Genomic DNA, 115,343 nt, shown 5'->3' on the forward strand with positions numbered 1-115,343 from the left:
TTCGCTACCTATCACACATCAAAGCCCTATTCAGCCTGGCTTATTAATTCTAAGATAAAGCACAATAAAAGAGGACCATTCATCTTTTGATGAATGGTCCTCTTTTGAAATCAAATCTTTACTTGGTTGATGCTGAATCTAAGTGAAAATCCCTCAGGTAATTTAGCCTTTGTCAAAATCCTGGTTTCTTTCAAGCGTATATCATTATAAGAGGAGACTTCCATCAATTCTTCATCCATATAAGCAGGATGGGTCATTATCTCCACACTCTCCCCATCCATTATCCTCCCTTTCAAGTTTTGAAAGTAATCTTCAACCACCATTTCTCCATAAAAATCATCCAGGAATACATCTGTAACGGTTTGAATCCCTGCAAGGTGCCTTCCGGCATTACGCACTGGCAATCCATATTTATCTGACAGCTTTTTAATAACCGGTAGAAATGCTTTGATCCCGTGTACATGATGATGGCTGTCGAAATGAGTCGGGAATAGGCCAAATTCCAGGAATCTTTCGATTTGTGCTGACCACTCCCTCTCCAATTCGCTCAAGGAAATGCCGGCAGGATCCCCATATACCGTACCTTGCTTCTTAAAGAAACCAGATTCGTCAACCAAACTCGGAACATCACTCAACAAAGGTTTCCCCCATGTCAGGACTAAGTGAATACCTACCTTCAACGAGGCTGTTTTCTTGGCGATTTCAATCGCATGCTCCGTTGCTTTCGCATTCATCATGATCGTTGCCGAATTGACAATTCCATATTTGTGGCTATCCAAAATCCCATAATTCACCGCTTTAGTTAACCCGAAATCATCTGCATTTACAAGCACTTCTATCATGATAAATTATCCTGCAACTCCTTTTTTTCAAAAAACTGCGGCAAATAATCTTTATGTGCCTCCAGCATTTCATCCAAGATAAGTTTTGCAACCCGGTCGCTAGGAACGAGTGGATTGATCGTCATGGCAAGCAACGCAGTATCATAGTCCCCCGAAATTGCAGCTTCGATGGCTACCCTTTCAAAGGATTTGATTTGCTGAATTAATCCGCGGACAGCGACAGGAAGCTCTCCTACATTGATTGGTTTAGGACCATCCTTAGTTATCACGCAACTGGTTTCAATCGCCGATCCGTACGGGATGCCTTCAATCGCACCATGGTTGACCGTATTCACCGCTTGAATATCTCGCTTATCCGTATGCATCGAGCAAATCAACCGCACAGCCGCATCACTGTAGTAGGCACCTCCACGCTCTTCAAGCTGCGGTGGCTTGATAGCCAGATCTTGGTCTTTATATAGCTCGAATAAGCCTGCTTCAAGTCTTTGAACGACCTCTGCACGTGTTTCCCCTTTTTCCGCATCCTTCAATTCTTGGGCCAGCACATCACCCGTTTTATAATAGTAGTTGTGGTATGGACACGGAAACAGGTTCAACGCTCTAAGGAATTCCGGCTCCCAGCCCATTGCATGGATATTCTTCATCGTGACAGCTTTAGCTGGATCCGTAATCAACTGGATGATTTGATCTTTGACACTCTCGCCATCAACGAATACATCCAAGCCGTAAACCATATGGTTCAACCCAGCAAAGTCGATACGGACCCTTGATGGCTCTACATCCATCAAATCCGCAACACCTCGTTCCATCCCAATCGGCACATTGCAGAGTCCGATGATTTTGGAAATATTACTGTGACGCAGAACTGCTTCCGTTACCATTCCTGCAGGATTCGTGAAGTTAATCAGCCATGCTTCCGGACATAATTCCTCCATCTCATGAGCAATATCCAGAATGACGGGAATCGTTCTAAAGGCCTTGAAAAGCCCGCCTGGTCCATTCGTCTCCTGTCCGATCACTCCGTGTTTCAATGGAATCTTCTCATCAAGAGCCCTGGCTGCTAGTTGCCCAACCCGCAGCTGGGTTGTTACATAATCAGCGCCTTTAAGCGCTTTCTTTCTATCCAGCGTGAGATGGACTTCAATATTCACTCCAGCCTTTTCAATCATCCTTCTTGCCAAATTCCCGACAATTTCAAGCTTTTCCTTTCCCGCTTCGATGTCCACGAGCCAAATCTCACTCACAGGAAGTTCTTCATGATATTTGATGAAACCTTCGATCAATTCAGGCGTATAGCTCGAACCTCCGCCAATCGTGACGATCTTCAACCCCTTGCTCATTCGGCAGCCCTCTCCTTCACAGCATCTGCATGTAAGAATTCTTCGCGTAGATCGATCATCTCAATTGCAAGATCTTTTACAGTCATCGCTGTCATTAAATGATCTTGTGCATGCACCAGGATAATGGGAAGATCAAAAGAGTCCCCGCCTGCCTCAGCATGGATTAATTGGGTTTGATATTTATGGGCTTGCAGTAATTCCGTTTCCGCCTCGGCGATTTTCAAACGGGCAGAATCAAAATCCTTCATCTTTGCCTCCTGCAACGCTTCCATTGCAAAGCTTCTCGCATTCCCGCTATATAAAATCAATTGAAAGGATAGCTGGTATAATTCTTCTTTTTCCATTTTTCATCACTACTTTCTTAAAGGCTTAGCGTTTCTGAATCTTTTGTAAGCTTTGTTTCATTTTTGGTGTCTATCTTCACTTGAGCATAAACGAATGGTAAATAAATAGCTGTTGAAATGACTAGATTGATTGCAGCCAGGACCGCTCCAGATACATGTCCGCCTGTGGCCAGGAATCCACCCACAATCGGCGGGGTAACCCATGGAATCTTAGCGACGATCGGGAAAACCATTCCGCTGCTTACCGCGATATAAGAGATCACCGTTGTAATTACTGGGCCGAGAACAAATGGGATGAACCACATTGGATTCAGAACGATAGGCAATCCGAAAAGAATGGGTTCGTTTATCTGGAACACTCCTGGCGCCCCTCCGAGTGCAATCATCTGTTTATACCGTTTCCGGCCGGCAATGATCATTGCAATGATGAGGCCCAGTGTTGCACCAGATCCGCCTAAATAAACAAATGCATCCAGGAAAGAACCCGCCAATACCCCGTATTGGTCCATGTCTTTGACGCCTTTTGCATATAAATCGATATTTTTCACTCCTGAACTTTCAAAAAGCGGTGTCGTTATCCCGCCAAGGATATTGGGTCCATGCAAACCGATCATCCATAATAAATGAACAAGAAATACTAGTAAAATAGCGAATGGCAATGAATCTACTGCACTTTGTAATGGAGATACGATCACTTTACTCAACCAGTCATTCAATACCTGCCCATCCGTAGCTTTACGGAACAGCAGTCCGAATACGCCAGCGATAAAGATCGTTGCCATCCCCGGCACTAACTTTGCAAATGAACGGGCTACCGCAGGAGGAACTCCATCAGGAAGCTTGATGACTAAATACTTCACTCGGGAAAGTCTCACAAAGATTTCAGTGGCTATCAAGGCAACGACAATTCCTGTAAAGAGGGCTGTAGCATTAAAATAGTTTACGCTTACAAAACCCCATGCCCCGCCAGTAACATCCTTATCATCGATAGTTAAAGTGACATTTCCGATTTGAGGCAATAGTAAGAAGAAACAGGCTGCGGATACCAGCATCGCTTCAAAACCATCGTCACCGTATGATCGTGCCAATTTATAAGAAATGCCGAATACAGCGAATACCGTCATGAATGCAAATGTTCCAAACCAAATATCACCGCCGAGCGTATTCCATGCAGGACCGAAGATGGCCTCCATCATTCTTCCGTAAGGCTTGATGACTTGCCCTAGATTATTAAACAGGACGGCGAATGACCCGATCATTGTAATCGCTATCATTCCAATCAATGCGTCACGAATCGCAAGCAAATGCCGGTTATTTCCTACCTTTACCGCCCCAGGCATAATATACTTATCAATAAAAGTCATCATATCCTTATTCTCCTTTTATTAAAGTAGTGGCTTGTTTTAGCACTTCTTCACCATTACATAGTCCATAGAACATCGGATTGATGGTTGCGACAGGAATTCCCTTTTCTTTCCCCGCTTCCTGTAGCTTGGAAAGAAGATATCTAACCTGCGGACCTAATAAAATCACATCGGCCTTATCTATTTCATTGTTAACTTCTGTAGAACCAACTGCCCATATATGACACTCTACCCCTTGTTTTTTAGCACTTTCCTCCATCTTGGTAACTAATAAACTAGTAGACATCCCTGCAGAACAACATAATAAGATATTCATTGAAATTACCCCCCTTTTTAATGATTGATTATTCAGTATTTTCAAGTGAGTTGAAACCGCTTTCTTATAAATAACCGATGTTACTTTTTTATCACTTCCTTTGAATGGAATGGGTATTATTGCCTCCATACATACATTGTAGTTACAAATTGGAAAAATATCAACACAAATTTAAATTTGTTACTACAAATTTGTGAATTTAAGTTGATTATTGTACTTATCCGAGATAATCTATATGTATATATTGGGAATGAACATAGGAGGAATCACTGTGGAAACCATGAATAAAGAAGCGGCATTGCATTCCATAGTCAAGGAATCGATTATCGATCTCATAAAAAATGGCGAATATCAAACAAATACAAAATTACCGACCGAGGCTGAATTTTGTAAAATATACGGAGTAAGCAGGACAACTGTTCGCACGGCCTTACAGCAATTGAACGTCGAAGGCTACATCTACCGTGTTCAGGGCAAAGGGACTTTCGTTTCGGAAAATAAAGTGAAGCAATTTCTTTCAAGCACGGTTGAAAAGTTCTCTGAGCAAGTCACGATGCAAGGAAAAAACCCTTCTACAAAGGTCATTAGCTTAAAGGTGATCGAAGCAAACGCTACCCTTGCCAAGCTTTTTAAACAAAATATTGGAGACCCCGTAAATAAACTGGAACGGATACGTTACGTAAACGATATCCCCCTTCAATATGAAATTGCCTTTCTCCCTTGGTATAAAACACCCGGGCTTAATATCGAAGCCTGCGAAAAATCACTCTTTAAAGTACTTGAGACACAATTCAATTTAAAAGTAAAAAAAACGGTCGAACACTTGGAGTTTTCACTTGCCGACGATTCCATTTCTGACAAATTGGACGTACCGAACGGCTCACCTTGTTTTTCATTGGAAACTTACACATATGAGACTGACGGATCGGTCATTGAATTCTCTAAAACTCTCTTTAGAGGCGATCGCGCGCACTTTGTCATCGAGCGGAACTATTGAATATTATTATATAAAATAAGACGGCTGCCTTATTAATTAAGGCAGCCCGGACTGTAGACATACTCGATTTTTTTAGGGTTTTGTAAGATTGGAACGTTGAATTCCACTCCAGGCACTCGCCTTCCGTAGGAGGCTCGAACACCGACTCCAATCAACTTAGTTTTAAAGTTTAGATAAAAACCCTTTTTTTGATAAAAGTAGGCTCGGAAGACTTTGTTACCCTTCATGTTTTTTACTTTTTTAATGGGTGAAACGTCATTGGATTGAAGAAATTTGCGCCACTCCTCCGAATAACTGGCTAGCCGAGACCCCACAGCCGCTTGCATTGATGAGGCTTTGCAGAAAAAGGGAACGGATTTCTGAAATCAACTGAAACAAACTTCATGCAAACTCGTTTTTCTTCTTGAGAGAGGCAATCATAACGATTGCCTCTCTTTTCGTTGTGTGTCCGGATAATTATTTACATACTTACAAATACACTCATTAAATGAGTGAATTTACAAATATAGCATAATATTAAACAAATAACGCGAAAGCAATAATCCGGACCGGGGAGGTGTGGTGCTTGTCGTTTAGTCTACATCCCCCCCTTTTTCCGCATACCGGATCCCTTTGCATCATTGTTTACAAGACCAAATATAATTCGATATGAAAATGCCCCCAATTAATTCATTGAGGGCATCTCTACATCATCTTAGAATAAAGGTCCTTTTTCTCATGGCTCAAGCTGAATTTTACTTACTCCCCATTCTGATCAAGCCATTTTTTTGTGACAGCTATCATCTCTTCTTGTTGTTTCTTAGCTGAGATAGTCGCTTCATGATCTCCCTTTTGCTTTCCGTATACACCAAATTGACCGTGGTTTCCCCCCGCTATCTTATGCATGTTTGCCTCTTTAGATAGTAAGTGCTTTGTCTTCATAATCTTCTCTACTGTAGATAGCCCATCATATTCTGCATATAACGATAGCATAGGAACTTTCATTTTTGAAAAGTCATTCGAGTCACTGGGATATGAACCGAGGAGGATAATCCCTTCCACCTCTTTTGGATTTTCATAAGCATATGCGGTGGCGGCCACTCCTCCTAACGAGTGTCCAGCAACGTGCCATTTCTCCACTGCTGGATATGCATCTTTAGCTTCCGTCGCTTTATTTTTATCAAACAAAGCGAAATTGAACCTTACATCCGGGATAACGACTGTATATCCCTCTTTCGCTAATTCTTTTGCATAATAACCGTATGCTTCGGGCTCAACCTTAGCACCTGGATACAGGACAATGCCCACTTTCTTGTTTTTTGTTGGTTCGAATGTGACAAACCCATTTTCCTTTTTTATATCCCCCTTTCCAACTAACGCATACAATTCATCTGATGGTTTGTATGTTTGTTCTGACCATATATAAAAGCCGCCGAAAGCGATAATCATTAATGCAAATATACTAACAAGAATATATTTAATGACTTTTTTCATTTTATACCTCACTATCCCTAAAATTTATTTCTAAGTACTTTTACTAACGCACATAGATACTCGTATTGCTCTTCATTTCCTTAGGGGCTATATAAAACGAACATTACGTCTAACTTCCTTCTCTTTTGAATATCTTATGTCATTTTCCTCATGTAGACGGATAAGTCATCTCTACTTAATCTAAAAAAGAATCAAGGCGCGAAAGAAGCTGGTTACCATGTATTTCAATGGTGCTTAACAGTAATATCGGTATTTATGGCAATGCTTCCATCCTTGTTTAAATATAAAGTTTCTTATGTAGACCCTTGAAACTTATAAAAAGGGCATAGAAAGCCTACCTATTATATTCTCCGAATAGGTATTTACAATCTTTCCGGAATATGAATTTCACAATAAACTAAAATTATAATTAAAAGGGCACTTTTATGTTTTGTTCTATTATAGTACGGAAAAAACAATATAGGGGGTGATGTAGTTGGATACTATTTTATATTTTTGTTATTCAATCGTTTATATGATTCTTTTTATCATGGGAATGGTGTTACTTCGACAGGACCGCAAACTCTTTTCGTATTCAAGCTTTCTTCTTCTAGTTACTTTTGGACTTATCGTGGATAACTTAATTATTGCCTCGGGAAAGTTCATTGGTGATGGCCCTTTGTTAAAGTCATTAAATGCATTACGTTTTTGGAGTCATGGATTTATCACTCCCACATTGATCTTGTTTGGATGGGGAATGGCAAAAAGGATACATATTCCTTTTACAAAAAAAACGATAGCACCCTACTTTTTCCTTTTCCTTACAGCTGGGCTTATCATCTATGAATTTATTGAAAATATGCATAAGACATTTGTACCAATCTACGAGTATGGAGTTTTAAGATATGTTAGTGAGGAATCTTCGGGCCCACCTTTAATGGTACTTATTGTAACCTTTATATTATTGGTGATTAGCATCTACATATTTATAAGAACACGTTGGATTTGGATGCTTTTAGGGGTTATAGTCATGATAGTTGGAAGTGCCATTCCTATTCCCATAGGAAGTTCGGCTGTTACCAATGCATTTGAATTAATTTTTTTATGTTCACTATGGCTTACAAACTATAAACTAGAACCTCGCTCTTCATAGACAAAGTGATTCATCCTTAGAAATGGAAGGGCATAAAATTAAAGTGATAAAAAATGAAATAGGAGCATGCAAAAAGAAAAAAAGTAATAAGGATTTTACAATCCGCTTTAAATTAAGCGCCTTTATTGGCTTCACTCTTTGCACCCAAGCATCCATGAGAGATTGCTTGGGTGTTTTTATCACCGAAAAACCAATATCCATTCAATATGACAATTGGTATATGACGAATTTCTCAAAAGGATTAGATTCAGTCAAGCCAGGTAACATCACTTCGTTTTTCAGCTCGAAAGCGGTTTGATTTTCGAGGAAAAAAATATAATCCTGTGAAGCATAATACAATATCAGTTCGATTTTTCGCGGTTCTTTTTCAAAGGAAAGTAAAATGTTATGGATGATTTTCATGAAAATCTGTACCGAGAACGGATTAAAGAAATAAAAATGATTGTCTTGCGTATCAATATCATATTCTTCTGCCAAGCAACAGTGGAATTCTATATTGTTATTGTCGTTTTTCCTTTTTTTCATGTAGCCATTCAGATTCTCGATCGCTTCTTTATAGAAATTTTCATTCATTTCCACGCCAACCACAGATGATTGATAGAAGTGATGGATCAAAAAATTCAAGCGTCCTTTACCGCATCCAAAATCCACAATGCGATCATTTCTTTTCAGTCGATATTCTTTGAATAAATGTTCTAATGCGCTGTATGGCGTAGGTTCATATCGATGATAATGCAAAGAATCATTGAAATTTTTTTGTTCACCTTCCGTCCTGATGTTCAGCATTTCATCATAATTTTTTACTTCCATTATTATATGCACCTGCTTCATGTTTTTTAATAAAGCGCTTCCTAACTAAAAACCCCGGAAAGGGTTGATCTTATCCAGGGTAAGGATTTGTTATATGAATGTCCAGACAATTAATTGGAATTTGCTTTCGTTACATAATCATTAAAATCAGAGATGCTTGGATTGGCTATATAATGACCGCCTTCCACTTGGATCGTCTGACCTGTAATGAATTTGGACTCGTCAGATGCAAGGAATAGTACGGTATAACCGATATCCTCCGCTTCACCATGATATGGCAATGCATTGAATTTGCCAAAAATATCGAGTACGGCCTGAGGCATATTATTTTTCGCTGCAGGAGTTAAAATGAGACCTGGTGCCACTCCATTACAACGAATATGATCTTTACCATACTGTGCAGCGATATAACGAGTCAAATTCACTACCCCCGCTTTGGACGCACCATATGCGGATCGTACGGAGTCACCTGTAAATCCAGCCATGGAGGCCGTATTGATAATCGAACCAGCTCCCGCTTTAATCATGTGAGGAATCGCAAACCTGCTTCCCAATAGCACACTTTTTAAATTCACATCCATAAGTCGATCCCATTCTTCCAAATCTAAGTTCACGACATCCAGATCTTTATGCAGGTTAGTTAAACCCACATTATTAACGAGTACCGTAACCGTTCCATATTGTTCAATGGTAAAGTCGACTGCTGCCTGGATGGAGTCTGCTTGTCCAGCATCCAAAAATACTCCAGCTGCTTCCCCACCTTGTTTTTTAATGTTTTCGGCCGCTTCTTTTGCTCCTGCTTCATTAAAATCAGCAATCACGACTTTTGCGCCTTCTTTAGCCATTAGTGTCGATATGGATAACCCAATACCTGAAGCTCCACCTGTCACTAATGCTACTTTACCTTGTACTCTTCCCATGATAACCCACCTGCTCTTCAAAATGTGAATAGTTTGCTTTATTAATCATGACTAACAGTCCAAGAATACAACACGTATAAAGTTATTACAAATAATTATACCTATAGTCTAATTTCATAAAATGCAGATGTGGTAAATTTTGTACCAAAACAGTAAAAAGCTGAAGCATCCAGAAGCGCTTCAGCTTTTTTTCATTTTTCTTCTTCATCATCCCATATGATCCAATCATGAACCTCTAGAATTTCCAGGAATTTCATCAACCTCGGTAAGGCTGGTTCTGCTTCCTCGCCAAAATGTTCACTCATCGCTTCAGAGATCTGATTTACATTCCTTTGAAACTCCATCTGTTTAATGGCATATGCTCCAAACTTATCAAGCTTGATTTTACGGACTGATGGCTGTTTTAAGAAACGAATGGTCATTCGTTCCACAAAATTGGTCCTTTGAATGACCAAAAAAGATGCTTCCGAAGATTCTTGCACCATAGTGACGCGTCTTTCCAAAAGGGGAACCATGGTTAACAGGTTCCTCTTTTTTGATTGGCGTTTACGAAGCATCTTCTTTTTTCCCTTTGCTGGATACGAACCAAAGCAATCCAGCTAGAGCAAGGAATAATAAGAATGGTAGCAAATTGCTGGCTAATTTAGCCGCAGCCGGAACTTGGACACCTGCTGCGATCAATATGGCAATAAGAACACCAATCAATGATTCACCCGCTATTAAACCAGAGGCAAATAATACACCTCTGTCAACCCGTGCTTTAAGCGCTTCTTTTGTTTTCGAGAAGAACTCAACGAAGAATCGAATAAATCCACCGATCATGATTGGGGCACTGGTATGAACCGGCAAGTAAATGCCCACTGCAACAACAAGTGAATTCAGACCGAAAAACTCTAATGTAATGGAAATAGCCGCACCGATAAAGATTAGAGTCCAAGGTAAATCTCCCCCTAGAACACCTTCGGCAAGTATTTTCATAAGTGCCGCTTTAGGTGCAGGCAGTTCTGCAGACCCCATCGTATATGCGTTATCCATAAGAACCAGGATAAAACCAATGACAGAAGCCGACGCAACAACACCGATCATCATGGCAACTTGTTGTTTCCATGGTGTTCCGCCGACGATATATCCTGTTTTTAGATCTTGAGAAACATCACCTGAAACCGCAAGCGCTGTACAAATGATCGCAGCGACGGTTAAAGCGGCTACCATTCCAGTCGTACCAGTAAAACCAGTTGCCTTATAGACAATCGCTACAATCAATAGAGTAGCGATCGTCATTCCAGAAACAGGGGAAGAAGAACTTCCGACGATTCCAACAACCCTTGAAGCCACTGTCACGAATAAAAATCCAAAAATCGCGATTGCAATCGCACCGATGATTCCTACATCTGTTATAGGTGTGAAAGCAATGATTAAAATTACGATGATCGTACCCAACCAAACGTATTTAGCCGGTATGTCTTGTTCTGTACGGATAGAACCCGATTTTAGTTGTCCTTTATTGGCTTTTACGCCTTTAAGAGTATCAATAACTGAACTGAAAAGTATTGGTAATGTTTTGATCAAAGTGATCAATCCGCCCGTTGCAACGGCACCAGCGCCAATATAGCGAATATAATTATCCCAAATTCCCCATGCATCCAATTCACCGATCGGTACATCAGAAGGGAAAATGGCTGTCCCATTGTTTCCGCCAAAAAAGCTGATGGCCGGTATTAAAACGACCCAGGCTAATAAACCCCCACCTAGCATTTGTCCTGCAACACGCGGTCCAATAATGTACCCTACACCCAAAAGGGAAGGAAAGGCATCAAGACCAACCACTGCATTTTTAAAATTCGTGATCCCTGTTTCAACCTCTGTCTTGAAAAGCTTAAATCCATCACCAAGCCCTTTAACAACACCGCCAATTACCAAACCGGCTCCGATTAGCTTGGCGCTTGTACCACCCTTTTCTCCTGACTTCAGGACCTCGGCACATGCCGTACCTTCTGGATAAGGTAATGTTTCATGCTCCCTTACAATCAAAAGCTGGCGAAGGGGAACCATCATGAAGACCCCTAAAAATCCCCCAGTTAATACTACGAAAATGATGAATGCTTGACTCACGTCCATGTCCCACATGAATAATGCCGGAATGGTAAATACAGCACCGGCACCAATAGCCTCACCTGCCGTGGTCATCGTTTGCACAATATTGTTTTCTAATATTGAATCCCTGCGAAAAACCCCTCTTAATATGGCCATTGAAATTACCGCCGCGGGTATTGAAGCAGAGACAGTTAAACCAATCAGTAGGCCTAAGTATGCATTTGCCGCCCCGAATACGATTGCAAGAATGATCCCTAGAATGATTGCAGTTGCAGTCAATTCCGGTAGAGATTTAGATGCAGAGACGTACGGGACGAATTTACTCTCTTTTGAATTGTTCGACAATTTAGCCACTTCCTATGTTAAACTTTAAAATCACAGAGAACATTATATCACTGTAATTTAAAGTCACGCAATGGGAAAATTATGTTCATCAAAAGTTTGATAATATTAAAAATTCAGTTTAGTAGTTTCAGTTTTAAAAAATATAAAATAATATTGATATAATAACTACAAATAATTCGTTACACGAAGTCACGGCCTATCATTCATTTAATCACAGCATCATCAGCACCCCTTACCAGTTCCATAGGAAATAACGCACTGGGTTATTGCACATTAAAATAAAATATAACATATCTTGAAAAATCAAGTCTTAAAAAAGGAATGATAAATTCATGGTCTCCTATATGGACTATACTTCACCATCCACACAATTCTTTTTCGATATCAATAAAAGCAATTTCATGAAAAAAGACAATCAAAACTATATTAATGTATTAGGTGTCAAACAATTGAACACCCTCGAAAATGTTTCATTATTAGATATTTACCTCAGCACAGACAATGTCGTAGAACCGCATTATCACCAAAATGCAGCCGAGCTAGTGTATTGCATTTCTGGAGCGGCAACCGTTTCATTACTGAATCCATTCACAAAGCAAATTCAAAATTATCCCATTAAACCCGGTCAAGTAGCCAACGTCCCACAAGGTTGGTGGCATTATGAAGTGGCTAATGCGGATAATACTCATCTGCTCGCCATTTTTAATGCACCAACACCTGAGGTGATCCTCGGTTCAGATATCTTGAAATTGACGCCTGCAAATATTATGGCCCATACTTATTGCATGGATGAAAACCAATGGAAAAAAGCAATTGCACCAGTTCAGCCATCAACATTCATCGGTCCGCCAGCCAACTGCCATCGAGCGGCCGAAGATGACATGCAGCAATATCCTCAATATATTAATCACTATGATAACCAAATGTATACTGCTCCGGCTTACAACTATCTATATCAGCCCAATCCCCCGTATTATTATTATTGAAGATAGATGTTGGTAACATGATTCCCCCTGTTCGAAGGCCTATACAACTAATAAACCGGAATCGAAAAAAGCAATGGAGAACTCCATTACATAAGGGTTTTCCATTGCTTATAATTACATGATCCGTTTTTTTCACTTCGCCACATCTTATATTATGGTAGTCACCTAATGTGATTTATGGCCATTCATGATACGCTTGGATACAATTATCAGTTATCTCTATATATTCTACCGAGTTTCTTCTTATAATATAAGAAATCTCAAATGGACCCCCATCTAAACAACAGATGATTCACTTCAATTTTACGTTGGCTCAGAGATTTTCTACTCTATAAAGGTACCTACCCATATCAAAGTTTTCAATCCACAGTTCTATAAAATTGCAACTATAATGTTGGAGATCGGAGAAAATGCGAAAGTGGTATCAGAAAGATTAGGACATTCAAAAGTTTCTATAACCTTAGATACATAAAGTCATGTTACACAAAATATACAGGACTCTTCAGCTGAAAACTTTTCAAAAGCTCCAGGATAAAAGTCCATGGACCAATAAATGTGGTCATTTAACTAAAAAAGCAATGGAGAACCCATTACATAAGGGTTCTCCATTGCTTTTAATTACATGATCCGTTTGAACATTTTTTCCATTTCATATATGGAATATGAGATGATGATAGGTCTTCCATGAGGGCATGTGAAGGGATCTGTTGTCCGCCTCAGTTCATCCAATAGTGCTTGGATTTCATCATTGCGCAGATGACGGTTTGCCTTTATGGAGGCTTTACAGCTCATCATGATGGCTGCTTCTTCGCGCAATTTTTTGATGTCGACCTTTTTCATCGATAGCAATTGTTCTATCATTTCCTCAAGGATTTCCTGTTCAATTCCTTTAGGGAACCATTGTGGATGCGATCGGACAATATAGGCATTATAGCCAAACTCCTCTAAAAAGACGCCGACTTTTTCCAACTCATTCCGATATTCATTTATCCGGATACATTGATCTGTCGAAAATTCAAGGGTGATGGGGACCAGCATATCCTGTAGCTCGTTTTCAACTCGACCGACTTTTTCTTTAAAGTATTCGTATTTGATCCGTTCCTGGGCAGCATGTTGGTCTATGATATACAAGCCCTTTTCGTTTTGGGCGAAAATATATGTTCCATGCATTTGCCCAATCGGGTACATCGGAGGGATGCGGCTTTCCGGTTCATTCGCCTCGATTTCCTCATCTTGTTCGACAGTGTAGGTTGTAAACTTTTCAGCTGACTCGAAATATGGTTTGCTTTCATCATCTTGTAAGACCGGTACATAGACATCTTCCATTTGCTGCTGTTCAGTGCTATAGATTATTTCCTTTATTGGTTCAAGATTGAAATCTTCATTATGATCCACGTAATTCTTTTGTTCCTGCTTTTCCCGTATCAAGGTATCCTTCAAGAGGGAAGCTTCTTTCTTGGCTTCTTCCAGGACCCGCTTGCCGCTTTCCACAACATGGTCCAATTCCAGAGTGGTTTGCTCACTTTTCACCTGTTCCGGCTTTGCTGCTGGTGTATATCCACTTGGTATTAGAGACATCTTTTTAAACGAAGATTTAATCGTTTCCGATACAAGACTGTACAATTCATGTTCCTTGCTGAGCCTTACCTCCATTTTGGATGGATGTACATTGACATCGACAAGAATCGGATCCATTTCGATATTCAGCAAAGCGATTGGAAAACGTCCAATTGGAAGAAGTGTATGATACCCATCCAGGATTGCTTTCACGAGCGCATAGTTTTTAATGAAGCGTCCGTTTATCATGGTTGAAATGTAATTCCTTGAAGCCCGGGTGATCTCGGGCATGACGATATATCCGGATAATTTGAAATCCAAGGAGCTTGCCTGAACCGGAATCATCTTTTTGGCAATATTCGTACCATAGATTGCCGCCAGCACCTGCCTGACATCACCGTTACCATTCGTATGGAGGATACGCTTCTCATTGTGTGTTAACCGTATAGAAACATCCGGATGTGAAAGTGCGAGCCTGTTAGCGACATCCGTAATATTTCCTAGCTCGGTATGAATGGTTTTCATATATTTCAACCTTGCAGGGGTATTAAAAAACAAGTCGGAAACCAGGATATCCGTTCCTTTACGGCTGGATGAAGCCTCAAGTTCCTTAACCATGCCTCCTTCAAGAAGTATGCGCGTTCCTACTCCTTCACCAGTGCTGCTTTTCATTTCAAAACGGGAAACTGAAGCAATACTGGGCATGGCTTCACCGCGGAAGCCAAGTGTTCGGATTCGGAAGAGGTCATTTTCATCTTTTATTTTACTAGTGGCGTGACGTTTAAATGCCGCTTCTATGTCATCAGGTAAAATCCCATCGCCATTATCCACGATCCGAATGGAACCAAGTCCAGCCTCCACCAATTCAATCTCTATAATGGTACTGTTTGCATCTATTGCGTTTTCCACAAGTTCCTTAACGACTGAGGCTGGGCGTTCAACAACTTCGCCAGCTGCGATTTTATTAGATAAAGCCTCGTCAAGCTGTATGATTTTTCCCATTTTTATCGCCTCGCTTTAATTCTCATTTAAGTTTCTTTTGTAATTTATAAAGGGTATTCATTGCCTCAAGCGGCGTCATTTCAAGGATATCCAGTGATTTTATGTCATCCAGCACCTTTTTTTCCTTTGGTGAAGAATTCACCCTTCCTTTAGGAGCTTCTTCCCCAAAGAAGGAAAGCTGTGCCTCATTGACGGATGACACAGGGGCAGCTTCGGCAATAGGTGCTTTATCAGCAGCAGGCTGTTCAGGACTCGCCTTTGCCTGTCCATTTTCATTCTCTAGCTGGGCTAAAATAGCAGCTGCCCGATCTATTAACTGCTCCGGTAAATCAGCAAGCTTAGCCACATGAATTCCATAGCTTTTATCTGCTGGCCCTTCTTTAATTTTATGAAGGAAAACGACATTTCCATTTTGCTCAATGGCACTTACATGGATATTTTTCAATTTTGGGAGTTCCGTTGCCAATACAGTCAATTCGTGATAATGAGTCGAAAAGAGTGTCTTTGCCCCAATTTCCTCATGAATATATTCAATGATGGCCTGAGCAAGCGCCATCCCATCATAAGTTGATGTTCCCCGGCCTATTTCATCAAATAATATCAAACTGTTTTCTGTCGCATTCATGATGGCATTTCTTGCTTCAAGCATCTCGACCATGAATGTACTTTGACCGGAAATCAAATCATCTGCCGCGCCAATCCTGGTAAATACCTTATCAAAAATAGGTAATTCAGCTATACTTGCAGATACGAAGCATCCAATTTGCGCTAAAATCGATGTTAGCGCTATTTGACGCATATACGTACTTTTACCCGACATATTGGGCCCTGTGATCAAGAGTAACTCCCGATCTCCATCCATAAAGCAGTCATTGGGGACATATTCCTGTGATTGAAGGACTTTCTCGACCACTGGATGCCTGCCTTCCTTCAGTACGATTCTTCGATCATCGGAAAAGACAGGCTTCACATAATGGCGTTCTTCACTAATCGTCGCAAAGCACTGCAGGACATCCAGTTCACTGACGCCTTTCGCCAAATCCTGTAAGCGAGGGATATAGCTTTTGACCTCTTCACGAAGATTGAGGAATAAGTCATACTCCAAACTGATGCTTTTTTCTTCTGCTTGTAAAATCAAAGCTTCCTTTTCTTTCAATTCAGGTGTGATATAACGTTCGGCATTCGTTAAAGTCTGCTTCCGTTCATAACGGCCTTCTTCAAGCAGATGCAAATTTGCTCGTGTGACTTCAATGTAATAGCCAAATACACGATTATATCCGATTTTCAAGGATTTGATCCCGGTGCGTTCCCGCTCTTCGCGTTCAAGCTGTGCAATCCAAGTTTTCCCGTTTCTGCTGGCATCCCTGTATGTATCCAGCTCCTTATGGAAACCATCCTGAATGATATTCCCTTCCTTCACGGACAATGGAGGGTTTTCTACAAGCGCCGTTTCAAGTAAATCCGTCACTTCTTCACAAGGATCCAATTTATCGGCCAGGATTGAAATATCCTGATTGGAAGCCATTGACTTCACGATTTCACGAATGACCGGCACCTGTTGCAAGGAACGTTTCAGTTGAATCAAGTCCCGAGCGTTTACATTCCCGAAGGCCACCCTTCCGGCAAGCCGCTCCAAGTCGTACACTTCCTTCAGGCGTTCACGTAAGTCTTGTCGTTCGAAGTATTGATTTTTCAGGGTTTCAACAAGGTTTTGTCTCCGCTCGATCTGTTTTTTATTAATGAGCGGTCTATCAATCCATTGCTTCAACATCCTTCCGCCCATGGCTGTTTTTGTTTCATCAAGCAGCCATAGTAATGAGCCTTTTTTACCTTTGGAACGAATGGTTTCAGTTAATTCCAAATTACGTTTGCTATAATAATCAATTTTCATATATTGTGATGTTTCATATGCAAGCACTGGCTGTAAATGATCCAGGCTGCGTTTTTGGGTACGGTATAGATAATTCAATAAACGTGAGGTCGTTGTCGCCAGTTTCTGGTCTTTTAACAAATGAAGCAATGGAGCGAATGACTCGCTTTGAACCAAATTACTCTCTAGGGATAGAGCGGCTGCGCCCCGTTCTTGAAGTATTTTTTTCCATTCTTCATTGAAATCCTCGGCAATGACCACTTCACTCGCACCAAGGATCGCAAATTCATTCAGAACTTCCTCGAAACTCTCAATCAATGTAACCTTATTTTCCCCTGTCGATAAATCATTGTATCCAAAGCCAAACTGACCATCCGTAAAATAAGTGATGGTGGCAATATAATTATTTTCCTTTTCACGAAGACCCTTACTATCCATTTTCGTTCCCGGGGTAATCAGCTGGACAACTTCCCTGCGTACCACACCTTTGGCTTGCTTCGGATCTTCGGTTTGTTCACAAATAGCTACTTTAAAACCTTTTTCTATCAATATATCAATATAATTAGCAGCCGAGTGATACGGAATGCCGCACATCGGAATTCGCTCTTCACTACCGCCTTCTCGGCTCGTTAATGTGATTTCGAGCTCTTGTGATGCATTCAGTGCATCGTCAAAAAACATTTCATAAAAATCGCCTAAACGAAAAAATAAAAAGGCATCCTGATACTCTGCCTTAATTTTTAAATATTGCTGTATCATCGGAGTATATCCAGCCATTCCTTCAAAACCTTTCCAAACTAAAATCTATTACACATTTATGTCCTTCATTATAACATACGAAAATGCAACATGGCCTGTATTCGAAATTGCATGGTAAATTTGTAAGCTAGCTGTATCTGCAAAGCCATAGGGACTTGTCCCGCTTCAAATTAAATAAAACCGGATGAAGGGAATGTCATCCGGTATTAATTTCTATATTCTATTCGTCTTCGAATTCATCAAGGAAATCCGGATCTAAATCTTCGAAATCCTCATCATCGAAATCAGAGCCCCAGTCATCCTCACAGCGGCCATCTGGACTTACAGCGACACAAATTTTCGTTTCGCCGACGACTTCCACAAAGAATTCCCTTTCCACATGGACAATGATTTTTTGTCCACATGGGGAGATGCATGCTTCTAAACAATTCGGCTGTTGGACAGCTTTTGCAACGATTTCATGGTCATCAAGACAATCGGGATCACGGTATTTCAGCGAAATAACGTCGGTATATTGCACTTTTTCAGTTACAACTTCCGTCTTTGAATTTTGGTTATAAGAATACCAGACGTTGATTTCGTAGCTGCCGTGAATTTCTACCTTTTTGCCGACTTTCTTTGCATCGTATTTATGGTTGATGATCCAACAACCTAGAATGCTAGAAGGATGATGAGCCGGGCAAATGGTGTGAGAGGACTTAGTGAATTTACGTCCTTTTGCCACCACCGCTTTAGTAATTATCTCTCTATATTGTGACATGCTAGCGAACCCTCCTCATACAGTTTCCATTCATCCTATGCGTGGTAAAAGTCTAGTGTGCGTAGAATTTTAATTGTTTGAAAACTGCTGTAATGTTTTAAACCTAGGTTATTTTATGCTCAAGTTTTGGGATATGTGTCACGAATGGGCACTGTATAAGGATTTCCGCATATTAAAAAAGCCCTTCTGAAACCAGAAGGGCTTTTTTACTATTCATGAACAGCTTCCGCCGCCTGCTTGTACCTGTGAACCTGTCTCACCGCGAAGGACATCGCCTTCGGTCGATTCAATAATCAGGTCCGTCACCTTATTCGATACCTGTGAAGAGACCATTTGTAAAAGATCATTTACATCCACTTGGGATTGTTTGAATTCTTGCACGATCGGAAGTTCATCCAATTGTTTTTCCAGTGCATCAATTTTGGCCTGCACTTGACTGTATGCTTTCTCTTTGCCGTAATGTTGGAAGTTTACAGCCTGTTTTTGCAAACTCTTGATGCTGGCGATCATTTCACGGATTTTTTGATTTTCATTGATGTGAGCTTCTGCCCGTTTAAAGAAATCGACTTCTTCCGTGCTGGCGATCATTTCAGCAAGCTCGGCTGCTTTGTTCAGAATGTCATCTTTAGTATATTTAGTCATATTACTCCACCTCAATCGCCGTTGCTTCTTCAACCATATCCCCATTTAATGACCATGTTTTCGTTCCGGTGATTTTCACTTTTACGATTTTGCCAATAGCGGATTTTGGTCCTTTGAAGTTCACGAGCTTATTTTTCGTTGTATAACCTGCTAATACTTCCGCATTCTTCTTGCTTTCGCCTTCAACGAGCACTTCAACAATCTGTCCATCATACTCTTTCATTTTCAATGCGCACGTTTCATTTACAAGGGCATTCAAGCGTTGCAGACGTTCCTTTTTCACTTCCATCGGTACATTATCCTGCATTTTCGCAGCCGGTGTTCCCTCACGTGGTGAGTAGATGTAAGTATATGCTGCATCGAAACCAACTTCACGGTATAATGACATCGTTTCTTCAAAGTGCTCTTCCGTTTCATTCGGATAGCCTACAATGATGTCCGTGGTTAGCGATGCACTTGGGATAGCTTCCTTGATTTTTTTAACTAGCTCTAAATATTGTTCGCGTGTATACTTACGGGCCATGATTTTAAGTGTTTCCGTACTTCCCGATTGAACTGGAAGATGGATATGGTCAACGAGATTTCCGCCTTTAGCCAGTACTTCAATCAAATGATCATCAAAATCACGGGGATGGCTTGTCGTAAAACGAATGCGCGGAATGTCAATTTTGCGGATTTCATCCATCAAATCGCCGAAACGATAATCGATATCCGTAAAATCTTTACCGTAAGCATTCACATTCTGTCCAAGCAAGGTTATTTCCTTGTAACCCTGTGCCGCTAAATGACGGACTTCCTGGATGATATCTCCAGGCCTGCGGCTTCTTTCTTTCCCTCTCGTGTACGGTACGATGCAGTATGTACAAAATTTATCGCAGCCATACATGATATTGACCCATGCCTTGGTTTTTCCTTTACGCACTTTCGGAAGGTTCTCGATTACATCACCTTCTTTAGACCAAACCTCAATGACCATTTCCTTGGAAAGATACGCTTCATTAAGGATTTGCGGCAGGCGGTGGATGTTATGCGTTCCGAAAATCATATCTACAAAATGGTGCTTCTCTAGAATCCGCTTTACAACTGTCTCCTCTTGTGACATACAGCCGCAAACCCCAAGCAATAGATCCGGCTTTTCCAATTTCAATGATTTTAAATGCCCCAATTCACCGAACACTTTATTCTCTGCGCCTTCCCGAATCGCACAAGTGTTAAGTAAAATGACGTTAGCATCATCCACCGAGTCTGTCGCCTGATAACCAAGTGCCATAAAGATGCCCGCCATGACTTCTGTATCATGTTCGTTCATTTGACAGCCAAAAGTGCGAATGTAAAACTTTTTACCTTCTCCCATTCCGCGGAAACCTTCAGGAATGGCAAAGTCATCATGATATTCTACTTCTTCTTTTCCTCGCTTTTTCGCATCCTTTAAGGAAGGCGGAATATAAACGGCTTGAAAGTACTTACTGAAGTCCTTTTCGGATTTTTTGTCCGCTGGATTCTCAGCCTGTACTTGTTGTGATTCTAATCGTTGTTTCTCGTTCATAGTTAATCTCCTTTCAAAATAGTTAGTTTATTTCTTTCACCAACTATTCCAAGACCTATCTTCAAATGGATTTATACGGATTCCTTTTTAAGAATTTCCAGTAAATATTAGCTATTAAGTGTGATATATCCACATTATCATAGTATAAAGCTTTTAACAGCAAGAAACAATCATTCTGTCGTGGCTTCTTCAATTGTAAGAAATTTTTCACAAATATTGAAAATAAGAACATGAAAGAAGAGGCTATGACGAAGTTAGCCTCTTCTTATCATTTTCGGATGACGCTTTCCCCTTTCAAGATTTTTCAAATGCAGACCATGCAATTTTCACCTTATCAGGTGTTCAAGGTATAAGGAGAACCTTACCACACTGACCTTTGATCATCAGTTCAAAGCCCTTTTCAAAATCACTAAGTAAAAACCGATGGGTAATCATTGGTTTTACATCAACCTTGCCACTTTCAAGCAGACTTGAAACCTGTTGCCAGGTTGAAAACATCTTCCTTCCAGTTATCCCTTGGACAGTAAGACCCTTGAATACGATATCCTCTGTTATATTAATCGTAACGGGCTTAGAAGGCAGACTTAGAATGGATATTCTTCCACCATTGGTCGCCATCTTGAACCCTTGTTGGATAGCTGTAGGGTTACCGCTCATTTCACAAACAACATCTACCCCATCCCCACTTGTAATGCTTTTCGTGATTTCCACTGGATCCTGATTAATTGAATGAATGAGGTGTGTGGCACCCATCTTTTTGGCTAGCTGAAGTCGATAATCATTAATATCAAGAGCGATTACTTTATCAGCACCTGCGGCCTTTGCTACAGCAATCGCCATAAGCCCAATTGGACCACAACCGATTATTGCCACCGTTTTACCCAGCACCTCGCCGGCTAGCACTGAATGGACGGCATTCCCCATCGGTTCTTGGATGGTAGCTATATCGAGTGGCATATCACTTGGATTTTTCCATAAATTCTTGGCTGGCAGAGCTATGTACTCTGCAAAGCACCCTTGTTTATCAACACCGATAATGTTTGTTTTTTTACAGATATGGAATTGCCCTGTTAAGCACTGCCTGCATGTACCGCAAACGATATGTGTTTCGGCAGATACACAATCACCAACTGAAACATTACTGACGCTTGCTCCTATCTCGATTACTTCCCCTGCAAATTCGTGCCCGAATACGTATGGCGGGCTCACCCTTCCTTGTGACCATTCATCCCAGGTGAAAATATGAATATCCGTTCCGCAGATCGAGGTCATCTTCACTCGAATCAAGACCTCGTCATCACGAATGTCCGGTATATCGACAACTTGTAATTGTGCCCCATAACCTCGGTGATGTTTGACGATGGCTTTCATTTTACCTCTCAACATGTACATTCCCCCTGAAATAGGGCTGTGCTTTTTCATCTACCTTAATATGTTAAAGATATGAAAAATCAATCACAAAAATACCATAATCACTTTTGTACCGGCCTTTTCACATTAATAATGATGATTTTTGGGCATTCGTACATTTTTGTTAAATGGGTCATGTTTCTATAGCATCTTGTCCGCTCCCGAATAAGATATCTTGTACAACAAAAACAATGAAGGAGTGACTTATATGTCATGTGGATGCAATAATCATGATCGGGACCGCGATCGGGATAGAGATCGGGACAGAGATCGGGACAGAGATCGGGACAGAGATCGGGACAGAGATAACGATAGAATCGCAGACGATTTTTGTCGTGCTGTGAGGGGCTGCAATAGGCGCGACCGCGACCGGGATCGTGATCGTGATCGGGACCGCGATCGGGACCGCAACCGCCATTGTCGCAGAAGGAATCGTTGCAATTTATTCTCATTCGGCTGTGGATGTAATAACGGTTGGTGGTAAGCTAATTTAGAGTGATTCTCTCTACTTGAGCTTTCCAATTAATCATAAAAAAAGGTTCACCCCGTCTAAGGGGTGAACCTTTTAACTTTTACATAAATTCAGCAACAAGCTTATCAAAATGCGCTTGATCCAGTGTCAGATCTGATTTATTTAACGATTTTTCAGCATACCCTGGCACTAATTCCTGGTAAGAAGGACGTGAAGAGTCTTGATAAATGATCCCTGTCACGAGACTGTCATGCTGCATCAAAGTCTGCATGGCCTGTTCTTTATTTGAAGAATCATAACCTTCAATCGTGTTCAATTTAGTTAAGTTTTGTTTAAACCAATCATACGTATTGATCTTATTGTATGTTACGCAAGGAGAGAAAACATTGATAAAGGAGAACCCTTTATGGTTTATCCCTGCTTCAATGATCGCCGTCAGGTCTTTCAAGTCAGTGGAAAAGCTTTGGGCGACAAACGTAGCGCCAGCTGATAATGCTAATTCCATGGGTGAAACAGCCTGTTCTATTGATCCTTCTGGAGTGGATTTCGTTTTAAATCCAGCAGCGGATCTAGGAGAAGTCTGGCCTTTTGTCAATCCATAAATTTGGTTATCCATGACAATATACGTAATGTCGATATTACGGCGGATCGCATGGATGGTGTGTCCCATCCCGATTGCAAAACCATCTCCGTCACCGCCTGAAGCTATAACGGTCAATTCACGGTTGGCCATTTTTACTCCTTGGGCAATTGGCAGTGAGCGGCCATGGATGCCGTGGAAACCATATGACTTGATGTAACCGGATATACGCCCTGAACAGCCGATACCGGAAACAACAGCCAAATTCTCCGGCTCCAATCCTACATTGGCTGCCGCACGCTGCATGGCAGCCTGAACGGAGAAATCTCCGCAGCCAGGACACCAGTTAGGTTTTACATCATTCCGAAACTCTTTAAACGTTGCCATATTCGAACATCTCCTTGCATTGTGTGTGAATTTCATGCGGGAGGAATGGGTTGCCATCATATTTTAGGATGCTTTTAATTTTATTAACATGTCCGACATTCATCTTGATGATATTAGCCAATTGTCCAGTCGCATTATTTTCAATAACTACTACTTTCTTAGCACTTTGCACCAATGATAGGACTTCATCAGCTGGGAAAGGATGAATCAAACGGATTTGTGCATGATTCACTTTCATTCCATCCGTTTCTAACCGGCCGATCGCTTCATCAATCGTCCCGCGTGTTGAGTTAAAGCCAAGAATTAATAAATCCGCTTCTTCATGCGGTGTGTTTTTGTATACTGGTGTTTGGAATGTGTTAGTTAAATTATTCAGCTTACGCATCCGTTTATCCATTTGCAATTTGCGATTCACGGCCGTCTCGGAAGGTCTGCCCGTTTCATCATGTTCAACACCCGTAACATGGTGAATTCCATTTTTCATACCAGGCACTACCCGTGGTGAGACTCCGTCTTCCGTTACTTCATAACGCTTGAAGTAAGATTTGTTTTCAGGCTCTTCAATTTCAAAGTCAACCAATTTTCCGCGTCTAATCTCCACTTTGCCGTAATCAAGCGGCTGAACCGTCTGTTTACCTAATGATAGCTGTAAGTCGGATAAAACGATAACTGGACATTGATACTCCTCTGCAAGGTTGAATGCTTCTGCCGTATCATAAAAAGCTTCCTCAACAGTACTCGGAGCCATGACGATTTTAGGTATTTCACCATGTGTACCATAAATCATGGCCATTAAATCAGATTGCTCTTGTTTTGTAGGAAGTCCCGTAGATGGACCGCCACGTTGAGTATCGACGATGACAATTGGCGTTTCGGTAATGCCCGCTAAACCAATCGCTTCCATTTTCAAGGAAAGCCCAGGTCCAGCTGAAGCTGTGATGGCACGTACACCGCCATAGTTCGCACCGATTGCCATTGTGGCTGCCGCGATTTCATCTTCAGTCTGTATGACTGTCCCGCCAAATTGAGGAAGTTTCTTAATTAAGTATTCCATAATTTCCGAGGCCGGAGTAATCGGGTAAGCTGCCATGAAGCGGCAACCGCCTGCTACTGCGCCTAAAGCGATAGCATCGTTTCCGATCATGAACATGCGTTTTTGGCCGTCTGCCTTTTCCAGCTCCATCGCGCCCAGTTTTTCTCCAAGCAGCACTTCCATTGCCTTATAGCCGGCAGTAATGGCATCCATATTCTTCTTAACGATTTCTTCACCTTTACGGCCGAATATTTCATCAACCACATCGTTGAATACGGAAATTTCCATTCCGAGAACAGCACATGTCGCACCGATGGCGACCATATTTTTCATTAATGATGTTCCTAATTCGGCTGCTATTTCCGTAAAAGGAACAATATATAATTCTGCCTTTGTATCTTCTGGGCAGACAGGTTTGAATTTTGCATCTGCAATTATGATGCCACCCTCATGTAATTCTTTATAATTGACGTCAATTGTTTCTTGGTCAAAAGCAACTAAGATGTCTAAATCATCAGAGATAGCACGAGTTTCCGTAGTACTTACACGAATTTTGTTATTCGTGTGTCCACCCTTGATTCGGGATGAGAAATGACGGTAGCCATACAAGTAATAACCTAAGCGATTGAGGGCAATACAGAATATTTCTCCTGTACTTTCAATACCTTCACCTTGTTGTCCGCCAACTTTCCATGAAAGTTGATTGATCATGTCTTACACTCCTTTAGGACGTTCGTATATAAATGCATTTAACCGCACCTCTCTTAGAACATTCAACTATGTATAATTATCGTTCTAATTTAGGAAAGGTGTACTAAACGCTTTCAATTCTATCGGTTAAATCATCAAATTGCAACCTTTTTGCTTTTATTTTTTATATTTTCAGAATATTTATTCATATCTATATAGTAAGAATTGAAAATCACTTAAGAAATTTCCTTTTCAAGCGGAAAATTACGAGTGAAATTATCAAAAAGGAGACCTTTTACAAACTCACTGGAATAAAGCCTGTTCAATTCATTTATTAAGTTATGATAATCCTTATATGACGTTAAATTCTCTACCATATGATCGATTCCATCGAAGTCGGAGCCTAATCCAATTTGTCTTTCCCCGCCCAAACTGCATATATGCTCTATATGTTTCAAGATATCCTTTATCGTAACCGAGCCATTTGCTAGAAATTGCGGGACAAAGGTCACGCCGATCACCCCATTTTTCTGTAAAAGGGCTTTTATCTGCCCGTCCTTTAAATTTCGCGGATGCGGACAAAGATGATAAGCATTCGAATGGGAGGCGATCGGGAATTTCGTCAATTTTAGGGTGTCCCAAAATCCAGCTTCAGATAAATGGGATAAATCACACCAAATTGCCTTCTCATTCAGTAGCGTGACCACCTCCGTTCCAAATCCTGTCAAGCCGCCCCCTCTTGTTTCTAATGCTCCATCCGCTACCAAGTTAGCGTAATTCCAAGTTAGGCCTACGGAGGATACTCCAAGATGAATAAGGGTTTTCAGTTTCAACAAATCATTCCCAATACAATCGCACCCCTCCAAAGTTAGCATGGCACCGATTTCCTTTTCTTTTAAAGATTCGATGTCTGCCTTGGTCTTTATAAATTTCATTTCCGGCTCTGACAAAATCTTTTCATGAAAAATATCCACCATCGCCAAAGCCGCTTGAAATCTCATATCAGGGTGGACTTTTTCAGGAATATATATGGCAAAACATTGTACCTTTCCCCCTTCGTCCAATAAACCCCGCTTTGTTATATGTAATTTATCACTATTCGTAAAAGAAATATCCGGATCGATGAACATCTTCATCAGCACATCACAATGTGCATCAAAAATCTCCATGTAATCCCCCTTTCCTGTACCTTTTTTATGATTATATATTCCATTATAAAGGGACACGGGTCTTTCGTCATTTGGATTTCACGACAAAAAAGAGCCTGCTCGCCATCTGACAAACAGGACACCCAAACATGGAATTATCTTGGTTCAATGATTAGTTTTATTGCCGTTCTCTCTTCGCCATCAATAAGTATATCTGTAAAGGCAGGAATACAAATCAAGTCAACTCCACTAGGTGCGACAAACCCTCTTGCGATTGCTACTGCCTTGACGGCTTGATTTAACGCACCTGCACCGATTGCTTGAATTTCGGCTGCTCCTCTTTCCCTGAGCACTCCCGCTAGTGCGCCTGCTACAGAATTAGGATTAGATTTTGCTGAAACTTTTAATATTTCCATTCCTAGTCCTCCTTGTTTTCCCTGCCGATTCTAACTTGGCTCAATAGTTATAACACTTTCCACTGCTACTATATTCATCAAGTAAAACTTGTATGACAAAGAAAACCGGGATTGTACACCATTTATTAAAGAATGGAAAAACGGATGGCAGTTTGACTGTCCATCCGTTCGAATCAATGGTAAAAGGGATGATCTTCGTTAATCAGGATCCTTTCTATCTTCTTTGCCTTGCCAGTTTTCTCATCAATTTCAAGGAGAACCCCACTTAATAGGGTCCGTCCCTCTTTTGGGACTTCGAAACGAACTGGCAGGCTGGTCAGGAACCGATGGATGACTGCCTCTCTTTCCATACCAAGGATGGCATCATATGGTCCTGTCATGCCTACATCTGATATGTAAGCGGTGCCTGCAGGTAATATACGGTTATCGGCTGTCTGGACGTGTGTGTGTGTACCAACGACGGCTGTAACCTTACCATCCAGGAACCACCCCATGGCTTGCTTTTCACTTGTAGCTTCACCATGAAAATCGACAAAGATGATCGGTGTCTTTTTTCGAGCCTCCGCCACTAGTTCTTCCGCCTTTTTGAACGGACAGTCCAAATCCGGCATGAACGTTCTCGCTTGCAAATTGATGACCGCTATTTCATGCTGGTTCAATTTTAAAAATTTCATGCCTTCTCCGGGTACCCCTTCAGGAAAGTTTGCTGGACGGACAAGATATTTCGCTTCATCAATAAAGTTGAAAATATCACGATTATCCCATGTATGGTTTCCCATGGTCACTGCCTGCGCTCCCCACTCTAAAAAACTGCGGTAAATCTTTTCTGTAATCCCCCGGCCACTTGCTGCATTCTCGCCATTGATGACCGTGATATGCGGACGATACTTTTCTTTTAACTTAGGAAGGTATTCTTGGATCATGTCACGACCTGGAGATCCCACTACATCCCCTATAAATAGCAATTTCATTGTAAAACCCTTTCTGGATTCACCTAATTATATGAATTATTCAAGTATGTATTGTAACATAATTTGGGGTAATTATAAGAATTACGCTTAACGATTCATATCGGAAAAAGAAAAGACGAAGTGGTTTGCACCACTTCGTCTTTCACTAACAATTATTTGGCATATTCAACTGCTCTTGTTTCACGGATGACCGTGACTTTTATATGACCTGGGTAATCGAGCTCTTCTTCAATCCTTTTCCGGATATCACGTGCGAGTCGATGTGCCGAAAGATCATCGATTTGTTCTGGTTTCACTAGAATCCGCACTTCTCGTCCGGCTTGAATCGCAAAAGATTTTTCCACTCCATCATAGGACTCGGAAATTTCCTCAAGCTTTTCAAGTCTTCTAATGTAATTTTCAAGCGTTTCACTTCTTGCTCCCGGTCTTGCAGCTGATAATGCATCAGCGGCAGCCACAAGCACTGAAATGATGGAAGTTGGTTCCGTATCGCCATGATGTGAAGCGATGCTGTTAATGACAGTTGGATGCTCTTTATATTTGGTTGCTAATTCAACGCCAATTTCAACGTGACTGCCTTCCACTTCATGATCGATCGCTTTCCCAATATCATGCAATAAACCTGCACGGCGGGCAAGAACTTCATCCTCACCAAGCTCAGCGGCCAGTAAACCTGAAAGCTGGGCCACTTCAATTGAATGTTTAAGTACGTTTTGCCCATAACTGGTACGGAATTTCAAACGTCCTAGTATTTTGATGAGATCTGGATGGAGACCGTGAACTCCAACTTCAAAAGTAGTTTGTTCACCAATTTCACGAATATGTTCATCTACCTCACGTCTTGCTTTGTCAACCATTTCTTCAATGCGAGCCGGATGGATCCGTCCGTCCTGAACAAGTTTCTCAAGAGCCAAGCGTGCCGTTTCCCGTCTAATTGGATCGAATCCAGATAAAATGACAGCTTCAGGAGTATCATCAATAATAAGGTCAATACCTGTTAGCGTTTCTAACGTCCGGATATTTCGTCCTTCACGTCCGATTATCCGTCCTTTCATTTCATCGTTTGGAAGATTTACTACAGAAACGGTGGTCTCTGCAACATGATCAGCCGCACAACGCTGAATGGCAAGAGAAAGGACTTCTTTTGCTTTTTTATCAGCTTCTTCTTTGGCACGGGTATCACTTTCTTTAATCATAAGCGCTACATCGTGAGCAAGCTCGTTTTCCATTCGGTCTATAATGATTGCTTTAGCCTCTTCACGAGTTAAACCGGAAACACGTTCAAGCTCTGTTTGCTGCTTACGAACCATCTCTTCCACTTTGCTTTCCATCTCTTCAATATGCTGTTGTCTTTGGTTTAGAGAATCATCTTTTTTCTCCAAAAGGCTCTCACGTTTGTCTAACGTTTCATCCTTACGGTCCAGATTCTCTTCTCTTTGCAATAACCGATTTTCTTGTTTTTGTAATTCGTTCCTTCTTTCACGGGCTTCCCGATCCGAATCGGCACGAACTTTATGAATTTCATCTTTTGCTTCCAACAAGGCTTCTTTCTTAAGTGCTTCCGCTTCACGTTTTGCATCCTCAAGGATGTGTTCTGCAGAGCCCTTTGCCCCTGCTATTCTACTCTCAAATTTTGATTTGTGAATAAAATAACCAACAACTGCACCGACGATTAGGCCAAGCAAAGTGAAGATGATTGTCATGGGTTCCATCGTTTCACCTCCCCTTGCTATGAACTTTTTACATAAAATGTTGAACTGTCGGCAAGTACATTGCACATAAATTCAATATACAGCACTTAATTTTCAAAATTTTAGTTTGAAAAATTGTAAAATATACATATTAATTGTATAGTTGAGAATTTTTATTGTCAAGCGTTTGTCCCTTATGTATCAATGATTATTCAAGTTTTCTTAATATTAACCATCATAATGTACAGCATTCATTATGGAAGAAGTCTGTAAATCTGATTACAATGCCATTTAATCCGCTGGAAATTTCGCATTTTTCTTAAAATATACATAAAAGGCCTAAGCGAATAAGCTTAGGCCTTTTCCAAATATCATTAATCAAGCAATTCAAAATGCTCTTCTGTTTCATTTTCTTCTGGTGGTAATTCATGCTCTCCATCAAGATTATAGTGATCTCTGATTTTCTGAGAAATTTCCTGAGCGATATCCTGATTTTCTTTCAGGAACAGCTTCGCATTTTCACGGCCTTGTCCGACACGCTCTTCATTGTATGAATACCATGAGCCGCTTTTAAGGACGATATCAAGGTCTGCACCCATATCGATGATTTCACCTTCCTGTGAAATCCCTTGACCATACATGATGTCAACTTCTGCTTGGCGGAATGGTGGAGCAACCTTGTTTTTTACAACTTTGATTTTCGTTTTATTACCCACGATTTCATTACCTTGTTTTAATTGCTCCGCACGGCGCACTTCCAGACGAACAGTTGAATAGAACTTCAATGCCCGGCCTCCCGGAGTCGTTTCTGGATTCCCAAACATAACACCGATTTTTTCACGGACTTGGTTAATGAAAATGGCAATGGTATTTGATTTATTAATGGAACCAGACAGTTTTCTAAGTGCCTGAGACATCATCCGGGCTTGGAGACCCATATGGGAATCTCCCATTTCGCCTTCGATTTCAGCTTTAGGAACAAGTGCTGCCACCGAGTCAATGACAATGATATCTACCGCTCCGCTTCGAACTAACGCTTCAGCAATCTCTAAGGCTTGTTCACCCGTATCAGGCTGTGAAAGCAGTAACTCATCGATATTCACACCAAGTTTTTCTGAATATGCTGGATCTAAAGCATGCTCGGCATCAATGAATGCAGCCGTCCCGCCAGTCTTTTGTACCTCTGCAATGGCATGTAATGCTACAGTCGTTTTACCGGAGCTTTCAGGTCCATATATCTCAATGACCCGGCCTCTTGGATATCCGCCCACTCCCAACGCTACGTCCAATGCTAAAGAACCGCTTGAGATCGTTGAAATCCTACGATCAGTCTGTTCCCCAAGTTTCATAATCGAACCTTTACCAAATTGTTTCTCAATTTGTTTTAACGCCATATCTAAAGCCGCTTGACGATCACTCACTCAATTTCCTCCTCTATATTCAACTAATCGGCTGTCCGATTAAAGGTGTACTTACGTTAGCAATTATTCGAGATCAAGGTTTGTACCCTGTCTCAAAACCTATCTTTACTATATACTCTTTTTACTATTTTGCCAAGCAAAAAGTCGAACATTCATTCGTTTTTTTCTTTCGGGATATTCTTTGTAAAAAAGCGTTTTAGCTTAAGGAAATCTCCATTTCGCTTCACTTACTCCCTAAAAAAAAACATTTTCATTGAATTAACTTTTTTCTTTTTTCCCTATTTTTCAAGAAACAAACTTCTAAAACCAAATAAAAAGCAGAGCTGTAAAAAAGCTCTGCTTATGGCGTTTATAAATCCCTTAATAGGTAATGACAGCCGTACTTCACACTCCGAATACGGTTTTGCGCCCTGCTTCCGGAAAGATTCAACTCCTTGAAGTGAGTGTTTCCATCCCGATAGGAAATGCCAATAAATACTGTACCTACAGGCTTGCCTTCTTGTTCGTCCGGCCCCGCAACACCCGTAAAGCTTATGCCTACATCCGCATCGAGCTTACTCCGGACATTAGAGGCCATTTCCATTGCACACTCACCGCTGACCACCCCATACTCAGATATGGTATCATCACTGACGCCGAGGACATTGGTCTTCGCATCATTCGTATAGCAGACCATTCCGCCCTTAAAGACTTTACCGGCGCCCGGGATGGTTGTCAGCTGTTCTTGGAACATCCCCCCGGTCAAGCTTTCAGCTGCCGCGATTGAAAGCTTGCGGACCGTTAATTCTTTTACAAGTTCCTTTATTAGAGAAGTATTATCACTTCCATAATGGAACTTTCCGACCCGGCTAAGAATTTCTTTTTCCGTTTCTAAAATAAGTTCTTCGCATTTTTCTTTAGAAGGGCCTTTGGCGGTGATCCTTAACGTCACTTCCCCTTCGGCTGCAAGCGGAGCGATTGTCGGATTCGTTTGATTGACAAGGAGATCTTCAATCACCGTTTCCAGTTCGGCTTCACCTATACCGTAGAACCGAAGAACCTTGGAATCGATCCGTTCATGCTTTTCCAATTTATTCATGATTTTTTCATAACCATAACTTAAAAACATCGGCTCCATTTCACTTGGTGGTCCAGGCAGGAGCATATATGTAATCCCAGATTTGGACAAAACCATTCCCGGGGCCATGCCATGATCGTTTGCCAACACTTCACTGCCTTCCAAGACAAGGGCCTGCTTTTTGTTGTTTTCCGTCATCGGCCGTTCCCGTTTTTGGAAGTAAGCTTCAATGGATTGCAAAGCTTCATCATTAAAAACGAGCTTTTTCCCGATATGGCGAGCAATCGTTTCTTTCGTTAAGTCATCTTTGGTAGGACCAAGCCCACCGGTAAAAACAATCAAGTTCGCCCTCGATTCAGCGATTTCTATAGCTTGTTGTAATCGGCGGTCGTTATCTCCGACCACAGTATGGTAAAAAACGTTGATTCCCATTTCCGCAAACTGCTGCGATAAGAATCTTCCATTAGTGTTATTGATTTGACCTAAAAGAAGCTCTGAACCCACTGCAATGATTTCTGCATCCATCTTTTCAAAACCACCATTCGTTTTACTTTGAATTAACAAATACTTCTTTGTTTTTTATAAAATAATCCAAACCTGACCAGATTGTAAAGATTAATGCAATCCATAATGCGATATTGGCAAATGGAAGTGAAATGAGGGCAAATGGAAGGTTATGCAGCAATAAAGCCGAAATAGAAACAATTTGTGCCCATGTTTTAATTTTACCTAGCTGGTTCGCTGCAACCACTTCCCCTGTACCCGCTAACACCAAACGCAATCCAGTGACTGCAAACTCGCGACTTATGATCACGATGGCAATCCAAGATTGACCGTACATTAAATCTTGATCAACCAAAACGATTAAGGCAGCCGAAACCAGAAGTTTATCTGCCAATGGATCTAAAAATTTCCCTAAATCAGTAATCATATTATATTTTCTGGCAAAATGGCCATCGATCCAATCCGTAGTGGAAGCGATTATAAAGAGGATGGCTCCAGCCAGGTGTGCCACTGGCAAGCTGTATTCTCCCCAAGTCAGTGTCCCCCATGAAAAAGGAACGAGCATGATGATTAAAAATACTGGTATTAAACAGATTCTTGCTACTGTAATCTTATTAGGCAGATTCAAAACTTTTACCTCCAAAATTTACGCCTGCCATTTGGGCAATGCGTCTTAAATCTAAAATAATGCTTATATGTATAATTTAACTCAAAATCCAATCTTATATGCCGGGTGAACCATTTCCCGCCGCCTTACTATTATATAGAGCAAAAATAGTCATCTATAAGATGACTATTCGGCTTTCGTAAATTGTATCGTAACCAATTGCGTATTCACTTCAGTCGGTGAAATGGAATACTCCAGCTTCTCATCATTCACATAAATCTCAGTTTCATATGCCCTGCCTATATTGATGACAGCTTCTTTTTCATTGGTAAAATCAATTTCCTGGCTTTTGTCCTTTTCGATAGTGCCCTGGAAAAGTAATTTACCTTCACCATTTTTTATGCCGACCCATGGTGAGCCTTTGGAGGTCACCTTTAATTTAAAAGTATCGGTATTTTTTAATTCATACGTACTATTTTTACCGCTGGAACTTGTGACGGCAAGATTTTGCTCTTTCTTTTCATCTTTGACAACAGCATCATCTTCATTCTTCTCGTCAGATGACTCAGATTTTTCTTCATCCTGTTTTTTGTCTGCATTCTCTTTTTCTTCGTTAAACCCATCACTTTTATTGTAGCCCACAGCTTCATTCTCTTTAGCGTTCTTTTTATCATCATTATCTGGGTTACTCATATAATTCGATACCAGTACCCATATCAAAACGGCCGCACCAATGACTAAAACGACAGCCAGGATCCTCGGTAACATTTCCACAACCTTTGAATCTCCTGCCGGAATGGTTTTCCGGGATTGGACCCGTGAAAGCTGTTCTGGCAATTCCTCACTATAGACCGATGGTATTTCATTCTTATATTGTTCGAAAATCTCTTCTGGATCCAGTCCGACCGCTTCACAATATTGCTTTATGAATGCCCGTACATAGAACTTTCCAGGCATCATACTGTAATTTCCTTCTTCAATGCCAATGAGGTAACGCTTTTGGATCTTTGTTAATTCCTGCAAATCTTCTAGGCTAAGACCTTTGGCTTCCCTAGCTTCCTTTAATCGATTACCCAATTCAGTCAAATAAAACACCTGCCATTTTAAAAGTCAAAGGAACCAAAATCGGACCCTGAAAACTGGTCTTTTTGGTCGACAACTTCATATGTTATTTCTTCTTCAGGATTGTTTCTCAATTCAATAATATAATCAAAGTCTTCGAGGGTATACTCCGTATTTTGGACAAAAACATCCGGATGTTCGATTACTTTGACAGCATCAAGCCTCATTATTTCACGAATCAACTGCCAATGACGCTCATTTGCACGGCGAGTGGAAACAATTCCATCTAAAATGAACAAATTATCATTATTATATTCATCCTCAATAAGCTGGCTGCGGATAGTCTGCTTTAAAAGGGTCGATGACACAAACAACCATCTCTTATTAGCACAAACACTCGATGCTACGATAGATTCAGTTTTTCCGACACGGGGCATCCCTCGGATCCCGATCAATTTATGACCTTCCTGTTTAAATAGCTCGGCCAGGAAATCGACTAGCAAGCCTAGTTCATCACGAACAAACCTAAAGGTGTTTTTCTCATCGGCATCGCGCTGAATATAGCGTCCATGCCTGACTGCGAGGCGATCACGTAATTTAGGTTCCCTAAGCTTAATGACCTTTATCGTATCCATCGTACGGAGAATTGACTCGAATCTTTCTATATTACGGCTGTCTTTGGCCAACAAAAGTAACCCACGCCTGCCTTCATCTACCCCGTTAATGGTGATGATATTAATGGAAAGCATACCCAGAAGGGATGAAATATCCCCTAATAAACCAGGACGGTTGACTTGAATTTCATATTCAAAATACCATTCTTTATTATCCACGATAACACTCCTTAAGCCTAAAAGCTTTTGCCCTAATCATGGGCAAAAAACTTATCCATCGTAAATTTCAAGGTCTGAACACTTTAATATTAATTGTCTAGCTTCTATAATATAGCATTTCGTGATAAGTTAAAAGGAAAAACCCTATAAAAGTATTCATTTTTATATAAGAGGACAAATAGTCATCCCCCTAGAATCCAAAAGGCCCTGTTAATTAATAACAGGGCCTTTGGATTGATATTTTACTTTGTTCCATTGTTCTCGACTAACTTGACCATGACACTTGCCATGGCATGTTTTTCTTGATCGCTTGCGACTGACCAAAGATCAGCAAGCACTTTCTCTTGATCATTCTGGGGCTCAACCTGATTAGCTAGGTAATCACCGATTTCGTAAGCCAAGTTGTTAACAGCGCCTTCTGACAAGCCTTGTTGTTCACCTTGATGTAATCTGTCGCCTAAGAAGTTTTTCCATTGATCCCAATTGTCCAGTACAGACATGAATGGTCACCCTTTCCTTCAAAATAGTACAAAGATATTTTGTGAAGGAACCGAGGAAATTATACATGTCTTTAAAAAAAATCATGTGTACCATCCGCCATTTACACCTAAAATCTGCCCGGTTATATAGGACGACTTGTCGGAAAGCAAATAGTATACGGCCTCCGCGACTTCTTTGGAATGCCCCATCCTGCCCATCGGGATATCGCCTTTGATGATTTCCAGATCTTCTGCACTGAAAGATTCGAGCATGGAAGTGGAAATCGCACCGGGGGCAACGGCATTCACCCGGATTCCATTAAGCGATACTTCTTTGCTAAGTGCCTTGATAAAAGCATTTTGGCTGCCTTTGACCATTGAATATAATACTTCACAAGATGCACCTGTCTGCCCCCAAATCGATGTGACGGCAACGATGGCAGCCTGTTCTTGGTACATTAGCTTTGGAAGCAGTTCCTTTGTTAATTGGAAAGGGCTCGTTACGTGCAGCTGAACCATTTCAGTAACGATAGTCTCATCCATGTCAGATATAAGACCGTAATAGCTATTGCCACTATTAAGGACGATTGCATGGAGGGCAAAAATATTTTCCGCCAATTTCTTGTAGCCGTCCGGTGCAGCCAAATCCGCTTGTATCGGAATAAGTTCGACTTGATGAGGCTTCAGTTCTTCAATCAGGGCAAGTATCGCTTCTTCATTGCTGTTATAATGTAAATAAAGTGAGTAATTCTCCTCGGCGAGCTTTATAGCGATTTCCCTGCCGATTCCTCCACTGGCTCCTGTAATAAGGGCAAAACGTTTCCCCACTTTCACGCCCCCTTTATATTATTTCGGAAGTACCTGACAGACTGTCATCCGTTCATCGGATATTAAATCCTTGGCGACCTCCCTGATATCTTCGATGGTTAGTTTTTCCAATACCGATACAACATCGAACAAATTCATATCATTGAATGCATATCTGGTGAATTGATTCGCTATATATTCCGGCGAATTCAAGGAACGGAGGAAAGAACCGATTTTTTTCTTGATTGTCCTTTGCAGGCTTTCTTCATTCAGGCCGGTTCCGGCTTTTGATTTTTGCAGGATACCGAATAAAGACTCCGTCAACTCATCAGGTTTGGCACTGTCCCCGCCAATTAACGCAAACCCAAAACCTTGTTCCTGTGTGTAATCATATGAGAAGCTTTGATCGATCAACCCTTCCTCATACAGCTCCTCATGCAAAGGCGAACTCTTGCCAAACAGCATTTCCAAATAAATATTGGTCGCCAATTCCCTTTTCAAAAGCTGTAAACCGGATTGGTTTACGTTGATGGCCTTGATGCCCAGCATCACTTTTGGTGTCTGGACATTCATCCTTAAGACTTCCTTATCCTTGGCAACGATTTCCGGCTCTTCGTCAAATTTACGTTCCACTGCTGGTTGTTCGTTGTATCCTTTATCATTTTGGTTATCCCGAATCAGTTTCATGGTACTTTCGACATCTACCGGTCCTACAACGAATAGGAGCATGTTGCTAGGATGGTAAAACGTATTATAACATTCATAAAGCATATCTTTCGTAATACCTGCAATCGATTCCACAGTACCGGCAATATCGATTTTCACTGGATGCTGATGATACATATTGGCAATAGTCCCGAAATATAAACGCCAGTCTGAATTATCATCATACATGTTGATTTCCTGCCCAATGATTCCTTTTTCCTTCTCTACCGTCTTTTCCGAAAAGTAAGGATCCTGGACAAAGTCAATTAAGGTAGTTAGATTCCTCTCGAAATCCGACGTGCTGGAAAATAAATAAGCTGTACGGGTGAAAGAGGTAAAGGCATTTGCAGATGCTCCCTGCTTTGAAAATTGCTGAAAAACATCACCATCTTCCTTTTCAAATAGCTTATGTTCAAGAAAATGGGCAATCCCATCTGGTACTTTTGAGAATTCCGTTTCATTCAATGGTTTGAAATGGTTGTCGATTGAACCATAATTCGTCGTGAAAGTTGCAAATGATTTATTGAACCCGCTTTTCGGAAGAATATATACTTCGAGACCATTATCCATTTTTTCATGGAAAAGCTCTTCTTTCAATTGAGTGAATGCTATTTTTTCCATTACCCTTGCACCTCCGCTTCCGTTAGGAAATAAATCGTATCAAGCTGGATCTTTTGACCAACTGCAATGATTTCTTCCTTTGTCGTCCGCTCTGTTTTTGCAAACCACTCGTCGAGTGATATATCCTGCCCGGAAATCACATTATGATATAAAATTTCCACAAGCCCTCTCGAAACGTCAATGGTTTCAAGGAGCTGGTTCTTAACGACCGCCTTTGTCTGTGCCAGTTCTTCATCGGAAAAGTTCCCTTGCTTCATTTCCTTCATTTGTGCATGAATGATATCCAGTGCCTGCTTGTAGTTGGCATTTTCAATGCCGGCCATGACCATCAATAGTCCTTTATGACTTTCAAGCCTTGAAGCTGCATAATAAGCAAGGCTGGCTTTCTCCCTGACATTAATGAAAAGTTTGGAATGTGAAAAGCCGCCAAAAATCCCATTGAATAGCTGAAGAGCATAATAATCTGGATCACCGTATGCAACTTGGGTTCGATAACCGATATTCAATTTCCCTTGTTTCACATCCGAATTCTCGATGATTTCTTTTTCCTTCTCCACTGCCTTGCCCGTCTCCCTTGGCAGTCTAACAGGCTCACGTTCTTGCAACGACACATATTTGTCAGCCAGTGCCTCCACTTCCGATCCATCGATGTCGCCGATTACATATAAATCGATTTCATCTTCCGACAGCATTTTTTTATAGTAGGCGAATAGGGATTCTGGAGTTATCGTTTCCAAGTCTTGAAGATTACCGCTCGCTTCTAAAGCATATGGTTCGTTTTTGCACATTTCCTCTACTAGACGTGTAGCTGAATATCGCATTTTGTCATCGGAAATGGATTGAATCCGCTGTTTTAAAGAACGGATTTCATTGGAAACCGTTTTAGAGTCAAAGGCTTCGCCGTTTTTCTTCGGATTGAAGATCACCTCTGATAATAGCCCAAAAGCCTTTTCGAGAAGCGGGGTTGAATCACTAAGGAATTTTTCATTTACGATATCGATCGTAAAACTTATGATTTGATATTCTCCTTTTTTGGCTACATCGACATAAAACCCTGCTCCATATAAATCATCAAGATAAGATCGAAGCTCGGGTGTTGTAGGATATTTACTTGTATTGCTTTGTAACACATATGGCAGCAATGCACGATATGTAACGTCCTCTTTTGTCAACGGGGCTTTCATCTTCAGCACGAGAGTATTCGTTTTATATTTATCCGTCCGGACCACATGAAGCTTGTAGCCGCTTTTTTCCGTAATTGTATCGGAAGCAATAGACATGAATAATCCTCCTCATTATATAAATCACCTTTATTAGCTTATTGTTTGTAGATTGGAACCCTTTTAAACATCTACTTAAAATATACATGTGAAAGGAAAAATCATGCAAGTAACAGCTACTTTTTTTGGTTTTTCACCAGCTCACCATCACTTATGGCTCAAAACTCAAAAGAAAAAACCGGCCAGCACAGTTTGCTGACCGGTTAGACACTTATCTTTTCCCTTTGATGTATGGCTGTCCTGATGCTTTTGGAGCATCAGCACGTCCAATGAAACCAGTTAGCGCAATGATCGTCAGAACATATGGAGCGATCAAGAGGTAAACTGATGGAATATCCTTGAAGAAGGGAAGGCTCGAGCCAACGATACTTAAACTTTGGGCCAAACCAAAGAATAAAGCTGCTCCCATTGCCCCGATCGGGTGCCACTTACCAAAAATCATGGCGGCAATGGCCATGAAACCTTGACCATTAATTGTCGCATGATTGAATTCATTTGAAAAGATGGTAGCATAAATCGCTCCGCCGATACCTCCAAAAGCACCTGATAATAAAACGGCGGCATATCGGATTTTCGTAACATTGACACCCATCGTATCAGCAGCCATTGGGTGCTCACCCACTGCACGGATCCTTAACCCGAATGGTGTTTTATAAAGTACATACCAAACGACAAAAGATATGAGAATCGCTATATATACGATGTAATAGCCATTTGCGAAAAAGATGGGTCCAATAAATGGAATATCACTTAGTAACGGAACATCAATCCTTGGGAATGTTTCTGTGATTCTATCAGTTTGACCTTTGTCAAAAATCAACTTCACCAAAAACATGGTCAGACCAACTGCCAACAAGTTGATGGCTACCCCACTAACCGTTTGGTCCGCCCTGAACGTAATGCATGCCACAGCGTGCAGAATGGAAAACAGCAAGCCGGCAATCATTGCCGCTAAGACTGCAAGCCAAGGAGTCCATTCCCCAAATACATCAGCAAACATTAAGTTAAAAACAATCCCTGTAAAGGCACCAATGACCATCAAACCTTCTAAACCGATATTTATGACACCAGCCCGTTCAGAAAACACTCCTCCGAGTGAAGTAAAAATAAGTGGAGCAGCTAGAGCTATCATTGATGGAATAATAATTTGTAATACTTGGTAAAAATCCACTTATTTCACCCCTTTCTTAAATCGAGCGGCAATCCAACGAATAAAATAACTGGAAGCGACGAAGAAAATGATCAATGCTATGACAATATCCACAATTTCACTAGGTATTCCGGTTTCTAGCGGCATATTTAAGGCCCCGGCTTTCAGTCCCCCAAATAATAAGGCTGCAAGCACAACACCAATAGCTGTATTCGCCCCTAATAAGGCTACTGCGATCCCATCAAAGCCCATACCTGTGAACCCGCCTTTGACTGCGGCATAACCGAAAGTTCCAAGGCCTTCCATCGCACCAGCAAGTCCTGCAAAAGCACCTGAAATAACCATGGAAAGTATGATGTTCTTATTGACACTCATCCCTGCATACTCTGACGCGTGCTGATTGAAACCTACCGCTTTCAGTTCAAAGCCGGTTTTGGTCCTTTCAAGCAGGAACCACATGATGATTACGCAAATAATCGCTACCACTATTCCCCAATGCATCCGGGAAAAATCCGTAATGCTTTCAAAAAAAGGAGACCGCAGTGATGCTGTATCAGCAATTCTTTCTGTTTTATCCAGCTTGTCAGTCATTACATTCCTAATTAAATAATTCGTCACATATAAAGCTGTATAATTCAACATGATAGAAACGATTACTTCATGTACACGGAACTTAGCTTTTAAATAACCAGGGATAAATGCCCACAATGCCCCAGCAGCTGCACCAACTAAGATGGCCAATGGCAAATGGATGATCCTTGGAAGATCAAAAGCGATTCCGACCCAAACTGCCGCCAGCCAGCCTACAATTAATTGCCCTTCTACACCGATATTGAATAGGCCCGTACGGAAAGCAAAAGCCACTGCCAAACCGGCAAGGATATAAGGGATGATTGTCCTGACGGATTCCCCTACATAATAAGAATCCCCAATAATTCCATTTACCATGGAGCCATAGCCGGCAACTGGGTCATAGCCGCTTACTAACATGATTATGGCCCCAACGACTAAGCCGAGGATAACTGCTATTAACGGACTCGTTAATTTAGATAAATACTTAGACATTTTGTTTTCCACCTGCTTCCGTCCGTTTACTGCCGGCCATTAGAAGGCCAAGCTCCTGTTCAGTCGTTTCTTTCGGATCGACAATTGCGACGATTTCCCCTTCGTATATAACGGCAATCCTATCGCTCACATTCATGATTTCTTCCAATTCAAATGATATGAGAAGTACCGCTTTTCCTGCATCACGCTGTTCAATCAGCCGTTTATGGATAAACTCGATCGCTCCTACATCAAGCCCGCGTGTTGGCTGTGCGGCAATCAATAAATCCGGGTTCCTATCAACTTCCCGTCCGATGATCGCTTTTTGCTGATTCCCGCCAGAAAGAGCCCTTGCCGGGGTATATTCACTAGGAGTCCGAACATCATAGCTTTTGATCAATGAACGGGCTTTTTCAAATATTTTCTTTGAGTTCAAGATACCGGCTTTTGAGAAAGGCCTTTGATAGTAGGTTTGCAAGACAATATTTTCCCCAATGCTGTAATCGAGAACCAAACCATGCTTATGCCTGTCTTCTGGAATATGGCCGACACCTGCTTCAGTGATTTTACGCGGCTTCAGATTCCTGATCTCTTTTCCATTTAGCTTTATCGAACCAGCTGTTGTCTTCCTTAGGCCAGCCAATGCCTCAATCAGTTCGGATTGACCGTTTCCATCTACACCGGCAATACCGACAATTTCTCCTGCACGGACTGTTAAATCCAAGTTCCGAACAGCTGAAACGCCCCGGGAATCCTTGACTTCCAGTTCCTGAACCTCGAGAACTACATCCGAAGGAGTAGCGGCCGTTTTTTCCGTCTTGAATAGAACTTCCCTACCGACCATCAAGCTCGCCAATTCGTTAGGATTCGTTTCGTTGACGTTCACTGTACCAATTCCTTGCCCTTTGCGTATAACCGTTACCCGGTCACAAACCTCCATGATTTCCTTAAGTTTGTGTGTGATTAAAATGATAGATTTCCCCTCTTTGATAAGGGCTTTCATAATATAAATCAATTCCTTGATTTCTTGAGGAGTCAATACAGCGGTCGGTTCATCAAAAATCAATATTTCGGCTCCGCGGTAAAGCGTCTTAAGAATCTCGACACGCTGCTGCATCCCTATTGAAATATCGGCAATTTTCGCATAGGGGTCAACACGAAGTTGATATTGTTCTGATAGTTTCCTAACTTCCTCGCTCGCTTCTTTTAAATCGATCTTACCCGCTTTGGATGGTTCTTTTCCTAAAATGATATTTTCCGTTACTGTAAAAGGGTCAACGAGCATAAAATGCTGATGGACCATCCCAATCCCTAAATCATTGGCAATGTTGGGACTGGTAATATTGACTGGCTTGCCATTCACACGGATTTCTCCCTGCTCAGGCTGGTATAAGCCGAATAAAACATTCATCAAAGTGGATTTACCCGCGCCATTTTCACCTAATAATGCGTGAATCTCCCCTTTTTTAACCTGAAGTGTAACGTTATCATTTGCGACGATGCCGGGGAATTCCTTACGGATATTAAGCATCTCAATTACATATTCCACGTATTATCAACTCCTAAAATGAGTGTAAATATTCCTAAATCATTTAATTGCTTTTACTAGCTTATTGATTTTTTTAAAAAAACCAAATGAAAAACTACGATTCTTTCATAGTTTTTCATTCGATATTTTTCAGTTGCAAAGCGTGATTGGGAAAAGAAAGAATAGAGGGCAATTCTGCCTCCCTATTCTTTCTGGCATTACAGCTTATAAATCAAGTTTTTCGAATTCTTCATCCGTACCCGGAACTACGAATTCACCTGATTTAATTTTTTCTGTCCATTCTTCGACCGCTTTTAATGATTCTTCTGTTACGTTATCTTTTGTTTCGGAAATGCCTACACCATTTTCTTCGATACCGTACTCAATTACTTTTCCGCCTGGGAAGTTTCCTTCTTTCGCTTTCTCGGAAAGGTCTTTAACTGCCACGTCAACACGTTTTAGCATGGAAGTCAGAGTGATGTTGTCGTCAGTTCCAGGAACTGCCCCCAATTTAGCTTGGTCGCTATCTACACCGATAACATAGATTTCCCTCTTAGGATCTTTTTGCTTTTGCTCTACTGCTTCAGTGAATACACCTTTTCCAGTTCCTCCAGCAGCATGATAAATGATATCGATACCTGAAGAATACATGGAGCCTGCAGTTGATTTACCGATATCAGCTTTATTGAAATCCCCGGCATATTTAACTTCAACTTTTGCATCCGGGTTTACAGATAAAACCCCAGCCTTAAAGCCAACTTCGAATTTCTTGATTAACTCAGATTCAACTCCGCCGATAAAACCGACTTTGTTTGTTTTCGTTTGCATTCCGGCAATTACACCTACCAGGAATGAACCTTGCTGCTCTTTAAAATTGATGCTGGCTACATTCTTTTTATCTACAACTGTATCCACGATGGCAAAGTGTGAATCCGGACGTTGGTCAGCCACTTCACCAACAGCTTCCGCTAAAAGGAAACCGATGCCATAGATTAGTTGGTAATCTTCACGTACAAGCGTATTCAGGTTCTTAGCGTAATCGGCATCAGATTTAGATTGCAGGTAGTTGTAGCCATCTTTACCTTTTTCCAGACCATTATCCTTACCGAATTCCTGAATGCCCTTCCAAGCGGATTGGTTGAACGACTCGTCATCCACGCCGCCAGTATCAGTTACCATCGCAACAGTGAAGTTATCTTTGTTTTTCCCATTTGAAGATTCTTTATCATCATTCTCTGAATTACCACATGCTCCCAGTAGCGTACCGGCTGCAAGAACAAGTGAAAGAGCTAGTCCTAATTTGCGCTTTTTCAATTTTTATCCCCCTAATTTACATAGTTTTTTGAGCAGGAATGTTCTGAAAAGTCATTTATGTTTGCGTTTTCACTTCTCGTTAATTTTTTTTGCATACGTTTGATCGACTTTTTTCGGAATCGAAACAATCGCTTGCACTCATCCGTATGCAGAGTCAAGGCCTACACACGTTTACGAAGAACATGAAAGCTGAACATATTGGCTTTAAAGTAGTTAACAGAATACAGGATAGGCTGGTCCCAATCATCCAGATGCATCTGTTTTAGAACGAGTAGTGCGGCTTCTGGCGAGCATTTAAGGATAGGAGAAACTTTCTCATGATATCCAATAGGCTCAATCTCCGCTACGGCATGCGTAATTTTCCGATGCGCATCTCTTTCCAAAATATCTAAAAGAGACTCATCATTACGGTCAAAATTTTCTGAAAGAATAGATTCAGGAATTTTGTCAATACAGTAGACGACTGGCTCCCCATTCGCTGTCCTTACTCGTTCGATGCTGACGATGCGTTCGTCTGTTGAACAAGAAAACCTGCGTATATCCTCTTCTGTAGGTTCTTGGGCCGTCGAGCTTAAGAAAATCGTACCCGGCTTCATCCCTGCCTCTTCAATCATGTTCGTGACACTTTTTAATTGCTCGATACCTGAAGTGAACCGAGGTTTCGGATTGACGAAAGTCCCAACTCCATGACGGCGAATGATGATGTTTTCTTCTTCCAAAATTCGCAGCGCTTCTCGAAGTGTCGCCCTACTAACTCCCAATTTTTTCGCAAGATCGAATTCTGAAGGGAATTTTTCATTTTCCTGATAGACTCCAGCTTCAATATCCTGCTTCAGGTAATCAATGACCTGCAAATATAAATGTCGACTATCTGATTTTATTGACATACAGTTTCCCCCAGCTAATTTCTTAAGACATCAGACCTCTGATGTTGAATCATTCCTACTAATCGAAAATAATATAACATTTTTTTTGATATAAATAAATAGTGTTTTACTATTTACTTTAAAAGAATTTAGGAGAAATTACCCTTCCCTGTGCCTTTCAATCTAGATGTGGCCGCGGAATTTGTACGATTATTCTCCTAAATCAGATAAATTTTTTAAAAAAAAGGCTAGATGCATGCAGCTATGTTCAAGATGCTGTTTTCCTGTATAATAGGATTTATCTTCTTTGAAGGGATGTACACAAGATGTTAAAGATTACAGAATACACAATCGAAAAATTGAATGATCCATTTGGTATTTTGTCCGGGGAACGTTACGAGTTGTTCTTGGATATTGAAGTGCCTGAAGAGGATGAACTCTTTTCAGAAGATGGTTTATATATCCGGGTGCTTTTTGCTGTGGAAGAACAAAAAGGCAAATTGATTAAATATGATATTTTTGAAAAAGGGAACGAAGGCGCACTTGAATTCGATTTAGAAGAAGATGAAGAAGCGATGATTACCGACTTCTGCCTTAAACATTTAGACGAGGCGATGAATAATTAAAAAACCGGGCAGATGCCCGGTTTTTTCTTTACCTATGATGAATGTGCTTCATCTTGTTCATCTTTTGTAATCAATACATTTCGTGGTTTACTGCCTTCATATGGACCGACAATTCCCCTCGCTTCCATTTCATCAATCAATCTGGCTGCGCGGGTATAGCCAATCCGGAAACGGCGCTGTAGCATGGAAACGGATGCAGTCTGCATTTCTACGATCAACGATACCGCATCCCCATATAAATCATCTTCGACTTCACCATTTGAGGTTTCTGCAATTTCATCGGGTATCATTTCTTCGTTGTATTGTGCTTTTTGCTGTGAAATGACATATGTGACAACTTCCTCGACTTCATTGTCGGATAAAAAGGCCCCTTGGACGCGGACCGGTTTTGAAGCTCCTGAAGGCAGGAAGAGCATGTCACCCCGGCCTAACAGTTTTTCGGCCCCGCCCATGTCGAGGATCGTTCTCGAATCGGTCATTGATGAGACACTAAAGGCAATCCGAGATGGGATGTTCGCTTTAATGACCCCTGTAATTACGTCTACGGATGGCCGCTGAGTGGCAATTATCAAGTGGATGCCAGCAGCTCGTGCCATTTGTGCAAGCCTTGTGATGGCATCCTCTACATCATTAGAAGCGACCATCATCAAATCTGCCAGCTCATCGACAATGACCACGATATAAGGCAGGAGCGGTTGTTTGGCGTCTTCTTCAATGTTATATCGGTTAATGTAATCATTGTAGCCTTCAATATTTCGCGTACCTGAATGAGAAAATAGCTCGTAGCGCCTTTCCATTTCACTGACGACTTTTTGCAAAGCCTGTGCCGCTTTCTTTGGATTGGTCACTACAGGTGCGAGTAAGTGGGGAATTCCATTATAGACATTCAACTCGACCATTTTTGGATCGATCATCATCATTTTCACTTCATGCGGTTTTGCCCGCATCAGGATACTCGTGATAATCCCATTGATACAAACGGATTTCCCGCTGCCCGTAGCACCAGCCACTAGTAAATGCGGCATTTTATTGAGCTCCGCCTTAACCGCTTCACCGGAAATATTCCGCCCTAAGCCTATTTGCAGTTTTGCGTCAGGCTTATCTACTTCTTTGGCCTCTAAAACTTCCCTTAATGACACCATCGCCACTTCGGAGTTAGGCACTTCTATTCCGATTGCCGATTTTCCGGGAATCGGCGCTTCGATCCTAATATCCTTTGCGGCAAGTGCAAGTGCCAAGTCATCGGATAGGCTGACAATTTTACTTACCTTCACACCTACATCCGGATGTACTTCGTATTTGGTTACGGCTGGGCCTAAATGAACTTGAGTGACTCTCGCTTTCACTCCAAAGCTATGAAAGGTGCGCTCAAGTTTTGCCGCATTTTCATGAATCAATTGGTACTCTCCGCTTTGGTCGGTTTTTTTAGGCTGCAATAACAAGGAAAGAGGCGGTAAAAGATATTCTTTATTCTCCACTTCCGTAAAATTCATAGGCGGAACGGCATCATCCTGGTCCTCTGCATTTTCAGCTGCAGGTTCCGTAACAACGGGAATTACTTCGTTTTCGTCGCTATATGCTTTATCAGCAAAGCTGGAAATGATCCGTTCCGTCGCCATTTCCTGTGTTTCCTCTTCTAGAGGGGGCTGATCCGTTTCTTCCACCGGTTCGTTTTGCCGTTTCTTCTTTTTCACGGGATTCTTTTTCTTTTCTTTTTTGTCTTCATTCCACGTTTTCACATCATCTCTGAATGCGGACCATTGCTTTTTGAAAAAGCCGCCAAGACCCCTGAAAAACTTCCCGAGGGTTTCACCTAACGTTTTCCCGGTCAATAGGACGGCACCTACAATGATAAAGAGGAATGAAACGATTTTCGATCCAGCTTCGTCGAATAGAAAGTAAGAAGCTGCAAATAATATCGCTCCAATCATACCGCCCCCAAGGTCCTTTGAACTGGCCTTGCCGGTCACTTCCATCCAGAATAGTTCCCATGTATTCGAAATGACGCTGGGCTTCGTAAATGGTCCTCCATCTGCAAGCATGTTAAACAGGGTCACATGACTTAGGAGGAGCATGCTCGCAACAAGGAAGTACATCCCGACCAATTGCCGTTTCAACAGGTACGGGACCTCTCTCTTTATCATCAAATAGAACCCAGCTGCAATTGCTCCCAACAAAAAGAGGATATACCATTCCCCCATGAAGAAGCGGATTAAAAAGACCGTCCCGTTTCCCACTGCTCCAAGCTTGGCAATGGCAATGATGGCCAAACCTATTATAGTGAGGCCAATCAATTCATATTTAAGCGTTAGTTTTAACTTCTCTGTACTATTCTTTTTTCTGCGTTTCTTCTTTGCCATAATATCACCTGATTCTTCATGAAACTATTCTAACTTTCCTATTCAACATCACTACATGATTTCCCTTCACGAAACAAACGTTCGCTACTGATTATACCAAATAAATATGACCCTGTCCTTGATATATATACCATTCATTCTTTAGGCGGACATTTTTCCCATATAATGAATAAAGCAGCCAAGCGGCTGCTGATTTTCATTCCAGTATATCATAATTTACCTCAGTTAGTCGTTTTACTAATGGTTCATATGTTCGAACACATTTATGACAGCTCCCGGCTGAATGTGTACATTCATATAATCTTCAGGATCGGTGCTGACGATTCGATCAATGCGAAACGTACGGCCACCGTCATGTTCAACCATCACATGTACACCATTGTAGATCATTTCTATTAAATTTGCCGTCTTCTCATGGTGATGAGGGAAAATTATTTCTTCAGGAACGATCGTATAAAGCGTCATTGCAGAAGCCCCTCCTCTTCCCCGGCAATTTTTGGCCTTCTTTCTTCCATGAAGCTATTTAGTTTTCTCATGGCCTGGCCCACTCCTCCTACATCATCGATCATACCGATTTCAACTGCCTCGGCCCCGATAACGTTCGTACCGATATCACGGGTCAAGTTTCCTTTGGCAAACATTAAATCCTTAAAACTTTCTTCCGTAACGTTGGAGTGGCGCGTAACAAATTTAATGACTCTTTCCTGCATCTTATCCAAGTATTCAAAGGTTTGAGGCACGCCAATGACTAGCCCTGTCAAACGAATTGGATGAATCGTCATCGTTGCTGTTTCAGCTATATAGCTATGGTCACACGAAACAGCAATCGGCACACCGATCGAGTGCCCTCCCCCAAGTACAATCGAGACGGATGGCTTTGATAGGGAAGCCAGCATTTCTGCGATTGCCAGTCCCGCTTCGACATCTCCTCCGACTGTATTTAATATGACAAGCAGCCCCTCTATATTGGGATTTTGTTCAATTGCCACAATTTGCGGAATAACATGTTCATATTTGGTCGTTTTATTTTGAGGCGGCAGCTGCATATGTCCTTCAATTTGTCCAATGATCGTCAAACAATGGATTTTTGAGTCTTGAGATAGTTGCGGAACATTAGTAGCCCCCAGCTGCTGGATCTTTTCGATTAAAGTTGAATTCTTACCTTCCTGCTTGCCTTCATTTTCATTTGGTAATGGTGCATTATCCACTATGCCAACCCCTTTCTCTTTTAGCCTATAGCTTTATTATGTCTCGAGTCTCGGACTTCATTCTTCAAGATATAAGAGACAGAAAAAAGAACCCCTGACTGTTCAAATCAGGGGTTCCTTTCTTAATATTCCATTATGATCGGTAAAATCATTGGGCGGCGTTTCGTTTTTTCATAGAAGAATTGGTTTAACGCATCACGCATTTCCTGCTTCAGCGTGGACCAATCAAAAGGCTGGCGCGACCCATTTTTCTTTACGATTTCACTTACTATTTCAGTTGCTTCCGCAATCATTTTTTCTGATTCGCGAACATATACGAAGCCCCTTGAAATGATTTCAGGGCCTGCTGCAATGCTTTTATCCTGACGGTTCAACGTGACGACTACAATCAAAATGCCATCTTGGGATAACAAGCGACGATCACGAAGAACGATATTACCCACATCTCCAACACCGCTGCCATCTATCAGGATATTTCCTGCAGAGACTTTTCCGGAAAGCCCCATTTTATTGCCCTTTAGTTCGATGACATCCCCTTTTTCGGCAATTATGATGTTTTCACGCTTAATTCCCGCAGCAACCCCAACTTTTTGATGGGCATATAAATGGCGGTATTCCCCATGTACAGGGATTAAGAATTTAGGATTCATCAAATTGATCATCATTTTAAGCTCTTCCTGGCTGCCATGCCCTGTTACGTGCACTTTATATTTATTGGCAGATACCACTTCAGCACCTACCCTGTATAGCAAATCGACGGTTTTGGATAAAATAAGTTCACCGCCCTGCAGGGGTGATGCACTGATCAAAACGGTGTCTCCCTTTTTGATCGTTACCTGCTTGTGGGTCTGCTTTGCCATTTTTTGAAGTGCTGCAATGGGTTCGCCCTGATGACCTGTCGATAACACGACGATTTCACGGTCTTCATACTGGCCAATTTCATTAATCGGGATTATCAGCTCTTCTTCGACCTTTAAGTAGCCAAGATTCAAGGCTGTTTCATAAACGCGTTGCAGGCTTTTTCCTACAACTGCCACTTTTCTGCGACTTGCTGCCGCTGCATTGAAAACATGTTGAATCCGGTTGATGTTCGAAGCGAAGCACGCAACGATGATCCTTCCGGAGGCAGCATGGAAAGCCTCTGTAATATCTTTGGCCACAACTGCTTCTGAAGTCGTATAACCTGGCCTCTCGGCACCGGTACTATCCGAAAGCAGGCATAGGACACCTTCTTCACCGATACTGGCCATCTTACCGATTTCCGGTTTATATAGATCCGTTGCTGCCTGGTCGAATTTGAAATCCCCTGTATAAACGATTGCACCTTCACGAGTGTGGATCACGACTCCGACGGAATCGGGAATACTATGGTTAGTCCGGAAAAAGGACACGGCTGCTTGAGGGAAACTTAAAAGGGAATCCGAATCGATTTCAGTGAAAGTTGCCCTGCCGTTAAAGCCATCTTCCTTTAATTTCGTTTTGATTAAAGCAAGTGTAAGCTTAGTTCCATAAACAGGAGCTGGTAAATATTTCAAGACATAAGCAAGCGCTCCCATATGGTCTTCATGACCATGGGTAATGAATATCCCCTGCACCCGTTCCTTATTATCCATCAAATAAGAAATATCTGGGATAACCGCATCGATTCCGAGCATTTCGTCTTCCGGCAGCATTAATCCTGCATCAAGAAGATAGATGTCCTCGTTCACCTCAACGACGTACATATTTTTACCAAGCTCCCCTTGTCCTCCAAGAGAAATCACTTTTATTCCATTATTTTTATCTTTACCCAATCGAATATCCTCCTTAAAAAATCCCGTTCATAATTTCCCAATGATTTCATTATAACCGATGTTCAAAAAACATGACAACACTTACCATTTTCAGAGGGACTTTTTCATATAATTCAAAAAAAACAACCTATTATGTAAGAGATCCTTTGTACTTTTACCAGTTTCGATTGATCATAATAAACTCCAATATTTTCATCCCGAAATCGGAAAGTATATCCCGTTCATATACATCATTATGTAAAAACAAGCCAATCTTCAACGATCAGCTTGTTCCGTGTCTTTTTATTTTTTTAATACCTTGGTTAATGCCAGGCGTTCCTGCTCCGTCAATGGCACGATTGGAAGTCTCACCGATCCAACGTCAATTCCATATAACTGAAGCGCTGTTTTGACAGGTGCAGGGCTTGGCGCTGCAAACAAACCTTTTATAAGCGGTAACAGTTCCTGATGCAGCCGGGCTGCCTCTTTCAAGTTCCCACTGATGAAGGCCTCCACTATTTTCTGCAACTCCTTGCCAGCAACATGTGAAGCAACCGATACTACACCCACACCGCCAATCGCCAATACCGGTAGTGTTAAAGCATCGTCCCCGCTATATAATGCAAAATCTTCATCCGTACCGGCTATGATTTGGGTCATAGCGTTTAAATCCCCGCTCGCTTCCTTAACGGCTACGATATTAGGAATTTTCGAAAGCCGGATGATCGTTTCCGGTTCAATGTTAACTGAAGCGCGCCCAGGGATATTATATACCATAACAGGGAGCGTCGTACTGGCTGCAATAGCCTTAAAATGCTGGTACAGACCTTCTTGATTCGTTTTACTATAATACGGGGCAACCAGCATTATCGCATCGGCGCCATTTTGTTCCGCCTTTTTTGTCAATTCGATGGAAGCATACGTATTGTTGCTTCCTGTACCCATGATGATGGGCACACGTTTTTCAACAACCTTAGAAACATGACGCAATAACGCGATTTTCTCCTCCGAAGATAAAGTTGGAGATTCCCCTGTCGTTCCCGACAGCACAAGCGAATCGGTTCCATTCGTTAATAAGTAATTAACCAATGAAGTCGTCTTTTGAAAATCAATATTTCCCTTGCTATCGAAAGGGGTGACCATCGCGGTTGATACTCTACCAAATATCATCATCTAACACCTCTTTAATTTTTAAAACATTTACTTAATAAAAAACCTGATTATAGGACTTCCCCTTCATGCAATTGAAATGCATAGTGCAGGGAATTAACGGCTTCTATTAAATCTTCTTCTTTTACGAGTACCCAAATTGTCGTATGGCTGTCCGCTGACTGGAGAATGGCAATTTCCTTTTCGGAAAGCGCTGTGACAATCTTCGCTGCAACGCCTGGTACTCCATTGATGCCTGCACCGACTACCGATACCTTGGCACAATTCCTTTCAATGACCGGTTCATGACCAAGCTCGGCCAAAATCGAGAGGGCAAGTTCTGTCATCTCTTCCGATACGGTATAAACTACACCACTTGGATATATATTTATAAAGTCAACTGAAATGGAGGCATTGGCCATCGCTTTGAAAACTTCAGCCTGTAGATTATATTGATCTTTTTTCGCACGGACCTTGATTTGAGTGATCTTTGGTACATGGGCAATCCCGGTAACAAGCCTTTCACGTATGTCACTGCCCTGGCTTCCCTTGTTCACGCTTGTAACAAGGGTTCCCAAACCTTCGCTGTATGTTGACCTTATCCGAATCGGGACTTTCGCCTGCATCGCAATTTCAACAGCTCTCGGATGAATGACCTTCGCCCCTTGGTATGCCATGTTGCAAACTTCCGTATATGAAACGATTGATAATGGACGAGCTTGATCGGCAATGCGCGGATCTGCTGTCATGATTCCTTCCACATCCGTAAAAATATCGACCCGTTCAGCTTGCAATGCGGCACCTAATGCAGCTGCTGAAGTATCACTTCCACCACGGCCGATGGTCGTGATGTCACCATTTTTAGCAGCTCCCTGGAAACCTGCTACAACGACAACATCCTTCACCTCAAGTTCTTTCATGAGTCGATCGCATTTCATTTCGATTATTTTCGCACTGGAATAGTCGGTATTCGTCATGAATCCTGCTTGAGCTCCAGTATAAGCAACCGCATCAATACCATGTTCCAAGAGCATGTTAGTAAATACTACAGATGATATCGTTTCTCCGACAGACATAAGTAAATCCTGTTCTCGCTTTGAAAGGCTGGCTTTGGCTCCATTTACAAGGGAAAGTAAGGTATCCGTTGCATAAGGATCCCCTTTTCTTCCCATTGCTGAAACCACAACCACCACTTTATAGCCTTCTTTAATCGCTTTTTCGATATGCCCCTTGGCAAATGAACGGCTTTCCTCATCACGAACGGATGTCCCACCGTATTTCTGGACGATAATTTTCATAATATGCACCCCAAATATAAGCCAGCTCCCCGATCCGGGAAGCTGACAAAAACTCTCTATCCTATTGGAATTTATTTTTCTGTCGAGTTCATAAAGAATAAATTATTACTTAACGGTAACCAAACCTAATTTCAAAAGGCTTTCAGCAATTTGAACGGAATTCCAAGCTGCACCTTTTAATAGATTATCGGAAACCACCCATAAATGGAAGCCTTTATCTTCATCCAAATCTTTGCGAATCCGACCGACGAATACATCATTCTTGCCGACGGCTGAAGCAGGTGTTGGGTAAACTTGTTGTTCCGGTTCGTCTTCCAATACAATTCCAGGTGCCGTTCTCATTAAATCCTTGATTTGAGAAGCCGCTATGCCTTCTTTTTCAACTTCAATGTATACAGATTCCGAATGACCTGTTACAACAGGAAGCCTCACGCAAGTTGCAGCAACTGGAAGGTCTTGCATATGCATGATTTTCTTTGTTTCATTAATCATTTTCATCTCTTCGAATGTGTACCCATTATCTTGGAATTTATCGATTTGGGGAATGACGTTAAATGCGATTTGATAATGCTTTTCGTCCCCTTTTACCGGTAATATTTTCGGATCGATTTCTTTTTCATCAAGCAAGTCGCGAGCCTGTTCCTTTAATTCATTTATCGCTGCTGCACCTGCACCAGAAACAGCCTGGTAGGTAGAAACAACAATTTTTGACAAGCCATATGTCTGGCGGATAGGCTCTAATGCCACAACCATTTGGATAGTTGAACAATTCGGGTTTGCAATGATTCCATTATGCTGCTTCAAGTCTTCCTCATTTACTTCAGGAACGACTAGCGGCACATTTTCATCCATGCGGAAAGCGCTCGTATTATCCACCACTATCGCACCGCGTTTCACTGCTTCTGGAGCCAATTCCTTAGACACGCTTCCTCCAGCACTGAATAAAGCGATATCGATGCCTTCAAAGCTTTCAGGTTTTGCTTCCTGCACTTCGATTTCTTCGCCCTTAAACGTAAGTTTGATGCCTGCGGAACGAGCCGATGATAAAAAGATGATTTTCTTAATCGGTAAGTCCCTTTGTTCGAGTGTTGAAATCATTTGTTGTCCTACTGCTCCAGTTGCTCCCACAACTGCAATACGCAATCCCTGTGTCTCAGTCATTTATACATACTCCTTTTCTATCTCTTAAATTAGTTATTTGTTGGATTTATTACTTCTTGTTCAGAATATCATTTATTTTATCACATTAACATTCCAAAGGGTCGGACTTTAACAAAATATTCTGGTAGTGGAGTGGTTTTTTATAACTTCAACCTACAAATTTATGCATATATGTCAGTCGTTGAAAGCTAGATCCGTGGCAAAAACTTGTTCAGGCTAAATCATCCTTGAACCTTTCGACGATGACAGGTTGAATCTGTTCCCTCTCCAGTGCCGATATGATCGTATCCCTTATCATGCTCATCCTTGCAACCATGGAACTTGGTTTGCCTGTGGGATTATCCTGGCCATATGGAACAAAATAAATATCTTTTGCTGCCATCAGCCTCATTAGATTGACACCATTTAACCCAAGTGCATCATTTGTTGATATCGCGACCACGACTGGACGGTGATTCCTCATCGTCGCTTTTGCAGCCATAAGTACAGGCGAATCGGTAAGAGCATTTGCCATTTTACTCATTGAGTTACCCGTTAAAGGAGCGATCACCATACAATCGAGTGGCAATTTAGGTCCTAAAGGCTCCGCTTTGACGATTGTATCAACGACGTGATTCCCCGTCAATTTTTCTATCCTTTCGACCCAGTCTTCACCCTTTCCAAAACGGGTTTCCGTGTTTTGAACAGTCGATGTTACGATTGGGATGACTTCCGCTCCTTCATTTACAAGTTTTTCTATTTCCGGAAACACTTCATCATATGTGCAATGTGATCCTGTTAATCCGAAACCAATCCGTTTACCTTTGAGACTCATATCATTTTCCCCTTCCTTTTCAAGAACTCGCCTTGAATCAATAGTCCCAGTGCATTCGCTAATATCTGACCAGCTGTTTTCGGAGCAACTATACCCGGCAGGCTCGGTGCCAACAGCGCCTTAATTCCCCTTTTTTCAGCGTAACGAAAATCCGTCCCCCCCGGTTTTGAAGCAAGGTCGATGATTAATGTATGAACGGGCATATTAGCGATGACTTTTGCGGTAATTATCGGAAAAGGGATCGTATTGATACATATATCAACATTTTTCATTTCTGCAGCAAGATCATTTAAATGAAAAGGGGCTAATGCCATTTCACTGATCCTCGCTATATCTTCGCTTTTTCTTGCCCCCACCTTTACTTTTGCTCCAAGTGCCTGGAATGACCGGGCTACACTCATACCGACCCTTCCCAGTCCTAGAACGGCTACATTCGACCCATGGATAGTAAAATCCGTATGTTGAATGGCCATCATGATCGCACCCTCAACAGTGGGAATCGAATTATAAATAGCGACATCATCACGTTCGAACAATAGAACAAGTTTGCGATCCACTTTCTTGAATATTTCATCAAGGTAATCGTTACTGATTCCTGCATAAAAAGTGCAATGTTCCGGGGTATTTTTTATCATTTCTTCAGTCAAAACAACCTCTTCACTGGAAAAGATCGTTTCTACTTTCCCATCTGAATCCGTACCCCGGACAGGTAAAATAACTGAATCTAATTCCTTGAAGTTTATATCTTCCATTTTTTCCTTAACCGCTCCGGTAAAAGCATGGTCGAGCTGTTCAAAACCTACCAATAATAGCTTTGCATCAAGCTCCGTCAGTTTACGGACAACTTCAAGCTGACGCGCATCTCCACCAATTACAGCGATTTGCATGCCTGTAAGCATTAAAACCGTCACCTTCTTTATATAAAAGATCCTAAACATTCCTTGCCTCGTGATACAATTCCTTCAGGAAGCAATTCGGTTTTTGCTACATTCTCTAGTTACCCTGCCATCTTATGTTTTTACTTAAAAAACGGTGATAAGAAAAGAAAAAACGCCATAGCTATTGCCAGCTAAGGCGTTTTCGAGAGTGTATTTCGAGAAGTTCCAAGGAGTATGAAGCGAGCGTCATTATCCGTCCATATGCTCTCCGTCTTTAAGTGAAAGTCCTTCCTGAAAATCAATGATGACCATATCCGCACCGATTTTTTTTATATGTTCCCATGGCACTCTTATTTCACTGCCATTCCTTAAAAGGCCGAACCATTTGACAGATGGAATGATCAACGAGGTAATTTGTCCAGTTTCATCTATTTCCAAATCCGTCTGACCAAGGATTCCTAATCTTTCCGCCCTATTCACATCGACTATTTCCTTACCGCTCAGTTCGCTCAACCTCAATTTTGGTTCCCCCTTTTTCGTCTTCTATTCAATCTATATCCGAAAAAGGTGAACTTAGAAGGCATTTAACCAAATATTGTCCATAACTCTGGACCCTCCCGCACTCAAAGAAAAAAAGCCTGACCTCCCAATGAAGGAAGGTCCAGACTTGTTCGTTATTATTTGTCCCAATTTTCCAGCGGGCTCACTAATGACAAGGAATGTTCCGTAAAGATCTGATTTGCCAATTCATTGACGGTATCCTCAGTCACTTCGTCAATCTTGATGATGATATCATCAAGGGAACGGTGCTCACCCAACATAAGCTCATTTTTCCCATTCCGGCTCATGCGGCTATTCGTGCTTTCAAGGCTGAGCATCAAGCTTCCTTTAAGTTGCTCTTTGCTATTCCTTAATTCCTTTTCCGTAATGCCATCTCTTTTTAAAGTATCCAATGTTTCCTGAATGGTTTCATACAGGCTGTCAAGCTGATTTGTGCCTGTCCCCCCATATACTGTCACCATACCGCTATCTTGATAGCTGGAATGATAAGAGTAAACGGAATAGGCAAGGCCGCGTTGCTCCCTGACGTCCTGGAATAGACGGCTGCTCATGCTTCCCCCAAGGATATTATTCAAGGTAATCAGGCTGTATGTTTTATCATTGCCGATTTCCAATCCGTTGTAACCAAGGCATAAGTGGGCTTGTTCCGTATCTTTTTTACGGGTGATCCTATTTTCGTGGAAGGAAGGTTTGACCAATTCAAGACGTTCTTCCCCTCCTTGATACGAGCCAAAGTAGCTTTCGACTTCATTGATCAATTTTTCATCCACATTCCCAGCAATGGACACGACTACCTTATCGGGTGTATACATGTCATGGACGTATTTTTTTAATGTATCACTATTGAAGGTTTCAAGCGTATTTTCCGTCCCTAGTATTGGATAACCAAGGGGGTGATTTTCATATACCGCCTTGCTTAAGAGGTCATGGACAATGTCATCTGGTGTGTCTTCGTACATTTTGATTTCTTCATAGACGACATTTTTTTCTTTTTTCAATTCTTCCCCATCAAATGTTGAGTTGAAGAACATATCAGCCAGGATTTCAAGCGCATAGCTTGCATGGTTATCCATTACTTTAGCATAATAGCATGTATATTCTTTTGAAGTGAATGCATTCACCTGTCCACCGATACTATCGAACGATTCGGCAATTTCACGCGCATTTCTCTTAGTTGTCCCTTTAAAGAACATATGCTCCAGAAAATGTGAAACCCCATTCAATTCTGGCGTTTCATTCCTTGAACCTGTTTTGATCCATACTCCAATTGCCGCTGAACGTACAGTTGGAATATTTTCCAATACAATTCTAACTCCATTTTGACACGTGTATTTCTTAATCAACTAACATTCCTCCCAATCATTCTATGCTGCCATCGTTACCAATACATTATGGATTCGATCGCTCTTCATCTACAGCTTCCGAAACGGTAACTACATCTAAATCTTTCTTTTTTATTTCAATTATTAACGTTTCCAATGATTTTGCAGTAGATTCAGTCGGATGCATCAATATAAATGCTCCAGGGTGTACCTTAGAAAGCACTCTTTGTTGAAGGACTTCAGGGCTTGGCTTTTGCCAGTCGATCGTATCCACACTCCACATGGCGGTCTCCATACCGAAAGAATCCGCGATTTTCACCGTTTCATCCCGGTAGCTTCCACTTGGTGGTGCGAACCATTTCATTTTCAAACCTGTCACAGCTTCAATGACTTCATTCGTTTTCCGAATTTCCTCACGTGTAGCTTGTGCGGATATGTTTTTCATATCTGGATGTGAATAAGAATGATTTCCAATTTCGTGCCCGCCACCCTTAATCATCTTGGCCAATTCTGGATTTTTCTTGGTCCAATTACCTTCAAGGAAAAATGTGGCCTTGACATTATTCTTTTTTAACACGGCCAACATATCTTGTAGGTATTCATTCCCCCAGGCCACATTGATTAAAAATGATACCACTGGCTTTTCGGGATGGGCCCGGTAAATGGGAGCCGGATCCAGATCCTCCATATGTATCTTTGCAGGGACCTGCTGAAATACCAGCTTATTCTTATCGAACACGCCCTCCTTCTTCATGGCTTTATACGAATCATCAATATTTACCTTCAGGCCATTATATGCAGGAACGGTTTTCCAAACAGAATCTATTCGTGCATCCTGTGGTGCAATCTCATATTTTTTTGTTGATTCTTTTATTTGTAAAAGAAGCTCGTCTTCTTGCTTCATAGAAGCAACTGAATCATCGGTTAATTGGGTCAAATAAATTTGTGTATATGGATTTTGCACTAATAACCATGATATACCTGCAATGGCACTTATCGCAACTATCTGCTTCCATTTATTATTCATTTTTTACGCCCCCTTCATACCAAAATGTATGAAGAAAACGGACAAGGTAGAACATGACATCCTTTTGACGCCATTCTCCCCATGGATATTCCAATACCTTTAAACAAAAAAAGCATGCAGATTCACAAGGAATCGCATGCCGGATTTATATTTTTCATTACGATTGAGAAGGGTTGGCTGCCTCTTTTTGCTCTTTCAAGACTGCTTTACGGGAAAGGTTAACCCTTCCTTGCTTATCGATCTCAGTGACTTTGACCAATAATTCATCGCCAAGTGAAACGACATCTTCCACTTTTCCGACTCTTTCTTCAGCCAGTTCAGAAATATGTACCAAACCGTCTTTACCATTGAAGATTTCAACGAAGGCACCGAACTTTTCGATACGTTTAACTTTACCTAAGTATAGTTCGCCCACTACGACTTCACGTACGATATCTTCAATGATTTTCTTCGCTTTTTGAATCATTGGTTCATCAGTAGAAGATATGAATACCGTTCCATCTTGTTCGATGTCGATTTTCACGCCAGTTTCTTCAATGATTTTGTTGATATGTTTTCCGCTCGGTCCAATGACATCACGGATCTTATCCGGATTTATGGACATTGTAACGATTTTTGGAGCATATTTGGATAACTGCTCACGCGGTTGATTGATCGTTGACATCATTGATTCCAAAATGTGCATCCGGCCATGTTTGGCTTGAAGTAAAGCTTCTTCAAGAATCTCTCTTGAAAGTCCTTCAATCTTAATATCCATTTGTAGGGCAGTAACACCTTTTGAAGTCCCTGCGACTTTAAAGTCCATGTCTCCCAGATGATCTTCCATACCTTGAATATCCGTTAAGATTGTATAGTGCTCACCTGATTTGACTAGGCCCATGGCTATACCGGCAACTGGAGCTTTCAATGGAACTCCGGCATCCATCATTGCCAAAGTGCTTGCACAGATACTTGCTTGTGATGTTGATCCGTTCGATTCAAGGACTTCAGATACAAGTCTGATTGTATATGGGAAGTCTTTATCGTTAGGAATGACAGGCTCCAATGCTCTTTCACCAAGTGCACCGTGACCGATTTCACGGCGTCCTGCCCCACGGATAGGACCAGTTTCACCTACACTGAAATGCGGGAAATTATAGTGATGCATAAAACGTTTTGACTCTTCGGTCCCAAGTCCGTCCAGAATCTGCACATCACCAAGTGCACCTAATGTACAGATGGATAGCGCTTGGGTTTGTCCGCGTGTGAACAATCCGGAACCATGTGTACGGGGCAGGATTGTGACTTCAGATGATAATGGTCTGATTTCGTCAGGATTACGGCCATCCGGGCGCACTTTTTCTTCCGTGATCAAACGGCGGACTTCGGATTTAACCAATTTATTAAGGATTTCTTTAATTTGCTTTAATTTTTCTTCATCAGTTTCTTCTTCATAATGAACCAACACACGATCTTTTACTGCTTTGATCGCGTCTTCACGAGCATGTTTTTCCTGAACTTGTACAGCTTTGTTCAAGTCTGCTTCACATAGGCCTTTCACTTCTGCTTCCAGTTCAGCATCCACTTGGTATAAAGTGACCTGCATTTTTTCCTTGCCGATTTCAGCAACGATTTTCTCTTGGAATGCAATGATCTTCTTGATTTCATCATGTCCGAACATGATTGCTTCAAGCATCGTTTCCTCTGGTACTTCATTCGCTCCGGCTTCAACCATGTTGATGGCATCTTTAGTGCCGGCAACCGTCAGATTGATGTCACTTTTAGCTAGTTGGTCAACAGTAGGGTTAATAATGAATTCATTATTGATTCTCCCCACTACAACTCCAGCAATCGGACCTTCGAACGGAATATCGGAAACTGAAAGTGCAAGGGAAGAACCTAGCATGGCTGCCATTTCCGTAGAGCAATCTTGATCGACACTCATGACCATGCTGATGATCTGAACATCGTTCCTGAAGCCATCGGCGAAAAGCGGACGGATTGGACGATCGATTAAACGGCTTGCAAGAATTGCCCTTTCACTCGGTCGTCCTTCACGTTTGATGAAGCCTCCCGGAATTTTACCGACTGCATAAAGTCTTTCTTCATAGTTGACTGTCAAAGGGAAGAAGTCAACATTTCTAGGTTCCTTCGAAGCTGTCGCAGTACTTAATACAGCAGTTTCTCCATAACGGACTAAAACTGCCCCGTTCGCTTGTTTGGCTAATTGCCCTATCTCTACCGTTACATTACGGCCGGCCCAGTCAAATGAATACGTATGTTTTTCCTGTCCCATTTATTAAACCCCTCTCTGAATCTTCACTTAGAGGCTTAGTTTACCTAAACCTGTATTGGATTAAATCATTTATATGTGAAAGTAACTGAACTCGAGTTAAAACCAAACTATTCCTATTATGCACGAAAAAAACAAGCATTAACAGTAAAATGAATAAAAATTTTATTCATTTGATTATGTATATCCTGATCATTTATAAATGGAAAAGGACCCGGCTCCTGCCGAGTCCCAAGGACGAAGGCCCAGCCTTAAGTAGAACACGTCCAAATCATTTGATTAACACCAAAAAAGCGGGAAATTTCCCGCCTTCCTGAAAAAATTATCTACGTAGACCTAATTTGTTAATTAGTGTACGGTAACGAGTAACGTCTTTGTTACGTAGGTAAGTTAAAAGATTACGACGTTTACCTACCATTTTTAGAAGACCGCGACGTGAATGGTGGTCTTTTTTGTGTGTGCGTAAGTGATCGTTCAAGTTGTTGATTTCTTCTGTTAATACTGCGATTTGAACTTCTGGAGATCCAGTGTCAGTATCGTGAGTTCTGAATTCTGCGATAAGTTCGTTTTTGCGTACTTGAGTAATTGCCATGTTATTATTCCTCCTAAAATTCTGTAAAATCACCTATTACCGAGCCAGCGTCGGAGTCTCGACTAGCCAAGCAATGGTTATTTTCATACATACAATAGAATACATGTTTTTCATCAAAATTGCAAGTCTTGTCTTTTATGCTTCAAGCTTTGCAAAATAGGCTATTGCATTTTGCTTATCCGTTTCGATCTGAGCGACCAATGCTTCAAGTCCGGAAAATTTCTGCTCACTCCGAAGTCTTGTATGCCATTCAACCGAAACCTGGTCGCCATAAATATCTCCCGAGAACTCCAAGGCATGGACCTCTACAGTGGGATATTTAGGTTTTTCTTCGTGGAACGTAGGTTTGTATCCGACATTGCAAACCCCATTATACCATTTACCGCTTATTTTGATCCTGACGGCATACACGCCTGCAGCAGGGAAGATATAATCGTCACTTACTTCAATATTAGCGGTGGGGAAACCCAACTTCCTGCCCCGCTTTTCACCGTGAACGACATGACCTTTCGTTAAATAGCGTCGTCCAGCCAAATGATAAAAGTCGGAAAAGTTGCCATTACCGAGAGTTTCCCTGATTCTCGTCGAGCTAACCTTTTCATCTTCAAGTGTCTGTTTTGCAACGACTGTCTGCGAAAATCTGCCCTGTGCGTAAACAGGCAAATCTTCCATCGACCCTTGACCATAGCGACCGTATGAATAATCAAAGCCTGCAACTACATGACGGACATTCAGCCCGGCAATGTATTCGTCAACGAACCGTTCCGGCAGTACCGAAGCAAATTCCTTGCTGAAATGGACAATGAATAAATAATCGATCCCCATCGACTCTATGATATCCACCTTATCTTCAAGTGGAGTGATATAGCGGATATTTTCCGTTTTCCTACCCAGTACTGCAGAAGGGTGCGGGTCAAATGTCATGACTGCTGACTTAAGATTCATTTCTTCGGCTTGTTGCTTGGCGGTTTGAATGACAATTTGATGGCCTTTATGTATGCCATCAAAAAATCCAAGCGCCATTACAAGCTCGGGAAAATCATCCGTATTAAATTGATGAGGATGCTCTATTGCGATCACTTTCACCTTTCAATCTCCTCTTTCCGGCGGTAAAACGGTCTATAATTCTTGTGCCAATACTTTTACAGGTTTAATTAATCCCTCTTTAGTCGGATGTATTTGATAAATGGCAATGGCCTTATCTGCTGGATCGACCATCACAAATGGCATTCCTTTTTCAACAACAACATCCTTTGTTTGTTCCAATACCGCGCCGTTAAGTACTTTCTTTGCTACTTTATCACTAATCTGAAATTTGGGCAAATGAAATAATCCCCGCTCCAAAGGCAACAGAAATTCATCCGTTTGACCATTTTCCATGAACTCTTCCACTTCAGAAAATGTGAAACAGTCCTCCTGCTTAAAACCTGCTGATTCAATACGCGTCAAGTCTGACATATGAGCAGGAAAACCCAGTTCTTCACCCATCATGACTGCAAGTGTCCGAATATACGTTCCTTTGCTGCAATTTACTCGAAAACGAAAAGATATGGTTTTCCCTTTAAATTCAGAACGATCATCGAGAAGGGTAATATCATAGATGGTGACCTCCCTTGTCGGCCTCTCCACATCTATCCCTGCACGGGCATATTCATATAATTTCTTCCCGTTTACCTTTACCGCTGAAAACATCGGCGGCGTCTGTTCTATTTTTCCTGTCAATGATTCAAGCACTTCCAGAATCCGTTTACGCTGAATCACTTGATCAATCTTTTTCTCTTCGACTTTTTCGCCGCTTGCGTCTTCAGTTGTCGTCGAAAAACCAAGGGTCACTTCCCCTTCATAAGCTTTACCGGCCTCTGTCAGATATTCGGCTATCTTTGTTGCCCTGCCAATACAAATAGGTAAAACCCCTGTTACATCAGGATCTAAAGTACCTGTGTGCCCAACCTTTTTTGTCTTTAAAATTTTTCTTAATTTAAAAACACAATCATGGGATGTCAATCCCTTGGGTTTCCATAATGGAAGAATACCGTTCACGCTTTCACCTCATCTTTTATAAAACACCTTAAACGATTATGAATCCCGTCCAGAAAGGTGTTTTTCCTTTTTTTATATTCGGTTTCAAAAAAAAGAGACCGACTTCAAGAAGTGCAAAGCACTTATTGAGTCGGCCTCCTTTTACTGCTTGCTTATTCCTCGTCTTTTTCAGCCGGTTTATCCTCTGAATTGATTTGGGAAATCAACGACTCGATACGATTACCATAATCGACCGATTCATCAAATTCAAAAAACAGCTCAGGGGTTTTGCGCAGGCGGATTCGCTGCCCAATTTCTGAACGCATGAATCCTTTTGCCTTAGCTAGACCTTGCAGGGTTTTCTCCCTTTGTTCTTGGTCACCCAAAACGGAAATATAAACTGTTGCCTGTTGTAAATCGCCTGTAACCGCGACATCCGTCACTGTAACAAATCCGATTCTTGGATCTTTAATTTTTCGGCCGATAATTTCACTCAGCTCTTTTTTCATTTGTTCGCCAACACGATTTGAACGAAGGCTCATAATATCACCTCGATAGCCTAAAGCCAGTCTATATCTGTTATTGTTCGCTCTAGTTCCGGAAAAGAATCTAGAAATTTAAGGGCATTTTGAAGTTCCCGTTCAGTAGCCTTCCTTGAGGATGTTACGGTTACGATTGAAATCTTTGTCCGCTGCCATAAATCCTGAAAATCGGTCTCTGCTACAGAAATATTGAACTTCTGCTTAAGCCGTGTCATGACACGCTGAAGCACGGCCCTTTTTTCTTTTAAAGAATGGGTGTCATGGATGATGCATTCACATTGGACGGAGCCAACGATCATTTACGTTCGATCTCTTCCATTACATACGCTTCAATTACATCGCCTTCTTTAAGGTCGTTGTAATTTTTAATCGTAATACCGCACTCATAGTTCGTTGCCACTTCTTTAACATCATCTTTAAAACGTTTCAATGCATCAATTTCACCTTCGTAAATGACGACACCTTCACGAATTAAGCGAATTCCGCTATCACGTGTAATTTTTCCTTCTGTAACGTAAGAACCGGCAATCGTGCCTACCTTGGATACCTTGAAAGTCGTACGAACCTCAGCCTGACCGATAATTTTTTCTTCGAATTCAGGGTCAAGCATCCCTTTCATAGCCGACTCGATCTCTTCGATCGCTTTATAGATGATGCGGTGTAGGCGGACATCAACATTTTCTGATTCAGCTGCACGCTTCGCATTCACGTCAGGACGAACGTTAAATCCGATGACGATTGCATTCGAAGCTGTAGCAAGGATGATGTCAGACTCTGTAATGGCACCAACGCCTATGTGAATGATTTTCACTTTAGCGCCTTCCACCTCAATTTTATTCAGGGAAGCGGCTACTGCTTCCGCAGAACCTTGAACATCAGCTTTTAGAATGATGTTCAATTCTTTAATTTCCCCTTCTTTCATTTGTTCGAACAAAGTATCTAGGGTTACACGGGATTTCTCATTACGTTGTGAAGCAAGTTGTCTCTGTGCACGCACTTCCCCAACTTGACGGGCCGTTTTCTCATCTTCAAAGACGATGAAACGATCGCCGGCTTGCGGCACTTCGTTCAATCCAGTGATTTCAACCGGTGTTGAAGGACCTGCATCCTTAACACGGCGTCCAAGATCGTTGACCATCGCACGAACACGTCCGAATGTATTACCGATAACAATCGGATCCCCGATTTTCAACGTTCCGTTTTGAACAAGCAATGTGGCAACCGATCCGCGCCCTTTATCCAGGCGTGCTTCGATAACCGTTCCATTTGCTTTACGAGCTGGATTCGCTTTATACTCCTCGACTTCACTGACAAGAAGAATCATTTCAAGCAAGCTATCGATACCCTCACCGTTCTTAGCTGAAATTGGTACGAAAATTGTGTCTCCGCCCCATGCTTCAGAAACTAAACCATGTTCCGTCAATTCTTGCATGACACGGTCCGGATTGGCAGCTTCTTTATCCATCTTATTGACAGCGACGATAATTGGAACTTCTGCCGCTTTAGCATGGTTGATCGCTTCAATCGTTTGAGGCATAACGCCATCATCCGCAGCGACGACAAGAATGGTGATATCGGTAACTTGTGCACCGCGGGCACGCATTGTTGTAAACGCAGCATGACCTGGTGTATCAAGGAATGTGATTTTCTTATCGTTAACTTTAACTTGATAAGCACCGATATGCTGAGTGATTCCGCCCGCTTCGCCTTCAGTGACTTTTGTATGGCGTATAGAATCAAGCAATGTCGTTTTACCATGGTCAACGTGACCCATGATCGTCACGACAGCCGGACGTTCAATCAAATCTTCAGAAGCATCCTCAGTGACAAGTGATTCAAGGTCTGTTAGATCGACACGAATCTCTTCTTCGGCCACTACACCGTATTCCGCACAAATCAATTCAATTGCATCTTTATCCAAAGTTTGGTTGATTGTTGCCATAACACCAAGCATAAAGAGCTTTTTAATGATTTCAGAAGGTTCACGGTGAAGTTTTTTTCCAAGTTCCATAACCGTCAAAGACTCATAAAACGTAATTTTCTCTGGAAGTTCTCTTTCTTTACGTTTTGTAACAGGTGCCTGAGGCGCTTGTTGTCTTTGTTTATTATTTTTATTCTTGTTATTGCGACCCTTGTTGAACTGGCCGCCAGTTGGTTTTTTCGTCCCTACAGGTTTAACTGGTGGTTTCTTCTTCAGTTTTTCTTTATTGACAGTGCTCTTTTCATCCGCTTCGGCTTCGTACTTCGCAACCGTAGCGTTAGCTTTTGGCTCTTGGCTTTTATCTTCATTTTTAGGTTTGATTGAATCGTTTAATTTATTTACAGTTGAATCGTCTAATGCTGTCATATGGTTTGTTACCTCTATATTCATTTCTTTAAGTTTATTTATTACATCCTTGCTTGAAACGTTCTTTTGTTTTGCATATTCATATACACGCAATTTTGTCATACGTTCACCCCCGTAAAATTTAATCGAGCAGCGTTCGGAGTTTTTGTGCAAAACCTTCATCCAGAACTGCGACGGCAACTCTAGCATCCTTACCTATCGCATGGCCGAGCAATGACCTGCTTTCGACTCTTTTTAAAGGAACCTGATAAAATGCGCACTTATCAGATATTTTTTTTTCAGTGTTTTTTGAAGCGTCCGCGGATAAAATAACAACTTTGGCATTACCGCTTCTAATCTCTTTAACCACTAATTCTTCACCCGAAATTAGCTTGCGTGCTCGATTGGCCAAACCTAATAGAGACATCCATTGTTGTTGTTGGGTCATGGTGTTAGTTTTTCTCCTTATTCACTAATTCGAGCAATTGTTCATAAAGGGAAGAATCGATTTGGGTACTAAGGTGATTAGCCAGCACATTTTTCTTTTTGGCCAGCTCGATAACATCCCGATCAAGAGTCAAATAAGCTCCCCTTCCAGATTTCTTACCGGTCGGATCCAGGCTGACTTCCCCTTCTTTAGATCGAACGATGCGAATGAGTTCTTTCTTCGGCTTCATTTCGCCTGTTGCCACACATTTACGCATCGGGATTTTTTTTCGGTTATTCATCTTTTTTCACCTCGAATTACTCGTTATCCTCTTCGAAATCTGTTTCCTCTTCAGTAACATAACTATCTCTGCTCAAAAGGAATTCCTGTTCTTCCACAGGATATATGCCAGCTTCGCGGGCTTCCGTTTCACTCTTGATATCAATTTTCCAGCCTGTAAGCTTGGCAGCTAAACGGGCATTTTGTCCACGCTTACCAATTGCCAGGGAGAGTTGATAATCCGGAACGATTACAGTCGTCGCCTTTTCCTCTTCTTTAACAATGACCTCAAGTACTTTTGAAGGGCTTAAAGCATTCGCAACGAAAATGACCGGGTTCTCCGACCATTTGACGATATCGATCTTTTCACCTTTCAATTCGTTGACGATCGCCTGAACACGCTGGCCTTTTTGGCCTACACAGGAACCGACAGGATCGACTTCTTCGTTATCGGAGTGCACGGAGATTTTTGAACGGTCGCCTGCTTCGCGGGCAACTGACTTGATCTCGACTGTCCCATCGAAAATTTCAGGCACTTCGATTTCGAATAAACGTTTTAAAAGGCCAGGATGTGAACGGGATACAAAAATTTGCGGACCCTTGGAAGTCTTTTCAACTTTAGTGATGAAAACTTTAATGCGGTCATGCGGTTTATATTGTTCATTCGGCATTTGCTCATTCACCGGGAGCAAAGCCTCGATTTTACCTAAGCTCACATAAATGAATCGGGAATCCTGGCGTTGAACGATACCAGTCATGATATCCTCTTCACGATCGATGAATTCGGCATAAATGATGCCCCGTTCCGCTTCACGCACCCTTTGAGTGACGACTTGTTTTGCTGTTTGTGCAGCAATACGGCCGAAATCCTTAGGTGTTACTTCCATTTCGACAACATCCTCTAACTGATAGTTGGGATCAATTGCTCTTGCTTCTTCAACAGAAATTTCCAGACGCGAATCGAACACTTCGTCAACAACGTCTTTTCTGGCAAATACACGCATTGTTCCTTTACCAAGATTCAAGTCGATACGTACATTTTGTGCTTGGTTAAAGTTACGGCGATATGCCGATATAAGGGCAGATTCAATCGCGTCGATCAAAACCTCCCTGGAAATTCCTTTTTCGTTTTCTAAAATATAGAGAGCATCCAATAACTCATTGCCCATGGTGATCCCCCTTACGGATATTTAAATTAATGATTTGCTTGACTTAAGCGAAGGTAATCGCCAATCTTGCTTTGGCTACCTTTTCGAATGGTATGACGATCGTTTTCTTTCTTGTCTTGATTCTGACTTCGAGTGTCACTTCTTCACCATCGAAACTGGTTAAGATTCCTTCGAATTCTTTTTCATCTAAAATGGGCTCGTATGTTTTTATGTAAACATTTTTACCGATAGCATTAAGGAAATCCTTCTCTTTTTTCAGAGGCCTTTCAGCTCCGGGTGATGAAACTTCGAGAAAATAATTTTGTGGAATCGGATCAACCTCATCAAGCTTTTCACTGAGTTTTTCACTCACATTTCCGCAATCATCAATATCTACGCCTGTTTCTTTATCAATGTACACTCGAAGGAACCAGCTTTTACCTTCCTTCACATACTCCACTTCGACTAATTCAAGCTGCAATTCTTCTAGAATTGGTAATGCTAATTCCTCTACGACTTCCGTTACCTTTTTACTCATTTGTTTCCTCCATACGTGCGTTGTATGCGCTTGGTTTCGGATTCAAAATAAATGGTCATTACAACACGAAAGAGTGGGTTTCCCCACTCTTGCCATTGGTTCCTCTTAGTATTTCCAATAAAAATATACCATAATCAAGATATTTATGCAAATATCATGTCTGTTTCTTCCTTTTTGAAATCCGTTTCCTCTTTAAAATAAAGATAACTGATTTTGTTCAGGCAATGACTCCAGGCAGCCTTGTTTATCAAGGTATTCAAGGATGGTCTTCGAAACCTTACCCCGTTGTTGAAGGTCTTCTTTGGAAAGGAATTCACCATTTCCCCGCGCGTTGACGATATTGATCGCCGCATTCGTTCCAAGACCTGGAATCGAATTGAAAGGCGGAATCAAAGTATTTCCTTCAATCAGGAATTGATCTGCACTGGATTTGTACAAGTCCACTTTAGCGAATGAATATCCTCGTTCACACATTTCCAAAGCTAGTTCAAGAACCGTCAATGTATTCTTTTCCTTTGTGGATGCATCCAATCCCTTAACCATGATTTCTTCCATTTTTGCTTTGATCGCTTGCGATCCCCGTGTCATGGCGTCGATTTCAAAATCATCGGCACGTACTGTGAAATAGGCCGCATAATATAATAAGGGCAGATGCACTTTAAAATAGGCAATCCGGACAGCCATTAAGACGTAAGCTGCAGCATGGGCTTTCGGGAACATGTATTTAATCTTCTTACATGAATCGATATACCATTCCGGCACCTCATTTTTCCTCATTTCCTCTTCGAATTCCTCCGAGAGCCCTTTCCCTTTACGTACAGATTCCATGATTTTAAACGCCAGGGAAGGATCGAGACCTTGATAGATCAGATAGACCATAATATCATCCCGGCAGCCAATAACCTCACTTAGTGTACAGATCCGGTTGTGGATCAGTTCCTGTGCATTGCTCAGCCATACATCCGTACCGTGGGAAAGGCCTGAAATCTGAACAAGCTCGGAAAAAGTAGTAGGTTTCGTATCTTCAAGCATCTGCCGGACAAAACGCGTACCAAATTCCGGGATGCCTAGCGTACCCGTTTTACACATGATCTGTTCTTCGGTAACCCCTAAAGATTCAGTACTGCTGAATATTTTCATTACTTCCGGATCATCGGTAGGAACGGTCTTTGGATCAATGCCACTTAAATCTTGAAGCATCCGGATTACAGTCGGATCATCGTGTCCAAGTATATCAAGTTTCAAAATATTATCGTGAATGGAATGGAAATCAAAGTGAGTTGTTTTCCACTCTGAATTCCGGTCATCCGCAGGGAACTGAATTGGTGTGAAATCATAGATATCCATATAATCCGGAACGACGATGATTCCGCCCGGGTGCTGTCCAGTCGTCCTTTTCACACCAGTACAACCGGCAACAAGGCGATCGGTCTCGGCTCCGCGCATATGGATGTTATTATCAGAGGAATACCCTTTTACATATCCATAAGCCGTTTTTTCAGCAACCGTACCAATCGTTCCGGCACGATATACATATTCTTCACCGAATAAGACCTTCGTATAGTTATGGGCCTTCGGCTGATATTCACCGGAGAAGTTCAAGTCGATATCCGGAACCTTATCCCCTTTAAATCCAAGGAAAGTTTCAAACGGGATATCATGCCCGTCTTTTGTATAAGCGATGTTACAATCGGGACAGTCTTTATCGGGCAGGTCAAACCCGGAACCTACAGAACCGTCATTGAAGAATTCGGATTTCTTGCACTCAGGACATACATAATGCGGCGGAAGAGGGTTCACCTCTGTAATTTCAGTCATGGTGGCAACGAAAGATGATCCAACCGATCCCCTTGAGCCAACTAGATAACCATCATTCAATGATTTTTTAACAAGCTTGTGGGAAATTAAATAAATAACGGCAAAACCGTGGCCGATGATGCTTTTCAATTCTTTCTCAAGACGGGCTTCCACGATTTCCGGCAGGTTTTCTCCATAAATCTTCCTTGCCATGCCATAACTCATTTCACGCATCTCTTCATCTGCACCTTCAATTTTAGGTGTGTATAATTCATCCTTGATTGGCTTGATTTCTTCAATCATATCAGCGATTTTATTCGTGTTGGTTACCACGACCTCTTTGGCTTTCTCGGAGCCGAGGAAGGAGAATTCCCGCAGCATTTCATCTGTTGTCCGAAAATGTACGTCAGGAAGCTTATGACGATTCAGCGGGTTTGCGCCGCCTTGTGAATTCACAAGGATTTTACGGTAAATTTTATCATTCGGATCCAAATAATGCACATTTCCCGTGGCTACGACTGGCTTGTCCAGCTTTTCACCAAGCTTGACGATATTGGAGATGATCGTTTCTAATGATTTATCATCCCGTACATATTCAAGCTCAATCAAATGCTGATACACTTCCTTCGGATGGATTTCAAGATAATCGTAGAATTCGGCGATATCGACGACTTCCTCAAAACCCTTCTGCATCATCCCTTCAAAAACTTCCCCTTTATCACATCCCGATCCGACCAGGATTCCTTCACGATACTTTTTAAGTTGTGAGCGCGGTAATCGAGGCACACGATAGAAATAATCGATGTGTGATATTGAAATTAATTTAAAAAGGTTTTTTAAGCCAGCCTGTGTTTGCGCGATCAACGTACAATGGGACGGCCGGGAACGCTGGTAAGCATTTCCTTTACCCATATTGTCATTAAGTTGATCATGATGGGTAATCTCCTTTTCCATTGCATCCTTCAGCATCTTCAGCATAAGGTAACCTGTTGCTTCGGCGTCATAAATGGCCCTATGATGCTGGGTCAAATCAATATCGAACTTTTTACATAATGTATTTAACCGGTGATTTTTAAACTCCGGATATAAGAAACGGGCAAGTTCCAATGTATCAAGCACTGGATTGGAAGCTTTAGGATAACCCAAGTTTTTATAACCTATATTCAAAAACCCCATATCGAAGGCCGCGTTGTGGGCAACCAGAATCGCATCGCCCGCCCAGTCCTTGAACTTTTCCAGCACTTCCGAGACTTCTGGAGCATTTTCTACAAGATCATCAGTGATTCCAGTCAATTCTATCGTCGTATTGGATAGTGGGTGATGCGGATTAGCAAATGACTCGAATCGATCAATGATGTCACCGTCACGGATTTTCACTGCAGCAAATTCAATGATCGTATCATAAACGGCTGACAGACCCGTCGTCTCTACGTCAAACACAACATAGGTGGCATCTGCCAAAGCGATATGGGCCTCATTATAAACGATGGGTACACCATCATTTACAAGATTCACTTCGACGCCATAAAGGATTTTGATACCATTCTTTTTCCCGGCACTATAAGCTTCAGGGAATGATTGTGCTCCCGCATGATCTGTAATGGCAACAGCCTTATGCCCCCACTTTGCAGCCTGGGCAACAAGCGCTGAAGTAGGTGTCACTGCATCCATCGAGCTCATTGGGGTATGCATATGCAGTTCTACACGCTTTTCTCCTTCTGGGGCCTTATCCTGCCGTCCTTGTTTAGAAATTTCATTTATATCATTTGCGATCATTACAAGGTCACGTACGAATGTATCATTTTGGATGCTTCCTTGGGCACGTACCCACATCCCTTTTTTCACTCGGGCAAGTATGGCAGCATCTTCTTTATCACGCGAAAACATTTTGACCAATATCGAGCTCGTATAATCCGTGACTTTAAATGTTAGCAGGCTTCGTCCGCTTCGCAACTCACGCACTTCTGCATCAAATACGAATCCTTCGATAGCAATCCTGCGCTCTTCATCGATAATTTGTTCGATTCTGCGGAAATCCGCATCTTCTTTAATCGTATAGCCAATTTTAACCGGTCCTTCGTAGACGCCATCGTCGCCGCCTTTTTCCGATTCTTTCTTCTGCATTTCCACTAGCGCAGCAAGTCCTTTTTCCGCGTCTTCCTTTTGTTTCTCTTCCAAAAACTTTTGGTAATCAGGATTCGACACCGTTTCCTTCACTTCCGCTTCAAGTGTCAACGGAGGAAAACCGAATGTTTGGTAGATATTCGAAATGATGCCGGAGTATTTTCGTTTCAGCTGACCAGCTTCCGTATCATTTCGGGCGCTTACGATAAGCTTATATCCATTTACCGTTGGCACTTGTTCATTCAGGAGCGATAACAGTGCTGGAGACATGCCTTCAAGCTCGCCAATGCAGTTTTTCCAATACTCTTTTACCAATTGTTCGGTCACTTGCGGATTGGCCACATTCAAGTTGAATGTGACCTTTGCAATATGGGAAAACGTACTTGCTAGATGAGTAGCAAGTCTTGTATGAACACTGCAAGGAATCAATGCAGGTATATTAAAGGCAAAATGCCATGTTTTGGACTCCCTCTCGATTGAGAGTTTATCAATTTCGGCACCTATGAAATAATTTACAAAGGCATCCTCGGTCAAGTCCATTTGCTGGAGCAAGAGTTGAAATCTCTCTCTACCGCTATTTGGATTTTGATCCATTCCCTCTCTCCCCTATCTACTATCTCTTTAGATATTATTCACTATCATTTTCTTTTTGATATCAGAGGCTATTATAACATATCATGAATGTTTCACTAGTATCCAAATCCATGAAAAGGAAAGGCATCATCCTATTGAATGATGCCTAGTTCCCCCATTTTTAAATTATCCCAGTATTTCGTGAAGCTTTTGAGTTAGTTCAGCTCTTTCAAGTTCAAGAACCTCACCCGTTTTGCGGATTTTCACTTCGACAATTCCGTCGGATGCCTTTTTACCAACAGTCACCCTGACAGGGAGACCGATCAAGTCGGAGTCTGCAAATTTTACGCCCGCACGTTCTTGACGATCATCCATTAGAACTTCCATGCCTTGTCCCTTTAAATCTTTATATAATTCTTCTGCCAGGGCAGCCTGAGCCTCATCCTTCATATTGATTGGAATCAAATGGACTTGATATGGCGCTAAATTCTTTGGCCAGACCAATCCTTTTTCATCGTTGAATTGTTCAGCGACAGCTGCAAGTGTACGGGAAACCCCAATACCATAACATCCCATGATCATTGGCTGCGACCGCCCATTCTCATCCAGGAATGTCGCATTCATAGCTTCGGAATATTTTGTTCCTAGCTTGAATACGTGGCCTACCTCAATCCCTTTGGCAAATTTAATTTTTCCGTTTCCGTCGGGTGATGGATCACCCTCTTGGATGAAACGAAGATCTATATAATTGGCCACGTTAAAATCACGAGCGGGATTGACGTTCACATAATGGTGGTCTTCCTCATTTGCACCACAAACTCCATTAACCATGGCTTCAACGGCAAGATCCGCAATCACTTCCACTTCAGAAGTGACATTTATTGGTCCAAGAGATCCAATGGCACATCCCAAGACATCCTTCGTCTCATTTGGATCGACCAAATCAACGATTGAAGCGTTAAAGAAGTTCTTCAGCTTGATATCATTGACTTCATGATCTCCTCGTACCAAAACTAGCACATACTTTTCATCCACTTTAAACAATAATGATTTTATTAGTTTCGCTGCATCAGTATTCAGGAATGAAGCAACTTCTTCTATCGATTTTTGACCTGGTGTATGAATTTTTTCAAGTGCAATTTGTTCTTCGCCGCTTTTTTCATATTTTACATTCACAGGTGCCATTTCAATATTGGCTGCATAATCGGAAGTATCCGAATAAGCGATGGTATCCTCCCCTATTTCAGACAGGACCATGAATTCATGTGTATCCTTACCACCCATTGCCCCAGAATCGGCAATGACCGCACGGAAGTTCAACCCACAACGGCTAAATATGTTCGAATATGCCGCATATAAATTTTTATATACATCATCCAGGCTTTCTTGATTAGCATGGAAAGAATAAGCATCCTTCATGATGAACTCACGTCCACGCAACAATCCGAAACGCGGTCTTTTTTCATCACGGAATTTGGTTTGGATTTGGTAAACCGTCAATGGAAGACGCTTATAGGATTTCACCTCATCGCGAACTAAACTGGTTATCACTTCTTCATGCGTGGCACCAAGCGCAAATTCACGGTTGTTGCGATCCTTGAGCCGCATCAGCTCTGGACCATAAGTATACCAGCGTCCAGATTCCTGCCAGAATTCGGCTTGTTGTAAAGCCGGCATCAACAGTTCCACTGCACCAGCATTTTCCAGTTCTTCCCGAACGATCGCCTCAACCTTTTGAAGCACCTTTTTTCCAAGCGGCATAAAACTATAAACCCCGCTGGAATTTTGTCTCATAAATCCTGCACGCAATAGCAGCTGATGACTTTTGATTTCAGCATCTGCAGGCACTTCCCTCAATGTAGGTATCAACGTCATACTTTGTTTCATATTTGCACCTCTTCAATATTTCCTTTAAATTACTTGCAGCTTCGGTAAATTTTGATACCGCAACATTTTAATACGGTCATTTCATACAAAAAAGACTTTCCGGTCATTCAGAAAAGCTAATTTAATATACTCATTCTCGATTATACTTACGATTTCCCTAGAAAACAAACAATTTCCCCAAAACGATAAAAAAACTAGGCAATCCCTTCAGATAAGAAAACGGCCAACAGATAATTCTGCTGGCCAGTTTTTGCATTATCCAAACATGTCTTACAGGAAGAATCGCTGGATGTCATTCCAGGTAACGACGATCATCAATAACATCAGCAAAGCAAAGCCGATGAAGTGGACCATCCCTTCTTTTTGACGGTCAATTGGTTTCCCTCTTAAGAATTCGACCACAAAGAATAACAGTCTTCCTCCATCCAATGCCGGCAGCGGAAGCAGGTTCATGATTCCCAGATTAATGCTGAGCAGCCCTGCCCATTTCATTAACGTGAATAAACCTTGTTTCGCCACTTCCTCAGTTGATTTATATATGCCTACAGGACCAGATAAACTGTCGATCGTAAATCCGCCCGTTACAAGATCACCAAGGATGATGAAGATTTGTTTTGTCCAAAAATACGTTTCTGTAAAACCATATTGTATAGCTTTAATCGGTGCTTTTTCAACCGGAGGGTAAACACCGATAATCCCGATTTTCTTCCCTTCCCTTTCCACTTCTTGTGGAACAACCGGTACTTCTAATGTTTTCCCGTCCCTGTCAACGACGAACTCGATCTCTTGCCCAGGGTTCTTCTGAATGCTTTCCTGAACATCTCCCCAAGTGGAGACTTCTGTCCCTTCTATGGATTGAATGACATCTCCCGATTTTAAACCGGCATTTACAGCCGAACCATCCGGAGTCAACTCACCAAGTTTCGCTTCATCCACCACGACACCTTGAAACAGGCCGATCAGCACAAAAATGACAAAAGCCAAAACGAAATTCATTGCCGGACCAGCTACAATCGTCAGAAAACGATGCCCAAGCGATTTTGAGGCAAATTGCCTGTCAAAAGGAGCAATCTGGTTCTCTACACCATTTTCAACGATCACAGCTTCTTTATTGATGGTAAACGTTTTTAGTGTATCTTCCTCGCCCTCTTCATAACCAGTAAGGATCAGTTTATGATCAAGGTCGATCACTTCAACTTCCACAAGACGAATATCAGGATATTTATCTTTATTGTTCAAAATGATCTTTGTAACATTCTCATCATTATCGAACATTAACCCCACCCGATAGCCGGGTTTCAATTCTATATTTTCTGCATCTTCACCGGCCATACGCACGTAACCGCCAAGAGGAAGCAATCGGATGGTATAAACGGTTTCCTTCTTTTTATATGTGAATACTTTTGGCCCGAAACCGATTGCGAACTCACGGCATAAGATTCCTGCTCGCTTTGCAAACACTAAGTGCCCAAGCTCATGGAAAAATACTAGAGCTCCAAAAATGATGATGAACGCTATAATCGTTTCTAAAGTCTGCATGTTCCGGTCACCTATCTTTCACTAAAGATTCTATATACTGCCTTGTCATATTATCGACTTCCTGAATCGTTTCTAAATCTGGAAGGGCTATGACGGAATGCTGATTCAGCGCTTTTTCAATCAATGTCTCAATTTCAAGGAAGGTTACCTTTCCAGATAAGAATGCAGAGACTGCGGCTTCATTGGCGGCATTTAACACAGTAGTCATCGTTCCGCCCATTTTACCTGCTTTATAAGCGAATTGCAAACAAGGATATCTGGTGAAATCCATATCCCTAAAATGCAGTTTGCCTGCTTCAGCAAGGTTCAATCGTTTGCGACCTGCCAGCGGAATACGGTCTGGATAAGTAAGTGCATATTGTATCGGCACCCGCATATCCGGTGTCCCCAGTTGTGCTATCACGCTGGAGTCATGAAACTCAACCATGGAATGGATGATGCTCTCCTTATGTAGCAATACATCAATTTTATCGTAGGGAAGTTCAAATAGCCAATGGGCCTCAATCACTTCCAAACCTTTATTCATCATTGATGCTGAATCGATCGTGATTTTAGCTCCCATTGACCAGTTCGGATGGTTCAGTGCCTCTTCCACCGTTACATCCTTCAATTCTTCCCTGGTCCGATCTCGAAAACTGCCTCCTGAAGCAGTAATGACAAGACGTTCTATATTTTTTTCCTTTTCACCTTGCAGTGCCTGAAAAATAGCGGAATGCTCACTGTCAACCGGCAGCAATCTGACCCCCGATTTTTTTGCTTCACTTATGACCAAATGACCTGCCGTCACCAACGTCTCCTTGTTGGCGATTGCAATATCCTTTTTAGCCTTTATTGCTTGAAGCGTGGGATAAAGACCCACGCTTCCGATGACGGCATTGACCAATATCGTCGCCTGACCATAAACAGCAACAGCAGTCAATCCCTCATCCCCATACATGAACTCGATATCTTTGCGGTTGGAGAATTCACTTTTCAAAACATGATAATCTTCTTCCGTCTGGACTGAAACCAGTTTCGGTTCAAACTCTTGTATATAAGTCCTGACCAATTCTATATTCTTTCCAGCAGAAAGCGCCACGATCTTGAATTGATCTGGATGGGACCTAACTACATCCGCTGTTTGTTGACCAATCGATCCTGTCGCGCCCAAAAGGCTGATATTTTTCAAATTGTTCATCTCCTAATTCATATAACGCTTGCCTATATTTATATTATAAAACATGCAATAAATGCAAAATCGGTAAAATGAAGATCACACTATCAAGCCTGTCCAAAATTCCACCATGTCCCGGGAGAAGGTTCCCTGAATCCTTTACGCCATAATGACGTTTATACGCCGATTGGACGAGATCACCCAATTGGCCGAATACCCCAATGATTAATGAAATCAATAATAATTGTAATAACGTGTAATCAAGGCTGGAGAAGGCGTAAAATAGAACACCCACCACCATCGCGGATATTAACCCGCCGATAAATCCTTCCACCGTCTTGTTTGGACTTATTTCTGGCCACAGCTTTCTTTTACCAAGCGATTTACCAATGAAGTAGGCTCCGGAATCAGTTGCCCAGATCGTAAATAGGGTAAGCAGGATATAAATCAGCCCCAACCCCAAAGAGTCACGTGTTTCAAATAGGAAGTAGAAACCTATGCCCAAGTATAGGATTGAAATCACTAGAAAGCCTGCGTCATCAAAGGTAAAACGGTTTTTTGAAACGACTGTATAAAGTAACAGCAGTAAAACCCCGATTAAGAATACTTGAACTTTATCATAATTAATTTCTGCCAAAAAAGCGGTATGCTCATTAGGCAATAAAAGCACCCACAATAATATGTGAGAAAGAATTGCTTCAAAAGAAAGTACACGTAACTTTTTCATTTTCATCAGTTCATATAAACCAATTGAACCTAACAGATAAACCGTCAGTAAAAAGGGAGTGCCCCCTAAAATGACTAGTGGAATGAAGATAGCGGCAACTACGACCGCCGTAATAATTCGTTGTTTCATTATTCCATTTTCCTCGCCTTCTACATTAAACGCCACCGAATCTTCGTGAACGCTTTTGATACTCCTCAACTGCCTGCAATAAATGCTCTTCACTAAAATCCGGCCACAGCACTTCAGTAAACCACAGCTCCGTATAAGCAGACTGCCAAAGCATGAAATTACTTAAACGGATTTCACCGCTTGTACGGATCAGTAAATCAGGATCCGACAAATGTTTGGTCATCAGGTAACTGGATACCATTTCCTCCGTTACATTTTCCTTTATTATACCATTCTTAGCATCTTGAATGATGCTATTCACTGCAGATACAATCTCCCCACGGCTTCCATAGTTCAGGGCAAAATTCAGAATCATCCCATCATTGTCTTTCGTGTCTTCCATTGCCCGTTTAACGGCACTTTGAGTATGTGACGGAATGAGTGACAAGTCCCCAATCGTTTCAACTCTAACATTTTCGGAAATGAGCTCGGGTAAAAAAGTCCCAAGAAATTCCTGGGGCAGCTTCATCAAAAAGTCGACTTCACTTTTCGGACGTTTCCAATTTTCAGTGGAAAACGCATAGACCGTCAAAGTTTTGACCCCTAATTTATTGGCAACTTTCGTAATTCTACGAACGGTTTTCATTCCTTCATGATGACCCGCCACACGTGGCAATGCACGCTTTTTGGCCCAACGGCCGTTCCCATCCATAATGATGGCGATATGCTGAGGAACATCAAACTGTTTAATATGCTGAATCCTATTTGTTACATCGGAAGAAGCATCTTTTTTAACGAAACGCTTCCAAAGTGAATACATATGTTAGTCCCCCATCAGGTTGTACTTATCTCTCTACAAAGGCAAAGTTTTTCGTGCACTATGTATATCAAGCTTTCTGCCGCTTAAAAAGAATCTATATTATAATATCAAAAAAAAACTGGTTCTCATATTATTATTATGAAAATTATTTCTTCATTAGAAGCTTGAAAGGGAGAAATCATTCCTTATTTTTTTCTAAAACCGATTATGACTGCCATGAAAAATGCAAAAAAAGGACCACCTCCAACGTTTGCATGCAACATACTAACTCAAGGAGTAATCATTATCGGAGAAACCTTATTATAACAGTTTTCTCCTTTAAGCACACCTATATGTTAGCACCAAGACATGACCCAGTATGGATTCGGCCCTCTTTATTTAATCAATACTTCAATGGAAATTATACTTCCAAAATTTCTTTTTCTTTATCTTTTGTAATTTCATCGATTCTCGTGATATTGCCATCTGTCATCTTTTGGATGTCATCAGCATAGCCACGTAAATCATCTTCAGTGATTTCACCACTTTTTTCAAGCTTTTTCAAATCATCATTAGCATCGCGACGCACATTACGGACAGCTATTTTCGCCTCTTCCGCTTCTTTTTTCACAACTTTCACAAGCTCTTTTCTGCGCTCTTCAGTTAACGCCGGGATGGCTATCCTGATGACCGATCCATCATTAGAAGGATTTAAGCCTAAGTCTGATTTCAAAATCGCCTTTTCGATTTCACCCAATACCGTTTTATCATATGGTTGAATGACTAATAGTCTAGCTTCCGGGACAGAAATACCAGCCACCTGATTAACTGGTGTCGGCGAACCATAATAATCAATCGAGATTCTATCAAGCAATGAGGCATTTGCCCTTCCGGCACGGATGCTTGCTAATTCACGTGTGTACGCTCCAATGGCTTTTTCCATTTTCGTTTTCGCATTCGAAATAACTTGTTTCGGCATCTTTATTTCCCCCTTACAATAGTTCCAAGCGTTTCGCCTAAAACGGCCCGTTTAATATTACCTTTTTCCATGATCGAGAAGACGATCAATGGAATATCATTGTCCATGCATAGTGAGGACGCAGTTGAATCCATTACTTCTAACCCTTCTTTAATCACATCAAGATAGGAAAGTTTATCATACTTCACTGCATTTTTGTCTTTAACCGGATCTGCATTGTATACGCCATCCACATTATTCTTCGCCATCAAGATGACATCAGCTTCAATTTCTGCAGCACGCAGGGCGGCAGTGGTATCCGTTGAGAAGTATGGATTACCTGTACCAGCTGCAAAAATCACCACTCTCTTTTTCTCTAGATGCCTGATTGCACGGCGTCTAATGTATGGTTCTGCGACTTGTCTCATCTCAATGGAAGTTTGCACGCGCGTTTCAATTCCAAGCTGATCAAGGCTGTCTTGTAATGCCAATGAGTTCATGACTGTAGCCAACATCCCCATATAATCGGCATTAGCACGATCCATGCCCATTTCACTGCCTATTTTCCCGCGCCAGATGTTTCCGCCACCGACAACAACAGCCACTTCCACATCAAGCTCAGCCACTTCCTTGACTTGTTCAGCAATGGATTTAATCACTGCAGGGTTAATTCCAAATCCTTCTTCACCGGCTAATGCTTCACCACTTAGTTTTAGAACGACACGTTTATATTTAGCGTTACTCATGAGAACCTCCAACTATGTAATCTTTTCATTCGTTCATCATGCTTTCTTGCAATACTGCCAAAAATTCATGACATTTCAAAAAATAGGGAACACAAGAGTGTTCCCCATTATTAATTATCTGACAATTAGTCTTTTTTAACTTGGTTCATTACTTCTTCAGCGAAGTTTTCTTGACGTTTTTCAAGACCTTCCCCTACTTCATAACGAACGAATGATTGGATTTTTCCACCTTTTGATTCAACGAATTGTCCCACTTTTTGATCAGGGTTCTTAACGAAAGCTTGTTCGTTAACACAGATTTCTTCGTAGAATTTATTGATACGTCCTTCAACCATTTTCGCAACGATTTTTTCAGGTTTTCCTTCATTAAGAGCTTGCTGCGTAAGAACTTCGCGTTCGCGTTCTAATTCGCTAGCATCCACTTGGTCGCGAGAGATATATTTAGGGTTAATTGCAGCAATATGCATTGAAACGCTTTTAGCTGCCTCTTCGTCAGTTGTACCTTCAAGAACTGATAGTACGCTGATGCGTCCACCCATGTGAAGGTATGCACCAAATGCATCGTTATCTGTTTTAGAAACGACTTGGAAACGGCGAAGAGTTAATTTTTCCCCAATTTTAGCAACAGCAGCATTGATATGATCTGCAACTTTTGCTCCATTTTCCATTGTTTGCTCAAGAGCAGCTTCAACGCTTTCAGGTTTGTTCGCAAGAAGGAACCCAGCCAATTCCTTAACAAGAATTTGGAAGCCTTCGTTTTTAGCAACGAAATCAGTTTCAGAGTTCACTTCAAGAATAACCGCTTGGTTTCCTTCAACAACGATTGAAGTTAAACCTTCAGCAGCGATACGGTCGCCTTTATTAGCAGCTTTTGCAATTCCTTTTTCACGTAGGAAATCGATTGCCTTTTCCATATCGCCTTCAGTTTGTACAAGTGCCTTTTTACAGTCCATCATACCGGCACCAGTTTTTTCACGCAATTCTTTAACTAATTGTGCAGTGATTGCCATAATATATATCCTCCTCAAATTAAATGCAGTTTATTCAATCTTTACCCATTATTGCCAAAAAATACTTGTTATCATCAAAGAAAATAACGAGCTTTGACAATATTTCCGAAAAACATCCACATTTTCAGTCAATATGACGGAACTAAACCAGCAGATGATTTTCATCCCTTAAAAATCGCCCATACCTTTTAAAAATGACATTCCGTACAGTGATTTTATGTATGTTTATTTAGTGCAAAAAAAAGGGATAAAAGGCATTATCCTCTTATCACCTTTTTTCTTACTGAATAAGCAACCTTTTTTACTTATTAAGCAGTAGTTGTTTCAGTTGCTGTTTCTTCGCCTTGTTTAGCTTCTAAGATAGCATCTGCCATTTTACCTGTTAATAATTTAACAGCACGGATTGCATCGTCATTCGCAGGAATAACTACATCGATTTCATCCGGATCACAGTTTGTATCAACGATACCAACAAGTGGAATGTGCAATTTGTGTGCTTCCGCAACAGCAATACGCTCTTTGCGTGGGTCGATAACGAAGATTGCATCTGGAAGAGTCTTCATATCTTTAATACCGCCTAAGAATTTCTCTAAGCGATCCCATTCTTTTTTAAGTTGGATAACTTCTTTTTTAGGAAGGACTTCGAAAGTTCCGTTTTCTTCCATTTTTTCGATATCTTTAAGACGAGCGATACGTTTTTGGATTGTTTCAAAGTTTGTTAAAGTTCCACCTAACCAACGTTGGTTTACATAGTACATACCAGAACGGATAGCTTCTTCTTTAACAGATTCTTGAGCTTGTTTTTTAGTTCCGACGAAAAGAACAGTACCGCCGTTAGCAGCTAGTTCTTTCACGAAGTTATAAGCTTCTTCAACCTTTTTAACTGTTTTTTGAAGGTCGATGATGTAGATGCCGTTACGCTCAGTGAAGATATATTTCTTCATTTTCGGGTTCCAGCGACGTGTTTGGTGTCCGAAATGCACACCAGCTTCAAGCAATTGTTTCATAGAAATGACTGACATTTTAGTTCCTCCTAAATGGTTTTGTTTTTCCTCCGCACCGATCATTTTCATACAGAAACTGTCGTAACAGCACCATCTGCAAGAATCACGGGGCGTGTGTATTAACACCATTTCATAATATATCATAATGACTCTGCACAATCAAGAGATAAGTTTATCTATTCATGCGAAACTTTAGTAATAGCTCTATCTCCGTTTGACCGCGACCTAACTTTTTGGCGATTTCAACTACTGAATGTCCTTGATCCGCTAACATATCCACTTTTTCATTTAATGACCGTTCATTTAACGAAGCCTGCAGCATGTCCGAAAATTCCATGGCAGCCGATGCAAGTTCCAATTTGTCCTCGACTTTTACGGGTAAAGCATTGGCCTCATTTTCTTCAGGCATTATTTTATAAGCGTTAATCGCCTGCTTTTTAGCGGCGGCATGACTTCCCGCTTTATACTCTAGCAGAATGTTTTGTTCTTGTTTTTCTTGTTTTTCTTCCTTAGTTTCTTTGATTGAACCATGTTCTTGTCCTTTTTGTCCATGCTCAGGATTCATCGCCACCGAATTGTTGATTGCCTTTACCAGTGTCTCGTTGTCCTCCTTTATCTCCATTAAATAACCAGACAAAAGTTGTTCCATTTCTCCAATGACGGCTTTTTGGTCTTTTTCCAACTTACTTAAACGATTTTGCCGAAGATATAAAACGATGATGGCAAAAATGGTGAATATGTTCAATATAAACAACAGAAATATAAAAAATGCTGACATGCTGCCTCCTAATTAACCGGAATAGTCAATCCTGTTACCTTTAGCGGATGGGGATCTTTTTTCACTGTTGTTTTTTTCTTGATTACTTTCCCTATGCTCTTCTTGACAACGTACAGTTCGAAGATTCTGTGATCTCGAAATATTTATTGATGAAGGTATCCCTAAAAATTCTATCAAGTTGATTTATAGGGCTTTCTTCGATCAATAGCAATCTCTTATGCCTTCCAGACTCCATAGCCTCTTCAATGAAAATATCTTCATTAAATCTTTTGATCTTGCATCGTATTTCTTAATTTATAAATCGATTTCGAGTGAATTTGGGATATCCGTGACGTAGATAAACTCATCACTTGTCCGATTTCGGTTAACGTCAGTTCTTCTTTATAAAAAAGCTGTAAAACCAACTGTTCTTTTTCATTTAGGGTTTCAATGACTTTGACTAATTCCTCATACAGTTCATCCCTTAACACATGATCCTCAGGTAAATCCGCCTTTTCATCTTTAATATGAAAATTCACGCTTTCTTTATCGTCCTCTTGGGGATTTTCATCCATAGATAGTACATTGGCAAAGAAATTCTCATTTAATGCAGCATATACTTCATCTTCCGGAATATTCAATTCAGCGGCAATTTCATTTGGCGAAAGGTTCCTCATGTATTGCTGCTCCAGCTTCTCTATTGCAGATTCAATTTTCTTGGCATTATCTCTTGCACTCCGTGGAAGCCAATCCTCTTTTCTTAATCCATCTAAAATGGCACCACGAATTCTAAATGATGCATATGTGTCAAACTTGAGGTCACGCTTCGTATCAAAACGTTCCAGGGCATCGAATAACCCCATCATCCCTAAACTCCTTATATCATCCCGGCTCACATTTTTAGGAAGACTTACTGAAATACGTTGAACATGGTACGATACGAGAGGTATGTATTTCTTTACCAAAATGTCCCCGGCTAGCGGATCTCTGCAATCCACCCAATTTTTCCAACATAACTGCTCCTCTTCGATGGTCAGATGAGACATTGGACATCCTCCTAACATTGTTATACGATTTGTGATCAATACGGCCCTTAAAGCCATACATGCAATAATAATTCGGTTGCAAATGCATCTGTCATATTTTGGTTTTTAAAGAGTCAAATCCGATCCTATATGTTTTTAGTCCCTTTTGTAACGGTCCGTATATTTAGCAGACAATCATTTAAATTGAATTCAATCGTTCTTCCGCTATTCCCGCCAACATCTTCGGCAACGATTCTAATCCGCAAGTCAGATAACCCTTTCCGGACCGCTTCCACATTCCGGGGTCCGATTCTCATTAAATCCCCTCCGGAGGCAAATTGAAACATTTGTGCGCCGCCAGCCAGCTTCGCTTTTAGGAATGGCATTCTTGCGCCTTCTTTTACTAATACATGCACTAATTCCTTTATCGCCGTATCTGCAAATTTGGCAACGTTGATCTGTCCCGATTTAGCGAGTGAAGAGTCTGGAAGCATGATATGGGCCAAACCTGCAATTTCTTTTTTTTCATCATAAATCACAACACCGACACACGATCCCAAACCTGAAGTACGAATCGTATAGGGAGGTTTTATTATATTCATATCAGCTATTCCAACCTTAACAACCTGGACCTTTACCGATTCAGTCATTAGGTGAGACCCCTAAGGCGGAAAAAATGATATCAAAAAATTCGGGATCAGGTAATAAAAAGAAATGACCACTAACCGAGTCAGCAAAAAGCTGGTCCTTTTCAAGTACAGTTTCAATGACGATGGCTGCGTCACTTACTTGAGATAATTCCAATAACCCATAACTGATCGTTGCCCCTGCCATATCGATGCTCAAGGAAGGAACGGATGGATAGATATTCAATCGGGTAAAATCAGAAAGGGCAGAGAGATAGGATCCCGATAAAATATTCCCTAATTCCTGAAGGCAAGAGAGTGCCAATTCAGTATAGGGTGCGGATTCCATCAAAAAGGTTTCATCACCAGTCATCCTACGAATCAAGTATTGGGCTACAGGTAGTGAAAGGATAAAAAACATACTTCCTGAAGCATCACCTTCTATTCTAAGAAAAACGCTGGCCACGACGTGATCGGCCCCGCCAGCCATTTCCATCATTTCATCAAAGGAAACGATTCGGACATTAGGAACATTCATATCAATTTTCCTATTAAGGATGGCAGAAAGTGCAGTTGCTGCGTTTCCTGCACCTATATTACCGATTTCCTTCAAAATATCGAGCTGAAGAGTGTTGATTTTCTCAATGAACGACATATGATTATCCTTCTCTTAACATATTTTCAGTCATATCAAGACTTAAGGCCTTCTCCAAATTAATCAGGACAAGCAGTCGCTTTTCAATTTTAGCCACTCCGCTAATGTATTCTGAAGCCAAATGTCCCACAACTTCAGGCTGAGGTTCGATACTCTCCACTGGAATATCCAAAACATCATTGGCAGAGTCCACTATTAACCCCACCTCCATATCATCCAGAATGACGATGATAATCCTTGTTGATTCATCGTATTCCACCTCTTCAAAATCAAAACGAACCCGTAAATCAATAATTGGAGTGATTACCCCCCTTAAATTTATGACTCCCTTAACGAATTTTAAAGCCTTTGGAACCCTGGTAATATGCAGTAGCTTTTCAATGCCGCTGACCTTATCCACTGGAATTGCATATTCCTTATCCTTTATTTGAAATACGATTACTTTCATATCCTCCGACATCTATTCCCCTCCTTAAAAAAACTAATGATGATTGTGAAGTCTTGACGAAATCTGCATCGTCACGGCCGAACCATCTCAATACCTGCACGATTCATCTATCATTCAATGAATCAATGTGTTGCAATCTATGATTAATGCAACTTGACCATCACCAAGTATCGTAGCCCCGGATATGGCAAATGCACTGGTTAAATAATTGCCCAATGATTTCAGAACGATTTCCAGTTGCCCGATAAATGAATCTACAACTAATCCCGCTAATTTATCACCTTTTCTTACAATGACCACAGAGAGGGACTCTTCTTCTTCCTGATTGATAGGAACTTCAAATATATCTTTCAAGAACAGAAGCGGCAGAACCTTACCCCTGAAGTCAATGACTTGTTGATTATGGGCATTCATGATATCTGCTTTTTTTATGATTGCTGTTTCTATGATGGAAGAAAGCGGTATGGCATATTTTTCATTTTGGATGGCAACCATCATGACAGAAATTATGGACAATGTAAGCGGAAGCTGAATAAGGAAGATGGATCCTTCATTTTCTTTGGAATCGATCGTCACAGATCCACCAAGGGACTCAATGGTATTTTTAACTACATCCAGCCCCACACCGCGTCCCGATACATCTGAAATGGTTTCCGCTGTTGAGAAACCAGACGCGAATATCAATTCATAGATTTGCTTATCCGTTAGGGTGGCGGCAGTTTCCTTAGTTAATATCCCATTGGATAGCGCCTTGTTCAAGACTCGATCCTTATTGATTCCTGCGCCGTCATCCTCGATTTCAATGAAAACATGATTACCGCTGTGATATGCTTTTAACAGGATTTTCCCTTCTTCATTCTTCCCTTTCGCCAAACGTTCTTCAGGTGTTTCAATTCCATGATCCATGGCGTTCCTTATCAAATGTACGAGAGGATCACCGATTTCATCAATGACTGTACGATCAAGTTCCGTTTCGGCACCGTTGATTTCCAAATTGACTTTCTTGTTTAAGTCCCTTGCCAATTGACGTACCATTTTAGGAAAACGATTGAATACAGTTTCCACGGGCACCATCCGCATATTCAATACGATTGTTTGTAAATCACTGGTTATACGGGACATTCTTTCTACTGTTTCATGCAATTCTTGATTATCCAAATCACTGGAAATTTGATCAAGCCTGCCTCTATCGATTACTAGTTCCTCGAATAAGTTCATCAATATATCAAGCCGCTCTATGTTCACTCGAATGGTCTTGCTTGATGCCGTCTTAACGGGTGCCTGTTTTTTCTTATCATCATATTCCGTTGGAAGCTCGGCATTATTTGTCTCTTGTTTTGGGATTTCAGTAACTTTATAATCTTTAGAATGGGCGGCATACCGCAAGTGTTCAAGGTCAAGTGCAATTACGACAACTTGATCCACTTCGGAAACCTTCATGATTTTATTCTTTATCTCATCACTCGTTTCCCTTGTTACCACCGTGATGGTAAATCGCTGATCGAATTGCTCTTCTTCCAAAAGTTCGACGGGTGGGTGTGACTTGATTACTTCACAGGACTTTTCAAGCACCTCAAAAACCATAAACACCCTGGCAGCTTTTAAAAGACAGTCCTCACGCAACCCTATCGAAATTTCGAAGCTGCTGAATCCCTGATCCTTTGACTGCTGTAGTACTGTCCATTCAAATTCATCGTACTCTACAACAGTCATTTCCTCCTTTTCAAGGACGGCAGAAGCTGCCGCCACTTCTGCAATGATTGAAGAAACGGGCGACTCGCCTTTTTCAATCATTTCCAGCTGATGGACAACCCCCATCACATTTCTTTTTCCATCTCCACCTTCAGCAATGGACATGACCATCGCTTCTAAATCATCTACCGCTAAAAATATCACGTCAAACAATTCAGGCGAAAGAACGATTTGACTGTTTCGGATCGCATCCAAAACATTCTCCATTTTATGAGTTAAATTGGCTAGATCCTCATAACCCATAGTTGCTGACATTCCTTTTAAGGTATGGGCGGAACGAAAGATTTCGTTTACAATCGAGAGGTCTTCCGGGTTCTTTTCGAGTACCAGCAACTGTTCGCTGCATGTTTGAAGATGTTCTTTACTTTCTTCAATAAATACCTCTAAATACTGATTCATATCCATACAATCTCACACCTCCACGTGTTAACAATAGCTTATTACCGCTCTAGCTATTTTTTCTACATCCTCTATGCAATCTATTAACTTGGTATTGATTGCCGCCTTAGGCATACCAAAAACGATTGAAGTCTCCTGTGATTCGGCTATCGCTTTTAAAGGACCCTTTTTTTTCAGCTTGGTAAGCCCCTTTGACCCATCCATCCCCATCCCGGTCATAATAACGGCTATTTTCGCATAATCATTCATTTCACTCACCGATTCAATTAACACATCAACCGACGGGCGATGTCCATTACGCAATTCGGATTGATCCAAAAGGATTGCCCAGCTCATTCCGACTTTCCTCACTTTCAAGTGATAACCTCCAGGTGCGATGTAGGCGACACCTTTTTGAATCAGTTCTCCCTCTTCAGCTTCCTTCACTTTAATCTTGCATAACGAATTCAGGCGTGTTGCCAAGGATTTTGTGAAACCGGGGGGCATATGCTGGACAATGAGTATAGGAGCATCAATGTCTTCTGGAAGTCCTGTCAAGACAGTCTGCAGAGCTCTCGGGCCTCCTGTTGATGTACCGATGACTATAATTTTTTTGTATCCATAGAACCATTTTCTTCGGTTTTTTTCATTTATTGACGATAACATTGAATCTATTTTACTATATTTTCCCCAAACGGATGGGCTTCTTTCAATATTTCTCGCATTTTTTTCTAGTTTGTGAACATTTGCCCTGCTGGCAGCCATAACTTTTTCATGGAGTTCTTTCTTGATTTTATGTAAGTCCAATGAAATGGCTCCCGAAGGTTTAGCCACAAAATCAAAGGCTCCGCTGTTCATCGCGGCCAATGTATTTTCCGTTCCTTTTTTTGTTGTGCTTGATAACATGACTACAGCGATTGGACATTCATTCATGATCCGGTTTAATGCTTCCAACCCGTCCATAATCGGCATTTCCACATCCAAAGTCACGACATCGGGTTTTAAAGCCTTTATTTTTTCTATGGCATCTATTCCATTCCTGGCAGTCCCGATGACTTCCATCCTGTTATCTTCTGCCAAAAACTCTGAGATTAACTTTCTCATAAATGCAGAATCGTCCACTATCAGCACTTTTACTTTATCCATAGAAGGAGACCTACTTTCCAAAAAAATATCTCTTCATATTTTGGAGGAAACGGCTTTTTTGCAAAGTCAATTCTTCCCCAAATGAATGATTTTCATATCTCGAAGCAATGTCCATGATGGCTTTGGATACACCGGCTTCAGAATCGAAAAGGAGAAAGGGCATTTGTTTGGTAACAGATTGGGGTACGGTTCTATCATCTGGCAAGTAACCTAGAGCTACAGCTTCCAGACCTAAAAATTTCACTAGCGCATTTTGTAGCCGCTTAATCGTTTCTTTGCCGTCCTTACTCAGAAAACACGATTGCAAACTAGGAAGAATGGAATCTCTTTGTTTACTGAATGTATATATTTCATTGCGGAATATGCATCCATGATGGAAGTAGGTTCAGGCGTCGTGATAACGACCAATTCATCCACACATAACAGGAATTTCATGGAATCCTCAGTCATGCCTGCCCCCATATCAAATAAGATATAATCGTAATTTGCCAGCAATAAACTGAATTCTGCATTAAAGCGGGTATACTTATCTTCATCAAGTGAAAAGAGATTCGTCATCCCTGTTCCGCCTGTAATGATTGAAATATTTCCCGGTCCTGACATGATGATATCCTTCAACCTACATTCTTTTTCAAAAAAATCAATAATACTACAGGGCGAGTGTTCCCCGATCAAAATATCAAGATTCCCCATACCGATATCCATGTCGAACAACAGTACCTTTTTCCCACTTTGGGATAAGGCAATGGAAAAATTCAAAGAAAAGTTTGATTTTCCCACTCCACCTTTACCGCTTAAAATGGCAATCGTTTTGGCCATTGATTGATTTTGGCGGGCTTCCAATCTTCTTCGTAAATTCTCAGCTTGATCTTTCATATTTTTTAGCCCCAAAAGCCATTTTCATTAGCTGTGATGATGTAGCTATTTCAATATCGTCCGGTACATTCTGTCCATCTGTTATATAGGCGGCTCCTAATTTATGAGTGTGTATAAAATTGAATACAGGACCGAAAGTGGAAGTTTCGTCCGCTTTTGTAAAAATGACCTGTTTAAGCGGTATGGCAGCAAACTGTCGATAAATATCTTCCATATCCTTCTGTTTAGAAGTCAAAGACAACACTAAATAGGTTTCCATCTCATCTGTAAAATGGATGATTTCATTAAGATCCTTTACATATTGAGGGTTACGGAAATTCCTTCCGGCCGTATCAATAAAAACAAAATCATAATGGGAGAAGCGTTCAGCCGCCCTTTTGAAGTCTTCCAGATTATAAGCGACTTCTATGGGAACGTTTAAGATCTTGGCATATGTTTTAAGTTGATCTATTGCAGCAATCCTGTACGTATCTGTCGTAATGAAAGCCACCTTTTTATCATGCTTCAACATGGTTTCTGCAGCCACTTTTGCCAAGGTTGTCGTCTTTCCCACACCTGTCGGGCCAACAAAATTAATATACTTTTTTTGCAGCCCGGTTTTTCCATTATCGACCTTTTCCAAAATCCCGAACATGGCTTCTTCCAACCAAACTTGAACCTCTTCATCAGTGGATTGTTGTTTAAAAACGAACCATTTTTCAAGAAGTTCATCCATGATTTTGGACCGAAGTGAACGATCCACTTCCTGCTCGGATAGGTATTCATGCATTTTCTGTAGTTTCCCCGGATATTTTCGATCAGGAGAATAGACTTGCAAGCTCTTTATCATATCTTTCAAACCTTCGATTTCTTTTAATAAGGCAGCACTTTCCCTATTGCCTTCATTAGATTCAAGGGCATGACTTGCCATTTCCAGCTTTGATGGCAACTTCTTCGATTTTTGTTTGGTTACGGTTTGGTTAGACTGGGACATGGGGTCCATGGCTGCAATGACTTCAATATTCCTCTTCTTGAATAACCCTAAGAAACCACCAGTATATACAGCCTTTGAACTTAAGATTACCGCATCACTGCCTAGTTCCTCCCTTATTCGCTTCATTGCCTCGTTCATTGTTGGTGCCAAATATTTCTTTACTTTCAATCGAAATTCACCACCCCTACACTTTGTACTTCTACATTCGATTCGAGTTCATTGTATGAAAGAATCGGTACATTAGGAAAATAACGTTCAGTTAATTGCCGGGCATACATCCTTACTGCTGGAGAGCAGAGTAAAATCGGTTGGTGATCCATTAGGGTCAGCTCTTCCAATTTGGCTGCAATTGCCTCCAATATGGATTGCGATAGAGTTGGATCCAATGATAAAAAATTACCATGTTCGGTTTGCTGTACACCATCCGCGATGGTCTTCTCCACTTTCCCCGATAATGTTATGACTTTAATTCTATTTTCATCCGTAATAAAAGAATTCGTTATTTGTCTGGCTAAATTCTGCCTTACATACTCAGTAAGCAAATCTGTGTCAGTCGATAACTTGCCATAATCAGCAAGTGTTTCGAAAATGATCGGTAAGTTCCTTATTGAAACTTTTTCCTTCAATAATTTTGCCAATACCTTTTGTACATCTCCTATAGACAAAGGATTCGGAGTGACTTCCTCCACCAGTATAGGTGCCGATTCGTGAAGATGATCGATCAATTGTTTCGTTTCCTGCCTCCCCAATAATTCCTGCGCATTGGCCTTTATGACTTCCGTCAAATGAGTGGATACAACGCTTGGCGGGTCCACAACTGTATAACCCAACAACTCGGCATGTTCTTTCATGTCATCCGTGATCCACTTGGCTGGTAAACCGAAAGACGATTCTATTGTATCGATTCCTTCTATTGAATCATCCTCCATCCCCGGACTCATGGCCAAGAAATGATTAAGGAGCAATTCACCCTTTGCCATGACGCTTCCTTTAATCTTCAGCCGATACTCATTGGGATTCAACTGAATGTTATCACGTATTCTGACAACTGGGATCACGAGCCCCAATTCAATTGCAAGCTGCCTGCGGATCATGACGACCCTGTCCAGTAGGTCTCCCCCTTGATTGGCATCCGCAAGCGGAATCAATCCATATCCAAACTCAAATTCGATCGGGTCGACACTTAAAAGGTTAACGACGCTTTCTGGACTTTTCATTTCATCGGTTTCCAACACTTCTTCCATTTCTTGTATTTCACTTTCGTCCTGCTTCGGTATCCTTGAAATCGTATACCCACCAACGACTAATAAAGCAGCAATCGGAATGGTGAATAAGTCAGAAATGGGAGTGAATAACCCTAAAAGGAAAATGGTTGCTGCTGTTAGGTAAAGCATTTTGGGAAATTGAAATAACTGTTCAACAATATCCGCTCCGAGGTTTCCATTCGAGGCAGCCCGGGTTACAACTATTCCCGTAGCTGTAGAAATCAATAAAGCAGGTACCTGACTCACGATACCGTCACCAACCGATAACATGGAAAAATGGACGGCTGCTTCTCCAAAGCTCATGTCCAATTGCATGACGCCAATGATCATACCGAAAATCAAGTTAATGATGACAATGATGATGCCCGCTATGGCGTCCCCTTTAACAAACTTACTCGCTCCATCCATGGATCCATAAAAGTCTGCTTCGTTACTAATTTTTTCCCTTCTGGCACGTGCTTCGTTTTCGGAAATCATCCCAGCATTTAAATCTGCATCGATGGCCATCTGTTTCCCTGGCATCGCATCCAGCGTAAACCTTGCCGCCACCTCCGAGACCCGTTCGGAACCTTTCGTGATCACGATGAAATTGATGATGACCAAAATGATGAATACAACTAATCCTACAAGCACGTTACCGCCGACTACAAATGACCCAAAGGTTTCTACAACTCCCCCAGCATCACCATAGGTCAAAATGGCACGAGTCGTGGAAACATTCAACCCCAGCCTGAACAATGTCAGTAAAAGGAGCAAGGAAGGAAAGATTGAAAATTCGAGAGGTTCTTTCATATTCATCGTAGTCAATAGAACCAGCAACGCAAGAGAGATATTTAATAGGAGTAAAATACTTAACAACCATGTTGGCAATGGAATGACCAGCATGGCAACGATCATGATGACGCTCGATATAACAACTAAATCTCTTGCTCGCATGTTTTTTTCTCTCCTAACTAGCGGGTTACCTTATTACTTCTTTACAGTTTACCTTTGGTTTTATATACAAAGGCCAGTATTTCAGCGACCGCCTTAAAGAACTCTTCAGGTATCACCTGGCCTAATTCAGCCTGATCATATAAAGACCTGGCCAAAGGCCGATTTTCCACCATGATCACATCATTTTCTTTAGCAATGAATTTAATTTTCTGCGCAACAAAATCAACGCCCTTTGCCACTACATACGGAGCCTCAGCTTTTTCTTCATCATATTTTAAAGCAATGGCAAAATGCGTCGGGTTGGTGATGACGACATCCGCATCGGGAATTTCCTGCATCATTCTTTGAGCGGCCATCTGCCTCTGCTTTTGCTTTATCTTGGATTTGATGAGCGGGTCCCCTTCGGAATTTTTATACTCATCCTTAATATCCTGTTTGGACATCTTGATGTTTTTTTCAAAGTCATATTTTTGATACAAATAGTCCAATAGAGCAATGAACAATAAGGCCACGGCGGCATAAAATCCTACTTTTATCGTAATATCCGCCAATGTTGCCATTGCTTCTTCCACAGAAATCTGTGATAAGATCATAATCTCATCCATGCGCTGCCATAGTACATAGAAGGCAACAAAACCAACAAATGCTATTTTAAGAATGGATTTCAATAATTCAACAATGGCCCTCATTGAAAAAATACGCTTGAATCCTTTAATGGGATCCAATTTTTCAAGTTTGAACTGAATGGATTCAGTCGAAAACAAAAATCCGACTTGCATGACATTAGCCAATATCCCAGCCACTAACGCTGCTGCGAAAACGGGTCCCAGGATAAGGCCCATCTCCTTTAAAACCTCAATCATGATAATTTTCATATTTTCCTCGTTGAATCCATTCAAGGTAAAATGTTGCAGATAATCTTTCATGAGACCGAGCAGATGATTATACATGTACGGTCCCATAAGCAATAATACTGAAAACACTGCAAGTAAATTCACAGAGGTATTTACATCCTGACTCTTTGCCACCTGACCTTTTTTCTTCGAATCCTGACGTTTTTTGGGAGTCGCCTTTTCGGTCTTCTCACCTGCGAAAAACTGCAAATCCAACTGAAACCTCTCCACATCAAACGCCTCCAATCAACTGCATTAGATGACGCATGGTCAAAAGCAAGAAATTGAAGAGTTGGGTGACAACTGTCATCATCATCCCCATTACCAGTATGATAACCGCTAAGCCGGCAATGATTTTCACTGGAATTCCGACAACGAACACATTTAATTGAGGGACTGTCCTGGCAAGGATCCCCAGTGTGACATCCACTAAGAAAATACTTCCCACTACAGGTATGGACATTTGAAAAGCAATCATGAAAGCTTTGCTGAAAGCTTTGGCCAAATATTCTATCAGTGCATGATCTCCGAATGGTACAAATAATTGGTCAATCGGGATGAACTGATAACTATAAAAAATTCCATCCAAAAGCAAATGATGACCGTTAGTGCTCAATAGGAATAATAAAGCGACCGTATAAAGGTATTGTCCCATCAACGGGCTTTGTGCCCCCGTTTGGGGGTCGATGACATTCGCTATTGAAAAACCCATTTGGAAATCAATCAATCCGCCAGCGACTTGAACGGCCGACAAAATCATATACGCTGCAAACCCAATGAAAAGGCCAACAAGCGCTTCTTTCATGATCAATAAATAAAACGTCACATCCAATTCCAGAACCGGAGCATCGATGGTGTAGTACATGATCCAGGCAAGGAAGATTCCAAGCCCGACCCGATGTTGTACCGGTATTGAACGGTACGAAAAAATCGGCATGGCCACGAAAAACGTAGTGACCCGGACTACAATTAATAAAAAGGCGGGAAAGTGCGGAAATAATTCCTCCATGCCCTACCCTACAAATCGGTTCAGATTGCCGAATATTTCATTTGCATATGATAATAGGTGGCTCAGCATCCATGGAGCCAATAAAATGAGTCCCAATAAGACTGCGACGATTTTCGGAACAAATGCCAAGGTTTGTTCCTGAATCTGTGTAGTCGCCTGAAAGATGCTTACTACTAGTCCTACAATAAGAGCGATTACCATCAATGGACCGGCAATTATCAATACCATATAAATTCCTTTTTCTGCTATATCAATAACAAAATCTGCACTCATTTTTTCTCACCTGCTTAAAAACTCTGTAATAAAGACTTCACCACTAAATACCATCCATCAACAAGAATGAAAAGGAGGATTTTAAATGGCAGGGAAATCATGACTGGCGGCAACATCATCATCCCCATCGACATCAGAACACTTGCAACGACCATATCAATAACCAAAAAAGGAATGAAAATCATGAAGCCAATTTGAAAAGCTGTTTTGATTTCACTTATTGCAAAAGCAGGTACAAAGGCAGTCAAGGGAATGTCCTGTATCGTTTCAGGCTTATCCACCTTGGCATAACCCAAAAATAACGCCAAATCCTTTTGCCTTGTATGGGCACTCATGAATTCCTTGAATGGTATCGAGGCCTGTACATATGCCTCTTCTAAATCTATCTCTTCATTAAATAATGGGGTTAATGCCTTTTCATTCACTTCCTGAAAAGTCGGTGCCATTATGAAAAATGTCATGAAAAGTGCCAAGCCGACCAACACCTGATTCGGCGGCATCTGCTGTGTAGCTAGCGATGTTCTCACAAAGCTCAGGACAATGATGATTCTTGTAAAACAGGTCATCAAGATCAATATGCTTGGAGCCAGCGATAAGACAGTCATCAGAAGAACAAGTTTGACGGAAGTAGAGACATTAGTGGGATCACTGTTATTAAAAAACTCCATGAACTCATTCATTCATTGTCTCTTCCTTTCCTATCAAGCTCCTTTAACAGCTTTTTCCTGCTATCAGACATTTGATCAAGTTGACTTTTGAACTCTGCAGAGAAACTAGCGGTTTCTGAACCGCTTTTCTTCAACCACTTATTTTTCAACTTCATTGCAAGTTCCCCAGGCTGGATCATTTGATCGATCTTATCGTTGTGATCTTTCAAAAGCTGTTCATATTCCTCGGGTTCATCTATTTCTTTCAAAAGCTGAATATTCTCGCCGACCCCGATCACCAATATTCGCCCGCCGACCTTAACAAGCTGAACAGAACGGTTTGCACCAAGGGCCGTACCGCCTAAATTCTCCACTGAATTTGCCTTTTGATACGATTTACTTTTTTTATTAATGAACTTTAATAGGATATATAGAAGGGCCACTACAAAAATAGTAGCAAATATCATCCTCAGAAACTCCCAAACGGTTATCCCCACTTTGTCAGAATTCGTTGCCTGTTTGGTAGATTTCGAGTCTATTGATTCACCTTTATCCACCTTTAAATCATCTGGCTGTTCATAAACATCCTTCACTGTTTTTTCAAGATCTTCCGCATGGGCCTGAATGGCCCCAGAGAAGAATACTGCTATCATCAGTGAGAACTGAAGCCATTTTTTAATTAATACCAATATGAAGACACCCTCTTAACTTAATGCTTTATTTATGGCTTCCAAAACACGGTCTGCCTGGAATGGCTTCACGATAAAGTCTTTTGCACCCGCCTGGATCGCATCGATGACCATGGCTTGCTGCCCCATCGCTGAACACATGATGACCTTAGCTTGAGGATTTATCTTTTTAATTTCCTTTAACGCTGTAATACCATCCATTTCGGGCATGGTAATATCCATCGTTACAAGATCCGGATGGGTTTCTTTATATTTATCCACTGCTTGGGCGCCATCTGCTGCTTCCCCGACTATTTCAAAACCATTTTTAGAAAGGATATCCTTTATCATCATTCTCATAAATGCTGCATCATCCACAATTAAAATTTTATTAGCCATTATTTTAGTCCCCCAAATTATTTTATTTTATTTAATCGTTCACTTTGGCTCATGATATCCGTAACACGCACTCCAAAGTTTTCATCAATCACCACTACCTCACCTTTTGCTATCAAGCGGCTGTTTACCAGGATATCCACTGGCTCTCCTGCTAATTTATCCAATTCGATGATCGATCCGGAGGAAAGCTCCAAAATATCCTTTACGGAGCGCTTCGTTCTTCCAAGTTCCACAGTCACTTGCAAGGGGATATCCATCAGCATGCTGAGATTTTTCGTTTCAGGCTCCTGAAGCTGATAAGGCTGGAAACTAGTGAAACTGGCAGGCTGAACATTCACCGGCTGTCCTGTTGGTACGGATGAAACTCCAAAATGTTGTGGTACATTCGGTATTTGGTTCATGGGTTGGGCTTGATGACCGCCTTGTCCATAAGTTTCATTTACCGATCGATCAGTCCGGTTATCCTGGAATGGTGCCGGCTCCTGAGTCGGAATGTTCATTTCTGGATCACTCAGTGCTTTTTGCGTATTCATATCGGCAGGTTGGCTTTCGCCCGTCCCATTTAATAATTCAGAAACTAACCCTTTAGCAAACTCTAACGGCAACAATTGCATGATGCTGGAGTCAATTAAGTTACCGACACGGAGGCGGAACGAGATTTTTGCAAATAAATCCTCGTCAGGTATCGCATTTTCACCAACACCATTTAAAAAGTTAAGTAAATCTACGCTAGGTGGTGAAATATCCACTTTTTTACTGAAAATGGTCGACATGGATGTCGCAGCAGAACCCATCATTTGGTTCATGGCTTCCTGGACAGCACTCAATTGAATTTCCCCAAGAAGGTCAGAAGGATTCCCCCCATCTCCGCCAAGCATCAAATCTGCAATGATAGCTGCATCGCTCTGCTTGATTACCAGCATATTTATACCTGAAAAACCTTCTGTATATTGCACTTGAATCGCTACGTACGGATGCGGGAATTCTTCCGCGATCTGCCCCCTTTCAATTAAAGTAACCGTCGGGGTGGTGATATCCACTTTCTGATTCAACAACGTGGATAGAGCAGTGGCCGAACTTCCGAAGGAGATATTACCAATTTCACCGAGGGTGTCGAGTTCCATCATTGATAAATAATCATCAATCGAAAGAGGGAACACCTCATCCTCTATATCACTTGTACCTTTTAAAAGGGCATCTATCTCGTCTTGTGAAAGCATTCCATCACTTACCATCTTCGTCTCCCCCTTTCAAAATATCAAGAATCTGGATAGCATGTTTTTTTCCTACTTTTCCTGGCTGCCCGCTGTATTTCGGGATCCCTCCAATGGTAATCGTCAAAGGTTCATCGATTGCCTTATTTAAATCGATGACATCGCCAACATCAAGCAGCAAAAAATCCTCGATGGTGATGTCCGTGGAACCAAGCTCGGATATAATGGGAAGATCTGCGTTTCGGATACGGTTTTCCAAAATCATGATTTCCTCCGGGATTTTTTCCTTTTGGGAATTTCCCATCCAATAATGAGCGGACAACTTTGGTATGATCGGTTCCAATACGACGTGAGGAATGCAAACATTAATCATTCCGCTCGTTTCTCCGATTTGTGTATTCAAGGAAATGACCACAACTGTATCGTTGGGTGAAACCAGCTGCAGGAATTGTGGATTCACCTCGAACTCAGTCATCACCGGGTCTATGTCAACAATCGTTCCCCAAGCCTCCTGTAAATTCTCAAAAGCCTTCTCGAATAAATTCGACATGATTTTCGTTTCTATTTCCGTTAAACTATCCACCTTATTCACGCTTATGCCCCGCCCGCCCAAAACGCGATCCATCATGGAATATGCGATATTCGGGTTGACCTCAAGAATGATTCGGCCATCCAAGGGCGGCACCTCAAAAACATTAATGATAGTCATTTTCGGAATCGATCGGATAAATTCTTCGTATGGTATTTGATCTGCAGAAGCAACGGATATTTGGACATATGTTCTGAGCTGAGCAGAAAAGTATGTGGTCAGCAGCCTGGCAAAGTTCTCGTGTATCCTTGTCAAACTCCGGATTTGATCCTTTGAAAACCGAAGCGCCCTTTTAAAGTCGTATACTTTCACTCTTTTTTCTACTTCTTCTTTTTTTAAATCATCTGCATCCATTTCCCCCGTGGAAATGGCCGATAACAAAGCATCGATTTCATTTTGCGATAATATTTCCCCGGACATTAACACTCACCTCCAAAGCTTCCCCTTCTAATTTAATGAAGCAAGGATGTTCTTATTGCAGAATCGAGGAAGTTATATAAACCTTTTCAACTTTTCCTTCTTCCATTAATTCATTCACTCTAGTCTTTAAAGCTTCCTGAAGCTTTTCCTTGCCTTTTTTACCGGTTAACTCTTCCGCTTTCATTTCGGATAGTTCGGTAATGATGATATTTTTCACTTGAAAATTTCTTTTTTCCAACTCTTCTTTTGCTTTTTTATTTTCTGTTTGGACCATAAATGAGATTTTAATATAATCATTGCCTGCAAGATTCGTAGTAATTTCAGGAACCTCCACTAATGATTCCACAATTTCGTCAATGCTAGGTTTATCTTCGGCAGATGTGGGTTCAGATAACTTTGTCACAACCACGACCGCTATGACACCAACAAGCGTTATAGCCACGAGTATAATCAACATAATAGTCAATAGGTTTTTTTTCATGAACTTTCCTCCACATCCTTACGAAAACCGAGAACATTAACGGTACGATAAAATTGTATGATAGCTGCAACCAGTTCCTCTTCCTTCTCTAGCACAACGATTTTCTTACCATTTGTAAAAGTAATGGTCGTATCTGGCAATGACTCGACCGTGTCTATGTACAATGCATTTATATGAAAGCATTTGCCATTGAGCCTTCTGACTTTGATAATGATATTTAGGAGCCAGAGCAAAAGACCTGGCTCCTCCCTCCCTTAACCTATCGTTTTAAGTTAACTAATTCCTGTAAAATTTCATCCGACGTCGTAATGATCCTGGAATTCGACTGGAAACCACGTTGAGCAACGATCATTTCAGTAAATTCTTCGGATAAATCCACATTGGACATTTCCAATGAACCTGATGCAATCACACCGCGCCCCTCACCTGCGATATTGATGTTTGCAGTACCTGAATTGATTGATTCCTGAAAAGTATTACCACCCGTTTTCGTCAAGCCTGATGCATTGGAAAACTTGGCAACGGCCAGTTGGCCTAAGGTTGTGATAAGTCCATTGGAATAAACGCCATTTATTTCGCCTGACGAACCAATATTAAAACTTTCCAGTTTACCTTCTTTATTACCGTCCGGATTGACAAGAGCAGTAGTGGAACCTTTAACTTGAGTGAGGTTCGAGAAATCAAAATCCAAATTAACTTTTTGAACGCTTTCATCAACTGCTGTATCCGAGTCATCCTCATTGCCGCTTGAAATGTTAATGGTTTGACCTGTCTGGGTTTTATCTGCTGCCACAATCTGACCATTACCATCGAAATTCACTGAAGTGAACGGCTTTGGTTTAGTTGCTGAGGTATCCCCCAAAGCAGCAGGTTCTTCATCAAATAGCTCCCATTTATCATCACCGTTTTTTTGGAAATAGATAGTTGCCGTTTGTTCTTTTCCCTTTTCATCCACAACTTTCATTTGCTGGCTAAATACGGTACCATCAATTGCGTCAGAAGCTAGATTTCCACTTACTGATATTTTAGTAGTGGTAATGGCAGGTAAAATCGCATTGACGTTAACAGCAACGTCGCCAATCGTTTTTGATCGTTTCCCGTTTTCATCAATCTTGTATGCCTGTACTTTCAAACCATTCGCGTTTACAAGCGTACCATTATCATCCAGATAAAAGTTACCTGCACGTGTATATGAAAGAGAATCACCTTGCTTGACGACAAAATAGCCATCACCGGATATCCCTAAATCAAGATCGCGGCCGGTGGTTTGAAGGCTTGACTGTGTATGGATCGTATCGATTGTAGCAATCGTGGAGCCCAATCCAATTTGTTTGGAATTGGTTCCGCCTTTATTGGCTGTTGCTGCACTTGCACCAGATACCGTTTGGTTCATCGCATCACTGAATGTCACACGGCTTTTTTTGAAACCATATGTATTGACATTGGCAACGTTATTACCGATAACATCCAATTTTGTTTGTAAGTTTTTTAATCCGCTTATTCCCGAATACATTGAACGAAGCATGTAAAAGCTCCCCTTTCATATAACGACTGCTTCCGTCATTCCGCAGTCCAGGCTTCCTTTTCCAGGTCCAGCCTATTTATCTATAATTATGGTTCCATTGATTTCGTGAAAATTTGTGATGTTGCTTCATCTCTGTCCATTACCGTGAAGGCCTTGGTGTTTTCCGTGCCTATGAGTGCCGCATTAGCTTTAATGAAAAAGGGCTTCGGTTACCCCCATCTTTTTGGTCTCATTGGCTTTATGGGCTATTTTGTCCCAAGTTTGCGGTGCTATATCTGTATTGACTCATCAGTAATTGAGCATGTTTACTAATGGTCTATTTTTCATTTGTGAAGACAGCAGCTTGAAAATGCTGTCGAAAGCCTTGTGGGATCATTTGCCTTTGCCTAAACTGTAATTTGGTTTGTGACAGCAGCTGAGCGGAATCTTCTTGAAAACCAAGTTTATTCATATTCTGCCCCTTAAGCTTCAGCGATTTTTATCAATTGCCCTGATGATAACTTGGTTTTGTTTTCATCATCCACTTCAATTTGCAGCTTGCCATTACTCATGGATACCGAGATTACGACAGCGGACGACTCTCCACTTTTTTCGTCCATCCAGGAAACGCGCTTGCCTATTAATTCACTTGCCGCCGTCAGGCTATTCGCCGTGGAACTTGTTTGTTTCATTGCCGAAATATTTGCGGGTTCAAGCTTTGTGCCATCTTCTAAAAGAAAATAAACACCATCCCCCTTATATTGGATGGATTTAACGATGCCTGTCCCTTCTTCTATCGCAAGGTCGTCATCTCCCTCATCCAATTTGTGCCAAGTTACTTCCTTTCCTACAAAAGAGTTATAGTTCATTAAACTATTTTGTTGATTGATCCCAATTATTTCTTCCAATTGGGCTCCCATATTCATCATCTGTTCCAGAGAAGAAAAAGTGGCCATTTGGGCGATGAATTCCGTATTATCCATCGGACTTGAAGGATCTTGGTTTTGAAGCTGGGTAAGCAACAATTTCAAGAAATCATCTTTTCCCAATGCATCCCCGGCTTTTCTGTTTTCAGTTTGAGATTTTGGTAATAATAGCGACGTATCGATGGTCGTCATTTTTTCACCTACACTTCCAGATTTAACAGAGCATCGGCAAGGGATCCCATAAACTCGCTTTCCGCCTCATCATTGTTTTCTTCCTTACTCTCCTGTTGTTCATTATGTTCTTCCGCATCTTTCTGGCTGAATTTCTCAGAGTTAAAAGCATTGAAGGCCTGTGATATTTCAATTCTTTCAATTTGAATGTTTTGTCCGCTAAAGGCGTGTTTTAAACCATGAATCTGATTCTCCAGCATATCTTTGGCCTGGGAAGTAGTAGCCAGAATCTTGGCTGACAGCATGCCATCCTTTTGAATCAACTCGATCCTTAGGGACCCTAAATGTTCAGGATTCAATCTGATCAACAGTTTATTTACACCGTTAGTTCCGCTAAAGTTAGCCTTACTTAAAATATTTTCAAATTGCTTAACAAACTCTTCTTGACTGACGGTTTGCTCACCTTTTGGAGCTGCCAAGACGAATTGTTCCAGCTTTGTCATGAGAAAAGGCATACCAGGCCCTTGATGTTTACCACTATCCGTACTTTGCAAAGTCACACCGCTGCCCACTGTCCCGTCCTTATTTACCTTGTCACTCCCGGATAATTGCGAGAATGCGCTTTTCAATGTTTCCATGGCTTTAGTTTGCCCTTTCTCCAACGTGTTAAAAGATCGGTCAATTTCTGATTTAGACTGATTGGACAGCCATTTCTCCAGCTTTCCCGTTATCCCTTCAAGCAGGCGTTTCATTTGTTTCTGGATGGCCGCTTCATCTTGTGTCACATCCTTATTCTCCGAGAGAAGATCTTGAATTTTTACCAGTTTCAAAAGATTCACCACACCAGATAAGGGTAGGTCTTGCCATTCTTCTTCGCTCAATGCAGTAACTTTTTTCAGGATTGTATACAGTTCCATGACATTGGCAGATAACAAACTTTGTGGATTCAGGCTGAAGTCATCCACTTCTTGTTCTAAATCCAATTCCTCGATTCTCGCTAAGAAATCAGCAAGGGCATCCTCATCATTCCCAGCTACGTTTGTTAGGATCTGTAAAATATGGTTGTTGTCTTGTTGGTTTACTATAGGGGCAACGGCTGCACTCTCTTCCCCTGTATCACTCAACCTTTCAAGTTTCAAAAAAACAAGCAAATCCTTTATTACAGACATTCGTCCTTCAGTGATGGCTACCATATCCGATTGAATGGGGGGTTCTGCCCCCATGGCTGATTGAAGGACGGAACCAAACCCTGAATTAGTTTGCTGATTTGCCTTAATTGGTACCTTTAGATTCAATGATGCCAAAGGAAGTACAAAATTAATGGCTAAATTCATCTATTCACCTCCTCACTCCTTCCGCTTAAGAACCTTGTTCCGTTAGTTTCTTCGTTAATCTTGCAGCATCAGCTGTTGTCATTTGCTCCAAAACCTTAGCTAAAGTGGCTGCTTTCATACTTGAAAGAATATTCACTGCATCTTCATCATTCATTTCTGTAATGATAGGTGCAGCTCTCTTGGGGGCCATCGTTTCATAAGTACGGATTATATCTTTGAACGCTTGTTTACTATTATTCTGACTATCCTTAAGTTGATTCATTTCTGTTTGAAGCTGCTGTTTTTCCACTTCTGCCTTCGCAATGGCCTTGTCACGTGTATCAATGATGCCCTCAAGCTTTTCTATCTCTTTTTCCTTATTTTCAATCTCGGTTTCTAATTTTTCGAGCTTCATGGAAACTTTCTCATCATTTTTCACTGTTTTACCATTCTTTTCACCCTTTTGATCCGATTCAATGAAGGGTATTTTCGCCGACATTTCCTTTGCCTTTTCCACTACATTCACCCCTGCAACGGTAAAAACGATCAACGCTACAGTTACCGCAAAGATTAATGGAATGAAGATGACAAGAAACCATTGAAACTTGCTTATCTTGCTTTCTTCCAATTCATTAGATTCACTTTTTTTACGCATTCCATCACCTTACGCCTTTGCTTAAGTATTGCCGGATAGAAATTTCATCCATTTCTTTGTTCTCAGCTTCCTTCATGACATGGAGAAATTCAAGAAAATCATTTTCTTTCATTTTCTCGTACTTTTTAACCTCGATATTTCTTTCCATTAATATATCCCGTTGAGTATTCATCTTGTATCGCGCTTCAATGACTTCCTGTTGACAGAGGCTTAAGAGTTTTTCCAAATTGTCCATAAATAACTGATGATGACGAATATCCTGAACGGATAATCCATTTCGCAGCTTCTCCTGTTGAAACTCAAGCAACTCTTCTTTTTTCTTTAAAAGCTTATATAATTTTTCTGCCACTTCTTCAAATTTTTTTAAAGCGGCATTATATTTAGCTAGTGCATCGGTTTTTTCTTTTTCTTTGATGGACAGGATCTTCTCGAATTTATATTGATAAATCATCATTAATCACCTTTCTCCATCAATTCGACAAGGGCGTTGATACTATTATCTTTAGAAGCTTTTTCATGGGTTCCTTGCTTTAAAAATGAAATGATGTCCGGATAGCGTGTAATTGAATGATCAATTTGTTTGGAAGACCCCTTCTTATAAGCTCCTATATTTATCAAATCTTCCGACTCCATATAGGTTGATAAACTTGCCCGCAATTTTTCTGCAGCGTTTTTATGCTTTTCACCAACAATATTGTTCATGACACGACTAATGCTCTTTAATACATTAAGCGCTGGAAACTGTCCTTTATTGGCCAAATTACGGTCCAGTATGAAGTGACCATCCAAAATTCCCCTGACAGCATCAGCAATCGGTTCATTCATATCATCACCGTCGACGAGAACTGTATAAAAAGCTGTAATGGTACCCAGCTGATTTGTTCCCGTTCTCTCGAGTAACCTTGGAAGGATGGCAAAAACGGATGGAGTATACCCTTTGGTCGTCGGCGGTTCCCCGATGGCAAGCCCAATTTCCCTCTGGGCCATCGCAACCCTCGTGACCGAATCCATCATCAGCATCACATTCAATCCCTTATCACGAAAATATTCAGCGATGGCAGTTGCCGTCAAAGCACCCTTTATCTTCATCAACGCTGGCTGGTCAGATGTCGCCACTACAACGATTGATCGTGCCAGCCCTTCTGGTCCAAGATCTTTCTCAATGAATTCCCGAACTTCACGGCCCCGTTCTCCAATAAGACCTATTACATTTAAGTCCGCCGTCGTATTCCTTGCCACCATTCCAAGCAACGTGCTTTTCCCGACACCGCTCCCTGCAAAGATACCAACACGTTGTCCTTTTCCAACTGTTAATAAACTATCAATCACTCGAACTCCTACATCTATTGGCTCATTAATGGGAGGTCGTTTCATCGGATTCGGTGGATCTTGATCCACAGAAATTGTCGCGAGACCTTTTGGAAGCATAGAGTCATCTATAGGATGTCCCAATGGGTCGACTACTTTGCCAATCAGCCCACTTCCCACCTTTATCTCAAGGCTCCGTCCGCTCCCTTCCACGATACAACCCGGTGCAATATCACTAACTGCTGTAAACGGCATTAAAATAACCATTTCATCACGGAAGCCGACAACTTCAGCCAAGATTCTATTTTTCTTTTTTTGTATACCTGTATAGATATAACAAACATCGCCTACAGAGCTTTCAGGGCCTTGAGATTCTATCATTAGCCCCACGACACGTTTGACCCGTCCATAATGTTTGAAAGGATCAACTTCATCAACTAAGGCCAATAGGTCTCTGGTTTTCATCTCTACTCCCCTTCCAGCACTTCAGTTAGTTTCAATTTTATTTCCTGCAGCTGACTGTCGACACTGGCATCCATCCTTCCGTTTTCGGATTCAATGATACAGCTGCTTTCTTCAAGCTCATCATCCGGAAAGATATACAACTCGGTATCTTTCGGAAAGATTGCCATCAATTCATCTTTATGAGAAAGAATCGATTGATATTGGATCGGATGGATATGCAATTGCACTTCACGATAATCCCTCACCTCTTTGATGGCTCTTTTGACTATGGATAAAAAAGACAATTCATCTTTTTCAAGCTGTTGCCCGATAATTTTCTCTGCCACTTTCAGGGCAAGATTCAAAATAACCGTTTCAGATGATTCAATGTGGTGCCGATAATCTTTTTTAGAAGACTCTACCACTTCCTTAGCGAAGGCTATTTCCGCTGCAATCTCGTTATACCCCTTTTGAATACCATCTTCGACTCCCTGCCGATACCCTTCATTTTGAGCTTGTTCGATAAACATTGCTTTCTCTTGATTCTCCCATTGTTCTCGGTCTTGCTGGATTTCGGCAGCAATCGCTTGGGCTTTTTGTTTAGCTTCAAGCAATAACGTTTCCGCTTCCTGTTTAGCATCATTAAGAAATTCATCAGATTGAAGATAATGAAGGTTTTTCCGCTCATCTGCATCATCATTTTGAAGAAAGTCGAAAGGGCGAACTTTTATTGCAATCTTTTTGCTTTTCTCCTGGTTAGCCTGCTGGGATTTGATAATCCTAGACAATGATATCATCCCCTCCGCCGCGGGCTATCACAATATCACCAGTTTCCTCCAGTTTTCGAATGACGGCAACAATTCTTGATTGTGCTTCTTCCACATCACGCAAACGTACCGGTCCCATAAATTCCATTTCTTCCTGGAACGTTTCAACCATGCGTTTTGACATGTTTCGAAAGACGATTTCCTTCACTTCATCACTAGCCACTTTAAGAGAAAGTTTAAGGTCTTCGTTATCAGATTCCCTGACTACTCGCTGAATCGCCCTGCCATCAAGGGTCACGATATCTTCAAAAACAAACATTCGTTTCTTGATTTCCTCAGCAAGCTCCGGATCTTGGATTTCAAGTGCATCCAAAATCGTTCTTTCCGTTGAGCGGTCAACACCATTCAACACATCTACAACAGCTTCAACTCCACCAGTCTGTGTATAATCTTGGGTTACGGTCGCAGAAAGTTTCCTTTCGAGTATTTGTTCCACTTCATTGATGATTTCCGGAGAAGTGCTATCCATTAATGCAATCCTTCTTGCAATATCGGCCTGCACCTCTTGCGGAAGTTCAGACAATATTTGTCCAGCCTGTGTGGGATCAAGGTAAGACAGGATTAATGCAATGGTCTGTGGATGCTCGTTCTGGATGAAATTCAAGATTTGTCCAGGATCTGCCTTTCGTGCAAAGTCGAATGGACGAACCTGTAAGGATGATGTTAAACGGTTAATGATGGCGGTTGCCTGATCAGTGCCTAATGCTTTTTCCAGTACCTGCTTCGCATATCCTATCCCGCCCTGCGAGATGTAATCCTGTGCCAAAGCAATATTATGGAATTCTTCCAGGATTTCTTCTTTATCATGGGAGTCCACTTTCCTCACTCCAGAGATTTCAAGGGTCAATCTCTCAATTTCCTCTTCAGTAAGATGCTTATATACGGATGCAGAAACATCCGGGCCTAAGGAAATAAGGAGGATGGCAGCTTTCTGTTTGCCAGTCAATCCGGCCTTTTTTTTTCTATATGTCACTTTCCAAGCCTCCTAGTCTTCCGCTATCCAGCTTCTTAATAATTTTGCAAATTCATCCGGCTTTTCTTTTGCAAGTTTCTCCAATTGTTTTCTTTTTAAGGATGCTTCCGTTTCCTTCTCTTTGTTCAAATCCGGAACTTCGAATACGACCTCTTCCTCTTCAACCACGTACTCCTCTTCCATTTCAGCTTGTTTTCGGGACCGGAGGAATAAGATTAATAGAATGATAATGGCAAGTATTAGCACTCCGCCGACGATGTACGCCCAAATTGGTAACGAAGGATTCGTTTCATCTTTTTGCACCTTCATTTTTCCGTTAAACGGCTGAACGGAAATCGCAATTTTATTATTAAGCTCCTCGTCCGTCAGTTCTTCCCCTTCAGCTTTTTTCTCGATTGTCGTGCGTATTATCGTACCTAGGATTTGTGTAATATCATTCACACTCTGTTGAGATAAAGAATCCGGATCGTCAGCTGAAGGCGGCTCGACCATGACTTGAATACCTAAATCTTTAACTTTATATGGGCTTTCGACTATTTCTTTCTTGATTCGGTTCACTTCACTATTTATCGTTTCATCCACTTTTTCATAATCACCGGAACCATTTGTGCCTTCAGCATATTGGGTTCCCAATGAATCTGAGGAATCCTCACTTTGCGGAACGCCTCCTGCCCCCGCTGCGTCCCGGCTATACGATTCATTGATTCTTTGCGCAGAAATCTCAATCCCAGCCATATTTTCTTCATCGACCGGTTCAACTAAATTCTCTTCCCGATTTTCTTGAGTGAAATCGATGTCTGTCGTGACTGAAACTACGACTTTGTCTCTTCCCATTATCGTTCCAAGCATATTTTGTACCTGTCTTTGAATATCGCGTTCTATCTCTTTTTTTATTTCGTTTTGGGTAGCAAATGCGGACGCAAAAGAAGAATTTTGTTTTTCAAGATCGAAGTACTCAAACTCTTGGTTCATAATGACGATATTATCTGTAGGGAGATTCGGAACACTTTTTGAGACAAGATGGTAAAGGGAATTGATTTGACTTTCCTCAAATTTATAACCGGGTTTCGTATTCAATACAATGGATGCTGACGCTTCCCCAGCTGAATCACTGACAAAAACTCCTTCATCAGGAAGAGTGATCATTACACTGGCATCTTCCACTCCATCAATCTTTTTTATTAAACTTGCCAATTCCGTTTGCATCGAGTCCAATTTAATGACATTGAATTCATTTTCAGTCATGCCGATACCGGCACTCTGACTAAAAAAGGAATAGTCGATGCTGCCCGATTCCGGAATTCCTTCTGCTGCCAGTTCCACTTTAAGTGAATCCAGTCTTTCTTCAGGAACTTTTATGGTCGTTCCATTTTCAGAAACTTCATTCATAATCCCTTGACTGTCTAGATTCTCTTTAATGCTCCCCGTTTCCGATGGAGTTAAGTTGGAGTATAAGGGCACCAGCGTCGTACGCGTGGTTAAAATTGAAACCGTCGTAATGATGATGATAATTAATGCTGCTGAACCAACCATCATGATTTTTTGGTTTTTACTGCGGCTCGTCCAGTAAGCAGTTATTTTGTTTTTAAAATTCACTAGTACTTCATTCATTTAAATCCCCCGGTCAGTCTATGAATTTATGATTGGGGATTTCTTTTCCCCCTGGTCATTTTTCTCTATATTATCCAGGTTAAAAAATGAATGCTATATACTCATTCTCATCATTTCCTGGTAGGCTTCCACAACCTTATTCCGAACCTCTAATGTAGCCTGCATGGTGACACTGGCTTTTTGTGAAGCTATCATCACCGAATGAAGCTCAACATCCTCTCCATTAACCAATTTGGTTGTAAGGTCATCGGATGCCATTTGTGTTTCGTTGACTTTATTCATTGATTCTTTTAATACCGACGCAAAATCCCTCTGTGCTTCGTATGGTGTATTAGTATTTCTATGATCTTTTTTTAGTAGATGATTTGCATTGGTCACTGCCGAAAGAGAAATCCCCTCCATGACAACATCTCCTTTCAAAATTTTATTTTCCGATTTCCAAAGCTTTCATCATCATTCCCTTTGATGCATTTAGAACTGTCACATTCGCTTCGTATGAACGTGTGACACTCATTAAATCAACCATTTCCCTAAGTGGGTCGACATTTGGCATTTCAACATAACCATCTTCATTGGCATCAGGATGGGCGGGATTGTAATCCAGTTCAAAAGGTGTTTTATCTTCTACTATTCCAGTCACCTTCACTCCATTCCCTACTTCGCTCGTTTTTCCGGATGCTGCGTTTAAGAAACTCGAAAAACCATTTTCCTTACTTTGCAACACAACCGATTTTCTTGTGTATGGCTTCCATGTTTTCGATTCAGCGTCATATTCCGCCCTGGTCGTATCGGCATTAGCCATATTAGCAGAGATTACATCCATCCTAACCCTTTGACTCGTCAGGCTAGATCCGGTCATGTTTATACTTTGGAAGATCCCCATCACTTACCTCCTCTAATTACATTCTGCAATGATTGAAACTTACCCGAAAGCCTGTCGTTTACTGCATTATAGTAAATTTGATTGGCAGCAAGATCCGTCATTTCCTTATCAATGTCCACGCTATTTCCATTGTTGTTATATCGGACATTTTTCTGCGCCACGATGTGAGAAGCATGACTCCCCTCTGATTTGAAGGTAAAATGTCTTTCATCGGTACGATATGACTCGAGGGAAGATTCCAGCTCTGCCTTAAAGGACTTTGTTTTGTCAATATCTTTAGCTTTATAATTAGGCGTGTCCGAATTGGCTATGTTCTGTGAAATGACTTTTTGTTTTGCATTAGAATATTCAAGGCCATTTTCTAGTGATTGAAAAGTATTCGAAAATAATTCCATATCGATCACCTCTTTCTATAATTGACAGATAATTACTTTATCAATAAATTAACCCAGCGGATTTACATTTTAATTTTAAAGAAACATTATAACTATGTCCATAAACAATACGTAGACTTTAGACCTATTATCGTCGAAATTTGTCATAAATTGCTCAAATTTGTCTTTTTTTCTTAGTATCATTATACAGCTAATATTACGTAATCTTACATTTTAATATGATATTCTACATATTAACCAAATTTTACTTCTATTAACTTTTATATCATATCGAAAAACCCGCCTATATACCTGATACTTTAGAACTAATTTTCACATTTACTTTCAAATTTTTAATTTATTTTAGTTGATTTCACCCTTTAAAATAAAGGATTTATAAGAAAACAACGGATTGCTGCATTTTTTCTTTTTTGAAAAAAACCGTTTTTATCAAAATTTTGAACCATTCGACAAATTTCCCTAATGACTAAAACCGTTATCAATAGTCTTTTAAGAATCAAAAAGTTATCCTATCGTTCATTTACACCATTTCGACAGTTATAATAATATAATTACCCTTTATAGGAAATATTTAACTACATTCTGCTTCAAACAGAAAGCATGCCCATATTCACATGTCCATTTTATCTGAATTACCTCTTTTCCCTCCCCCTGCCCTTCACCGTATTTACCTGTTTGTCCCGGACAGTAACACATCCAAATATCAAAAAAAGGCAGCCCTTTTTTTCAAGGACTGCCTTTCTATATGTTAATTATTTTTAAGCTTCTCTAATTCAAGAAGGAATTTATCGTTCAATACCTTGATATAAGTACCTTTCATTCCAAGAGAACGTGATTCAATGACCCCAGCACTTTCCAGTTTCCTTAGGGCATTTACGATAACGGAACGGGTGATGCCGACACGGTCCGCAATTTTTGATGCTACAAGCAGACCTTCATTACCTTTAAGTTCCTCAAAGATGTGCTCTATTGCTTCCAATTCACTGTAAGATAACGAGGAAATCGCCATTTGAACGACAGCTTTACTACGAGCTTCCTCTTCTATCTCTTCTGATTTTTCACGAAGGATTTCCATACCGACTACAGTCGCACCATATTCAGCCAAAATTAAATCATCATCGTGAAATTTTTCTTGTAAACGGGCAAGAACCAATGTTCCTAAACGTTCTCCCCCACCCATAATCGGTACGATCGTTGTTAATCCAGTTGAGAAAAGTTCCTTGTTTTCGACTGGGAAAGCAGTATATTCGCTTTCGATATCAAGATTCGAAGAGGTTTCAGGAATATTGAACAGGTTTTTTGTGTACTCTTCAGGGAATTGTTTATCTTCCAACATTTTGTACATGCGTTCGTTTTCAATTTGCTGACTTACTGCGATGCCAAGTAATTTCCCGCGGCGGCTGACGACGAATACATTTGCTTCGATAACTTCACTTAAACTCTCAGCCATTTCCTTGAAGTTAACTGCTTTACCTGCTGCTTTTTGGAGCATTGCATTGATTTTTCTTGTTTTTGCTAATAAGTTCATTTGATTTGTTCCTCCTAAAAATACCATGGTTCACAATAACTATGAAGTTGTATTTCCGTAATTTTATGTTCATTGCTTAGGCAAATCATTGCCAAAATTGTTTCTAATTAAAGGATAAACTGGCTTAAATCTTTGTTCCGGGCGATAGAACCAAGCTTACCTTCGACATATTGGGGCGTAATTGTAATCTTCTCCATCGTTATTTCCGGAGCTTCAAAAGATAAGTCTTCAAGCAACCGTTCCAAAATGGTATGAAGTCTTCTTGCACCAATATTGTCTGTGTTTTGATTTACTTCGAAGGCCACTTCTGCTATCTTACGAACAGCATCGTCAGAAAATTCAATTTCTATACCTTCAGTTTCCAATAAAGCAACATATTGTTTTAACAAGGCATTATCGGGTTCATGCAGAATCCGCACAAAGTCGTCTACAGTCAGTTTGTTCAATTCTACACGAATTGGGAATCTACCTTGTAATTCCGGGATTAGGTCGGATGGCTTAGCCATATGAAAGGCCCCTGCAGCAATGAATAGGACATGATCCGTTTTAACTGAACCATATTTAGTCACTACTGTTGAACCTTCAACAATTGGCAGGATATCCCTTTGGACACCCTCTCTGGATACATCCGCTGATGAACTTCCAGATTGCTTACTGGCAATTTTGTCTATTTCATCTATGAAGATAATCCCATTTTGCTCAGCCCCGTATACTGCATCTGATGTTACTTCATCCATATCAATCAATTTTGCCGCTTCTTCATTTGTTAAAACGGTTCTCGCTTCACTTACTTTCAATTTGCGCTTCTTGCTTTTCTTCGGCATCAAGCTTCCTAAAGCGTCCTGCATGTTCATCCCCATTTGTTCCATTCCCGAACCTTGGAGCATATCAAACATAGAAGCAGCCTGTTCTTCCACTTCGACCGTTATCATTTCACTTTCCAGCTCACCATTAGCCAGCTTTTCAGCGACGATTTTTCTTTTTTCCTGCAAACTTAAATCTTCGGAATTTTCTTCCGGATCCTGTTCGTCTTGATTGTTATTGCCTCCAAAAAAGACTTCAAGAGGATTCTTGAAATTACTCTGTTTTTTAGTCGATGGCACTAATAGCTCTATTAAACGGCGATTTGCATTTTCTTCTGCCCGTTCCTTTACACTGGCCATCTTTTCTTCCTTCACGAGGCGGACGGAAGTCTCCACCAAATCACGGACCATGGACTCTACATCCCGGCCGACATACCCGACTTCCGTAAATTTCGTTGCTTCAACTTTTACAAAAGGAGCACCTACCAATTTAGCCATTCTCCGAGCTATTTCTGTTTTCCCAACACCTGTCGGTCCAATCATTAATATATTCTTCGGAACGACTTCGTCACGAAGTTGATCCGAGAGAAGGGAACGTCGGTAGCGATTCCGAAGAGCCACTGCCACTGCCCGTTTTGCCTCACGCTGCCCAA

General features: G+C 41.2%; 109 protein-coding genes (1 of these 109 running past the window's edge). 5 read left to right on the plus strand and 104 right to left on the minus strand.

The features are described 5' to 3' along the window. Nucleotides 1-110: 110 nt before the first annotated feature. From chbG to ADA55_RS13685, 5 genes are read right to left on the minus strand one after another with little or no spacing between them, the layout of a single operon-like run. Nucleotides 111-842: a chitin disaccharide deacetylase gene (gene chbG, locus ADA55_RS13665; RefSeq protein WP_048684677.1), complete on the minus strand. Its 732-nt coding sequence runs from the start codon at nt 840-842 to the stop codon at nt 111-113. After that, the gene (locus ADA55_RS13670) at nt 839-2,182 is read right to left on the minus strand and encodes a 6-phospho-beta-glucosidase (protein WP_048684678.1); all 1,344 of its coding nucleotides are present in this window, start codon (nt 2,180-2,182) and stop codon (nt 839-841) included. The genes chbG and ADA55_RS13670 overlap by 4 nt, the downstream gene beginning before the upstream one ends. Continuing rightward, entirely contained in the window at nt 2,179-2,526 is a 348-nt protein-coding gene (locus ADA55_RS13675; RefSeq protein ID WP_048684681.1) for a PTS lactose/cellobiose transporter subunit IIA, read from the minus strand. The genes ADA55_RS13670 and ADA55_RS13675 overlap by 4 nt, the downstream gene beginning before the upstream one ends. 17 nt (nt 2,527-2,543) lie before the next feature. After that, nucleotides 2,544-3,893 (minus strand): PTS sugar transporter subunit IIC, encoded by a 1,350-nt coding sequence (locus tag ADA55_RS13680; protein ID WP_048684683.1) that lies wholly within the window; start codon nt 3,891-3,893, stop codon nt 2,544-2,546. A gap of 4 nt (nt 3,894-3,897) precedes the next feature. Next, entirely contained in the window at nt 3,898-4,335 is a 438-nt protein-coding gene (locus tag ADA55_RS13685) for a PTS sugar transporter subunit IIB (protein WP_072272744.1), read from the minus strand. 151 nt (nt 4,336-4,486) lie between these two features. Between ADA55_RS13685 and ADA55_RS13690 the strand changes: the two genes are divergently transcribed. Then, on the plus strand, nt 4,487-5,203 hold the full coding sequence (locus tag ADA55_RS13690; RefSeq protein WP_048684935.1) for a GntR family transcriptional regulator: 717 nt from the start codon (nt 4,487-4,489) through the stop codon (nt 5,201-5,203). 738 nt (nt 5,204-5,941) lie between these two features. Here ADA55_RS13690 and ADA55_RS13695 read toward each other — a convergent pair. Next, on the minus strand, nt 5,942-6,676 hold the full coding sequence (locus ADA55_RS13695; protein WP_048684687.1) for an alpha/beta fold hydrolase: 735 nt from the start codon (nt 6,674-6,676) through the stop codon (nt 5,942-5,944). A gap of 475 nt (nt 6,677-7,151) precedes the next feature. On the opposite strand from ADA55_RS13695, the gene ADA55_RS13700 reads away from it, so the two are divergent. After that, nucleotides 7,152-7,808: a hypothetical protein gene (locus tag ADA55_RS13700; RefSeq protein WP_048684690.1), complete on the plus strand. Its 657-nt coding sequence runs from the start codon at nt 7,152-7,154 to the stop codon at nt 7,806-7,808. A 201-nt stretch (nt 7,809-8,009) separates the two neighbouring features. Here the strand turns inward: ADA55_RS13700 and ADA55_RS13705 are convergent, their stop codons facing one another. From ADA55_RS13705 to ADA55_RS13720, 4 genes are all read right to left on the minus strand, one after another. Beyond that, nucleotides 8,010-8,618, minus strand: a complete 609-nt coding sequence (locus ADA55_RS13705; protein WP_048684692.1) for a methyltransferase — start codon at nt 8,616-8,618, stop codon at nt 8,010-8,012. A 110-nt stretch (nt 8,619-8,728) separates the two neighbouring features. Then, a complete protein-coding gene (locus tag ADA55_RS13710) occupies nt 8,729-9,538 on the minus strand; it encodes an SDR family NAD(P)-dependent oxidoreductase (protein ID WP_048684694.1) in 810 nt (269 codons plus the stop codon). 191 nt (nt 9,539-9,729) lie between these two features. Beyond that, nucleotides 9,730-10,095, minus strand: a complete 366-nt coding sequence (locus ADA55_RS13715) for a PqqD family protein (RefSeq protein ID WP_048684696.1) — start codon at nt 10,093-10,095, stop codon at nt 9,730-9,732. After that, nucleotides 10,085-11,977, minus strand: a complete 1,893-nt coding sequence (locus tag ADA55_RS13720; RefSeq protein ID WP_048684698.1) for an OPT family oligopeptide transporter — start codon at nt 11,975-11,977, stop codon at nt 10,085-10,087. The genes ADA55_RS13715 and ADA55_RS13720 overlap by 11 nt, the downstream gene beginning before the upstream one ends. 332 nt (nt 11,978-12,309) lie before the next feature. Between ADA55_RS13720 and ADA55_RS13725 the strand changes: the two genes are divergently transcribed. Then, nucleotides 12,310-12,963: a cupin domain-containing protein gene (locus ADA55_RS13725; protein ID WP_048684700.1), complete on the plus strand. Its 654-nt coding sequence runs from the start codon at nt 12,310-12,312 to the stop codon at nt 12,961-12,963. 618 nt (nt 12,964-13,581) lie between these two features. Here the strand turns inward: ADA55_RS13725 and mutL are convergent. From mutL to tdh, 6 genes are all read right to left on the minus strand, one after another. Continuing rightward, nucleotides 13,582-15,522, minus strand: a complete 1,941-nt coding sequence (mutL, locus tag ADA55_RS13730; RefSeq protein ID WP_048684702.1) for a DNA mismatch repair endonuclease MutL — start codon at nt 15,520-15,522, stop codon at nt 13,582-13,584. A gap of 22 nt (nt 15,523-15,544) precedes the next feature. Beyond that, a complete protein-coding gene (gene mutS / locus ADA55_RS13735; RefSeq protein WP_048684704.1) occupies nt 15,545-18,169 on the minus strand; it encodes a DNA mismatch repair protein MutS in 2,625 nt (874 codons plus the stop codon). A 202-nt stretch (nt 18,170-18,371) separates the two neighbouring features. After that, a complete protein-coding gene (locus ADA55_RS13740) occupies nt 18,372-18,911 on the minus strand; it encodes an outer spore coat protein CotE (RefSeq protein ID WP_034313495.1) in 540 nt (179 codons plus the stop codon). A 213-nt stretch (nt 18,912-19,124) separates the two neighbouring features. Continuing rightward, complete coding sequence (locus ADA55_RS13745; protein WP_034313499.1) at nt 19,125-19,553, minus strand: RicAFT regulatory complex protein RicA family protein; 429 nt, start codon at nt 19,551-19,553, stop codon at nt 19,125-19,127. A gap of 1 nt (nt 19,554) precedes the next feature. Next, nucleotides 19,555-21,099: a tRNA (N6-isopentenyl adenosine(37)-C2)-methylthiotransferase MiaB gene (miaB, locus tag ADA55_RS13750; protein ID WP_048684706.1), complete on the minus strand. Its 1,545-nt coding sequence runs from the start codon at nt 21,097-21,099 to the stop codon at nt 19,555-19,557. A gap of 342 nt (nt 21,100-21,441) precedes the next feature. After that, nucleotides 21,442-22,482, minus strand: a complete 1,041-nt coding sequence (gene tdh, locus ADA55_RS13755; protein WP_048684937.1) for an L-threonine 3-dehydrogenase — start codon at nt 22,480-22,482, stop codon at nt 21,442-21,444. A gap of 235 nt (nt 22,483-22,717) precedes the next feature. Here tdh and ADA55_RS30040 point away from each other — a divergent pair, with 235 nt between their 5' ends. Then, nucleotides 22,718-22,993: a hypothetical protein gene (locus ADA55_RS30040; protein WP_152908347.1), complete on the plus strand. Its 276-nt coding sequence runs from the start codon at nt 22,718-22,720 to the stop codon at nt 22,991-22,993. Between the two features lie 88 nt (nt 22,994-23,081). On the opposite strand, the gene ADA55_RS13760 is transcribed toward ADA55_RS30040, so the two are convergent. The 20 genes from ADA55_RS13760 to ADA55_RS13855 form a co-directional block, all read right to left on the minus strand. Further along, nucleotides 23,082-23,948: a 2-oxoacid:ferredoxin oxidoreductase subunit beta gene (locus ADA55_RS13760; RefSeq protein ID WP_048684708.1), complete on the minus strand. Its 867-nt coding sequence runs from the start codon at nt 23,946-23,948 to the stop codon at nt 23,082-23,084. Then, nucleotides 23,935-25,692 (minus strand): 2-oxoacid:acceptor oxidoreductase subunit alpha, encoded by a 1,758-nt coding sequence (locus tag ADA55_RS13765; protein ID WP_048684710.1) that lies wholly within the window; start codon nt 25,690-25,692, stop codon nt 23,935-23,937. Before ADA55_RS13765 ends, ADA55_RS13760 begins: the two co-directional genes overlap by 14 nt. A 215-nt stretch (nt 25,693-25,907) precedes the next feature. Next, nucleotides 25,908-26,840 carry a dipeptidase gene (locus ADA55_RS13770; RefSeq protein WP_048684713.1) on the minus strand — a complete coding sequence of 311 codons (933 nt, stop codon included), beginning with the start codon at nt 26,838-26,840 and terminating at the stop codon, nt 25,908-25,910. A gap of 134 nt (nt 26,841-26,974) precedes the next feature. After that, a complete protein-coding gene (spoVS, locus tag ADA55_RS13775; protein ID WP_029281188.1) occupies nt 26,975-27,235 on the minus strand; it encodes a stage V sporulation protein SpoVS in 261 nt (86 codons plus the stop codon). A 173-nt stretch (nt 27,236-27,408) separates the two neighbouring features. Next, entirely contained in the window at nt 27,409-28,206 is a 798-nt protein-coding gene (locus ADA55_RS13780) for a TIGR00282 family metallophosphoesterase (protein ID WP_048684720.1), read from the minus strand. 152 nt (nt 28,207-28,358) lie between these two features. Continuing rightward, entirely contained in the window at nt 28,359-29,918 is a 1,560-nt protein-coding gene (rny, locus tag ADA55_RS13785; RefSeq protein ID WP_034313519.1) for a ribonuclease Y, read from the minus strand. Nucleotides 29,919-30,271: 353 nt separating this feature from the next. Next, complete coding sequence (gene recA, locus ADA55_RS13790) at nt 30,272-31,318, minus strand: recombinase RecA (protein WP_034313522.1); 1,047 nt, start codon at nt 31,316-31,318, stop codon at nt 30,272-30,274. 349 nt (nt 31,319-31,667) lie between these two features. Beyond that, nucleotides 31,668-32,900, minus strand: coding sequence for a competence/damage-inducible protein A (locus ADA55_RS13795; protein WP_048684939.1), 1,233 nt, complete (start codon nt 32,898-32,900; stop codon nt 31,668-31,670). A 22-nt stretch (nt 32,901-32,922) separates the two neighbouring features. After that, nucleotides 32,923-33,507, minus strand: coding sequence for a CDP-diacylglycerol--glycerol-3-phosphate 3-phosphatidyltransferase (gene pgsA / locus ADA55_RS13800; protein WP_048684722.1), 585 nt, complete (start codon nt 33,505-33,507; stop codon nt 32,923-32,925). A 165-nt stretch (nt 33,508-33,672) separates the two neighbouring features. Then, nucleotides 33,673-34,581 (minus strand): helix-turn-helix domain-containing protein, encoded by a 909-nt coding sequence (locus ADA55_RS13805; RefSeq protein WP_309247765.1) that lies wholly within the window; start codon nt 34,579-34,581, stop codon nt 33,673-33,675. A gap of 8 nt (nt 34,582-34,589) precedes the next feature. Continuing rightward, nucleotides 34,590-35,381, minus strand: coding sequence for a DUF3388 domain-containing protein (locus ADA55_RS13810; RefSeq protein ID WP_034313530.1), 792 nt, complete (start codon nt 35,379-35,381; stop codon nt 34,590-34,592). 242 nt (nt 35,382-35,623) lie between these two features. Next, a complete protein-coding gene (locus ADA55_RS13815; RefSeq protein ID WP_034313532.1) occupies nt 35,624-35,881 on the minus strand; it encodes a DUF3243 domain-containing protein in 258 nt (85 codons plus the stop codon). Nucleotides 35,882-35,962: 81 nt separating this feature from the next. Further along, entirely contained in the window at nt 35,963-36,688 is a 726-nt protein-coding gene (gene ymfI / locus ADA55_RS13820) for an elongation factor P 5-aminopentanone reductase (RefSeq protein ID WP_048684725.1), read from the minus strand. A gap of 18 nt (nt 36,689-36,706) precedes the next feature. Continuing rightward, nucleotides 36,707-37,993: an EF-P 5-aminopentanol modification-associated protein YfmH gene (yfmH, locus tag ADA55_RS13825; RefSeq protein ID WP_048684727.1), complete on the minus strand. Its 1,287-nt coding sequence runs from the start codon at nt 37,991-37,993 to the stop codon at nt 36,707-36,709. Next, nucleotides 37,993-39,273, minus strand: a complete 1,281-nt coding sequence (gene yfmF, locus ADA55_RS13830; protein ID WP_048684730.1) for an EF-P 5-aminopentanol modification-associated protein YfmF — start codon at nt 39,271-39,273, stop codon at nt 37,993-37,995. The genes yfmH and yfmF overlap by 1 nt, the downstream gene beginning before the upstream one ends. A 211-nt stretch (nt 39,274-39,484) precedes the next feature. Next, entirely contained in the window at nt 39,485-40,444 is a 960-nt protein-coding gene (locus ADA55_RS13835) for an ABC transporter permease (RefSeq protein ID WP_094246576.1), read from the minus strand. Continuing rightward, entirely contained in the window at nt 40,445-41,488 is a 1,044-nt protein-coding gene (locus ADA55_RS13840) for an ABC transporter permease (RefSeq protein ID WP_048684732.1), read from the minus strand. Further along, nucleotides 41,481-43,016 (minus strand): ABC transporter ATP-binding protein, encoded by a 1,536-nt coding sequence (locus ADA55_RS13845; protein WP_048684733.1) that lies wholly within the window; start codon nt 43,014-43,016, stop codon nt 41,481-41,483. Before ADA55_RS13845 ends, ADA55_RS13840 begins: the two co-directional genes overlap by 8 nt. A 204-nt stretch (nt 43,017-43,220) precedes the next feature. Continuing rightward, nucleotides 43,221-44,309, minus strand: coding sequence for a BMP family lipoprotein (locus ADA55_RS13850; RefSeq protein ID WP_048684735.1), 1,089 nt, complete (start codon nt 44,307-44,309; stop codon nt 43,221-43,223). 161 nt (nt 44,310-44,470) lie between these two features. Further along, nucleotides 44,471-45,196, minus strand: coding sequence for a GntR family transcriptional regulator (locus ADA55_RS13855; RefSeq protein ID WP_048684736.1), 726 nt, complete (start codon nt 45,194-45,196; stop codon nt 44,471-44,473). A 305-nt stretch (nt 45,197-45,501) separates the two neighbouring features. Here ADA55_RS13855 and ADA55_RS13860 point away from each other — a divergent pair, with 305 nt between their 5' ends. After that, entirely contained in the window at nt 45,502-45,801 is a 300-nt protein-coding gene (locus ADA55_RS13860) for a DUF6509 family protein (protein WP_048684738.1), read from the plus strand. A 32-nt stretch (nt 45,802-45,833) separates the two neighbouring features. Here ADA55_RS13860 and ADA55_RS13865 read toward each other — a convergent pair whose 3' ends face one another. From ADA55_RS13865 to hslU, 68 genes are all read right to left on the minus strand, one after another. Continuing rightward, nucleotides 45,834-48,161 carry a DNA translocase FtsK gene (locus ADA55_RS13865; RefSeq protein ID WP_048684741.1) on the minus strand — a complete coding sequence of 776 codons (2,328 nt, stop codon included), beginning with the start codon at nt 48,159-48,161 and terminating at the stop codon, nt 45,834-45,836. A gap of 237 nt (nt 48,162-48,398) precedes the next feature. Further along, nucleotides 48,399-48,626 carry a YlzJ-like family protein gene (locus ADA55_RS13870; RefSeq protein WP_034313564.1) on the minus strand — a complete coding sequence of 76 codons (228 nt, stop codon included), beginning with the start codon at nt 48,624-48,626 and terminating at the stop codon, nt 48,399-48,401. Beyond that, entirely contained in the window at nt 48,623-49,306 is a 684-nt protein-coding gene (locus ADA55_RS13875) for a ClpP family protease (protein ID WP_396020081.1), read from the minus strand. Before ADA55_RS13875 ends, ADA55_RS13870 begins: the two co-directional genes overlap by 4 nt. Before the next feature lie 185 nt (nt 49,307-49,491). Beyond that, complete coding sequence (locus tag ADA55_RS13880) at nt 49,492-51,162, minus strand: ribonuclease J (protein ID WP_034313569.1); 1,671 nt, start codon at nt 51,160-51,162, stop codon at nt 49,492-49,494. A 282-nt stretch (nt 51,163-51,444) separates the two neighbouring features. Then, the gene (dapA, locus tag ADA55_RS13885; RefSeq protein WP_048684746.1) at nt 51,445-52,314 is read right to left on the minus strand and encodes a 4-hydroxy-tetrahydrodipicolinate synthase; all 870 of its coding nucleotides are present in this window, start codon (nt 52,312-52,314) and stop codon (nt 51,445-51,447) included. A gap of 47 nt (nt 52,315-52,361) precedes the next feature. Beyond that, nucleotides 52,362-53,588 (minus strand): aspartate kinase, encoded by a 1,227-nt coding sequence (gene dapG / locus ADA55_RS13890; RefSeq protein ID WP_048684748.1) that lies wholly within the window; start codon nt 53,586-53,588, stop codon nt 52,362-52,364. A 105-nt stretch (nt 53,589-53,693) separates the two neighbouring features. Next, nucleotides 53,694-54,749, minus strand: a complete 1,056-nt coding sequence (asd, locus tag ADA55_RS13895; protein ID WP_048684750.1) for an aspartate-semialdehyde dehydrogenase — start codon at nt 54,747-54,749, stop codon at nt 53,694-53,696. Nucleotides 54,750-54,960: 211 nt separating this feature from the next. Further along, the gene (locus ADA55_RS13900) at nt 54,961-55,563 is read right to left on the minus strand and encodes a dipicolinate synthase subunit B (RefSeq protein ID WP_034313581.1); all 603 of its coding nucleotides are present in this window, start codon (nt 55,561-55,563) and stop codon (nt 54,961-54,963) included. Continuing rightward, nucleotides 55,560-56,462, minus strand: coding sequence for a dipicolinic acid synthetase subunit A (dpaA, locus tag ADA55_RS13905; protein ID WP_048684752.1), 903 nt, complete (start codon nt 56,460-56,462; stop codon nt 55,560-55,562). The genes ADA55_RS13900 and dpaA overlap by 4 nt, the downstream gene beginning before the upstream one ends. 228 nt (nt 56,463-56,690) lie before the next feature. Continuing rightward, on the minus strand, nt 56,691-56,960 hold the full coding sequence (locus ADA55_RS13910) for a YlmC/YmxH family sporulation protein (RefSeq protein WP_048684753.1): 270 nt from the start codon (nt 56,958-56,960) through the stop codon (nt 56,691-56,693). Nucleotides 56,961-57,118: 158 nt separating this feature from the next. Continuing rightward, a complete protein-coding gene (locus ADA55_RS13915; protein ID WP_034313588.1) occupies nt 57,119-58,345 on the minus strand; it encodes a M16 family metallopeptidase in 1,227 nt (408 codons plus the stop codon). Nucleotides 58,346-58,391: 46 nt separating this feature from the next. Then, nucleotides 58,392-59,351: a polysaccharide deacetylase family protein gene (locus tag ADA55_RS13920; RefSeq protein ID WP_048684756.1), complete on the minus strand. Its 960-nt coding sequence runs from the start codon at nt 59,349-59,351 to the stop codon at nt 58,392-58,394. A 157-nt stretch (nt 59,352-59,508) separates the two neighbouring features. Then, complete coding sequence (gene pnp / locus ADA55_RS13925) at nt 59,509-61,626, minus strand: polyribonucleotide nucleotidyltransferase (RefSeq protein WP_034313594.1); 2,118 nt, start codon at nt 61,624-61,626, stop codon at nt 59,509-59,511. A 319-nt stretch (nt 61,627-61,945) separates the two neighbouring features. Beyond that, on the minus strand, nt 61,946-62,215 hold the full coding sequence (gene rpsO / locus ADA55_RS13930; protein ID WP_034313598.1) for a 30S ribosomal protein S15: 270 nt from the start codon (nt 62,213-62,215) through the stop codon (nt 61,946-61,948). A gap of 135 nt (nt 62,216-62,350) precedes the next feature. Beyond that, nucleotides 62,351-63,301 (minus strand): bifunctional riboflavin kinase/FAD synthetase, encoded by a 951-nt coding sequence (gene ribF / locus ADA55_RS13935; protein ID WP_048684758.1) that lies wholly within the window; start codon nt 63,299-63,301, stop codon nt 62,351-62,353. A gap of 33 nt (nt 63,302-63,334) precedes the next feature. Further along, nucleotides 63,335-64,255: a tRNA pseudouridine(55) synthase TruB gene (gene truB, locus ADA55_RS13940; protein ID WP_048684760.1), complete on the minus strand. Its 921-nt coding sequence runs from the start codon at nt 64,253-64,255 to the stop codon at nt 63,335-63,337. Between the two features lie 152 nt (nt 64,256-64,407). Further along, nucleotides 64,408-64,776, minus strand: a complete 369-nt coding sequence (gene rbfA / locus ADA55_RS13945) for a 30S ribosome-binding factor RbfA (RefSeq protein WP_034313607.1) — start codon at nt 64,774-64,776, stop codon at nt 64,408-64,410. Between the two features lie 17 nt (nt 64,777-64,793). Next, nucleotides 64,794-65,075, minus strand: coding sequence for a DUF503 domain-containing protein (locus ADA55_RS13950; RefSeq protein WP_034313609.1), 282 nt, complete (start codon nt 65,073-65,075; stop codon nt 64,794-64,796). After that, nucleotides 65,072-67,225 carry a translation initiation factor IF-2 gene (infB, locus tag ADA55_RS13955; RefSeq protein WP_048684762.1) on the minus strand — a complete coding sequence of 718 codons (2,154 nt, stop codon included), beginning with the start codon at nt 67,223-67,225 and terminating at the stop codon, nt 65,072-65,074. Before infB ends, ADA55_RS13950 begins: the two co-directional genes overlap by 4 nt. Nucleotides 67,226-67,244: 19 nt before the next feature. Next, nucleotides 67,245-67,550 (minus strand): YlxQ family RNA-binding protein, encoded by a 306-nt coding sequence (locus ADA55_RS13960; protein WP_034313614.1) that lies wholly within the window; start codon nt 67,548-67,550, stop codon nt 67,245-67,247. Nucleotides 67,551-67,554: 4 nt separating this feature from the next. Beyond that, nucleotides 67,555-67,830, minus strand: a complete 276-nt coding sequence (rnpM, locus tag ADA55_RS13965) for an RNase P modulator RnpM (protein ID WP_034313617.1) — start codon at nt 67,828-67,830, stop codon at nt 67,555-67,557. Between the two features lie 16 nt (nt 67,831-67,846). Then, a complete protein-coding gene (gene nusA / locus ADA55_RS13970) occupies nt 67,847-68,977 on the minus strand; it encodes a transcription termination factor NusA (protein WP_048684764.1) in 1,131 nt (376 codons plus the stop codon). Between the two features lie 43 nt (nt 68,978-69,020). Next, a complete protein-coding gene (rimP, locus tag ADA55_RS13975; protein ID WP_048684765.1) occupies nt 69,021-69,494 on the minus strand; it encodes a ribosome maturation factor RimP in 474 nt (157 codons plus the stop codon). A gap of 192 nt (nt 69,495-69,686) precedes the next feature. Further along, a complete protein-coding gene (locus tag ADA55_RS13980) occupies nt 69,687-74,009 on the minus strand; it encodes a PolC-type DNA polymerase III (protein WP_048684767.1) in 4,323 nt (1,440 codons plus the stop codon). A 165-nt stretch (nt 74,010-74,174) separates the two neighbouring features. Next, entirely contained in the window at nt 74,175-75,875 is a 1,701-nt protein-coding gene (locus ADA55_RS13985; protein WP_048684770.1) for a proline--tRNA ligase, read from the minus strand. A gap of 270 nt (nt 75,876-76,145) precedes the next feature. Next, nucleotides 76,146-77,414 (minus strand): RIP metalloprotease RseP, encoded by a 1,269-nt coding sequence (rseP, locus tag ADA55_RS13990; RefSeq protein ID WP_048684772.1) that lies wholly within the window; start codon nt 77,412-77,414, stop codon nt 76,146-76,148. Nucleotides 77,415-77,421: 7 nt separating this feature from the next. Beyond that, complete coding sequence (dxr, locus tag ADA55_RS13995; RefSeq protein WP_048684774.1) at nt 77,422-78,582, minus strand: 1-deoxy-D-xylulose-5-phosphate reductoisomerase; 1,161 nt, start codon at nt 78,580-78,582, stop codon at nt 77,422-77,424. 43 nt (nt 78,583-78,625) lie between these two features. Next, nucleotides 78,626-79,423, minus strand: a complete 798-nt coding sequence (locus ADA55_RS14000) for a phosphatidate cytidylyltransferase (protein WP_048684942.1) — start codon at nt 79,421-79,423, stop codon at nt 78,626-78,628. A 25-nt stretch (nt 79,424-79,448) separates the two neighbouring features. Next, nucleotides 79,449-80,222 carry an isoprenyl transferase gene (locus ADA55_RS14005; protein ID WP_034313634.1) on the minus strand — a complete coding sequence of 258 codons (774 nt, stop codon included), beginning with the start codon at nt 80,220-80,222 and terminating at the stop codon, nt 79,449-79,451. Between the two features lie 400 nt (nt 80,223-80,622). After that, nucleotides 80,623-81,180: a ribosome recycling factor gene (gene frr, locus ADA55_RS14010; RefSeq protein ID WP_048684777.1), complete on the minus strand. Its 558-nt coding sequence runs from the start codon at nt 81,178-81,180 to the stop codon at nt 80,623-80,625. A 2-nt stretch (nt 81,181-81,182) separates the two neighbouring features. Beyond that, nucleotides 81,183-81,905, minus strand: a complete 723-nt coding sequence (pyrH, locus tag ADA55_RS14015) for a UMP kinase (protein WP_034313639.1) — start codon at nt 81,903-81,905, stop codon at nt 81,183-81,185. A 125-nt stretch (nt 81,906-82,030) separates the two neighbouring features. Next, nucleotides 82,031-82,915 (minus strand): translation elongation factor Ts, encoded by an 885-nt coding sequence (gene tsf, locus ADA55_RS14020; protein WP_034313641.1) that lies wholly within the window; start codon nt 82,913-82,915, stop codon nt 82,031-82,033. Nucleotides 82,916-83,223: 308 nt separating this feature from the next. After that, entirely contained in the window at nt 83,224-83,937 is a 714-nt protein-coding gene (gene rpsB, locus ADA55_RS14025) for a 30S ribosomal protein S2 (RefSeq protein WP_034313644.1), read from the minus strand. Between the two features lie 154 nt (nt 83,938-84,091). Further along, nucleotides 84,092-84,697 (minus strand): DUF6115 domain-containing protein, encoded by a 606-nt coding sequence (locus ADA55_RS14030; protein ID WP_048684783.1) that lies wholly within the window; start codon nt 84,695-84,697, stop codon nt 84,092-84,094. Between the two features lie 260 nt (nt 84,698-84,957). Continuing rightward, complete coding sequence (locus ADA55_RS14035; protein WP_048684787.1) at nt 84,958-85,722, minus strand: FliA/WhiG family RNA polymerase sigma factor; 765 nt, start codon at nt 85,720-85,722, stop codon at nt 84,958-84,960. 125 nt (nt 85,723-85,847) lie between these two features. Continuing rightward, on the minus strand, nt 85,848-86,351 hold the full coding sequence (locus ADA55_RS14040) for a chemotaxis protein CheD (RefSeq protein WP_048684791.1): 504 nt from the start codon (nt 86,349-86,351) through the stop codon (nt 85,848-85,850). Then, nucleotides 86,344-86,982 (minus strand): chemotaxis protein CheC, encoded by a 639-nt coding sequence (locus ADA55_RS14045; RefSeq protein ID WP_048684797.1) that lies wholly within the window; start codon nt 86,980-86,982, stop codon nt 86,344-86,346. Before ADA55_RS14045 ends, ADA55_RS14040 begins: the two co-directional genes overlap by 8 nt. A gap of 4 nt (nt 86,983-86,986) precedes the next feature. Beyond that, nucleotides 86,987-87,442, minus strand: a complete 456-nt coding sequence (locus ADA55_RS14050) for a chemotaxis protein CheW (protein ID WP_048684800.1) — start codon at nt 87,440-87,442, stop codon at nt 86,987-86,989. Nucleotides 87,443-87,544: 102 nt separating this feature from the next. Continuing rightward, a complete protein-coding gene (locus ADA55_RS14055) occupies nt 87,545-89,587 on the minus strand; it encodes a chemotaxis protein CheA (RefSeq protein WP_048684803.1) in 2,043 nt (680 codons plus the stop codon). Between the two features lie 21 nt (nt 89,588-89,608). Then, nucleotides 89,609-90,706, minus strand: coding sequence for a protein-glutamate methylesterase/protein-glutamine glutaminase (locus ADA55_RS14060; RefSeq protein WP_048684944.1), 1,098 nt, complete (start codon nt 90,704-90,706; stop codon nt 89,609-89,611). 288 nt (nt 90,707-90,994) lie between these two features. Next, entirely contained in the window at nt 90,995-91,582 is a 588-nt protein-coding gene (locus ADA55_RS14065; RefSeq protein WP_053087410.1) for an AAA family ATPase, read from the minus strand. Continuing rightward, complete coding sequence (flhF, locus tag ADA55_RS14070; RefSeq protein WP_048684806.1) at nt 91,566-92,723, minus strand: flagellar biosynthesis protein FlhF; 1,158 nt, start codon at nt 92,721-92,723, stop codon at nt 91,566-91,568. Before flhF ends, ADA55_RS14065 begins: the two co-directional genes overlap by 17 nt. Further along, nucleotides 92,720-94,756: a flagellar biosynthesis protein FlhA gene (gene flhA, locus ADA55_RS14075; protein ID WP_048684809.1), complete on the minus strand. Its 2,037-nt coding sequence runs from the start codon at nt 94,754-94,756 to the stop codon at nt 92,720-92,722. Before flhA ends, flhF begins: the two co-directional genes overlap by 4 nt. A gap of 41 nt (nt 94,757-94,797) precedes the next feature. Further along, nucleotides 94,798-95,880, minus strand: a complete 1,083-nt coding sequence (gene flhB, locus ADA55_RS14080; protein WP_048684811.1) for a flagellar biosynthesis protein FlhB — start codon at nt 95,878-95,880, stop codon at nt 94,798-94,800. A 1-nt stretch (nt 95,881) separates the two neighbouring features. Next, on the minus strand, nt 95,882-96,658 hold the full coding sequence (fliR, locus tag ADA55_RS14085) for a flagellar biosynthetic protein FliR (RefSeq protein WP_048684815.1): 777 nt from the start codon (nt 96,656-96,658) through the stop codon (nt 95,882-95,884). A 3-nt stretch (nt 96,659-96,661) separates the two neighbouring features. After that, entirely contained in the window at nt 96,662-96,931 is a 270-nt protein-coding gene (fliQ, locus tag ADA55_RS14090; RefSeq protein WP_048684818.1) for a flagellar biosynthesis protein FliQ, read from the minus strand. A gap of 14 nt (nt 96,932-96,945) precedes the next feature. Continuing rightward, nucleotides 96,946-97,611 (minus strand): flagellar type III secretion system pore protein FliP, encoded by a 666-nt coding sequence (gene fliP / locus ADA55_RS14095; protein WP_048684821.1) that lies wholly within the window; start codon nt 97,609-97,611, stop codon nt 96,946-96,948. Then, nucleotides 97,608-98,267: a flagellar biosynthetic protein FliO gene (locus ADA55_RS14100; protein ID WP_048684824.1), complete on the minus strand. Its 660-nt coding sequence runs from the start codon at nt 98,265-98,267 to the stop codon at nt 97,608-97,610. The genes fliP and ADA55_RS14100 overlap by 4 nt, the downstream gene beginning before the upstream one ends. 15 nt (nt 98,268-98,282) lie before the next feature. Beyond that, nucleotides 98,283-98,645 carry a response regulator gene (locus ADA55_RS14105; RefSeq protein WP_048684828.1) on the minus strand — a complete coding sequence of 121 codons (363 nt, stop codon included), beginning with the start codon at nt 98,643-98,645 and terminating at the stop codon, nt 98,283-98,285. Nucleotides 98,646-98,662: 17 nt separating this feature from the next. Next, nucleotides 98,663-99,880 carry a flagellar motor switch phosphatase FliY gene (gene fliY, locus ADA55_RS14110; RefSeq protein WP_048684832.1) on the minus strand — a complete coding sequence of 406 codons (1,218 nt, stop codon included), beginning with the start codon at nt 99,878-99,880 and terminating at the stop codon, nt 98,663-98,665. Next, the gene (gene fliM, locus ADA55_RS14115; RefSeq protein WP_048684834.1) at nt 99,870-100,868 is read right to left on the minus strand and encodes a flagellar motor switch protein FliM; all 999 of its coding nucleotides are present in this window, start codon (nt 100,866-100,868) and stop codon (nt 99,870-99,872) included. The genes fliY and fliM overlap by 11 nt, the downstream gene beginning before the upstream one ends. A 52-nt stretch (nt 100,869-100,920) precedes the next feature. Further along, complete coding sequence (fliL, locus tag ADA55_RS14120; RefSeq protein ID WP_048684838.1) at nt 100,921-101,349, minus strand: flagellar basal body-associated protein FliL; 429 nt, start codon at nt 101,347-101,349, stop codon at nt 100,921-100,923. Continuing rightward, nucleotides 101,346-101,582, minus strand: a complete 237-nt coding sequence (locus ADA55_RS14125) for a flagellar FlbD family protein (protein WP_207117682.1) — start codon at nt 101,580-101,582, stop codon at nt 101,346-101,348. Before ADA55_RS14125 ends, fliL begins: the two co-directional genes overlap by 4 nt. A 26-nt stretch (nt 101,583-101,608) precedes the next feature. Further along, nucleotides 101,609-102,874: a flagellar hook protein FlgE gene (locus ADA55_RS14130; protein ID WP_048684841.1), complete on the minus strand. Its 1,266-nt coding sequence runs from the start codon at nt 102,872-102,874 to the stop codon at nt 101,609-101,611. Nucleotides 102,875-103,190: 316 nt separating this feature from the next. Further along, nucleotides 103,191-103,325, minus strand: a complete 135-nt coding sequence (locus ADA55_RS31025) for a hypothetical protein (protein WP_260088753.1) — start codon at nt 103,323-103,325, stop codon at nt 103,191-103,193. A 10-nt stretch (nt 103,326-103,335) separates the two neighbouring features. After that, on the minus strand, nt 103,336-103,971 hold the full coding sequence (gene flgD / locus ADA55_RS14135) for a flagellar hook assembly protein FlgD (RefSeq protein WP_048684848.1): 636 nt from the start codon (nt 103,969-103,971) through the stop codon (nt 103,336-103,338). A gap of 8 nt (nt 103,972-103,979) precedes the next feature. Further along, nucleotides 103,980-105,284, minus strand: a complete 1,305-nt coding sequence (locus ADA55_RS14140) for a flagellar hook-length control protein FliK (protein WP_048684850.1) — start codon at nt 105,282-105,284, stop codon at nt 103,980-103,982. Between the two features lie 25 nt (nt 105,285-105,309). Beyond that, complete coding sequence (locus ADA55_RS14145) at nt 105,310-105,918, minus strand: MotE family protein (protein WP_048684853.1); 609 nt, start codon at nt 105,916-105,918, stop codon at nt 105,310-105,312. A gap of 4 nt (nt 105,919-105,922) precedes the next feature. Further along, a complete protein-coding gene (fliJ, locus tag ADA55_RS14150; RefSeq protein WP_048684950.1) occupies nt 105,923-106,369 on the minus strand; it encodes a flagellar export protein FliJ in 447 nt (148 codons plus the stop codon). A 2-nt stretch (nt 106,370-106,371) separates the two neighbouring features. Next, a complete protein-coding gene (gene fliI, locus ADA55_RS14155) occupies nt 106,372-107,691 on the minus strand; it encodes a flagellar protein export ATPase FliI (protein WP_048684854.1) in 1,320 nt (439 codons plus the stop codon). A gap of 2 nt (nt 107,692-107,693) precedes the next feature. Then, nucleotides 107,694-108,458, minus strand: coding sequence for a flagellar assembly protein FliH (gene fliH, locus ADA55_RS14160; RefSeq protein WP_048684857.1), 765 nt, complete (start codon nt 108,456-108,458; stop codon nt 107,694-107,696). Further along, nucleotides 108,451-109,470, minus strand: coding sequence for a flagellar motor switch protein FliG (gene fliG, locus ADA55_RS14165; RefSeq protein WP_048684860.1), 1,020 nt, complete (start codon nt 109,468-109,470; stop codon nt 108,451-108,453). The genes fliH and fliG overlap by 8 nt, the downstream gene beginning before the upstream one ends. 12 nt (nt 109,471-109,482) lie before the next feature. Continuing rightward, a complete protein-coding gene (fliF, locus tag ADA55_RS14170) occupies nt 109,483-111,081 on the minus strand; it encodes a flagellar basal-body MS-ring/collar protein FliF (RefSeq protein WP_048684861.1) in 1,599 nt (532 codons plus the stop codon). Between the two features lie 93 nt (nt 111,082-111,174). Next, on the minus strand, nt 111,175-111,483 hold the full coding sequence (gene fliE / locus ADA55_RS14175) for a flagellar hook-basal body complex protein FliE (RefSeq protein WP_053087411.1): 309 nt from the start codon (nt 111,481-111,483) through the stop codon (nt 111,175-111,177). A 22-nt stretch (nt 111,484-111,505) separates the two neighbouring features. Continuing rightward, on the minus strand, nt 111,506-111,964 hold the full coding sequence (gene flgC / locus ADA55_RS14180; RefSeq protein ID WP_048684864.1) for a flagellar basal body rod protein FlgC: 459 nt from the start codon (nt 111,962-111,964) through the stop codon (nt 111,506-111,508). Next, on the minus strand, nt 111,964-112,359 hold the full coding sequence (gene flgB, locus ADA55_RS14185) for a flagellar basal body rod protein FlgB (RefSeq protein ID WP_048684866.1): 396 nt from the start codon (nt 112,357-112,359) through the stop codon (nt 111,964-111,966). Before flgB ends, flgC begins: the two co-directional genes overlap by 1 nt. Nucleotides 112,360-113,107: 748 nt before the next feature. Continuing rightward, nucleotides 113,108-113,887 carry a GTP-sensing pleiotropic transcriptional regulator CodY gene (gene codY, locus ADA55_RS14190; RefSeq protein ID WP_034313657.1) on the minus strand — a complete coding sequence of 260 codons (780 nt, stop codon included), beginning with the start codon at nt 113,885-113,887 and terminating at the stop codon, nt 113,108-113,110. Between the two features lie 107 nt (nt 113,888-113,994). Then, nucleotides 113,995-115,343, minus strand: the 3' portion of a protein-coding gene (gene hslU, locus ADA55_RS14195; protein ID WP_048684871.1) for an HslU--HslV peptidase ATPase subunit. It continues 61 nt past the right edge of the window; the window shows 1,349 of its 1,410 coding nt (coding positions 62-1,410); its start codon lies beyond the right edge, outside the window; its stop codon occupies nt 113,995-113,997.

This window comes from Bacillus sp. 220_BSPC (genome assembly GCF_001054655.1).
Lineage (GTDB): Bacteria > Bacillota > Bacilli > Bacillales > DSM-1321 > Peribacillus > Peribacillus frigoritolerans.

Excerpts from the sequence above, each read along its gene's own strand:
- mutL (WP_048684702.1), bottom strand. The coding sequence starts at position 15,522 with ATGGGAAAAATCATACAGCTTGACGAGGCTTTATCTAATAAAATCGCA.
- rpsB (WP_034313644.1), bottom strand. The coding sequence starts at position 83,937 with ATGTCAGTCATTTCTATGAAACAATTGCTTGAAGCTGGTGTGCATTTC.
- ADA55_RS14050 (WP_048684800.1), bottom strand. The coding sequence starts at position 87,442 with ATGTCGGAGGATATGAAAGTAATCGTATTTCAAATAAAGGATAAGGAA.
- ADA55_RS13675 (WP_048684681.1), bottom strand. The coding sequence starts at position 2,526 with ATGGAAAAAGAAGAATTATACCAGCTATCCTTTCAATTGATTTTATAT.
- mutS (WP_048684704.1), bottom strand. The coding sequence starts at position 18,169 with ATGGCTGGATATACTCCGATGATACAGCAATATTTAAAAATTAAGGCA.
- dpaA (WP_048684752.1), bottom strand. The coding sequence starts at position 56,462 with ATGCTTACAGGCATGCAAATCGCTGTAATTGGTGGAGATGCGCGTCAG.
- ADA55_RS14040 (WP_048684791.1), bottom strand. The coding sequence starts at position 86,351 with ATGACTGAATCGGTAAAGGTCCAGGTTGTTAAGGTTGGAATAGCTGAT.
- ADA55_RS13715 (WP_048684696.1), bottom strand. The coding sequence starts at position 10,095 with ATGCTTCGTAAACGCCAATCAAAAAAGAGGAACCTGTTAACCATGGTT.
- ADA55_RS14030 (WP_048684783.1), bottom strand. The coding sequence starts at position 84,697 with ATGTCAGCATTTTTTATATTTCTGTTGTTTATATTGAACATATTCACC.
- rnpM (WP_034313617.1), bottom strand. The coding sequence starts at position 67,830 with ATGAATAACCGAAAAAAAATCCCGATGCGTAAATGTGTGGCAACAGGC.
- tsf (WP_034313641.1), bottom strand. The coding sequence starts at position 82,915 with ATGGCAATCACTGCACAATTAGTTAAAGAATTGCGTGAAAAAACTGGT.
- codY (WP_034313657.1), bottom strand. The coding sequence starts at position 113,887 with ATGAACTTATTAGCAAAAACAAGAAAAATCAATGCAATGCTCCAAAAA.
- ADA55_RS13815 (WP_034313532.1), bottom strand. The coding sequence starts at position 35,881 with ATGTCTGTACTGGACAATTGGGATCAATGGAAAAACTTCTTAGGCGAC.
- ADA55_RS13840 (WP_048684732.1), bottom strand. The coding sequence starts at position 41,488 with ATGTCTAAGTATTTATCTAAATTAACGAGTCCGTTAATAGCAGTTATC.
- ADA55_RS13765 (WP_048684710.1), bottom strand. The coding sequence starts at position 25,692 with ATGATCAATCAACTTTCATGGAAAGTTGGCGGACAACAAGGTGAAGGT.
- ADA55_RS13920 (WP_048684756.1), bottom strand. The coding sequence starts at position 59,351 with ATGAATAATAAATGGAAGCAGATAGTTGCGATAAGTGCCATTGCAGGT.
- rseP (WP_048684772.1), bottom strand. The coding sequence starts at position 77,414 with ATGCAGACTTTAGAAACGATTATAGCGTTCATCATCATTTTTGGAGCT.
- rimP (WP_048684765.1), bottom strand. The coding sequence starts at position 69,494 with ATGAGTAAAAAGGTAACGGAAGTCGTAGAGGAATTAGCATTACCAATT.
- flhA (WP_048684809.1), bottom strand. The coding sequence starts at position 94,756 with ATGCGAGCAAGAGATTTAGTTGTTATATCGAGCGTCATCATGATCGTT.
- ADA55_RS13900 (WP_034313581.1), bottom strand. The coding sequence starts at position 55,563 with ATGAGTCTCAAAGGTAAACGGATTGGTTTCGGATTAACAGGATCACAT.
- ADA55_RS14140 (WP_048684850.1), bottom strand. The coding sequence starts at position 105,284 with ATGAATTTAGCCATTAATTTTGTACTTCCTTTGGCATCATTGAATCTA.
- ADA55_RS13780 (WP_048684720.1), bottom strand. The coding sequence starts at position 28,206 with ATGAAATTGCTATTTATAGGGGATGTAGTGGGATCTCCAGGTCGTGAC.
- ADA55_RS14000 (WP_048684942.1), bottom strand. The coding sequence starts at position 79,423 with ATGAAACAACGAATTATTACGGCGGTCGTAGTTGCCGCTATCTTCATT.
- rbfA (WP_034313607.1), bottom strand. The coding sequence starts at position 64,776 with ATGAGCCTTCGTTCAAATCGTGTTGGCGAACAAATGAAAAAAGAGCTG.
- ADA55_RS14045 (WP_048684797.1), bottom strand. The coding sequence starts at position 86,982 with ATGTCGTTCATTGAGAAAATCAACACTCTTCAGCTCGATATTTTGAAG.
- ADA55_RS13670 (WP_048684678.1), bottom strand. The coding sequence starts at position 2,182 with ATGAGCAAGGGGTTGAAGATCGTCACGATTGGCGGAGGTTCGAGCTAT.
- ADA55_RS14060 (WP_048684944.1), bottom strand. The coding sequence starts at position 90,706 with ATGGATAAAGTAAAAGTGCTGATAGTGGACGATTCTGCATTTATGAGA.
- ADA55_RS13695 (WP_048684687.1), bottom strand. The coding sequence starts at position 6,676 with ATGAAAAAAGTCATTAAATATATTCTTGTTAGTATATTTGCATTAATG.
- fliL (WP_048684838.1), bottom strand. The coding sequence starts at position 101,349 with ATGAAAAAAAACCTATTGACTATTATGTTGATTATACTCGTGGCTATA.
- frr (WP_048684777.1), bottom strand. The coding sequence starts at position 81,180 with ATGCCGAAACAAGTTATTTCGAATGCGAAAACGAAAATGGAAAAAGCC.
- ADA55_RS13770 (WP_048684713.1), bottom strand. The coding sequence starts at position 26,840 with ATGGAGATTTTTGATGCACATTGTGATGTGCTGATGAAGATGTTCATC.
- chbG (WP_048684677.1), bottom strand. The coding sequence starts at position 842 with ATGATAGAAGTGCTTGTAAATGCAGATGATTTCGGGTTAACTAAAGCG.
- flgD (WP_048684848.1), bottom strand. The coding sequence starts at position 103,971 with ATGACGACCATCGATACGTCGCTATTATTACCAAAATCTCAAACTGAA.
- ADA55_RS31025 (WP_260088753.1), bottom strand. The coding sequence starts at position 103,325 with ATGAATAAACTTGGTTTTCAAGAAGATTCCGCTCAGCTGCTGTCACAA.
- ADA55_RS13740 (WP_034313495.1), bottom strand. The coding sequence starts at position 18,911 with ATGTCACAATATAGAGAGATAATTACTAAAGCGGTGGTGGCAAAAGGA.
- fliM (WP_048684834.1), bottom strand. The coding sequence starts at position 100,868 with ATGTCCGGGGAAATATTATCGCAAAATGAAATCGATGCTTTGTTATCG.
- fliF (WP_048684861.1), bottom strand. The coding sequence starts at position 111,081 with ATGAATGAAGTACTAGTGAATTTTAAAAACAAAATAACTGCTTACTGG.
- ADA55_RS13950 (WP_034313609.1), bottom strand. The coding sequence starts at position 65,075 with ATGATCGTTGGCTCCGTCCAATGTGAATGCATCATCCATGACACCCAT.
- ADA55_RS13860 (WP_048684738.1), top strand. The coding sequence starts at position 45,502 with ATGTTAAAGATTACAGAATACACAATCGAAAAATTGAATGATCCATTT.
- pnp (WP_034313594.1), bottom strand. The coding sequence starts at position 61,626 with ATGGGACAGGAAAAACATACGTATTCATTTGACTGGGCCGGCCGTAAT.
- ADA55_RS13685 (WP_072272744.1), bottom strand. The coding sequence starts at position 4,335 with ATGGAGGCAATAATACCCATTCCATTCAAAGGAAGTGATAAAAAAGTA.
- ADA55_RS13795 (WP_048684939.1), bottom strand. The coding sequence starts at position 32,900 with ATGGATGCAGAAATCATTGCAGTGGGTTCAGAGCTTCTTTTAGGTCAA.
- ADA55_RS13855 (WP_048684736.1), bottom strand. The coding sequence starts at position 45,196 with ATGTCAATAAAATCAGATAGTCGACATTTATATTTGCAGGTCATTGAT.
- yfmF (WP_048684730.1), bottom strand. The coding sequence starts at position 39,273 with ATGTCTATTGCTTCCGATACAATTACGGAAAAAAGCGGCTACAAGCTT.
- ADA55_RS14065 (WP_053087410.1), bottom strand. The coding sequence starts at position 91,582 with ATGAAAGATCAAGCTGAGAATTTACGAAGAAGATTGGAAGCCCGCCAA.
- fliE (WP_053087411.1), bottom strand. The coding sequence starts at position 111,483 with ATGGAGGGGATTTCTCTTTCGGCAGTGACCAATGCAAATCATCTACTA.
- ADA55_RS13980 (WP_048684767.1), bottom strand. The coding sequence starts at position 74,009 with ATGGATCAAAATCCAAATAGCGGTAGAGAGAGATTTCAACTCTTGCTC.
- ADA55_RS13690 (WP_048684935.1), top strand. The coding sequence starts at position 4,487 with ATGAATAAAGAAGCGGCATTGCATTCCATAGTCAAGGAATCGATTATC.
- ADA55_RS13985 (WP_048684770.1), bottom strand. The coding sequence starts at position 75,875 with ATGAAACAAAGTATGACGTTGATACCTACATTGAGGGAAGTGCCTGCA.
- nusA (WP_048684764.1), bottom strand. The coding sequence starts at position 68,977 with ATGGGCAATGAGTTATTGGATGCTCTCTATATTTTAGAAAACGAAAAA.
- ADA55_RS30040 (WP_152908347.1), top strand. The coding sequence starts at position 22,718 with ATGTCATGTGGATGCAATAATCATGATCGGGACCGCGATCGGGATAGA.
- spoVS (WP_029281188.1), bottom strand. The coding sequence starts at position 27,235 with ATGGAAATATTAAAAGTTTCAGCAAAATCTAATCCTAATTCTGTAGCA.
- rpsO (WP_034313598.1), bottom strand. The coding sequence starts at position 62,215 with ATGGCAATTACTCAAGTACGCAAAAACGAACTTATCGCAGAATTCAGA.
- ADA55_RS14105 (WP_048684828.1), bottom strand. The coding sequence starts at position 98,645 with ATGGCTAATAAAATTTTAATTGTGGATGATGCAGCATTTATGAGAATG.
- fliY (WP_048684832.1), bottom strand. The coding sequence starts at position 99,880 with ATGGTAAGTGATGGAATGCTTTCACAAGACGAGATAGATGCCCTTTTA.
- asd (WP_048684750.1), bottom strand. The coding sequence starts at position 54,749 with ATGACTGAGACACAGGGATTGCGTATTGCAGTTGTGGGAGCAACTGGA.
- yfmH (WP_048684727.1), bottom strand. The coding sequence starts at position 37,993 with ATGGAAAAAATAGCATTCACTCAATTGAAAGAAGAGCTTTTCCATGAA.
- fliI (WP_048684854.1), bottom strand. The coding sequence starts at position 107,691 with ATGAAAACCAGAGACCTATTGGCCTTAGTTGATGAAGTTGATCCTTTC.
- ADA55_RS14055 (WP_048684803.1), bottom strand. The coding sequence starts at position 89,587 with ATGGATATGAATCAGTATTTAGAGGTATTTATTGAAGAAAGTAAAGAA.
- ADA55_RS14005 (WP_034313634.1), bottom strand. The coding sequence starts at position 80,222 with ATGTATTCACTTTGGAAGCGTTTCGTTAAAAAAGATGCTTCTTCCGAT.
- fliQ (WP_048684818.1), bottom strand. The coding sequence starts at position 96,931 with ATGAGTGCAGATTTTGTTATTGATATAGCAGAAAAAGGAATTTATATG.
- ADA55_RS13865 (WP_048684741.1), bottom strand. The coding sequence starts at position 48,161 with ATGGCAAAGAAGAAACGCAGAAAAAAGAATAGTACAGAGAAGTTAAAA.
- fliP (WP_048684821.1), bottom strand. The coding sequence starts at position 97,611 with ATGAATGAGTTCATGGAGTTTTTTAATAACAGTGATCCCACTAATGTC.
- ADA55_RS13745 (WP_034313499.1), bottom strand. The coding sequence starts at position 19,553 with ATGACTAAATATACTAAAGATGACATTCTGAACAAAGCAGCCGAGCTT.
- ADA55_RS14130 (WP_048684841.1), bottom strand. The coding sequence starts at position 102,874 with ATGCTTCGTTCAATGTATTCGGGAATAAGCGGATTAAAAAACTTACAA.
- flgC (WP_048684864.1), bottom strand. The coding sequence starts at position 111,964 with ATGGGGATCTTCCAAAGTATAAACATGACCGGATCTAGCCTGACGAGT.
- fliR (WP_048684815.1), bottom strand. The coding sequence starts at position 96,658 with ATGGAGGAATTATTTCCGCACTTTCCCGCCTTTTTATTAATTGTAGTC.
- ADA55_RS13725 (WP_048684700.1), top strand. The coding sequence starts at position 12,310 with ATGGTCTCCTATATGGACTATACTTCACCATCCACACAATTCTTTTTC.
- flgB (WP_048684866.1), bottom strand. The coding sequence starts at position 112,359 with ATGGAATTATTTTCGAATACTTTTCAATCACTAGAAAATGGCCTTGAA.
- rny (WP_034313519.1), bottom strand. The coding sequence starts at position 29,918 with ATGGAACCCATGACAATCATCTTCACTTTGCTTGGCCTAATCGTCGGT.
- ADA55_RS13710 (WP_048684694.1), bottom strand. The coding sequence starts at position 9,538 with ATGGGAAGAGTACAAGGTAAAGTAGCATTAGTGACAGGTGGAGCTTCA.
- dapG (WP_048684748.1), bottom strand. The coding sequence starts at position 53,588 with ATGAAAATTATCGTCCAGAAATACGGTGGGACATCCGTTCGTGATGAG.
- ADA55_RS13960 (WP_034313614.1), bottom strand. The coding sequence starts at position 67,550 with ATGACCCAACAACAACAATGGATGTCTCTATTAGGTTTGGCCAATCGA.
- dapA (WP_048684746.1), bottom strand. The coding sequence starts at position 52,314 with ATGATGATATTTGGTAGAGTATCAACCGCGATGGTCACCCCTTTCGAT.
- ADA55_RS13760 (WP_048684708.1), bottom strand. The coding sequence starts at position 23,948 with ATGGCAACGTTTAAAGAGTTTCGGAATGATGTAAAACCTAACTGGTGT.
- ADA55_RS13870 (WP_034313564.1), bottom strand. The coding sequence starts at position 48,626 with ATGACGCTTTATACGATCGTTCCTGAAGAAATAATTTTCCCTCATCAC.
- ADA55_RS14035 (WP_048684787.1), bottom strand. The coding sequence starts at position 85,722 with ATGTCTCATCTGACCATCGAAGAGGAGCAGTTATGTTGGAAAAATTGG.
- fliJ (WP_048684950.1), bottom strand. The coding sequence starts at position 106,369 with ATGATTTATCAATATAAATTCGAGAAGATCCTGTCCATCAAAGAAAAA.
- ADA55_RS14145 (WP_048684853.1), bottom strand. The coding sequence starts at position 105,918 with ATGCGTAAAAAAAGTGAATCTAATGAATTGGAAGAAAGCAAGATAAGC.
- miaB (WP_048684706.1), bottom strand. The coding sequence starts at position 21,099 with ATGAACGAGAAACAACGATTAGAATCACAACAAGTACAGGCTGAGAAT.
- ADA55_RS13705 (WP_048684692.1), bottom strand. The coding sequence starts at position 8,618 with ATGGAAGTAAAAAATTATGATGAAATGCTGAACATCAGGACGGAAGGT.
- pyrH (WP_034313639.1), bottom strand. The coding sequence starts at position 81,905 with ATGAGTAACGCTAAATATAAACGTGTCGTTCTAAAACTAAGTGGTGAA.
- infB (WP_048684762.1), bottom strand. The coding sequence starts at position 67,225 with ATGACAAAATTGCGTGTATATGAATATGCAAAACAAAAGAACGTTTCA.
- ADA55_RS13680 (WP_048684683.1), bottom strand. The coding sequence starts at position 3,893 with ATGATGACTTTTATTGATAAGTATATTATGCCTGGGGCGGTAAAGGTA.